A 115,343-nucleotide genomic window follows, 5' to 3' on the forward strand; every position below is an offset into this window, starting at 1 on the left:
GGATATTAAACTTATCATGACTTAATATAGAATTCGGCATCAGGTATTTTTAAAATAATTATTCTTATCCCATTCATGATTAAATGGATTTAATAAAATATTATCAGCAAGATTATTAAATTTTTAATATTAAATGTAAGAATATAAAGATAGTAATTCATGCAGTGTATTATTGCATAGATATTTAATATTAAAAACAATTAGATTACACATTAGATAATATAAACAAAAAAATATCCCGTAAAATTACTCAATATAAGATAATGTAAATAGCCCAAGATATTGACTACTCAAGCTTATAGACACTCTGGATAACAAGGTAAAGGAGACAATTGCACTACAATTCTCTTTCCTGTCACGATTCGTTGTTGACTCTTTGCTTGTACCACTCGTTTCCCATCCCAACGTAGGCGGGTTCTTAAAAATAACTCATCATGGGAAAATTGTGGATTTAAACGCATAGAAAAAGTGAGAGGTAACATATTTAGGCGATAATTCATCTCACCCACTGTCAATACTTTTCCTTCAACAGCAGTAAGCAATGACAGCTCAACGTTTGCTGTTCTGGACAGAGAAATTGGCATAGTCACATCCCCTTCAATCAGTGGTGATGCGTCATTCTTGATTACCTCACTGACACACCCGGTAATCAGCAAACACAGCAATACCAGCCCTATTTTGGTCATAACAGGCTAATTCTACGTTGTGATAACGGGGTGTACTGCCCATCCAGTAAGCGCTGTAATACTGTCTCATGTTCAGGCTCTATTACAAGGCCTCTACACAGCACAGCAGAAAGCGGCTCATGAACATTTTGCGGTACATGCCCAGGTATAACCCGGCGGCCACAACAAAGATTGTCATTCTCATGAGGTACGTTTGTTAAATGAATAGACAATGAATTATCAATTTTCATACTCGCATTCCAAGAGAGTTACTCAGTTGAGAGTCAGTCGGAAGTTGAGCCTGCAATAACTCCTGCCAAAACTCGGCATGATCCAACATACTCGAAAGGCTCTCCTCAAAAGCAGCCAGATTCAGCCGACTGGCTGACATTTGCCGATAAAGCTGTACCATCAGAGTTGATTCATCAAAACCAAAGTGAAGATCAAACTGATACCAATGACGATTAAAACTGGCTAATTGACGGAAAATTCCTTCCCCAACCGCAGTGATATCAGCAACATCTACCTGTAAAACGAATTTGTCACGTTCAGGAATTAAGATCAAAGAGAGGTTAAGATGCTCATCAAAACAGAGAGCAGCCACACCTTCATGATTTAACGCTAAATGTGGCAAGCCAAATTTGGTAGCAAATTCAGCCAAAACTTGGTTGATGATAACTATCACATCCATGGATTACTCCCGCAGAGAAGGAAATCAGGCAAACTTGAAGTTACCGCGCGGTTAAGCAAACGGGTTACTCCCGCAGAAAAGGGAGTTAGTTTACTACCATCATCTTTTATGCCTCTGTCACTCAAAGGCAATTCTTTTAATAAAAAGGTCACTCTGGTGATTGTAAACCGAGTGCAAAATCATAGGTGAAGTGATTTTTCTGTAATGCATTCTGCGCTATAAAATGTCCTGCGAAGATAACTATTTCAAGGGGGTACTATCGTGAGATAAGTTCTCTTGGTCATTTTAGTTTTATACTAGTCTTGGTAAATCAAAGCTCTGACCAAAAAACCAAAGCGTTATTAGCAATTTGAGCGCCCTTTTCTGGGCGCTCATGCTTACAATATCAACGTTTATCGACTACCAGAATTACACCACACCTGCCGCCGCACGCCATGCCTGATTATGGCTCTGGGAGAGTTGTTGCAACAACTGCAAGACATCTTTCATAAAGTTGTTATTCAATGATATCTGCTCTTCACTCTTTTGTTTTTCATGCTGGGCAACAGACGCATCAACTTCATGCTCTTTGGCTTTGGCCTGAGAAAGCCCCTGTCTTACCTGCACCGAATTATCAGACATCTTTCCTAAAGAATTCATTACTGAACTGAAGAGCTGCTGCTTGCTATTACGATTATCAAAATCCCGAGTAAGGGATTTCAAGGTATTCTTATCAGCAAGCTGTTCTTTGGCCCATATTTGACCAAGTTCAGCACGCTCCGCCTTCCCACTCTGACCTTGCTGTTGCAGCTTAATGTCGACCAATTCCTTACGGCCGGCAATATTATTTTCCAACGTCTTCTGCTGCTTAACCGACTTACTGTTTTTAAAAGCGGAGAAACTGCCTACCAGCCCTGAACCAAGAGTCATCACACCTGAAACAACAGCCATAGCAATCATCAGCTTGGCACCATGACGCATCTCATCCACTTGTGACTTCTGAGCATCAATAGCCGCTTTATTTTCGGTATCACGCTGCAGAATACCCAATTCACGCATCTTCTTGGCAATCTCAAAAAGTAGCGACAGCATATCCAGTGTATTACTCAATTCTTGCTTGACATTACCTAACCGGCTAAGATCAAGGCCCTGTTTCGGTGTAATCAAGTTAACTTTATCCATACGCGCAGCTTTTTCCGGCTGTTGGATAGCTGCTTCATGTGTTGTTGTCACCGAACTTTTATCAGTCACAATATCAACACTGTTATTGACATTGATCACCTGATGACTACTGACATTATTAATAGTTTCCATCTTTTTACTCCCTAAATTTCGTGCGGTCGGCTGGCAAGATTATTTATCATGTCATCTTTGGCATTAAGCATCTGGAAAACCATTTCCATTACATGTTGGAAAGATTCCACCATCTGGGACAGCTCCTCTTTAAGCTTATCCATAACAGCCTGGAATGCCGTCAACTCGCTACGTGAAAGTTGCACATCTGCTTGTCGATTAGCCGACTTAGCCTGGAGCGCAGAATTGGCAGTTTGAGCACCACCATTCGCTAGATCAACAGCCATGTCACTCACCTGCATACCCACTTTCACGCTACGAGCCATGGCATTAGTTGCTGTACCAGCGAATTTTGCAGAAAACTCTGCCGCCTTTACTGCTACCTTAGACGCTACCTCAACCGCCGCCTTAGCCGCTACTTCAACAACTTTACTGCCAACCTTAGATGCCACTTCAGCCACTATTTTGCCCATCTTAGCGCCCATCTTGGCTATCATTCCTACTGCTGAGCCACCAAAACTGACCGCTGCTGCTGCCACAGCCATTGTAACCTCAATCGCAGTCATCACTGGTCCCAGCCACTTCATAGTTTCCTTGCTGATTAAACCGTCTTGAGCCGCTTGTTGCAGCCCCTGAGACACCGCGCCCATTACCCCTCCGGCGATCAGCATAGCGCCAGCTACCGCACCGACCCCGGTAGCAACCATGATTGCGCCGATCACAATTGAAGCAATCGCACTGATCCAACCGAAGATTTTGGAGAACAACCCGGATTTCTGCGCCTCTTTGGCAGCGTTTTCAGCTTCTTTGATCTTCTGTTGGTTCTCATCCATTTTCTGCAAGCTTTCCTGGCGTGCCCGCTGGATATCCTGGATCTTGAGATTTGTTTGAGTACGCTCAATATCGCTGGTCAGCTTACCCAGCTCAATTTCGAATTCCTCTGGTGAGGAGAATGCCAGAGAAGCCAACCGCGAAGTTTCTTTCAATTCTGCTGTCAGCTTTGTTGTCAGCCCTGCTGCCAACGTTACTCCTTGCGTAACCGATGCGACCAAACTAGCTATTTTCCCTTGTTGCTGAACATCAAGACGAGTATTACTCACTGCCAATGGTGCCGATAATGCCACTCCCCGTGTCGTGACTACATTAAGTTGTATATTACCCGCCTGACTAGGCGTAACATGATAATCCTCTTTAAAAGGTGTAGTCGCAGGGATATCACCAACTGAAAAACCGCCCCATAGTGGATCATTTACGATCAGATTCATCTTCCTGAGTCCTTTTTATTGTGATGGCTTCTAACATTGCGCTAGAACTGGCAGCTAAAGCAACCTGTTCCGGCACAGCTGCCGCTAACTGTTGAGCCGAATAGAATCCACTCTCGGCCCCATCAAGCTCTCCTAATTGCAGGAGGCATTCGGCAGCATGAAATGGAAAACGAGGCTCATTAATATCAAGCATCGCTCCATAACTATAACTTTGGATCGCCTGTTCCAATTGTCCCATTGCCTGACGGCATGCCCCTAGTCCAAGAAAAAACCGGGAGTCATAATGATCCAACATGCATAAGGCTTGGAATATCTTATGCGCATCCTGCCATTTACCTGATTGGTACTGGTTAAACGCTAATGAATAAAGCTGCTCCAGCGTATCACTGGAGACATCCTTCAACATGGCAAGGGTACCGCCGTCGTGAAGAAAGGACTCCAGTTCTTGTGCATACTGGTCAGAAGTGGTAGATGCTTCTTGGTGCTCCATAATCATTCCTTAAATTGCGCCGAGAATATTGCGCATAACGCTGTCGTATTTCTGGATAAAACGGTTTAACGCTTCAATAGCGGCGTTGTAACGAGAGCTAACATCATTTAAACGCGTGGTTTTTTCCTGGACAGTATTGTTTAGTGGATTTACACGATCATTGACCGAAGTAGAAAAGTTGGCCAGTTTGTTATTATCCTTATTATATTCATACGAGGTCTCCAGACCACTCATAGCTCCACTTTGCTTATTGTGACTTTCTAAAAAATCCTTAATAGAAATTTCTTCTAATCCAGGGAACATCTTACTCAACAACTTATATTCAGCACTATTCTCAAAAGTGGCCTTATCACTAAAACCATACTTCTTATGGTCCAGCAGATTGAAGGATTTACTATCATTAATATAAAGCGTCTGATTCTTATCAGCTGCTAATTTCGCATTAATCTCCGACTGAATAACACTGTAAACCTTTAGCTCCGCAGTCAATGCCGCCAATTCATCACGCAACTCGAGTCTTTTTTTATCATGACCTGACATAACAGAAACAAATATATCGATTACAGCATTATCAAGACGATTCTTCGGTAATTTAAAATGAACGGCAGCCATGAATTCACTCAACTCCCAGTTAGTTTTTAATTTACTCGTCGGATTACCCTGTATGTCTTTTTCATAGGTATTAAGCAGGAGAGATTTAACACTATCGATCCCATTCTCTATTCGGCTAGCAAGATAACCACCTTTAACAGCAGCGTCCGCCTCCGCCGACAGAAAAGAGGCAATCAGTTTTTTCAACAGCTCTCCATCGCCAATAATAACCTTGCTCCCACCCGAATCATATTTCGCTTCAATCTTAATACCCTTATCGATAATAAGCTTAACCAAACTATCAAGCTCAGAAGATCCAGAACCTTGTAGTCTATCCAGCGAAACCTTCTCCAGATCTGCCAAGAAAAGCTGTGGATCATTTTGATATGGTCTAATTTCCATCTTTAAATCCTTATACAATAATGCCACGCATGCGAGGTGGACGGCGAAGACGCTTTCCCTCTTCCAAAGAGTGAGAATGACTGCTTCGTAAGCGATTAACCTCTGTCAGCAGCTCCTGCTCGGCATTCTGAACCAAAGAAGTATCAGTATGACCAAACAGCTCTGTACTTACATTTGGGTTGATGCCAAGAGACTGCCACATCTCCTGTAACAATTGCAGTCTGTGATCACTGTCCTTAATGGCTTCCTCAGCAGCTTGCAGTACTTTGGTATTGGGTTCCTCTTGCATCAGTGACTCCTATAATAAAGACAGATATCAATTCTTCCTGTCAGAGTTGGACTTTTTTTTGTTGTTTTCTCATCTGATGTAACGAGATAACACGACTGGCTTCTAACTCGAACCAGCCAGGTGCCACCTCACTCGCCCCTGTCCAACGGCAATAAAAGCGGGACAAGCGTTCATCATTAAGAGGTGAGTCAGCCAAGGTATTAACTTGACCATAAAGCCGACTACCCACTCCAAGCACGTCTATAGCGGCTGTCGCCAACAGATAAAGGGGAGCAAATGGATTAGCAAGTCCCCGGCGCTGCCGGGTACGGCGTAACATGACAATCCAAACTCGCGGTGCATCATAACGCCAGGCAATTTCACAACCCTCACTCCACACACACCAACCAAGAGGGATTGAACTATTCCCCATACAGTGAGGCTGGACCGAATAACCGAGCGCCTCAAACCAAGGAGTAAGTGGATCATGATTCATAGACAAACCCTACCAAGAGGCTGAATATTGATCTGTTGAGTTAACTCCTGATATGAAAGCACCGGCAAGCCATGGTGATCACCCTCAATTAACTTGCGTACATAGCGGCGAATATCCATTGATACGATCAATACCGGCTTATTCTGCATCTGCGTTAAATCGCCTACCGTTTTTTTCATCTGTTCAAGAAAACTTTGTGTCACCGCCGGGTCCAGCGCCAAATAACTCCCTGCGCTCGTCTGGCGAATGCCTCCACGAATCTGCTCCTCGACTTGCTGATCCAACAGATAAGCGGGCAGGATGTTGTTACCGTTAGCATACTTGTAACAGATGTAACGCTTGAGGCTACTGCGAATATATTCCGTCAACTGCACTACATCTTTCTCCTTTTGTCCCCATACCACCATGGCTTCAAGAATCGCGCGTGTATTGCGAATAGAGATATCTTCTCCCACCAGCCGTTGCAATATCTCAGTCATCCGTTGCAATGGGATGATACGCATAGCCTCCTTGACCAACTCGCCATAGCTGCCCTCCATCTGCTCCAGAAGATAGCGGGTTTCCTGCACACCAATAAAATCTTCGGCATACTCCCGCAACACATGTGACAAATGCCAAGTGATCACCTGAGACATAGATAAAACTGCCATCCCGGATTTAGCCAAACGTTCCTGATGTGCTTCGGCTACCCACAAAGTAGGCTGATTAGGTAACAGTGGTTCTCCTTCCTCATAAGGGATAGCCAGCAATTCCAGCTGACTGACTGGTTCCTGTACCAGCAAATATGCTGAACGCAGCCGACCACGGGCGACGGGTACCTCTTGTAGCTGGATCAAGTACTCTCCCTGCTTCATACCCTCATTAAAGCGTAAATGGATACCTGGAAAGGGGACTCCCAAGTCTAAATAGAGGGCGCGTCGTACCCGTATTAATTCATCGTTAAGCGAAATGGCTTCCAACTCAGCCTGTAATCCGGCATCCACATCAATAAGTAAAGGAACCGTCATCGCAAATTCCTCTTTCTCACCGAGTTTCCCGCCTTTGGCTTTACTGCCAACCTTAGGCTTAGATTTGGCTGCCGGGGCACCTGCCCCTTGAGCTAACAGGCTGGGAAGATCAGCTTGCTGACTAGCATTGGCTTGCCGCTGACGCTGGAACAGGAAATAACCCCCACCAGTCACCACCAGCGCAAGCATAAAAAAGATTAATGTCGGGAATCCGGGAATCAGGCCAAACAACACCAATAAAACACCACCAATTAGTAGCGCCTTTGGTTGAGCAATGATCTGTTCGCCAATCTCATTACCCAGATCCGAGGAATCTTCCGACGAAACCCGGGTAACAATAATACCCGCCGTGATGGCAATCAGCAGAGCTGGCACCTGAGAAACCATACCATCACCCACGGTCAAAATGGCATAGAGCTGCAATGCATCAGATGCTGACATCCCCTTCTGAGTAACGCCTATGGTTATTCCGCCCAGAATATTGACAAAGATGATGAGGAGACTGGCAATCGCATCACCCTTAACAAATTTCATCGCACCATCCATCGAACCAAACATCTGGCTCTCTTTCTCGATAACGCTACGCCTCTCCCTGGCCTCATTGACGTCGATAACTCCTGCACGCATATCTCCATCAATGCTCATCTGCTTACCAGGCATGGCATCAAGGGAAAAACGCGCGCTAACCTCAGCCACACGCTCTGAACCTTTGGTAATGACGATAAATTGTACGATGGTAATGATCAAAAAGATCACTATCCCCACGATCAGGTTTCCACCAACCACAAAATTACCAAAGGTATAAACAATCTTCCCGGCGTCAGCCTGCAAGAGGATCATCCGGGTGGTACTGATTGAAAGAGCCAGACGAAACAGGGTCGTCACCAGCAATACCGCGGGGAAGGCAGAAAACTGCAAGGGGGAGTTTATATAAACCGCCATCATCATTAGTACGACAGAGATGGTTATATTAATGGCGATCAGAATGTCCAGCAGGAAAGGAGGAAGTGGCAGAATCATCATGAAGACAACTGCCAGCAATAAGATTGCCAGCATAATATCTTTGCGCTCGCCGATCCGGCTTAATAACTCAAGCCCGCGATTCATAGTACGGTCCCTTGAGAGAGATAACGCTGATAAGCACTGCGTGCTTCTTCCAGGTTCCCTTCCTGTTGACAAGCGCGGCTGACGCAAAGCCAAAGAGCCTCACTCTGTTCGCCCTGATCCCGTAAGAGAGCACAATGTTCTTTCGCCACGCTCCCTTGTTGCAGTTTAAGTAATGAAACCACCAAAGCACGGCGTCCTTCCTGATGTTCAGGATGCAAAGCCAGCAATGCATCCAATAAAATACGGGCTCGGTCAGGGTGACCGTACTGGAGTTGAAGCCAGCCGAGCAGCAGCAAAGCACTTTGCTGTTTAGAACTAAGAGTCATGGTTATACCTTGTGCAACAGGTGCAGGGCCATCTGCAACAACTGTTCATCTTGATTCATCTTTTCCAGCAGGGAGACAGCATGCTGTACCCTGATGTCATCACCTTGTTGCAAGGTTGCACGCAAGCTACTGACAGCCTGACGGAAGTCATGGGGACGTAACAGAGAGTGAAACCCATCTTGTGGGCAGGCAAAGGCCAACAAAGCCTGATCAGCTTTATTGGCTGGATAAAGACGTGCAGAGTGAGTCTCAACGGATTGACCATCGGGCAATAACGCATAGCGGTCAGGCAAGCCAACCCCTATCTCTTCCCGGCTGATCGCCGTCAGTTGCTCAATTCCTATATGGGCGGAGGCAATTCTACTCACGAAGCGAGCACCTCACGCTGTATTCTTAACAAGGAGCGAAATGCCTGATGCAGCAAAGGCAGCGTTATATGCCGTTCATCTAATGTCACGAACAACAATAGGCGATCTTCCCCCAGCCAGCCACAACGTAAGGGCAGTTCTGGCCCCTGACCGCTAAAGGTGAGTAACATCGCCTTAACCATCGCATCTCTCCCCTGATGCCAGGGAATTTCACGGGCCAGCCAAAGCGTTAATGATCCACCATAGCGCTCAATCTGTAACGTGCCAGAATATTCAAAATCGATTTGGATCAAGGGACTGGAAACATCAGACATCTCCATACCCAAATCCTGACAAAACTGGATCAATTGTGGCTCTATCCAGTTCATGATGCTCCCTCTCCTGACCACAATTCGTCTTCTTCCCTTTCAATTGCTGTATCAAGCGCCAGTTGACAAGAATTAAGCAGGTTTTGCCGCTGCTCTTCATCACTGAACACTTCCACCGGAATCAATCGAATCAACCGCTTCAACTCCCGGTAGAAATGAATTTGAGTTTGGCTATTCTGCAATTCCAAAGCATGACCGAGCATTTCAACATCCCGCACATTGGCCCAGCGTTTCTCAATCAGAGAAACGACATCCCCCATAAGGTCAGAAGGCCCGTATGCCATGATTTTCCCCCTTTACCACGCTTTGCCATAACTGCTCAACCTGAACCGACAAACTGTTAAGCAGACGGAGCTTATGCATGTCACTCATCACACGTTCCAGCTTAATAGGATCAAGTTGTCGCGGTTGGCTGTCCAGATCAGCGCTCAGGGCTTTCATGATGAATCCTGTCACTTCCATCAGGGAGCTGCTCTTGAAATTGGCCTGGATATCTCGCCAGGCCGCTGACAGCCCTTGATAGTCCATAACGGCATCACGATAGATGTTACGCAATGCCTGCAAATTACCAACCCCATCTCTAGCTGCTGCCGTGGCATCAGGCGTAATGCAGGCGCCTAACTCGATAGCGATACCTTGCTCTTGCGCTAAACGTGATAACTCCTGTTCAACCAATGTCAATATGGCACGTGCCTCTGGCCTGCCTGCCAACACATCACGGGCCTGACTCAACGCATAGAATTGTTCACTCACCTCTCCAGAGAAACTTTCCAAATAAGCCTGCAACTGGGCGATATTAGTCAGCTGACTGCTATTTAAATGAGAGATCAACGTCTTAACCTTTTGTTGACGCTCCAGATCCGGCACTTTCTGCAAATACTCACCTACCAACGCCTCAATTTCCCGCACTCTGGCATGTCCATCGCTAACTTTACGTCTGGAGAGCGGCATATCCTTGCGTTCCGAAAATGCAAAAGTCAGCTCTTCGGCCGCATCAGCAAAAGACTGGGATGCAGTAACCAGTACTACTTTCTCTCCCTGAAACTGACCGACCCTGGCCTGCTCCTGTTGTGCTGTAATCCCGGCATCAGGTTCTGACAAAGTTACCGAATGAAGATGATTCTGGATAATATCCATAGCCTATCCTGTCATATCAGAGTTAATAATGGACAAATTATAAAGATACCGTCCCGGTGCCTATGCCAAAATCAGCCGTGAATTTTTAGGCAAACTAAACCATTTTCTAAAAACTCCCGACTCAGGTTGCAATCCCTTCCCCTTTCCCTTCTTTATAGTACTCGCAGCAGAGGTTATATAAACGATCATGAAGCTTTCCCTTGACCATATTCCCGGCCAAATGCGCCATGCTATTAATGAATGTCGATTAATTCAGATTCGCGGCAGGGTTACTCAAGTCACGGGCACACTACTTAAGGCTGTCATTCCTGGTGTGCGGATAGGTGAACTTTGTCATTTACGCAATCCTGACAATACGCTGTCCCTCCTGGCAGAGGTGATTGGGTTCCAACAACATCAAGCCCTGCTGACACCACTTGGCGAGATGTTTGGCATCTCTTCAAATACCGAAGTGAGCCCAACCGGAGCCATGCATCAGGTTGGCGTAGGTGATTACCTGTTAGGGCAAGTCCTTGACGGACTGGGTAATCCATTTTCCGGCGGACAGTTACCAGAACCACAAGCTTTGTACCCGGTTTATCGGGATGCTCCGGCACCCATGAGTCGTAAACGGATTGAACACCCACTCTCACTCGGCGTGCGGGCTATTGACGGTTTACTGACCTGTGGTGAAGGCCAGCGTATGGGCATTTTTGCCGCTGCGGGCGGCGGCAAGAGTACGCTGTTATCTACGTTGATTCGTAGCGCCGAAGTTGATGTTACCGTGCTGGCACTCATCGGTGAACGTGGTCGCGAAGTGCGGGAATTTATCGAATCGGATCTGGGTGAAGAAGGCCTGAAACGTTCAGTGCTGGTAGTCGCTACCTCAGATCGTCCAGCGATGGAGAGAGCTAAGGCAGGGTTTGTGGCGACCTCAATCGCTGAATACTTCCGTGATCAAGGTAAACGTGTACTCTTGCTGATGGATTCCGTGACCCGTTTCGCCCGTGCGCAACGAGAAATAGGTCTGGCCGCCGGCGAACCGCCAACCCGACGAGGTTACCCACCGTCAGTCTTCGCGGCTTTACCACGGTTAATGGAACGTGCCGGTCAATCTGACAAGGGTTCAATTACCGCCCTCTACACTGTATTAGTGGAAGGGGATGATATGACAGAACCTGTGGCAGATGAAACCCGCTCTATCCTTGATGGTCACATTATTTTGTCACGCAAGCTGGCTGCGGCTAACCACTATCCCGCCATTGATGTGTTACGTTCCGCCAGCAGGGTGATGAACCAAATTATCACCGCGGAACACCAGGCTCAGGCTGGCCTGTTGCGCCATTGGCTAGCTAAATATGAGGAAGTTGAGCTGTTGTTACAGATTGGAGAGTACAAAAAGGGGCAAGATCCTGTTGCCGATAATGCCATTGCGCGCATTGAAGCAATACGTAGCTGGTTGCGCCAAGGTACTCACGAGCCAAGTGATTTACCACAAACTTTAGCGCTCTTACAGCAGATAACGAAATAATGATTGGCCGTTTACAACGCATAAAAACATTACGTGTCGAACGCGCTGAACAACATTTGTCCCTGCAACAAATGAAACTTCAAACGGCTCATCAACACCATCAACAGGCTTTGCAAACCTTGCAAGATTACTGTCAATGGCGAATAGCAGAAGAGCAACGCCTTTTTGAACTGTGTCAGGGCCAACCTATTGATCGCAAAGGTCTTGAGCGCTGGCAACAACAAATTGCACTATTGCGTGAAAACGAAGCTCAGTTGGAAAAGAAAGTCGCTGAAATGACCGAAAAAGTGGAACTGGAACTCCGCCAATTACAAGAGTGTCAACGTGTATTGCACCACGCACGTCAGCAGCAGGAAAAATTTAACGAATTGGGTCGCCAGGAACAAGAGGCGATCCGCGCCCAAGGTGAATACCTAGAAGAGCTGGAACAAGAAGAGTTCCATCGCCAAGAAAGAGTGTAAAACAGAAGAGCATGAACCCACTGACAGCTATCGGCAAAGGTGTCCCCGCCCTCCCAACGTCCCCCGCAGCGGCGGACGCAGATTTGCAGCGCCGTTTCGAACTGGCTATCGCCCCTCACGCCACCAATACGCGTCAATCAACAGGACGACGGGTGGAGCAACCATTAACCGACACGGCCACAAACAGCAAAACAACGGATCTACATTTCACGCATGACGCAAATGAGGAGCTTCCTCCATTCGCCTCCACGCATCAAGCAACTGATGACCCGCACAAACACACCTTACCACTGCTATACCATAACCCCTCTTCTTTTTCACATAAGAGAGAAGAGAACCAAGCTAATCTGGAGCAAAAAAAAGCGTCCCAGGAACATGATATAAGGGCAAACTCTCTGACGACGCCTGACCTCCCAGTGCACGCTCCCAATCTTGAGCCAGCCAATATGACACCTGCGGTTGTGCCTCATCCAGACACAGCAAATATCTCTGCGTATAAAGACATACACAACAAACCAATATCCCTTTCAGTAACTCAGGAAACGCCTGACATATTCTCATCCCAGACAGACACACAACAGGTCATCCCTCATCCATTACCAGGCCAATATGTACCCGCACAACCTCAAAATCAGAAGAAAAGCTTATTGGCCTCTGTTGATCGTCTCAATGAGATCGCTATTGAGATAAAAGAGTCTCTGTCAACACCCGCTATCCTGGCACTCCAGCCAGACCTGAACACCCCTGCCCCTAACCTAAAGCCGGTTGATATTATGCCCTCTGCTGCAGCCTACCCTGACACAGCAGCTATTCCTGCACAGAAAGATGCAAACGATGAACCGGTATATTATGCAGTGGCGCAAACAACACCCGGCATATCCAGATCTCAGCAAGATACACAAGAGCAAGACAGACTTCCCCGCCAACAGGCAGGTCTGGCTTTTCCTGTTCCCCATGCTAATGAAATCAGCATCACGGAAAAAAAGATTCTTACTGAAATCGAGACATATCATTTATTAGCATCAAAGCCAAAAGAGTCTGACATTCAGTCCTCCTATCCTGGCGAATCAGACGGGAAAGTGCCCTTCTTTCCACAAACACAGCTCCTGCCAGGCGAGCGTATACTCGCTACAATGCACGCAACCTCAACCAGTTCCCCACTTCTGGAGGTACTGATCGATAAATTGAGTGTGGAGATCAGTATCGAACTAACACGGCAGCAACGTCCGCCAACATTACATCTGACACTCCCCAACCTTGGTGCTCTTGAGATTCAACTAACCAATGAGCATGGCAAACTTCAAATAGAGATTTTGGCGAGCCCGGCAGCCCAGCAACAACTGAAGCAGGCACGCTTTGAGCTGCTTGAACGTCTACAGCTCCTTTATCCAACACAAACTGTCGAACTCTCTCTCCCGTCTCAAACGGATAGCGAGCACGGATCACGCCAGAGTCGCAGCGTATATGAAGAATGGAAAAATGATGCATGAATAGCCTGACCTTACCCAAAGTCTCATTGGAAGAATTGACTCTGCGTCAAACACTGAGCCGTCATCAGCAACAATTTAACTGGGCTAATGGTCATCTCACTCTAGATATCGTTTCGCCTCCCCCAATGCTGGACAAGGTGCTGATCGCCCACTGGAAGGGACATACTTTCTCTTTTTACTGCCATGCAACCGAGCTGGCTCTGTGGCTCGCCCCTGATCTACAACAAGCAAATCTGGCTTCCCTCCCTCAGGATCTGCTGCTGGCACTGATGGAATACCAAAGCAAAGCACTACCCGATCTGTCATGGTCCGCGCTGCAAACCACATCAGAACTCTCTTTATCAGTCTGCTTATTACTACGCCTTGAGCGGCCAGGCGCCACATTATCACTCTGGTTACCAGAACCCTCGCCCTTACTTTCCATATTGCCAAAACGTCAACCAAGCGAGTACTTGCCCATTCCATTACAACTGTCTCTGCAATGGGGGGCAATAAGCCTGACTTTAGACGAGTTTCATACCCTGGAACCAGGGGATGTACTGCTACTGCCCCCACAGCAACAACCAGATGCTCCTCTGTTAGCCCATCTGGAAGGGCGACCTTGGGCCTACTTTAAATACCATGAACATAAACTGGAGTTAATCACTATGCACACACTCTCTCCTGACACGCCTGACAGTACGCCGGTAACGGACTTAAACAGCCTGGAGGTTCATGTCAGTTTTGAGGTTGGTCGTCAGACCTTGGATTTACATACGCTTACCAGCCTGCAACCCGGTTCATTACTCGATCTTGGTGTTCCGCCAGACGGTGAGGTACGTATTCTCGTCAATCAGAAATGCCTCGGTTCAGGGCGATTGGTGGACATTCAGGGACGTTTGGGTGTAAGGGTTGAGCATCTCTTTACGGAGAAACAATCATGATTCAACTACCAAACGAGTTGGATCTTATCATCGGACTAGCCTTATTGGCTCTGCTCCCCTTTATTGCCGTGATGGCCACCTCTTTTCTCAAACTGGCGGTGGTATTTTCTTTGCTGCGTAATGCCCTGGGAGTACAACAAATCCCCCCCAATATGGCTATGTATGGATTGGCAATTATCCTCACTATCTATGTCATGGCCCCAGTGGGTTTCGCTACTCAAGATTATCTGCGCCAGAATGAGGTTTCATTCAGCAACGCAGAGTCGGTAGAAAAATTTATGGAAGAAGGAATAACACCTTACCGGAACTTTCTCAAACAACATATTAAGCCCAGTGAGCGCACCTTCTTTATTGATAGCACCCGACAAATTTGGCCAAGCCAATATGCTGACCGGTTGGAACCAGATAGCCTACTAATCCTGCTGCCAGCCTTTACAGTCAGTGAATTAACCCGCGCATTTGAAATTGGGTTTCTTCTTTATCTGCCATTCATTGCAATCGATCTGATTATTTCTAATATTCTGCTCGCTATGGGGATGATGATGGTTTCCCCCATGACCATCTCTCTTCCTTTCAAGTTGCTGCTATTTGTCCTGCTTGATGGCTGGACACGCCTGACACACGGCCTTGTCACCAGTTATGGAGCCTGAATAATGAGTAATGCTGATATTCTGCACTTCACCAGCCAATCTCTCTGGCTGGTGTTAATTCTTTCTCTGCCACCGGTACTGATGGCTGCCGCAGTGGGAACATTGGTCTCATTAATCCAGGCACTCACCCAAATACAAGAACAAACGCTGGGTTTTGTCATTAAATTAATTGCGGTCATTATTACCTTGTTCGCCACGGCTACCTGGCTTGGCAACGAGCTCTACAGCTTCGCCAACATGGCTTTTCTTAAGGTGCCACTGATCAAATGACCCTACCAGAGCTCCAGCAACAAATCCTTGCTTATACCCTGCTGTTACCCCGCATTATGAGCTGTTTTGTGATATTTCCTGTACTCAGCAAACAGATGCTGGGCGGTGGAATGATTCGCAACGGTGTGGCTTGCTCACTGGCCCTCTATGCTTACCCAACAGTAGCAGATACCCCCCTGCCGGCATTTGGTAGCCTGGAATTGGCGCTGTTGCTCGGTAAGGAAGTCTTGCTTGGTATGCTAATCGGCTTTATCGCTTCCATTCCATTTTGGGCCATGGAAGCCACCGGCTTTATTATAGATAACCAACGGGGAGCAACAATGGCTTCGGTACTTAACCCATCTCTGGGAAGCCAAACTTCACCTACAGGTCTGCTATTGACTCAAACTCTGATTACGCTTTTTTTCTCCGGCGGCGCTTTCCTTAGTCTGCTTGGCGCCCTATTTCAGAGTTACAACAGTTGGCCGATAGCTCAGTTTTTCCCCCATATTACCAGCCAATGGATCAGTTTTTTCTACGGCCAATTCAGCTATCTGTTGCAACTTTGCGCCCTGATGGCAGCCCCTTTATTAATTGCCATGTTTCTGGCCGAGTTCGGGCTGGCACTGATTAGCCGTTTCGCCCCGTCTCTCAATGTTTTCGTATTGGCGATGCCAATCAAGAGTGCAATTGCCAGTCTGTTACTGGTTATCTATATCCGATTACTGATGCATCATGCTTATGACAAGGTGTTATTAACGCTTTCTCCAGTGCGCATGTTAATTCCTATTCTGGAGGCACCATGAGTGGAGAAAAAACCGAAAAGCCTACGCCCAAGAAACTCAGAGATGCCCGTAAGAAGGGCCAGGTAACCAAAAGTAACGAAGTAGTATCAACCTCCTTAATCCTGGGGCTGATCGGCATGATAATGGTCATGTCCGAATACTATTTGGAACATCTGAGTAAACTGATGCTAATCCCGGCTAGTCTGCTGGAGAAACCCTTTCCTCAAGCTTTCAATCATGTCGTTGAAAACCTGATGCAGGAGCTGGTTTACCTCTGCCTGCCAATTCTGAGCGTTTCCGCTTTGCTATCGTTAGCATCACACCTTGCCCAATACGGCTTCCTGTTGAGTGGGAATTCCATCAAGCCCGACATCAAAAAGATCAATCCTGTTGAAGGGGCCAAAAGAATCTTCTCCATCAAGAGCCTGATGGAATTCGTCAAATCAATACTCAAAGTGACACTGCTCTGTATCCTGGTCTGGGTTACCCTGGAAGGTAATCTACAGGCGCTGCTGTACCTGCCGGAGTGTGGGACAAGATGTATTATCCCTGTACTCGGTATGATGTTAACCCAGCTAATGACCGTATGTGGTATCGGGTTTATCGTGATTTCTATTGCCGATTATGCCTTCGAGCACTACCAGCATATCAAGCAGCTCAGAATGAGCAAAGACGAGATCAAACGCGAATATAAAGAGAGTGAAGGCAGCCCGGAGATCAAAAGCAAGCGACGCCAATTTCACCAGGAATTACAATCAAGCAATATGCGCGCCAGCGTCAAGAATTCATCAGTGATCGTTGCCAACCCAACTCATATTGCCATCGGTATCCGCTACAAGAAAGGAGAGACACCTTTACCTCTTATTACGCTCAAGTTCACTGATGCGCAGGCCCTGCAAGTCCGGCGTATTGCCGAAGAGGAAGGTATTCCAGTGTTACAGAGAATTCCTCTCGCACGGGCACTTTATCAGGATGGCCTCATCGATAACTATATTCCTGCCGATCTCATCCAAGCCACCGCAGAAGTTTTACGTTGGTTAGAACAGTGGCAAGATCGCTCTCCTGAGCCGTAACTAAAAACTCGACTCAGGTTCTCTTCTTAATTCATTACAACCAAACCACATAATTGCAAAAAATTTAAGATAAATAAAGATAGCTCCAGATAGCTCAGTGTTCCTTAAACGATATTATAATAAACAATCCAATTCGGTTAGGTTGATTTTTTATTTTTATCAATTGATAAAATCATTCAAACCAGATTTGAATTTCTTATCAAGTGATCTACTATTATGCAAGGGTTATTTGAGCTATTAGATCTTGCTGCACACTGACTTCTGCGCCTTTCAATCAATTAATACTCAGCTAACCATGACAATAATTGATGTATTCTGAATCATCCATACATTACCTGAATAAAAAGGAGAAAACGAATAATTGAGGCAGTATAAAAAGCTCAACTTATGACTCAGAATGAGGAATCTACAGGCAATCTTTACTATGTGAAAAAAATTGATCGCTTTTCATCTGTCGTTTATAAAATGTGAGAATAATACTATTATTCAGATCGAGAACATTAATATGCTACCAGAAGAAAAACCGTTTTAATTAAAAGACCTTATAACTCGCTCTCCCGTTAAACACATAAAACCATTCTTCCTGTCTATTACAGGTAGTAAAACGAAAGAAAACATATATTTAATATCAATAAGAATAACGTAATTTATATTTTTTTAAGACAACACCAATAGATCCAGGACAATAAAATGAACGGCATCACAACATCAGGGAAGGGAATGGATATCACTCTGTTCCAGCATAGTATGCCTGCCTTCAACGTTATAGAGCATCATCAGGAAGGGATATATATCCTGCTCGAAGGTGAGATGACATGGCAGGACAGTACCAATACCTACGATCTCTCCCATAATGAACTGCTTTTTGTTCGTCGTGGCAGTTACGCAGCAAAAACGCGTAGTGATACCTGCAAGCTACTCTGGTTACCCCTGAGTACCACTTTCCTGCACGGTTTTCTGCAACGTTTTGGTACTCTGCTCAGTGAAGTCGAGCGACACAATGTGCCAACACCCGAATTGATTGCATTTACCTCATCCCCTCTGTTATTTCAAAGTGTTAATGGGCTGGTCGATCTATTGGCTCATGATTACCCCGCAGCCTTGGGTCAATTAAGAACAGAAGAATTGCTATTGTTAATGTCTTTTGAGGAACAAGGGATTTTGCTCATGTCAGTATTACGACAACTGAGCAACCGCCAGGTAGAACGTTTACAGAGCTTTATGGAAAATCACTACCTCAAAGAATGGAAACTCAGCGAATTTGCTAAAGAATTCGGCATGGGATTAACCACTTTCAAGGAGCTATTCCGCTCCATATACGGCATATCACCACGAGCCTGGATCAGTGAGCGCCGTATTCTTTATGCACATCAGCTACTACTCAATAGCGAGATGAGTATTGTTGATATCTCAATGGAGGCCGGATTCTCCAGCCAATCCTACTTTACTCAAAGCTATCGGAGACGCTTTGATTGCACACCCAGTCGGGCCAGGTATGGCAAAGAGTAACGATTGGCTAAAATAATCTGACGTTTTTTACAAGTTAACCGTTGGCCTGACAGATAAAATAAGGCCATTCCTAATCTAATCGACAAGAGTGACTAGCAGCAAGATGAGCATAGCATGAGCCAGCAAGACCATAATCAGACTCGAACCAGCATGTTTCTCGGCCGCAAGATCTCTGTCATGCAGTCTGGGATTCCGTGCCGAGAGCAGTTACTCGGAAAATCACCGGCTATTCAGTACCAGAATAGAGACATTATCAATAACCAACAGTTTGTTCTGTTACAACGCCTTTTGCCCAGACACCTTCTGGAAAACTTAATGAAATCTGTTTGGTTTCGCAGACGGCTAAATTGTGGGCAAGCGTTGAAACGTAATGACCTGCAACAGCTGATCAGAACAGCAGCAAAATCAGAATGTGACTGGGACACGGTACTGGGTGACCACATTAACCTGGCCGACAGACATCTTTTACAATATTGGGTACTACAGCCACTATTTGACTGGTGGCTCCGCCTATTAGAACCAGAGATAGAACTCTGGTTTATCGAACTTGATCAGTTACAGATTCAAGAACGGCAATTGCGAGCTAAGGCGCATTTTTGGCAACAGGTTGAAAACGTATCATCTCAATGCCGGGAACAACATCATCAAGAGGTTATATCCTTGCAAACAGTGCTCAACCAACGCAAGCAACTACTAGAAAAACAGCTGTTGGCAGCGGAAACCCAGGCCCACAAAGCATGGCCCAACTGGTTTACCGGGCTGGATGCACTCCAGACCGACGACAATCTGACAGCTTTCACACCAGTTCCAGAAGCGCTATCACTCTGCTGGACATGGTTGACCACCTTAAAATACGACAGTGCGGCTGCTATCCACTTGCAACAATGGCTCTGCACTCGTGCCCTGTGCTTGCCACAGGATAGTTTTTATTGGCAATCGACGACAACCTAATCATTAGAGGAAACATGCAAACTCTACTCAATCATTTGGCCAGTCGCCTAGGCCAGAAGCCTTTTGTTTCCGACAGACAAGGGCATTACCATTTGCACATTGATAACTACAACCTGTTCCTTCGCCAACAAGGAACTGAACTTGTGTTATCCAGCACTCTAAACTGGCGCCATAACCCAAAAGATCCATCAGGCACTGAACTATTGAAGACACTGCTGCAACAGGTCACTCGTTGGGGACGCCATGCTCCCCACGCACTGACCCTAGATGAATCAGAGAATCTCATTCTGGAGGCTCGTCTTGATCCTGACAGTCTGGATGTGCAAATCCTGGAACAGATGCTAGCTATGCATGTCGATCTACTGGAACAAATCATGGATTTATTATCGGAAACGCAATCTTCCCCTCAATGGAAACAAGTCATATGGCAGCCATGAAACAGTTCCAACGGCTGTGCCGTTCCTTACTGTTGTCGTTGAGTATCAGTAGCGTGATGCTCCCCTCGGCTTTCAGCCAAGATCTGGATTGGTTGCCCACGCCTTATGACTATTTGGCAAAAGGAGAAAGCCTGCGGGATGTGCTGGTTAATTTCGGCGCTAACTATGACGCATCAGTGGTTGTCAGTGATAAGGTGACCGATCAAGTTAACGGTCATTTTGAACAGAATGGCCCTCAGGAATTCCTGCAACATTTATCCTCTCTCTATAACCTGGTCTGGTATTACGATGGGAGTGTGCTTTATGTATTCAAAAACAGCGAAATACAATCGCGTCTCCTTAAGCTTGGACAAACCAACGCAACAGAGCTACAGCAAGCCCTAAAACGTTCCGGTATTTGGGAACCCCGCTTTGGCTGGCGTCCAGATGCAGGTAACCAACTGGTGTACGTATCAGGCCCTCCCCGTTATCTTGAACTGGTCGATCAGACTGCGTCCGCACTGGAACAGCAATCACTGCTGCGTAGCGAAAAAACCGGAGCGTTAACAGTAGAAATTTTCCCTCTAAAATACGCCTCAGTCACAGACCGTCAGATCCAGTATCGTGATAGCAATATTGAGGCACCTGGCATTGCCACTATTCTCTCCCGCCTGCTCAGCGATGCCAATGTGACGACTGTCACTGGTGAAACAGCATCATCTATGGGAGGTAACCATTCAAGCCGTGCTGTTGTACAGGCAGAACCGTCCCTAAACGCAATCATTGTACGGGATACCCCGGAAAGGATGCCCATGTACGCACATTTAATTAACGCACTGGACAAACCCTCTGCCCGTATTGAAGTTGCACTTTCCATCGTCGACATCAACGCCGACAACCTTTCTGAACTGGGTGTCGACTGGCAGGTAGGCATCAATACCGGACCTCGCCATCTTATTGATATCACCACTACCAGGGAGAAAAAGGAAAAAGGGGAGAGCATCGGTTCAGCGGCATTGGGTAGCTTAGTTGATCGCCGTGGCCTGGATTATCTACTCGCCAAAATAACCCTGTTAGAGAGTAAAGGCAGCGCTCAGGTAGTCTCCCGCCCGACGCTTCTAACTCAGGAGAATACTCAAGCGGTCATTGACCACAATGAAACCTACTACGTAAAAGTTAATGGTGAACGGGTTGCCGAGCTTAAAAGCCTCACCTATGGCACGATGCTGCGCATGACTCCCAGAGTCATCCAAATCGGAGATTCTCCTGAAATCAGTTTGAGTCTGCACATTGAAGATGGTAACCAGAAGCCCAACAGTTCAGGCCTGGATGGCATTCCTACTATCAGCCGAACCATTGTTGATACCGTTGCCCGGGTTGGGCATGGGCAAAGCTTACTGATCGGCGGCATCTACCGTGACGAGATGAGCGAAACCCAGCGCAAAGTGCCATTTTTAGGCGATATCCCCTACCTGGGTGTTTTGTTCCGCAGTACCACTGAACAAGTTCGACGATCAGTACGACTATTTATTATTGAGCCACGGCTGATTGATGGTGGGATAGCGCATTATCTGGCTCTTGGTAATGGACAAGATCTGCGCCATCGGTTACTGGCAACACAAGATCTCTCTAATCAGAGCGTTTCTCTGAGTAAAGTACTGGCTGGCGCGCAATGCCAACCTTTATCCCCAGCCCGTCAAGTGCAAGAAACGCTACGGCAAGCAGGTAAAAGCTCATTTTTGGCCTCATGCCGAATGGGTAATACTTATGGATGGCGAGTCATTGAACAACAATGTTCACTTAAGGATACCTGGTGTGTTCGTGCGCAAGATAAGGCGATCAGATGAGTTGGAAAATTCGCTTCTACCGCGGACTGAATAAAAGTATTGAGGTCAATCTAGCCGAAGGGCGCTTAGCCATCGGCTCGGACCCCTTACAGGCAGATATCGTTCTGGTAGATGAAGATGTCGCCCCTGTGCACCTCGTCTTAGAAGTAGAAGCAGACTCAATCCGCCTGTTGGAATGGGCCGGTGAAACAGTACCAAGTCAGAATGGTGAACCCCTGTCACCGGGGGTTTCACTGCAAGCACTGGCTCGCCAAGAGGTGGGGCCGTTACTATGGGCTTTCTGTGACCAACAACAGACATTCCCAAATCAACTCGCTGAACCGACGGTAACACCACACCAGCGCCCTGCCCGGCAAAATCGTAGCCGGGCTGCCGGCGGGATGCTGATACTCTGTTTGGTGCTGGCACTCGGCTTTCTGGCGCTGCTTGGACATGAAGGATGGCAAAGGCATAACCCATCCCATGGTATGGCCGAACAGGAACTGCGTCGTTTCCTTAATGACGATTCAACCTATCGTCAGGTTAATGTACAAATGATGCCCAATAATGAGCCGTTGCTGCTCAAAGGTTATGTGAACTTCAACCACCAACGATTGGCACTGCAACAGTATCTTGATACTCACTCCCTCAATTATCGGTTGGAGTTACGTACCATGGAAGAATTACGTCAGGGGGTGGATTTCATTTTACAAAAATTAGGCTATACCCAAGTCCAGAGCGGCAATGGCAAACTACCCGGTTGGATCCGCCTTACGGGAGAATTAACTGATCCTGATCAGCAATGGAATGACATTGAGTCACTGCTCAAACGTGATGTTCCGGGCTTACTCGGTATAGAGAACCAAACGCGGCTAACCGGCGGCCATCTCAAGCGACTGGATATGTTATTAGCTAAACATGATTTACCCAACTCGCTGACTTACCAGGATAAAAGTGATCGTATCGAATTCACAGGTCAATTGGATGAACTCCAGACTCATAATTTCTACCGCTTACAGCAGGTATTTAAGCAAGAATTCGGCAACAGACCAACACTGGTATTGCTAAATAACCACCGGCTCTCCCGCAATGATGAACTCAATTTCGATGTCCGGGCGGTTTCTCTGGGACGTGTACCTTACGTGGTACTAAAAAATAACCTGCGTTATCCCGTCGGAGCAACAACAGAAAATGGTCTGAGGATCGAAGCTATCCGTCGAGATGCCATTGTTATTATCAAAGGTGAGCAGCAATTTATCGTCAAACTTAACAGGAGCCCAGCTTTATGATGACATCCCTAGAGGCACGATTGTTCGGTGCTGATCCTGCTTATGTCAACGAAATTCAACACCGCCTCTCTCAGGCGCTGAACGATATCAAACAACGCCTGAGACGTGGAGGTTCTGTACAAGAATACCAACAATGGCAGCAGGAGGCTGACGCCCTCCAAGCTGCAATCACAATACTTAACACAACAGAAGGAGGCCATCATGGCCAACATTTTTAGTCACGATAAAACAGTCAATACACTCGATCAGGTTGCTGCTCAACTTAACGAGCAAGCCAACGCGGCCAACACTGACGTTAGTACAGCAATCACCGCACTCAAGGGCGGCGCTGATAACCCAGCTTTGCTGGCTGAGTTACAACACAAGATTAACAAGTGGTCAGTCATCTACAATATTAACTCCACTGTCACCCGGTCCATGAAGGACCTGATGCAGGGCATATTACAGAAGATATAATCATGACACGTTCACTCAAAGGGCTACTGGCAGATATTGCTCTGGTTGGGAGCGGCCACCACTGCCATGACGAAGCCAATGCTATTGCCGATTGGCTAATGTTAAACGAAGAGGGGCAAGAAGCCGCAAATCTGATTCGGCTTTCTTCTCTGACGAACCAAGGCAAATATCAACAAGCTCTGGATCTTGGTCAGGATCTTCCCTGGCCCAGTCTGGAACCCTGGCTGGCTTTATGTGAATGGCGTCTGGGGCTAGCATCAGCCTTAGAGCAAAGGCTGATGCTAATGGCTGATAGTGACGACCCGCAATTGTTGTCCTTTGTTGACGGCATGCGAGAGCAACTGACTCATGAATAGGATTGAAGGACTATCCTACAATATACCATCGCAACCAACAGCACTGCCTTCGGTCAGCGTTGTGAACAAGCACGACTTTGAACAGGAACTCGAACTCATGCCTGATCAACAGACGCTGAAAGAGAGACAACAACGCTGGATACAGGGGGAACCTCTGAAAAAAGTCTTAAACGACTTTGATCCGGCGAAACAGAGAAAAATCGCTTGGCAGTGGTATCAGACTCTGCCACCTGATAGCCAACCCTCCCAACGTGCTCAGTTAGAGGGCAAACTTATTGCCCCAGTACAAGAACATCTTTGGTCGCAGTTTGGTGGCCTGACCTTGCCCGTCAAACCACAACTGGATTTGCCAGAATTCAGAGCGATTGTTCGTGAATTCGCGCCCACAGGTCGACAACAAGAAACTGTCCTTCTCAAGGTACTCGGCGAGATTAAATCTCTAGACGGTAATGAGTACCTGAGTGACCTAATCCGAAGTGAGTTGAAAACGCTGATCCCCCGTAACGGTATGGTGGATAACCTGATACGAAACTCACACAAACTCGATTTGGAGGAATAATGGACCTGCCACAAATAAGCGAGACACTGATAACTAGCTTGGATGAACTCAACACACCTCAGGCCAGTGCCGAAAATGTTGCACATTTTGAAATGGCTATGTCCAATCAAGATCAGGGACTTGGAAACAACCTGATCAGCGAACTGGGCCAGTATAGACAACAACTTACTCAGGCTAAACAAGATCTGGAAGCACAGCTGGCAGTCCCCGGCAGTGATCCCAATAGCCTGATGCAAATGCAATGGTCTCTAATGCGGATCACCCTGCAAGAAGAGCTGATTGCCAAAACAGTAGGACGATTGAATCAAAACGTTGAAACCCTAATGAAAGCCCAGTGAGGAGCCGTGAAGAAACACCCTATAATCTGCATCCTGTTAGCCGTCTTCATGCTAACAGGATGTAAAATCGAACTCTATACTGGAGTTAGCCAAAAAGAAGGCAACGAAATGCTGGCCTTGCTCAGGGAAGCAGGCATTTCCTCGGATAAGCAACCAGACAAAGATGACAATATCAAGCTATTAGTCGAAGAATCTGATGTCGCACAAGCTGTTGAGGTACTAAAACGTAAAGGGTATCCACGGGAGAACTTCTCCTCTTTACAGGATGTCTTCCCCAAAGACGGCCTTATCTCCTCACCGGTAGAAGAGCGGGCGCGGCTCAACTTCGCCAAAGCACAGGAGATTGCCCGAACGCTTTCTGAGATCGATGGCGTACTCGTGGCACGGGTACATGTGGTCTTGCCGGAGGAACAAGACAGACTGGGTAAAAAGTTATCGCCGGCCTCTTCTTCTGTGTTTATCAAACACGCGGCTGACGTTCAACTCGATACTTATATTCCTCAGATAAAACAACTGGTCAATAACAGCATCGAAGGACTGAGTTATGACCGCATCAGTGTTGTATTAGTCCCCGCGGCGGGTGTGCGTCAGGTACCGTTAGCCCCGCGCTATTCCACACTATTTTCTATCCAGGTTACTGAAGAATCACAAGGCCGCTTGATCGGAATTCTGGTTTTATTGTTAGCCTTGTTATTCATCAGCAATCTGGCTCAGTTCCTGTGGCACCGAAGCAGGATGCAATAATGGTAACAGCATTAACGCCCTATCAATTTCGGTTTTGCCCTGCCAGTTATATTCATGCGGGCCATCTATCACCAGATTGGCTTTCAGTCTTGTCTTCCCTTCCTGAATGGCGTAGCTCTCCCAGAGTCAATGGACTACTGTTGACTCAATTTGACCTAAACGTAGATTATGAGTTACCAGCCGGATTGGGAAATATTGCCTTGCTGGAGCAATCATACTTAGAACAACTTCTTACCTGGCTGGGAGCCATACTTCACGGGCAAGCTATTCGCCATTGCCTGTTGGCGGCAGAACTTCGCCATTTACATGACGCGCTTGGGAGAGAGGGACATCACTTTTGCTTAAAGTACCTTGACATCATTATCGGCAACTGGCCGGCTGGTTGGCAACGTTCACTGCCACCAGCAATCAGTACGAACTATTTTTGTACCAGTGCCTTACAGTTTTGGCTAATGGCTATGGAACCCCTTCCTGCCGATTTTGCCAAACGCCTGAGCTTGCGGCTTCCCCCTCATGACAATCTCCCGGCCTGGCCTGTCAGCCAGGCAGAACGACCACTGGCACAGGCATTGTGTCTCAAATTGGCTAAACAAGTGAATACAGAATGTTACCTTTTATTAAAATAACAAAAGAACATCTTCAATTTTCTCCTGAACTTCTGATATTGCGTAAAGCAGACTATCAAACCTGCCTCAGTGCCCAGTCTCTGCTTGATGCTGCTCAGATCCAGGCTCAGGAAATTGAACATGAAGCCCAGACCGTTTATGAACAACAAAAAGAGTTAGGCTGGCAGGCCGGTATTGATGCCGCCCGCGCAGAACAAGCCAACTTGATTCACCAAACCCAGCTCCAATGTCAGCAATATTACCGACAAGTCGAGCAACAAATGAGCAATGTAGTATTGCAAGCTGTTCGTAAAATCCTGAAGAATTACGACCAGGTTTCCCTTACCTTACAGGTGGTTCGTGAAGCCCTTTCATTAGTCAGCAACCAAAAACAGGTCATCCTGCGGGTTAATCCTGAACAAGCCACAACAGTACGCGAACAGATATCCCGGGTACATAAAGACTTTCCTGAGATCGGCTACTTAGAGGTCACGGCGGATGATCGCCTCGATCAGGGCGGCTGCATTCTGGAAACAGAAGTCGGAATCATTGATGCCAGCTTAGATAGCCAACTCGACGCACTCATGTCCGCCATTAATAATCAATGGCAGAGTTAACTATTTCGTCATTCTAATAGAGTGAAATTTTGACAAAACATTTTAATTCATTCCATCTGACATCCAGACTTATATTCCCTTATCCGTAAGATAATCCGGTATACATTTCTTGTGCCGGATTTTTTCTATAATAGGCTGGGAATAGCATGTAACATTTTGGCGGGTACACATGCGAAAAACCCGCAATTAAGCGGGTTTTTACTCATTAACAACTTTAACTGCTCAGGATATTACCTTCATCGCTATCGTAAAGTCGTTAATAGATTTAAGCAGTTAAGTTAAATCAAGATAATACGATAACATTTACCGCTGATGGACCTTTAGCACCATTCTCAATAGAGAATGAAACTTCCTGTCCTTCTTCCAGCGTTTTGAAATTATTGCTCTGAATTGCAGAATAATGAACAAAAACGTCTTTGCTACCATCTTTCGGAGAAATAAAGCCAAAACCTTTATCGTTATTAAACCATTTTACTGAACCAGTCATTGCACTAGACATAGAATTTTCCTTTAATTTTATTTAAGTTGCCATAAGGCATATTAGGTCTGTTTTTCAGTTTTACTTATGGGTACTAATTAGAAGGAATTCGCAATGAAGTGGTATCGGGGATAACGCTAAATGGTGAACTGCTTTAACTTGCTTTTCATAAAGTAGGTCTGTACTTCCAAACCAGTGAGGCTATTAAATCACATATACTGACATTTAGCAAATTTTAATTTCATTTATTTTTTTCTATTTGATGTTTCCCTTTTCCCAAATTGCTGATTTGCCCATATTGCATAGCATCACCAACGCTATAACTGACTAAATTATAAAAAGTTCTTATCCTAAAACCCTATTTGAAATGCCGGAGATTGGGTGAATCACTTAACAAGCTACTGAAACTGAAACGTACACTGTCCACACACTTTTACAACCATTTAACAACATATAGCAGTATTAGCGCATCCATTACGCTCAATAACACCGACTGAATTCACTATAATGCCAATGTATTCTGCTATTTTGCATTTGAGCTCACCTCAGAAATTCGATTGAATATCCACAGAAACGTAGCCTTGTCTTGCAAATCCCGTAAAAATTTGGCTATGGTATTTAGCTAAAACGAAGAAAAATCATTAGAATATTTTCACATTTACCCATTTTGCCCATTGCTCGCACCCTGCGACAATTTATACTCAAAATAACGGTATTTCTGTCACATAGAACCTGTTATCTCTGATTTTCTGGTTTCTATGTCCTCAGACCTATCAGTTTTCTCACAAAACATTAACAAGTTATCACTATATACTCTGCCAGGAAAAGTGATCATGTAGGTTATGCTAATAATCTCTTTAGCTATACTTATCATTTACTATCTGATTGAGTAGAAGGAAGGGATACCCTATAGGAAAATATAAAAATGAAAAAATTAATCGTTCTAACCCAAAAAGCGCCTTCTCCCCTCCCTGAAAAACAGGATTTCCCAGAGGCTAACTGATGAAAAATAAACTCATTAGCATACAGCAAACCGCCGAGCATTTTTATGATGGAATGACCATTATGGTAGGTGGTTTTATGGGAGTAGGTACTCCTCCTAATTTAATCACTGCATTACTAAAGGCAGGTGTAAAAGATCTGACCCTGATTGCCAACGATACCAGCCGTGTCGACTTTGGCATCGGCCCTCTTATCGACCTACAGGATTCAATAAAAACAATTAGTTAATTGTTTTTAAATGATTTTATTTTGTTCAATTATCTGCTATACCCCCATATTACTTTGTTATCTTTTAAATTCATCTTTCCGTGAATTGATATCTCCACCAATAAAAATTTTCTATTTCTCCTTATTATCTAACTTTGCCGTAGTGGTATCATTGTAGTATTACTTTATCAGAGTCAATAAAGCATACTATAAAATTAACCAATGATTACTATGCCTAACATAACCATAACAAATAAAATATAATCAATAAAAAATAATAACGATATAAATAATAACAAAGGTTATTTTTTGAACATCTACATATCTCACAAATTAAGTAAGATACGATCAAAGTATTAGAAAAAGTGATCTGGTATGCTTTACTATATGCAGTATCCCAGTGGTCGGCTAATTTTTATGAAAAGGGCTTCAAATGTCTGACTCTATTTTTAACTTCAAAAATTACCCAATAGTATTTATTGGGTCTGGAATGTCTAAAAGATACTTGGAAAATTCTCCAACATGGTCTGATTTGCTGGAAGAATACTGGAATAAAATTGATAATAATGGTCAGGATTTTTATAATTACTTATCGGAAATAAAGGATAAATATAAAGAAGAACAAAATGACTCTGATTTAAATCACAAAGTATATGCTGACGCGGCAACTTACATTGAAAAAAAATTTAATGGATTATTTAACTCAGGAAAAATATCATTGGATGGATTAACATCAAAAAGAGTTTTTGATGAAGATATATCACCGTTCAAATATTCTTTATGTCAAAGATTTAAGCAAAATAATTTAAAACAAAACATTAAAAAAGATGAAATTGAATCATTTAAGAAATTTTTAAAAAATGCAAAAATGATTATTACAACAAATTACGATTCATTTATTGAAACACTTTTATCAGAACAACGTGTTGAACCTAAAATGTATATTGGTAATGAAGGTTTTTTTGATGATACTGTTGGATGGAGTGAACTATAAATAACTTTTCAAAATAATAGATCACTTGGAGGGAACTCAGTCCGATTTTTGCGATCTGATCAATTGCGAAAAATCCCAAACCCCAACACGGACTGAGTGATGCCTATCGTAGCACCTATACCTCAAGATGAATGCCAGAAAATGAGAAAACTTATCCATAAAACCCGTGATAAGAACTATTCCCGTCGATTAACGGCGTTATTGATGCTCAATGAAGGATTGACAGTGACTTATGTCGCCAAGACCCTTCATGCCGCACGCTCTTCCGTCAATCGTTGGGTTCAGTGGTTTACATTATATGGGCTGGAAGGACTCGAAAGTTTACCCGTTGGCCGACCTGTTGTCTGGGATCTCTCCCCACTCTATAACCTCTTACTTTTCTTATTACAGCAATCCCCCCAAAAGTTAGGCTATCTCCGCTCTCGCTGGAGCCTTGAACTCATGACTCATACCCTCAATGAATTACTCAACCTCTCTCTGACGCAAAATGTCCTTTATCGTTACTTTGCTCAGGTGGGGATTGTCTGGCGTAGAGCGGCACCCACAGTGAAACAACCTGATCCCGAATACGATGAGAAAATGGCAAAGATCGCGGAAGCCAAAGCGAACATTTCAGAAAAACATCCCGTTTTTTATGAAGATGAGGTGGATATTGATTTAAACCCGAAAATCGGCGCGGACTGGTGCTTCAAAGGACAACAAAAACGGGTTATCACCCCGGGAAAAAACGAAAAACATTACCTTGCGGGCTGCCTTAATGCCCAAACAGAGCAAATCACCTATGTTAAAGGAATAAAAAAGAATTCTGATTTATTTATCAAAATGTTAGATGAACTGAATCATCAATATCCCCATGCGGAAACCCTCACATTAATCTTAGATAACTACTGTATTCATAAAAGTCAGAAGGTAAAGGACTGGCTGGCACGACATCCAAAATTTACCCTGTTGTTTTTACCGGTCTATTCACCGTGGCTAAATAAAATAGAACGGTTATGGCAATCGCTCCATGAGACAATAACGCGAAATCATTGTTGTCAATTTATGTGGCAGTTACTGAATTATGTTGATGCCTTTTTGGCATCGTTTTCATCACAGCAAAAGCCAGGAAGACAAAAAATGGGTGTAGCACAATTATGAAATCTTATTTACATTAACCATTAACAGATAATTTAAAGGAAATCAGCAAAAAAACTATCCGAAAAAACTGATATTTATTGTGTTTTCTCAATGTTATTTTACGAAGAAACCATAAAAAAATAATGCAATAGAAAAGGGGTAAAACGGTTAATTTGTCAATATTTAAACTTTGAAAAAAGAGAGGATTATCCGAAAAAGCATAGGAGGATATTTTTATATCATCAAAGATAAATCAGATATGATTAACATTGGTTAAACGTAAAATACGGCATCCCATGATGATTAAACTTAATAAAATCAGACAATAACAGTGGTGAAAACAACGATTAAAACTTTATACCGATTAAACCCAGGAGCTAAAATAGTAACTTTTAATAACAATCTAAAGCCTGCCAATAACAAAACTATCAGTGGAAAATCAGAAATAAAAATTGGCTTCGTTAATGCTTATATACAGCGGATTCACATAGTAAGTGCAACATTGATTACTCTGCGAGTAAATAGGTTCGTATTCGTTGACTTACTACGGTCTTTTTCGATGTCATAAATTAAATCATCCGCATTGTTAAAACGCGCATTCATTGCTCTTCTCGCCTCATTCATAGCCTCAATAGTAACTCTATTAGGGATTTTCTTGATCTCGAAAGGTAACGCCTTTTATTTAGCAATCATCGTTACAGCAATGCGTAGAAAGTCAGACATTTTGATCCCAGTATCGGCTAGGACATCAGTTGCCTCTTGCTTAATTGCGGGATCTATACGTGTGCGAACGTAAGTTTCAGTGCTCATTTAGCACCTCGTACATGCTGATTTTTGTAGTGCTATTATGGTCCTAATTTTGATGTCAGACAATCTTAGCCCAGAGAGGAAAATTTCCCACCGCAGGCGGGCAACGTTCCTATCGTTGCCGCCTACCCAATGAGCGTCTGTCGAATGCATTATCAAGATGCCTGCCAAGGAGAGACTGGCTGAATGACCGTTAACGTGCTTCATCCTATGCAATCAGCCTGTCCTTAATACGACAAAACCACCGCCCTCCCAATAACGCCATCACAAGTTCAAGAGAAGCTATTGCGGCCAGAACGAGGATAAACAAGGCCTTGCCCGCGCCAACTAATATCCATCCACCTATCGCCGGAAATCCAAATATACCCACAAAATAGGCGACAACGAACCAGGTGAGGACCGCATGGCGATTCTCAAGAGCAGAGTCGTTTATTGCCCATGTTTGAATGACGGGATACACCAATCCATACCCTATCCCCGTTAACATGGCCGCCGCAATCTGGAACACAGGGTGAACCGGTATGCCCAACAGGGCCAAAATGCCCACGATTAAGAATAACATCAGCGCAGTGACTAACGGGATACGGGGCATCGTCGATAAACGTCGGGCCAACAAAAGCCGCGACACAACCACAGTCGCTGCATGTACAGCGAAGAATGTACTTGCATTTGCACGCGTCCCTTCGACGAGTGAACTCTGGAACGACATCATTCCGGAGAATACACAGCCTCCCAGACCCACCATCACAATGGGGCGGATCGCACTACTTGTAGCGATCTTCGTTATTTTTTTCACCCAAGGTCTCAGTGATAATTCCCGTTGACCATGCGGCTCCTTGATACCAAAGGTCGCCAGAAGCAGTGAAGCGAAAGTGCCAGCGACGCCAACAAAGAGAAACGTTGTTTGGATGGACACTCCCGCCTGTTCAACCGCTGCGGTAAGGAGGATGGGACTGCCGCAAATCCCAGCCATTTGAAACGCACTGAATCGGGTAAACCAGTGGCCCCTGTCAGCATCGGTGACACGCTCCGACAACGCCATGGGCCCACTGATATAGAACATTCCCCAACCGAGTCCAATCAAGAATGCCGCGATACGCGGAATATAACTCAGTTCACCGCTAAAGCCGCCTAAAAGAAGATAACCACATGACATTGCCAACGCCGCAAGGGCTGCAAGGCGGGATGCTTCCAGCTGCATTAAATCTGCCCAATCCGAAGCGCACGCTGGCTTGAGCTTGTGCATCACTAACCCCTATTGCCGTAAATAACGTAACCTCATCGACTCAGCAGCTAAGTTTTTAACAGATAGTTCGACGGCACGCCCGAAGCCTACGATCCCTGGGACGTTAAGAGTTCCAGAGCGTAAACCTCGTTCATGCCCCCCTCCAACGATGATAGGAGCGAGTGTCATCTGTTTATTACGTGAATTAATATAAAGTGCACCGATCCCCTTTGGTCCATATATTTTGTGCGCGGAAAATGAGGCAAGGCTAATGTTCATGCGCTGTACATCAAATTCTATTTTGCCGAGCGCTTGCGTAGCGTCTGTATGAAGAGGAATGTCACGCTCCTTACAGATCGCGCCTATCTCTTCAATTTTCTGTATTGAGCCAATCTCGTTGTTAGCGGCCATAATCGAGACGAGATAGGTATCATCTCTCATTGCACGAGATATTGAATCTGGGGATATTTATTTAATAATCAAACGCACCGCACATCAGAAAGTCAAAATCTGATAAAACGCCAATAACCAAACAATAACGAACGAGAATAGAGCCGCGATAATATCATCCAACATGATACCTAATCCGCCGTGAATATAACGATCAAACCAGCGAATAGGCCACGGTTTCCACATATCCAAAATACGGAACACAATAAAACCCGTTAAAACCCACTGCCAGTTAACCACAGGAATTGCCATCAATGTGATCCACATACCGATAAATTCATCCCAGACAATACTGCCGTGGTCATGAACTTTCATATCATCAGAAGTACGCTGGCAAATCATTATCCCGAACAACATTCCGGCAATAATCACCAACCAGCAGATCCATTCTGGAAACTGCATCAGTAATAACCAGAATGGAACAGCAGCGGCAGATCCCATTGTTCCTGGCATTACCGGCGATAACCCACTACCAAAACCTGTCGCTAATAAATGCCAGGGATTACTCATCCGTAAACGGCGTTTTGCCTCATCCATGTGCTTCCTCGGTAATAAAGTGATCGAACCCTTTCAGATCCAATTTAATCTCTTTACTCTTGCTGTAATAACGAATCTCTTCTGATTCCGGCATAATCTGTCCGACACAGCTAAAACCAGCGCCGGTATGAGCTAAAGCGATTTCCAGCGCGCCGCGATTCCTTTCCGGGACAGTAAAACATAATTCATAGTCTTCACCGCCGCTCAAAGCCCACATAAGCGCCTGTTGCGGTTCAACGTATTGTTTCATTGCACCAGAGTAAGGGATCGCATCCAGATTTATTCTGGCTCCACATCGACTGGCTTTCAGTATATGGCCCAGATCGGAAATCAAGCCATCAGACAAATCAATTGCTGATGTTGCCAGATCACGCAATGCCTGCCCTAGCAAAATACGGGGTTGTGGCCGGAGATGACGTTGAATCAGCCAATCACGGGACACTGGATCAGAAATTTGCAAATGGTTTTGTAACAGAGCCAAACCTGCGGCACTGTCACCCAACGAGCCACTAACATAAATCCAATCACCATTTTTTGCGCCGGCACGCCGCAATGCTCTGCCGGCGGGAACCAGACCATGAATCGTTAACGTCAGACTCATCGGACCACGAGTGGTGTCACCACCAATAAGTTGCATACCGTAATAGTGCAGTTGTTCAAACAAACTATCACTGAAACCACTTAGCCAATGCTCGTCTATTTCCGGTAATGTCAACGCAAGTGAAAGCCAGGCAGGATCAGCACCGATAGCGGCTAGATCACTCATATTCACCGCCAGAGATTTATAAGCCAAATCCTCAGGAGAAATATCAGGTAAGAAATGAACGCCTGAAACCAAGGTATCCGTGCTGACAGCCAATTGCTGTTTATCGGCCAGCGTCATCAGCGCACAGTCATCACCAATACCCAGATTTACATCACGCCGGTTAGTCGTCTGGCGATCAAAATAACGCGCAATGAGGTCAAATTCGCCACATGCCATAATAGAATCCCAAAAAGTTACTGATGATTATGAACATAAGGCCGGTACCCCGGCCTTACAAATCATCGTCTACGGTGGGAAAAACCCGTCAAGCAGTGAGAATTATCTTTTCTTGCGTACTGCTGGGCCAGATTTATCCAGTACCCCGTTCACGAATTTGTGACTATCCTCAGCACCGAAGACTTTTGCCAATTCGATAGCTTCGTTAATAGCCACTTTATAAGGGACATCATCACGATAACTTAGTTCAAACATAGCAACACGCAAAATGGCTTTTTCTACCTGACCTAACTCTTCAAGCTGACGGGAAAGATAAGGAGCCATCAAAGCATCCAGCTTAACTGCGTTCACAGCTACTCCTGACAGCAATTCACGAAAATAGGTTACGTCAACACCAGTGACGTCCTGCTCCGACAGAAACTGTAATTCAACGTCAGCAATGTCATTGCCAGATAATTGCCATGAGTATATAGCCTGAACAGCGCACTCACGAGCACGACGACGAGCAGCAGGTTTCACAAGATTCCCCTTAATTAAAACTAAAATCAGCCTTTAATGGCGTTAATTACATTGATCATTTCCAGTGCGGTTAACGCAGCTTCTGCGCCTTTATTGCCCGCTTTGGTTCCAGCGCGTTCAATCGCCTGTTCAATGCTTTCTGTAGTCAGAACACCAAATGCCACTGGGATTTTACTGGTCATTGCCACATTAGACAGACCGGAACTGCATTCACCAGCAACGTATTCAAAGTGAGCGGTACCACCACGGATAACGGTCCCCAGCGCGACAACTGCGTCATAGTTTTGGGTTTCGACCAATGTTTTTACCGTCAATGGTAATTCATATGCACCAGGAACCCAGACAACAGTGATATTTTCTGAAGCAACCTGGCCGATACGCTCAAGCGCATCTACCGCGCCTTCTAACAGATTGTCATTAATGAAGTTGTTAAAACGTGCAATGGCAATCGCCACACGAGCTTGTGGAGCCGCAACAATACCTTTGATTACGTTCATAGCCTTCCTTATATCTGTTCATATCCGCGGGGGGGCGGATTCTATCATATTCTTTCGTTAGCCGCGCCTGCCGATTTAGCAACAGAGCATAAAAACAGGCGGGCTAACCCACACTACATATTCAGTCAGTATACAGGCCGCAAGCACAGACGAAGATCCGGCCCGACTTGCTGTACATCAAAAATGTCAAACTCCGGCGCATCCGCCAGATTTTTAAGTTCAGGAATAGTCAACAAACCACAGGCAGCGTCGCCCAGCACTTTTGGCGCAACGTAAAGTATCAACTCATCCACCAACCCCAAAGTCAGTAATGCCCCCGCCAACAGCGGACCACATTCGGCCCAGACAGAATTAATCTGACGTTTACCCAATTGCATCATCAGTAACACTAAATCTACACCCGCACCATGAGCAGGCAACAGTATCTGCTCTACATTTTCAGGCCAGTGATATTCATCCGCTCTGGTACGGACCAGCCAGCAATGGCCCGGCTGTTGTATGACCTGATGCTGTGAGGTAACACGGTTCTGACTGTCAACAATAACACGCACTGGTTGACGAAGGGTTTCTTCAGGATAAACCGCCTGAGTTTCTGCATCCAGTTCATTCCAGCGAACAGTCAGGCTAGGATCATCAGCCAGAACAGTACTGCTGGAACTCAGAATCGCACTGCACTGAGCACGGAATTTTTGCACATCATAACGAGCCTGAGATGATGTAATCCATTTGCTTTCTCCAGAAGCCAACGCAGTTCGTCCGTCAAGAGAAGCCGCCATCTTCAACTGAACATACGGGAACCCTGTACGCATCCGTTTCAGAAACCCCTTATTGAGGGATTCCGCCGCCGCCATCATCAATCCGTGTTCGACTTCAATCCCCACCTGTTGCAACTTATAAAACCCTCTTCCCGCTACTTGAGGGTTAGGGTCCTGCATAGCCATAACCACACGACTAACGCCAGCAGCAATCAGGGCATCAGCACAAGGGGACGTTTTACCATGATGGCTGCATGGCTCAAGAGTGACATAAACGGTTGCACCTTTAGCTTTATCACCGGCCATCTGTAAAGCATGGACTTCGGCATGTAGCTCACCAGAACGTAAATGAAAACCTTCACCGACAATCTGCCCATCACGCACAATCACACAACCGACATTAGGATTAGGTGACGTAGTAAAGCATCCCTGACGCGCCAACTCGAAAGCACGCGTCATATATTTTTCATCGTTATTCACTACTTATTAATCCTGTAATTTAGCAATCTCTTCGCCAAATTCACGAATATCTTCAAAACTGCGGTAGACGGAAGCAAAACGGATATAGGCGACTTTATCCAATTTCTTCAATTCATCCATCACCAGATTACCAATCATTTTAGATGTAATTTCCCGTTCACCGGTGGCACGTAACTGAGATTTAATATAGCTAATCGCCATTTCTACATCATCAGAACTGACCGGACGTTTCTCCAATGCTTTTTGCATACCCCGGCGCAGTTTTTCTTCATCGAATGGCTCCCGGATATCATCACTTTTTATCACTCTCGGCATAACTAACTCAGCCATTTCAAAAGTGGTAAATCGTTCATGACACTCAAGACACTGGCGGCGCCGGCGTACCTGCGAGCCATCCCCCACTAAACGGGAGTCAATCACTTTAGTATCAACAGCGGCACAAAATGGGCAATGCATATCATTTCCTGATAGTTAGTCCGAACTAAGTTTACAGTTTACCTTAATCTAAACAAAAAACACCCTGCTAGCCGGATACTCACAGGGTGTTTGAACCGCATTAAGGCAGAATAATCAAGGCAATAAAGATGGCTGATCAGCCCCTTCTTTCTCAACCTTTTGCTGGATCATGTGTTCACGCTTCATACCCAGTTTCAACGCTAATGCGGAAGCAACATAGATAGAAGATATCGTACCGATAGAAACACCGATTAACATCGCCAGGGAGAAACCTTTCAGCATTGCACCACCGAAAATATACAACATCAACACCACCAGTAAGGTAGTCGCAGAAGTCATGATGGTACGGCTCAGTGTTTGAGTCAAAGAGACGTTCATAATTTCATACGACGTACCCCGGCGGATCTTACGGAAGTTTTCACGGATACGATCAGAAACCACGATACTGTCATTCAATGAGTAACCGATAACGGACATTAGCGACGCCACAATTGTCAGGTCAATCTCGATATGAAACAACGACAGAACCCCGAGCGTGATGATGACGTCATGTGCAAGCGCGAGAACCGCTCCCAATGCCAGACGCCATTCAAAACGGAACCCAACATAAATCAAGATGCAGATAAGGGCCGCTAATAGCGCCATCGCCCCATTTTGGGCAAGCTCAGCACCGACACTTGGCCCAACAATTTCAACACGGTTCACACTCGCGTCTTTATCAACGGAGTCATTGATGACCTTAATAACCTTTTTACTCAGTTCCTCATTCGCCGCACCCATCAACGGTGGCATACGCACCATCACATCACGGCTGCTACCGAAGTTTTGCAACAGAGGATCTGCAAAACCCGCTTTCGCCAGGCTATCACGCATCTTATCCAGATCAGCCGGTTTACTGAGTTTAATTTCAATTACCGTTCCACCGGTAAAATCCAATCCCCAGTTAAACCCGCGGGTTGCCATCACAAAAACAGAAGCCACCAACAGCAGCAACGAAATTCCGAAAGCAACGTTGTCCCAGCGCATAAAGTCATGGACTTTGCGACCGTAGTTCAATTGTTCAACAGTATAATCCTGTGCCACAACGTGCTCCTTAAATTGACAGCTTCTTAATACGCTTACCACCATATAGCAGGTTCACGATAGCCCGGGTACCTACAATAGCGGTGAACATAGAAGTGGCGACACCAATTGACGTTGTTATCGCAAAGCCTTTAATTGACCCTGTACCAACAGCGTAAAGAATGATCGCAGTAATCAGCGTTGTCAGGTTGGCATCGATAATACTGGAAAACGCGCCTTTATAACCTTCATGTATCGCTTGCTGTACAGTACGGCCATTACGTAATTCTTCTTTGATACGTTCGTTGATCAGTACGTTGGCATCAACTGCCACCGCCAGCGTCAGCACAATACCCGCGATCCCAGGCATAGTGAGCGTCGCACCCGGTAACAGAGACATAACACCGACAATCAGCACCAAATTAGCCAGCAGCGCGCTACTCGCAATCAAACCAAATTTGCGGTAGTAAATCACCATAAACAGGATTGATGCGATCAGACCCCACAGACAGGCTTCCAGCCCTTGCTCAATATTTTGCAGACCAAGGGTTGGCCCGATGGTACGTTCTTCCACAATCTGAATCGGTGCAATCAGAGCGCCGGCACGCAGCAGCAAAGATAACTGACGGGCTTCAGCCGCGTTGGAAATACCGGTGATACGGAAATTACTCCCCAGACGAACCTGAATATTGGCAATGTTAATCACTTCTTCATTTTTGACTAATACAGCCCGACCATTAGCATCTTTCTTACCACTGTCTTTATATTCCACAAACAGCGTTGCCATTGGCTTACCAACATTGTCCTTGGTGAAATTAGACATCGCGGAGCCACCAGCACTGTCCAGTGAAATACTCACCTCTGGACTACCGTATTCATCGGTACCAGGGGTTGAATCTGTAATATGATCCCCGGTCAGAATAACGCGCTTATATAACACAACCGGGCTACCATCACGGGTATTTTTCACCTCAGAATCACCCGGTACCCGACCTGATGTAGCCGCAGTAGAGTCAATACTTGTATTGACCAAACGGAACTCCAAGGTTGCTGTCGCGCCAAGAATTTCTTTAGCGCGGGCAGTATCCTGAATACCCGGTAATTCAACCACGATACGGTCAGCTCCCTGACGCTGAACTAACGGTTCGGCCACCCCCAGTTGGTTAACGCGATTACGCAGAATGGTAATGTTTTGCTGCACTGCATAAGAACGAGCTTCACGCTGGCTCTCATCACTCATCACCGCTTTCAGGGTATTATTGGCTCCAACACTGAAAACTAAATCACGGTGACGATTGGTAAGATAGCTCTCCGCATCAGAACGGGCTTTTTCATCACGGAAACGGATCTCTACACCGTAATTATCAATTTTGCGGACAGTGGAATAAGGAATACCTTTTTCACGTAAATCAGTACGCAGGCCATCAATATTCTGCTCTTGCAGTTTTCCTAATGCGGTTTCCATATCCACTTCCATCAGGAAGTGCACACCACCACGCAGATCAAGGCCCAGTTTCATTGGCTCTGCGCCAATCTTACCCAGCCAAGTTGGTGTTGCCGGCGCCAGATTCAATGCCACCACATACTGATCGCCCAATGCGGACATTAGGGCTTCACGGGCACGAAGCTGAATATCAGAATTATTGAAACGAGCAAGAATCGCGCCATTTTCCAGCGCAATAGATTTACTCGTGATTTGATCTTTCTCTAAAATATTACGGACTTGGTCCAGCGTTTGCTCACTGGCGGCAATGCCTCGCGCGCCAGTGATTTGTACAGCCGGATCCTCACCATAAAGGTTGGGAAGTGCATAAAGCAAACCGATGAGGATCGCAGTGATCAGCATCAGATACTTCCACAAAGGATAACGGTTTAGCACGGCAGTTCCCTTCGGGAAAATCAGAAATTACAGAGCCTTCATTGTACCTTTCGGTAAAACGGCAGCGACGAAATCACGTTTAATAGTCACTTCAGTGGTGTCATTCAGTGCTAAAACGACATAACCCGTATCAGCAACTTTAGTTACACGACCAATCAAACCACCATTGGTCAGAACCTCATCACCTTTGGAAATAGAATCCATCAGTTTTTTATGTTCTTTCGTACGTTTCTGTTGTGGACGCAAGATCATGAAGTAGAAGATCAGACCGAAAACAACCAACATGATGATCAGAGAATATGGACTTCCCTGAGCCGCCGGTGCACCAGCAGATGCCGTTGCTTCAGAAATAATACTCATTAAACTTTTCCCTCATTGTTATCAAAATCGATAGTAATCAAAAAACCAACCGCAATATGCTATACACACTGAGGTCAGTCAATCACCACTTAAGTCAAATATTTAATAGCGGAACGGGTTTGCCAATCCGCTGATAAAAATCTTCAACAAACTGTTCAAGATTACCCTCTTCGATGGCTTTACGGATCCCAGCCATTAAACGCTGATAATACCGCAAATTATGGATAGTATTCAGCCTTGCACCGAGAATTTCGTTACAACGATCAAGATGATGCAAATACGCCCGGCTATAATTTCGACAAGTATAGCAATCACATTGCTCATCCAGCGGCGAAGTATCTTCTTTATGTTTGGCATTACGGATCTTAATGACACCATCGGTGACAAAAAGATGACCATTACGGGCATTACGGGTTGGCATTACACAATCGAACATATCAATGCCGCGGCGAACCCCCTCCACCAAATCTTCTGGTTTTCCTACCCCCATCAGATAACGCGGTTTGTCCTGCGGGATTTGCGGGCAGACATGTTCAAGAACACGGTGCATATCTTCTTTAGGTTCCCCAACCGCCAGACCACCTACAGCGTACCCATCAAAGCCAATCTCTACCAGACCTTTTACTGAGATATCACGTAAATCTTCGTAAACGCTTCCTTGAATAATACCAAACAAAGCATTTTTATTCTGTAACTCATCAAAACGCTTACGACTGCGAGTCGCCCAGCGCAAGGACATTTCCATCGAACGTTTCGCATAATCCCAGTCAGCAGGATATGGCGTACATTCATCAAAAATCATTACAATATCAGAACCCAGGTCATACTGGATTTCCATTGATTTTTCCGGGCTGAGGAAAACAGGCGTACCATTAATTGGGTTGCGGAAATGTACACCTTCCTCTTTGATTTTACGCATCGCGCCAAGGCTGAATACCTGAAAACCGCCTGAATCCGTTAAAATCGGGCCATGCCATTGCATAAATCCATGCAAGTCGCCATGCAGCTTCATGATTTCCTGCCCCGGACGCAGCCACAGATGGAAAGTGTTGCCAAGCAGGATTTGCGCACCGGTCTCTTTTACTTCTTCCGGTGTCATTCCTTTCACTGTGCCATAAGTACCCACAGGCATAAACGCCGGCGTTTCTACAACGCCACGTTCAAAAACCAGGCGACCACGACGGGCTTGACCATCGGTAGTTTGTAATTCAAATTTCACTTAACCTCCAGGCACCAGATAAACAGTCTGATGCTGTGACTTAAAAAATGTTTAAAACACAATAAATCAAGAAATTTTTTCCTTGCAAGCCAAAGGATTACGGAGAATAAACATGGCATCACCATAACTAAAGAAACGGTATTTTTCTGCAATCGCCTCTTTATAAGCACTCATGGTATTTTTATAACCAGCAAATGCAGAAACCAGCATGATAAGTGTCGATTCCGGCAAATGGAAATTCGTAATCAGCGCATCAACAACCTGATATTCAAAACCCGGATAGATAAAAATCTGCGTATCATTAAAAAATGGCGCAATTAATCCATTTTGGCAAGCTCTTGCTGCACTTTCCAGCGAGCGGACGGATGTTGTTCCGACAGCGACAACCTTATTACCCCGGGCCTTACATGCCAGGACCGCATCAGCCACATCCTGCGGCACTTCAGCATATTCAGCATGCATAATATGGTCTTCAATGGTTTCTACACGCACTGGCTGGAAAGTACCGGCCCCTACATGCAAGGTAACAAAAACCATTTCCACCCCTTTTTCACGCAGGGCTTCCAATAATGGCTCATCAAAATGAAGACCTGCCGTTGGTGCGGCTACTGCGCCTGGACGTTCACTGTATACCGTTTGATACAGCTCGCGATCCGCCTCTTCATCAGGGCGATCAATATAAGGCGGCAAAGGCATATGGCCGACATCATCCAGAATGGACAGCACATCACGCTGATCATCAAAACGTATTTCAAACAGCGTGTCATGACGGGCCAGCATCGTCGCTTTAACGTTCTCACTGTCACCCAGCAACAGCTCTGCCCCCTCTTTCGGTGCTTTGGAAGCGCGCACATGTGCAAGTACCCGCTTATCATCCAATACCCGCTCAACCAGAACTTCCAGTTTACCGCCGGTGGCTTTCCGGCCAAAAATACGCGCGGGTATGACTCGGGTATTATTGAAAACCAACAAATCTCCGGCATTCAGCTTATCGAGAACATCCGTAAAAACACCATGCGTTAACGCCCCCGTTTCACCATCAAGGGAAAGTAGACGGCAGCCACTGCGTTGTGGTTGAGGGTAGTGAGCAATCATTTCGTCAGGAAGTTCAAAAGTAAAATCGGAAACTCGCATTGTATTTAATCATTCAGAAAAACAGGCGGACTAGTCTAGTGCCGCAGCTCTAAGGGTGCAACAAATAAGCACATAACTTCGCTGATTTATATTATAATCACCAGATGAATTTTCTCGCTCACCTTCATTTAGCTACTCTGGCTGAAAGCTCCCTGTTAGGGAACTTGATGGCGGATTTTGTTCGCGGCAATCCAGAGGGGCAATACAGCGCTGACGTGGTTGCAGGCATTCGCATGCATCGACGGGTTGATGTATTAACAGATACCCACCCGTTAGTTACTCAAGCCCGTCACCTGTTCAGTAGCCAATATCGACGGGTTGCGCCAATTACATTGGATATTATTTGGGATCACTTCCTTTCCTTATATTGGGATAAACTGGTTCCCGATGACTCATTACCGGCATTTATTCACCGTGCCCGCAATCAGATAGAACCTCATCTTTATAAAACTCCCGAAAAATTTCAGGAAATGAATGAGTTTTTATGGTCGCAAAACTGGTTGATCCGCTATGCAGATCTTGCATTTATCGCAAATGTACTAAATGGAATGGCCCGAAGACATCCCAGATTATCTGCCTTATCGGGATCATTTCAGGATATAGAACAACATTACTCTGACCTCGAAGCGTTATTCTGGCAATTTTATCCCTATATGATGGAAAAAGCGGGAAATAAAGATTTTTATAACCTCACCTAATTAACAATGTGGGTAAAGCGTTACAGTAAAGAAAATAAAAATAAAGTATTAATAGGTAAAATCTATTGCAAAAATTAGTATTTTACCCTTTATTGATGTACGCTAATTCCTTATTCTACATCCAATTTTTACATAAACCCCGGTTAAAACTACAGGAGTAACTCATGGTTCTGGTAACTCGTCAAGCCCCTGACTTTACAGCAGCAGCTGTCCTTGGCAACGGCGAAATAGTTGGGAATTTCAACCTGAAAAAACACCTGAACGGTAAACCTGCCGTTATCTTCTTCTGGCCGATGGACTTTACTTTCGTATGTCCTTCTGAGCTGATCGCATTCGACCACCGCTACGAAGAGTTCAAAAAACGCGGTGTTGAAGTTGTTGGTGTTTCTTTCGACTCTGAATTTGTCCACAACGCATGGCGTAAAACTCCTATCGATAACGGTGGTATCGGCGAAGTTAAATATGCAATGGTTGCTGATACTAAACGTGAAATTCAAAAAACATACGGTATTGAGCACCCAGAAGCTGGCGTAGCTCTGCGTGGCTCTTTCCTGATCGACAAAAACGGCGTTGTCCGTCACCAGGTTGTTAACGATCTGCCACTAGGCCGTAACATTGACGAAATGCTGCGTATGGTTGACGCACTGCAATTCCACGAAGAGCACGGCGATGTATGCCCTGCACAGTGGGAAAAAGGTAAAGAAGGTATGGGCGCTTCTCCAGACGGCGTAGCTAAGTACCTGTCTCAGAACGCATCTAAACTGTAACCTCAAACGTTACCAATAATTCAGACCAGTTGGTTGCTGCCAACTGGTTTTTTTATCGCTGAAATTCCTCGTTTTGCCACCTTGCGCACAAAAAATAAATCTTTCTAATAGTTATCATCACTTATAATTAAATTTACAATTGATTAACATTAAAATTCGTGTAAATAAAACAAGCACTTCCACTTTATAAAAATCATCCCGCAAAACGACAGGAGTTCACAACATGTTGAAAACATGGAAAACACCACTGGTAATAATATCCTTACTCATCTCTTCTCATCTTTATGCCGCTTCAGAACCCGCCGTTGAAGCTAAAAATGGCATGGTTGTCTCAGCCCAACACCTTGCTTCACAAGTTGGTGTGGATATCCTCAAGATAGGTGGAAATGCTATTGATGCGGCTGTTGCTGTTGGCTATGCCCAAGCCGTTGTAAACCCATGCTGTGGAAATATCGGCGGTGGTGGTTTTATGACAATTCATCTGGCTGATGGCACAAATACTTTTATTAATTTCCGCGAAACCGCACCAAATGCGGCAAGCGCCAATATGTATCTGGACAAAGAAGGTAACGTTGTTAAAGGAGCCAGTTTATATGGCTACCTGGCTGCCGGAGTGCCCGGGACCGTGATGGGACTGGACAGCACCCTAAAAAAATATGGCAAACTCAGTCGTGAACAGGTCATGGCGCCTGCAATTAAACTGGCCCGGGAAGGTTATATACTAACCCGAGCAGACACAGATATTTTGGACACTTCAATCAAACGTTTCCGCAAAGATCCAGAAGCAGCCCGCATCTTCCTGCGTAAAGATGGCTCCCCTTATCAACCGGGCGATAAGTTGATACAAACCGATCTGGCAAATACACTGGAATTAATCGCCAAAAAAGGGCAAGAAGCGTTCTATCATGGAGATATTCCTAAACGGGTTGTAGAAGCAGCTAAAAAATCAGGCGGCATTATTACCGAAGCCGATTTCGCCAATTATAAGATCTCAGAAACAGCCCCCGTCACCTGTAGCTATCGCGGTTATAAATTTATCTCTTCACCGCCACCCAGTTCAGGAGGGGTAACAATGTGTGAAATCCTGAATATTCTGGAAGGCTACAACCTCAAAGAAATGGGATTCAACTCTGCTGATTATATTCACACACTGACGGAAGCAATGCGTCATGCCTATATGGACAGAAATACTCACCTTGGCGATCCGGAATTTGTTAAAAACCCAATCGATCGTTTACTGAGTAAAAGCTATGCCGAATCTCTGCGTAAAAAAATAAAACCAGGGGAAGCAACATTATCAGAAAATGTTCAGCCGGGTATTGAACCACATGAGAAACCAGAAACCACGCACTACTCCATTGTAGATAAAGAAGGTAATGCGGTTTCAACCACCTATACAATCAATGGGCTTTTCGGTGCTGTCGTCATCGCACCGGGAACAGGTTTCTTCCTCAATGATGAAATGGATGATTTCACGACAAAAATTGGTGAGAAGAATCTGTATGGACTGGTTCAAGGTGCGACTAACTCTATCGCCCCTGGTAAGCGCCCACTATCATCAATGAGCCCGACACTCGTCACTAAAGACAATAATATATTCCTTGTTCTGGGCTCACCCGGAGGCTCCCGTATTATCTCTATCACGCTACAAACTGCCTTAAACATCATTGATCACGGTATGCCTCCTCAGGAAGCGGTCAATAGCCCTCGTATTCATCACCAATGGTTACCAGATGAAGTTTATTATGAACAACGAGGTGTTTCTAAAGACTCACTGAATTTGCTGGAAAAAATGGGATATAAAATGGTGGAACAAACACCGTGGGGCGCAGCTGAGTTGATTATGGTAGGTTTACCAAAAGCCGCTAACGTTTCAAATACAGGTTCTTCAGGTAATGATGCTGCCGTATCTGGTCAAGTTCGTGAAAACTATTTCTATGGCGCCAATGATGTTCGGCGCCCAGCAGGTGCTGCTATTGGTTACTAACAACAGGTAATTCAGCAAACCATGTAGAAGAATATAAAGATAGCGGGATGGAACACCTTTCTCAGGCATGCCATCCCGCGCTTTCTCTAACTATCTGACGATGACAAACGGTCAAATAAACGGACCATCGTCACTGATGACTTTGACTTTCTTGTGAACCAGAACGTCCCCAAATACGGTCATAAATACCAAACACAACCAGAACCAACAGGGATGGCGCTAACCAAGCTAACCCTTGATCAGCCAATGGTAAACGAGTTGCCCAATTTGGTAATAAATACACCAGGGTTTCTGATGACTTGATAGCATCTAAAATACCAAACAGCAGACTGATTAGCATCACCGAAGCCAAAACACAGCTAAAATTATTCCACCAGCGCAGAGTAAAACTCAGAACAATCAAAACGATACAAGGTGGATAAATCGCAGTCAGTACCGGAATAGAAATATTGATCAAATGACTCAAACCAAGGTTAGAAGTCAGCATGGAGAACAAACCAAGGATCAGAACCAATGAACGATAAGACAAAGGCAGATAACGGCTGAAAAACTCAGCACACGCACAAGTCAATCCCACCGCAGTCACCATACAGGCGACAAAAATCAACACGGCGAGGAAAAGAGCGCCAACACCACCAAAAGTATGCTGAACATAGGCATGCAAAATTACAGCGCCATTTTCCGCATGAGGAATTAATGATCCACTGCCAGAACCCAGTTTGAACAGAGACAGATAAACCAACACCAGACCGAATCCGGCAATCACCCCTGCCCACGTCGCATAACGGGTCAACAATGAAGATGAAGCAACACCTCTTGAACGTGCCGCGTTAACGATAACAATACCAAATACCATAGCGCCTAAGGTATCCATCGTCAGATAACCGTTAACGAAACCACTGGAGAATGGGATTTGCTGATAAGCATCAATTGCAGGAATTGAGCCCCCCGCAGGCCAAAGTAGAGCGGCAACACCAAGTATACCTAACGCCAGCATTTTAATGGGCGCCAGCACATGCCCGACAGTATCAAGCAAACGACCAGGGTAAAGCGAAACAGCAATCACCAGGGCAAAATAAATCAGACTGTAAATAAAGAGTGATAATTCACCCGAACCGGCAAGGGGAGCAATGCCCACTTCAAAAGAAACCGTCGCAGTACGTGGAATTGCGAATAGAGGGCCAACAGCCAGATAACAAACCGTTGCCAGCAGCAACCCCGCAACCTTACCAATGGGTGAACTCAGCTCTTCAATACCACCGCCTACTTTTGCCAACGCGATGATTGTAATTACCGGTAAACCAACCGCGGTGACCAGAAAGCCTAATGCAGCTACCCAAACATATTCACCCGATTGTAATCCCACCATAGGAGGAAAAATAATATTTCCCGCTCCTACAAACAGGGCAAAGGTCATAAACCCTAACGCCCAAATATCCTTAGATGATAAACGATTTGTCATAATAATTGTTAATTTTTTGTTACCATTTTAATGGCTTGAATAATATAAACACCGCCAATAATTAAGCCCACATTGGCAATATTGAACCCTAATTTAACGATTTATTATCAAAATAATATTCACCTGTACCTGTTTAATACAGAACCATAGTGGTTATTATAGATAGAATCGCCAGCAACTGCCCACAAGTAAAACTTTTATAGTGCCAGAAGGCAATAGATAAACCAGAATGCAGAGTTATATACTACACTCTTTTTCAAAACCAGTGATTGCTGTTAGCTATCATTGAATACACACTATATGATTTGTGTTTTTTTTAACCTTCAAAGCTAATAATTAATTTCACAAGTTAATTATTGCTTTTAATTAAACCATTATTATCTCTTTTACTGGTTAATTTAGCCGGTACAATCAATCCTGACAGTAAAGTAAAACTGAAAGTTGTTCCTTGACCTATTTCACTGGAGATTTCAAGGTGGGAATGGTGGTGATGTAAAGCATGCTTAACAATAGCAAGACCGAGGCCGCTTCCACCCGTTTGCCTGGAACGGGCTTTATCTACCCGATAGAAACGTTCGGTCAAACGGGGTAAATGTTCTGCACTGATACCTGGTCCATTATCTTTCACGGTAAACTCGGCACCGTGGGAATTCGTTTTCCAACTGACATCAATCTGAGTGCCTTTCGGGGTATGATTAACCGCGTTATAAACCAGATTAGACATTGCACTGCGAAGCTGCTCTTCATTGCCGAAAACTTTTAGTTTTTCACTAATATCAAAATTAATTTTATAGCATTCATTACCAAGCGCGGCGGCTTCCTGGCGCAATACCTTAAGCATCAGAGGCACATCAACTATTTCATTCATATCAATCTGAGGAGCGGCTTCGATTTTAGAAAGCTGCAATAATTGCTTCACCAGACTATCCATCCTCCGGGTTTGCTCCTGCATTGTATTCAGCGCTTTATTACTCAGCGAGCCAGACACCTCCTGATCCTGCATGACTTCCAGATAACCCTGCAATACAGTTAAAGGGGTACGCATTTCATGGCTGACATTCGCAAAAAAGTCACGGCGGGCATTTTCCAGGGCCCGTTTCTGCGTCACATCCCTGGCAACCATTAATAGTTGCTCTCCAGAGTAAGGCATAACCCGAAACTCAACAGTGAAACCATTATTTAATTCTATTGATAACGGACGTGCAAAATCCCTGGAAAGCATATACCGATTAAAATCAGGATAACGAAGTAAATTAAAAATAGGCTGCCCATTGTCCTCAGGCCAACGAAAACCCAGTAAATGCTGGGCCAAACGGTTACACCAGAAAATATTACCCTCGGTTGTCATCATAACAATGGCATCCGGCAATAACTCAGCGCCACTACGAAACCGTTTGATCAACAGCGCCAGTTCACGGCGCCGTTTCCGGTTCCGTTGCTGCATTTGGTGAATACCGTAAAAAATCGGCTCCCATCCCCCCCTTCCCGACGGCGGCAACATCCTACGATCTAACCATAACCAATCCGAAAGTTTCAGCAAATTATAGCCATGCCATATCAGCGCCAAAAATACCGAAGCAAACAAACACCAGGACAAGTGACCAATAAATATCGACAAAACTAATGCAGGCAAACAAAAAAGAAACAGTTCTGAAACCAGTTTTTTCCAGGATAAACGTTCTAACACATCAGGTTCTCCGGTGCGCAAACTCAGTAACGGGTAGAAAAACGATAACCAGTACCGCGAACGGTCTGCACCATTTTATCATGACCACCAATCTCTAATACTTTACGTAAACGGCGAATATGTACATCGACAGTTCTGTCTTCAACATAAACATTTGCTCCCCAAACATAATTGAGCAACTGTTCACGGCTGTAGACCCGCTCAGGATGAGTCATAAAGAAATGAAGTAATTTAAACTCGGTCGGCCCCATATCCAGAGCCAGATCCTGGCTGGTCACACGATGGGAAGTGGCATCCAAAACCAAACCATCCATTTCAATGATATCTTCTACCACCATAGGTGAAATACGCCGCAATACCGCTTTGACTCTGGCAACCAGCTCTTTAGGAGAGAAAGGCTTGGTTATATAGTCATCTGCCCCAACTTCGAGGCCACGAACCCGATCTTCCTCTTCACCACGTGCCGTCAGCATCATCACCGGAATATCACGGGCATTATTATCCCGTTTCATTTGTTTGATTATCTGCAAACCAGAACCACCAGGGATCATCCAATCCAATAACACCAAATCAGGATAGGGCTCAGATAAACATGCCAGCGCGGAATCATAATCTTCCGCCTCTACCGGCTGATAGCCATTTTTTTCCAGCACAAAACAGACCATCTCACGAATCGGAGCTTCATCTTCAACGACCAGAATACGTCTTGTCATGGTTAGTCCTGTTAAATATTGAGATAAACGCGACTGAGTTTTAAAAGGCATTATGCGTCAGTTTTATGACAGATTTATGAAATCCTGCCTCGGCTATCCTCCACCTGCAATCTGTTTCGCAATAATTAATTCAAACAACTATCATATTTCATCATGAATGCGAAGCAACTCGGAGATATATTCACAAAGCCAGATTTAAAGGCGACATTCAGAATATAGCCATTATAATCATCATTCACTTTAATCCATTGCGGCGGAATTATGCGTATTATTCACACTTCGGACTGGCATCTTGGCCAATATTTTTTTACAAAAAGCCGGGCTGCTGAACATCAACATTTTCTGCGTTGGCTGATTAAACAGGTTGAAAATTACCAGGTCGATGCATTAATTGTTGCCGGAGATGTGTTTGATACCGGATCGCCGCCCAGTTACGCCCGTGAGCTATATAATCACTTTGTTGTTGAACTGCAACCTACTGGCTGTCAGTTAATTATCCTTGGTGGTAATCATGATTCCGTGGCAACGTTGAATGAATCAAAGGAACTGCTTTCCTGCCTGAATACCACCGTCATTGCCCATGCGGAAGAAGACCCGCAGAAGCAAATAAAAGTGCTCAACACCAAAGAAGGCAATACCGGCGCCATCCTCTGTGCAATCCCTTTTCTGCGTCCAAGAGATATTATGACCAGCCTGGCAGGTCAGTCAGGAGAACAAAAACAACTGGCATTACAGGAAGCGATTGCAGAACACTATGATCAACTCTATCAGCAAGCACGTAAATTACGTGATGAACTGGATTTACCCTTACCTATTATTGCCACCGGGCATCTAACCACCGTTGGCGCCTCAACCACAGATTCAGTCCGGGATATTTATATTGGTACACTTGATGCCTTCCCGGCGCAAGCTTTCCCACCGGCAGACTATATTGCACTTGGGCATATTCACCGGCCACAAATCGTGGCTAAATCTGAACATATTCGCTACAGCGGTTCCCCCATACCGCTCAGTTTTGATGAAGTCGGACAGGAGAAAAGTGTCTGTTTGGTGGAATTTACCCAAGACAAACTGGCATCCATTACACTTTTACCTATTCCTCAATATCAACCCATGCAGCTTATCAGGGGTGACCTGCAACAAATTGAACAGCAATTACAGACTTTTAATGACTATAAAGGCGAGCAACCCGTCTGGTTAGATATTGAAGTTGCCACACAAGACTATCTCCATGATATCCAGAAAAGAGTTCAATCAATGGTTGCGAAACTTCCTGTTGAAGTCATTCTGCTGCGGCGTAGTAAAACACAGCGACAAAATATGCTGGCACAAGAAAACAGAGAAACCTTGACAGAACTCAGTGTTAACCAGGTTTTTACCCGTCGGCTTGAGCAATCAGAACTTGAAGATGAAGAACACAAAAAACGTCTGACCACCCTTTTCGAACAAACACTGAATAATATCTATCAGGATAAAAACAAGGAGGAACAGGCATGAAAATTCTGAGTCTGCGACTGAAAAACATTAATTCATTACAAGGTGAATGGAAGATTGATTTCACAACAGAGCCGTTTGCCAGCAGTGGCCTATTCGCAATAACCGGCCCTACCGGTGCGGGTAAAACCACATTATTGGATGCCATCTGCCTTGCCCTTTATCACGAAACACCGCGCCTGACAGTTTCAGCATCACAAAATGAGCTGATGACCCGCCACACAGCAGAATCCCTAGCTGAAGTTGAGTTTGAAGTGAAAGGTGTTGCTTACCGCGCTTTCTGGAGCCAACGGCGAGCGCGCAACCAGCCGGACGGCAATCTGCAAGCCCCAAAAGTGGAACTCGCATTCAGCAGCAACGGCAAAATTCTGGCAGATAAGATCCAAGATAAGAAAGAGAAAATTATCGAAATTACCGGATTGGATTACGGTCGTTTCACCAAATCCATGCTGTTATCCCAAGGAGACTTCGCTGCTTTTCTCAATGCTCAACCCAATGAACGGGCTGATTTATTAGAAGAATTAACCGGTACTGAAATTTACGGTATTTTATCCCAACAAATTTACCAGCAACATAAAGAAGCCCAGTCAGAACTGGGTATTCTGCAAGCCAAAGCCTCTGCCATTGATTTGTTAACGGAAGGACAGCATCAACAATATCTCGAGCAACAGCAACAACTCGCGGATTCTGAATCACGACTGAATCAACAAATAAAAACCCTGCAACATTCGGAGCAATGGCTGATCCGTGAGGAAGAACTTCAACAATTTGCTACTGAAAATCAGGTTGTTTTACAACAGGCAGAAAACGCACTTACCCACGCAGAACCGCAACTGCAAAAACTGGCCGACAGTGAACCAGCCGAAACGCTTCGCCCATTGCTGGATGACAAAAATCGAACTCAATATGAGCATCAGAGAATCAGTAAGCAGTTGGAAGATATGCGCCAACAACTTCAACAGCAGCAGCAAACACTCACGCCGATACAACAAAAAGTGACTGATACCGACTCTGCCAGAGCAACACATCAACAACACCGGCAGCAACAAGAAAAACTGATATCAGAACAGGTGATCCCATTGGATCATCAGATTGATGGTCAGATTAAAGATCTTAATCTTACTCAGCAACAAATCAGCGAACAGAAAACAGCGCTTGAAAACAGTTGCCAGCAATATGACACGGCAAACCAACGCTCCCAGTCATTAACCAACCAAAGAAAACAACTGGAAAACTATTTCGAACAGCAGACTTACCATCAATATTTCGGTGAAAAAATTGCTTTCTGGCAACACCAATTCTCCTGGCGGCAAGATCAGCAGCAACAAATTAATCACCAAAATCAAAAAATTGACAAGCTCAATGCCGAAATCACACAACTTAGCGATAACCTGAATAAACAAGAAGCAGACCTAAAACAACAGATTGAAAATAACCAACCATTAAAACTGGCATTTGAACAGGCAGAGCAGCAATTTTTTCATCTGCAAAAGCAATATTCACCAGAGAAATTACAAAAACAATTAGCTGAATATCAGGAACAACTGCCGCGGCAACATAAACTGGAAATACTGTCCCCGCAAATCCTGCAATTACAAACCACAATTGCCAGTAATCGTGTTCGTTTACAACAACCGGAAAAATTATTAAAGGAACTTCCTGTTCAAATTGGCGCTATTGATAAACAACTCTCAGACAAACAGCAACATTTAGCAGATCTTTCTCAACGCATTCAGTTAGAACAAAAAATTGTTAGTCTGGAAAAAGAGCGCGCGCAACTCAAAGAAGGTGTTCCTTGTCCACTTTGCGGTTCTGAACATCACCCGGCTATTCAAGCTTATCAAAAGATTGAATTGTCAAAATCAGAGCAACGGCTAAAAGATTTACGTCAGGAATTTGAAGAACTGCAAACTACCAGAATATCGTTAGTGAATAAAAACGAGTTTCAACAGCAACAATACAACCATATTTTGCAAGAAATTACTGACGCTGAACCAAAATTGAATTCATTAATTCAACAATGGCAGCAAACTTGCGAAACATTACAAACTGAAATTTCTCCTTCAGATAAACCGGCACTTGAAATATTTGTACAGCAGAACCAATCGGCTTATCAGCTTTGTCTGGCCCAATTAGCTAAATTTGAACTGACAGAAAAAGAACATCAAAAAACAGAAAAAGTACTAACAGTTCATAAAGAACAGATTAAAAAAATTGAGCAAAGCATTGAGCTGGATAAACAACAATACAATGCCCTAACAAAATACCTCGCTGAACTGCAACCAGAGATACAGCAACAACAGAATAAGCTGGCTGATGTTATTGAAAAAATGACTTCTGAATTACAGGAATATGATTTATCACTGCCAATTCTGAATGATGCTGAAAACTGGCTGCAACAACGTAGAAATGAGTGGCAGGTATATCAAAACTGCCGTGAAAACTGGCAACAAATCCAAAAAGAACAAGCTGTTATTCAAAATCAGCTTGAATCATTGAGTAAACAAAAAGAAGAATACACATCCCGTTTAAACATATTTAATCAAAAAGAGCAACAACAGAAACAGCAACTCGCAGAGACGCAACAACAGCGCCAAAAACTATTTGGTGAACAGTCGGTCGCGAAAATGACTCAGGCATTACAGCAACAATCTCAGCTGTTGGAAGAAAAATACAAACAGGCACTGTCACATCTGCAACAAGCACAATCCAGTATCAGCCAGCTTACCGGCGCAATTCATGAGATTGAAAAAAACAGCAAACAAGCTGAACAACAAAAACAGCAGTCAGAACAAAATTTCAACTCTGCATTAGCTGAAAGTATATTTACCGATCAAAGTACCTTTGAAGCAGCCCTATTATCACCAGAGCAACGTAAGGAGCTGCAACAACTCAAAGAACGGCTCGAACAACAACAGATACAAGTCAAAGCCTTGTGTCAAAAAGCAGCAGAAGCCCTGCAACAACATCTGAAAAATCGCCCTGAATTACTTTCTCAACAGACAAAATCACAACTGACTGAACAGTTGAAAAGCACCACTGATGAGCTGAAAAGAAACACCTTACAACAAGGAGAATTAAGAAACCTGCTTGGTAATGACGCAGTACGCCGCCAACAACAAAAATCCTTGCTGGAAGAGATCAACCATTGCCAACAAAATTATGATGACTGGAGTTACCTGAATAACCTGATTGGTTCAGCAGATGGCGCTAAATTCCGCCGTTTTGCCCAAGGACTAACACTGGATCATCTGGTTCATCTTGCCAATCAACGGCTGAGAAAACTTCACGGACGCTATTATTTACAACGCAAAAACAGTGATGGTCTTGAACTGCAAGTCGTTGATACCTGGCAAGCCGATGCCATTCGTGATACCAAAACGCTTTCCGGTGGTGAAAGTTTTCTGGTCAGCCTCGCTCTGGCTTTAGCTTTATCTGATTTAGTCAGCAATAAAACCTGTATTGATTCACTATTCCTGGATGAAGGCTTTGGCACACTTGACCCAGAAACTCTTGATATTGCACTCGACGCTCTGGACCATCTGAATGCTTCCGGGAAAACTATTGGTGTTATAAGCCACGTCGAAGCCATGAAAGAACGGATCCCAGTACAGATTAAAGTTAAAAAAGTTAATGGACTTGGAATAAGTAAACTCTCACCTGAGTTTCGTTATAATAAACAATAGCGGAAAATAATGAAAAGCCATCATTAAAATGAAAGCACCATGGCAGGATTCCACTTTTTTATCCTGCCATGTTTAATTCATTTATCAGCTATTCTATATTCCGCTTATTTTATATTTACCTAACAGACTATAATCATTTAAAATCGAGAATACAGAAGTATTAAAGACTTTATATCAAGGCGGATTTAACTCAATAAATACAACTTTTCAGAAGGAAAGTTAATCTCATTTAATCGAAAACCATTAATCGCGAGTTGAAAAGAAATCCACACGTAAAATAATATTATCTGAACAGATAAGTATTAAAGTGCTTTCTCCCCGGTTATTTTACGGAGAAAACCCTAAAAATAACGAAATTAAAAAAAGGATAAAATGATTAATTTGGCAGGATTTAAACGCTGAAAAAGGAGGAATGATTATCCGAAAAAACAACAAGGGGTATTTTTATCTCATCAAGCCATTTACTTGCTGATTTATGAAGAAAAAATAAATGGTGGTGACCGATGAAAATCGCCTTGGATTGCCAGTAAAGATAAAACAGGTATGATTAGCTTTCGTTAAAAGTAAAACACGATATTCGATGATGATTAAATTTAATAAAAAACAGGTGTTAGAATCGGTAAAAACAACAGTAAAAACTTTATACCGGTTAAAACCATAAGTTGAAACAATGACTTTTAATAACAGTTTAAAGCCTGCCCATCATAAAACTCAGAACAGGCCCGGCGGGATCCCACTTTGTTTACCCTGCTATATTGAATTCATTTATCAGCGATTCTATACTCCACTTATTTTACATTTACCTAACTTACCATAATCATTTAAAATCGAGAATACAGAAGTATTAAAGACTTTATATCAAGGCGGATTTAACTCAATAAATACAACTTTTCAGAAGGAAAGTTAATCTCATTTAATCGAAAATCATCAACCATTAATCGCGAGTTAAAAAGAAATCCGCACGTAAAATAATATTATCCGAACAGATAAGTATTAAAGTGTTTTCTCGCCGGTTATTTTACGAAAAAAACCCTAAAAATAACGCAATTAAAAAAGGATAAAACGGCTAATTTGGCAGGATTTAAGCCCTGAAAAAAGGAGTGATTACCAGAAAGAAAACAAGGGGTATTTTTCAGGGCGGAATTCCACTTTGTTTACCCTGCTATATTTAATTCATTTATCAACTATTCTATATTCCACTTATTTTACATTTACCTAACTTACCATAATCATTTAAAATCGAGAATACAGAAGTATTAAAGACTTTATAGCAATGCAGATTTAACTCAATAAATACAGCTTTTCAAAAGGCGAGTTAATCGCATTTAATCGAAAACCATTAATCGCGAGTTAAAAAGAAATCCACACATAAAATAATATTATCCGAACAGATAAGTATTAAAGTGTTTTCTCGCCGGTTATTTTACGAGAAAAACCCTAAAAATAACGCAATTAAAAAAAGGATAAAACGGCTAATTTGGCAGGATTTAAGCCCTGAAAAAAGGAGTGATTACCCGAAAAAAACCAAGGCGTATTTTTCAGGGCAGGATGCCACTTTGTTTACTCTGCCATGTTTAATCCATTTATCAGCGATTCTATATTTCACTTATTTTACATTTACCTAATTTTCCATAATTACTTAAAAAGCGCGAATAAAGAGGCATTAGAGGGCGAGATTCCGGTATATGAGTATATTCAAGCCATTGAAAAACGGCGAAGAAAAGCTGGCAGGCCTGTATACTTCCGGCTAGAAGTTTTTTAAGGGAAACCCAGATATGCGGAAAGGCTTTAGCGAACCTATACAAGCTATTGATGAATTTATTAAAACTAAAACAGAATATTAAAATATTATTTTGCATAATTTAAAAAACATTTATTCCAATCATTATTTTATTCTATTTAGGATATTTTCAGATTTTAACCTTATTGTCATATGAATTTATTTTCCAGTGAGTTACTGTAACATCATGAAATATAAAAAATCCCAGAGGAAATAGGTGGATAATAGTTCACAGCCATTAATATTTCCTTTCCCTTATACAAAAATAATTAACCCTGTAAGTTATAAAAACACTCCACTATTATTTTTCTGAACTAAACTATAATTTGCGCCAATTGAGACAAATCACCTGCACGATAATTTAATATGTTAATTACAAAGAAATATTATTTAATTTAAGAGGAGTATATGAGCCAGAAAAATGATTTCAAAGCTTTTTCCATTAGTGATAATGCTAATGTAGCGAGTCAAGAAAAATATGAAGATAGCCAAAATTTGCAGATGGGATTTCCATTAGAGAATATCACCACTCATGTATTAAATAAGGCATTACGTCAATCGTCAACAATAGCCTCTGTTGTAGCTAATTTTATTGCAACACAATCTGTCGATGATGTTTTGGATGATGGTGATATAGCTAAACTCATTGCCCAATTAAATCGAGCGTTAGAGCAAAAAATCACAGCAGAAATTCCCAGTGCCTCATTATCACAAAAAGGTACTGTTCAGCTTACCGATATTTTTGGTGATAGTGACACACTGGCAGTGACACAAAAGCTTGCTCAGGAAATCATAAATTCATTGCGTGAAAATATTGATGATAAAGTACCCAACAGCCGGAAAATAAATGGTAAGGCGTTGACTGAGGATATTAATCTGAATGCGAGTGATGTGGGAGCATATACACGAGCAGAGGTAGATAAGCTAATTAAAACAACCAGTGAAACTCCCGTTGGGGCCCCTATTCCTTGGCCGTTGCCCCATCCACCCATCGGTTATTTCACTTGTAATGGTTCAGCTTTTAATAAATTACAGTACCCAAAATTAGCGGAAGCTTATCCTAATGGTAGGTTGCCCGATTTAAGAGGTGAGTTTATTCGTGGCTGGGATGATAGTAGAGGAGTAGATCCATCTCGTTCATTATTGTCATGGCAAGAAGGAGCTTATTTGTTACAGGAAGTTGGTTATGGTGATAATATTGTTACCTTCTCACTAAATGAGCGTGAAAAATTGAAGTGGGATGTTCCTGGAAATAGCGATATTTCGGCAAGAGTTAAATATACTGGAGGTAAGCATACCGCAATTGGAATAGCGACTAAGGACTATATAGGAGTATCAAGACCTCGCAATATCGCATTTAACTACATCGTAAAGGCAGAATAATAATGACACAAAATTATATTTCAGATTCAGAAACCGCCATATTAGGTGAAGATGGTTTAGCGACTCAAGCCGGCTGGATAAAGGTTTATCATGCTAATACTTATTCGAAGGAATTCACTGGGACTGATTTCGAATATGTTGCAGAAGGTGTAGGTTTGTCGGCACATTCTTACCTTGATGCACCAGATCTTCCCAATGGGGATAATATGGCTGTACGCCGCAGTGAGGACGAAAGTCATTGGGAAATCGTACCTGACCACCGGGGGAAAATAGCTTACGACACGCAGACAGGCGCACAACAAGAAGTAATTGAATTGGATGAATTACCAGAAACATTGACATTCAAGCAACCAGCTACCGAGTTTGACAAGTGGGATGGTGAAAAATGGGTAACAGACGTTGAAGCACAAAAGGCCAGTCAAATTAACCAAGCAGAACAACAACGTGCCGCTCTTCGCCGACAAGCCGATGAAGTTATGACTGTGCTACAGTATGCCGTTGAAACTGAAATGGCATCGGAAGCTGAAAAAGCGTTATTGTTGGGTTGGAAAAAGTATCTGGTATTATTAAGTCGGGTTGATATTTCATCAGCGCCCAATATTAACTGGCCTGAAAAGCCGCAAGAATAATAGCGTTAAAATTTTACCCTCTTTAGATATTGATAAAGAGCTGTTTTTTAATCCTCTCTTTGACTTAATAAAAGCTCGTATAAAAGCGAGCTCATCGATATTTTATGAGTAATTGGTGTGAATTATAGGGAGTCGTTTCTAATAATTGAATCTACCAATTAAAAATTACTTTTTATGATGAAAATCTCCATAAAAAGTAAGATCCGGTCCTGATGAGCTGCTCCCGAAAAATTAAGTCTGTATTGAAGATTTCAACTGCTGGAAATGAAAAAGGTATTTTCATTTCCAACAATCTCTAATACAGCGCTTTATTCATCATAACAGGCGATTAAGCGCCAAGCGTTGCACCACCATCAATGACAATATCTTGTAAAGTAATATGGCTGGCGAGATTAGAAGCCATAAACAAGACCGCATCAGCAATTTCTGTTGGCGTCGCTATCTTCCCAAGTGGGATGCCAAGTTTAAACAATTCAGAAGATCCCTGAATGACTTGCTGTTTAAACGCTTCTGTTTGCCACATACCACGCTGCATTGGTGTATCTGTCGATCCTGGTGAAATAAGATTACAACGAACGCCATAAGGTGCTAATTCCAGCCCAACACTCAGGCAGAGACTACGCAGTGCAGCCTTAGAAGCACAATAGGCCGACATGCCAACACGAGGAACATGAGCCGCATTTGATGCAATAGTGACAATTGCCCCCGCCTTCTGGCGTTGGAACTGGGGAATAGTCGCCTGAAATAGATTGAATGCCCCTCCCGCATTGACAGACAAGCACTGTTGCCAATCTTCAAATGTTATCTCTTCAGCCGCACCAAGGCGTAAGATTCCAGCACCATTGACCAGTACATCAAGTTGTGGCTGTTGTGCAAGGAGCTGTTCACAACAGCGCGAAACAGCAATAGGATCACTGATATCAAGCAAATACGGTATAAAAGGCAAATCCCCCTCAGGGAACGTGATGTCAAACCCAATCACCTTCGCGCCGGCTTGCTGAAAACGATAAGCCGTCTGGTAACCAATACCACTACCGGCACCAGTTACCCAGACAATTTTATCGCTAAAATCAAGCGCAATACTCATTTCAGGCTCCCTGACGCTCAGTGAATAATGCCATCCAACCATTTATTGTTGGATTTTTCATTAACGAAATAAAATCCATTTCATATCCTTGCTGCCGCCAATGGGAAATGAGAGACATAATGCGTACAGAATCCAGCCCATAATCAAGCAAGTTCTCATCATCACCAATATCGTCGCTATCCTCATCTAATAAAGGCAGTAATAACGCTTTGAGGCGGGTTTTATTCCATTGCTCTTGTTTTACATCTAAGGCAACAAGAAGCTGTTCGGTAGTCTCTACACGCCCACAGCGCCCAGCGGTATATTTAAGCGCCATCATATGTTCTTCATAACTGAAATCGGCTAAAGCATCCGCAACCATAAAGGGCTGTATATCACGCATAAACGCATCAGTCGCTGTCATTAGACAGCCAATATGTGCGTAAACACCGCAGATAATAAGTTGATCACGCCCAGCTATTTTGAGCTGTTGCTCAAAATCAGTGCGCTGAAATGCGCTATATCGCCATTTATCCATGACAATATCACCAGCCTGCGGTGCAAGTGCATCTGTAATTTTTTGCAGTTCAGGGTGGCAGTTCAGCCCTGGTCCCCACATATCATTTAACAGCGCCCTCTCCTCATCACTCTGCTGGTTAGGTTGAGCGGAATAAAATACCGGTATTCCATTTTCCCGGCAGATTTCTATCAGCCTGGCAATATTAGTCACGACTTGATTAATTAATGGACTATTTTCTTCCCAGAAGTTAAGAAAATAATTTTGCATATCATGAATTAATAACGCAGCCCGATTTTTATCCAATGACCAATTGACCTTGTTTGTCGGAAGTCCTTCTGCCACAGGTAAGTCATAACTATTAAGTTTAGGAATACTCATTTCTTTCTCCAACGAGTGGTGGCTGAACAAATTGTTTAGCAAGTTGACGTAATTGTTGCTTGTCTATTTTTCCGACAGATGTTATCGGCAGTGAGGGAACAGGTTCAAACCGGTCAGGTAATTTATAATCTGCTATTCCCTGCTCACGCAGATAACGCCGTAAGACTACGGCTTTTATCGGTTTTCGTAATACGACAAAAGCACAGCTTTTTTCACCCATTAGCGAATCAGGAATAGCGACAAGCGCGGCATAAATGACATCAGGGTGCCGAAGCAGCAGGTTCTCAATTTCCTCAGCCGCAATTTTTTCCCCACCGCGATTGATTTGATCTTTTTCACGCCCCACGACTTGTAAATAACCATCAGGCGCCATGATGACGAGATCACCAGAACAGTAGAATCCATTGCTATCAAAACATTGCTGATTATGCTGTGGACTGCGGTAATATCCGCGGAAAGTATAAGGCCCCTGAGTCATCAATCGGCCAGCGACACCGGGAGGAACAGGATTGCCATCGTTATCAGCAACCCAAACTTCATCATCCTGACTGGTCGGACGGCCTTGCGTTGTAAAAATATGCTGTTCGTCATCATCTAGCCGGGTATAGTTCACTAATCCTTCAGCCATACCGAAAACTTGTTGTAACTGGCATCCCATCTCTTTTGGAATACGTCTTGCCAGGCTCTCGCTTAACCTTGCCCCACCGACCTGTAGCAGTCGCAAGCTTTTTAGTGCGTCACGGCTACCACTAAGTGCTATCGCTTCAAGCCATACACTGACTGCTGGCGGTATCAATGCAGTAACATTCACCTGATGTTGTTGGATAAGCGGAAAACAGCAATCAGCACTGGGGTTATTCGCTAAAATGACCAGCCCTCCGCTGTAAAACGCTCCTAATGCCCCCGGTGAGCTCATAGGAAAGTTATGCGCAGCAGGAAGTGCACATAAATAGCGAGTTTCAGCATCAAACTGGCAAATTTCCACACTGGCGCGAATACTGTAGTAATAATCATTATGCGTTCGGGGAATAAGTTTAGGTGTCCCTGTACTCCCCCCCGACAATTGGAAAAATGCTACTTCATCAACCGGTGTTGGATTAGCGATAAAATCACCCGCGCCTTCTGCCAATAGCGTCTCAAAATCCAGAATACTGCCATTATCACCACGTAAGACAACGTGACACAAAGACGGCGTACAGGCTCTGAGCTCATCAATAAAATTGTCGTCGCTAAACAAGGAATGGTTGCGATCGGCAATCAACAATGCGGGGTTAATCTGATCAGCATAAGCACAAAGTTCACTGCGCTGATGGCTAAATATAGCGTTAACCGGAACTACCCCAAGCCGTAATAAGGCAAAGAAAACAATATAAAACTCGGCCTCATTCCCCAATTGAACTAAGGCAGTTTGTCCTCGTTTAACGCCTTGTCGTTGTAATGCTGCGGCCAAACTATCCACCAGCAGGTTAAGTTCAGCATAGCTGAACTGGCGATCTCCACAGATAAGCGCAATTTGCCCGTTGTTTGACTGACGGGTCAAAATGTCACTAAGCGGGAGATCTATCCAATAACCACACTGACGATAGCGCTGTTCCAGCGCTTTCGGCCAACGATTAAATTCAACTATCATGCTGGGCATGCCTCCTGTGAAAACTCGAATGCACGCATCATCGTTGAAAACTTAACCTCTGTTTCCTGCCACTCTGACTCTGGTTTCGAATCAGGCACAATGCCAGCTCCCGCAAACAGTCTTACCCGTGAACCATTCACTTCACCACAGCGGATAGTCACCACCCACTCACCATTCCCTTTCTCGTCACACCACCCCACAATGCCGCCAAAGAGGTTTCGTTTAAACGGCTCTAATTCCTCAATTAAGTTCTTCGCGGCCTGATACGGTGTGCCACAGAGGGCCGGAGTCGGATGAAGCAGGCAAGCAACAGAAAGTGCATTTTCCTGTGGTGCCTTTAACTCTCCCTCAATATCGGTGGCAAGGTGCCAAAGTACTGGCGTGCTGATAGTGGAAGGCATTTCAGAGATATGTAGTTTTTCACAACGGCTTTCGAGTACGTTTCTCATCATGTCGGTTACCAACCGATGCTCATAATTATCTTTGACGGACTGAATAAGCGCCTGGCGTAATTTATAATCATCTTGCTGGTTTTCACTGCGCTTTGCAGAGCCTGCCAGTGGCTGAGAAAAGATAGTATTGCCCTGTTTACGCACTAATAATTCTGGGCTCGCACCAATCAATGCCCCATTTTCCAACGGAACATGGAAGTTATAACACCAACTATTTTGCTGATTAAGATGCCGTAATAGTTGAATTGAATCTAATGGCTGATGGGTTTCGATATCGAGTAACCGCGAAAGAACAACTTTGTCTAATGTATGATTGCGCATTGCATCAATCGCAGTGTTCACCATCTGGCTAAAGTGTGCTTTATCGGGCCACTGGCTGCGTCTTTTTTCTGTATAGATTGAATTGGAAATAAGCGAGGGAAACTGCTTTCTTTGGAACCAATTGCATTGTTCAGGGACAAAAAGTGCCGTATTTTGCTGTTTATCGAATGGAATTGCACCCACCAGAACAGGATTTTCAATCCCATCGCTCTTCGCTTGCTGGAATAATTGACGTATTTCTTGCTGAATCAGGCTATCAGGGTTTGCTGCATCATCAAGTGGCTTTGACACAATCGCATATTGCCCCTGCGCCAACAGACTTTTACTGGATGAAAGAAACAGAAAATCCTTATTATTAAGATCATTAAAACCAGTCAGCAAAGTATCTCTATATAGATCTGGCACAAGTTTTACCTCTATCTGTTAATCGTGTGATCACGAAAATGGAATTCTTGCCTCGACATAACTTTGCATCAATTGCTATAAATAAAATGATGACTAAAATTGCCAATAATAGAATTTCGATATGATTCAATTTTATAAAAATGTATATGTTTAAAACATTTCTCTCTTATTCCATTTGGAGATCTCATTTCGCACCATCCTGTTATTCTGCCTGATATTAAAAGTTATTGATTGAATCGATCAGGCATAGCTCAACGATATTAATATTATTATTAAAAAATACATTTAAAAATCATATCTATCCCTTCGTAAAACGCCGTCCCTGTGGAATAATTAAGGGAGTATGGCTGACAGGATCATCAATAATGACACAATCGAGTCCAAAAACCTCAGAGACTAATGTTGTCGTAATGATCTCACCAGGCGCCCCTTCCACCACAATCCGTCCCCCCGCCATCACAATCAAATGATCTGCATACCGGCAAGCCTGATTCAAATCATGAAGCACAGCGATCAGCGTATATCCGGATCCTTGATTAAGGTGACAAAACAACTCAAGCAACTCAATTTGATGAGCAATATCAAGATAAGTTGTCGGTTCATCAAGCAGTAACAATGGCGTTTGTTGAGCCAGCACCATAGCAACCCAAACCCGTTGACGCTGCCCACCTGAAAGTTCATCAACAACGCATTCAGCAAGCTGGGTCACACCGGTCGCATCCATTGCCTGGCGCACAGCTTCATAATCCTCATGACTCCATTGACGTAATAACCGCTGGTGGGGAAAACGCCCGCGCGCGACTAAATCAACCACTTTGATCCCCTGAGGAGCCTGCACACTTTGCGGTAATAATCCCAGCTGACGGGCCAAAGCGCGTGTTGGTATAGTGTGAATATCATGACCATCAAGGCAAACCCTGCCATATTCCGGGCGCAGCAGACGACATAAACTTCTCAACAGCGTGGATTTGCCACAGCCATTAGGACCGATAATCACGGTAAAACGACCATCAGGGATACGCAGATTCAGTTCATCACAGACGATATGTTCACCGTAACCCAAGCGCAATTCTTCTACACTCAAGCGACAAGGTGATAAAACACTTTGGTTATCATGTTCTAGCGTTAGCGTTGCCATCAATTCTCTCACAAAAACGTTAGCCATCAGTCTGCATCAATATTCATATCAATGCAGACTGCAAGAGATTATTCAGTGTTGAATAGAACCCCTGGGATTCAAAGGGTATCTATGCACTCGGATAATCTTGGCAAAATCGCCCCAAGCGGTATATTGCTATCCTGTGTTTTTGCAAACAGCGTCAAGATGCCATTGATAGTCTCTGATATTTGAGCGATTTGAGCCGCACTATAACGATCTGAACGATAATTAAACAAAACACGTACCGTTTCTTCACCTATCATCTCTTCCATAATTTCAAAGTGAAGCCCCAGTAGCGATTCCTGCTTTTCCAAAACGATCTGTTGAAATGCAATATGGCTTCCATCCAACATATGGAACTCACCGCTCAAACTATTTTTTGCATGTAACTGAATATATACCTCGAATAAATGATCTTTTCCTTGATCTGCACCTGATAAAGCTTCCTCAATCAGATCAATGGGGATATCGGTATAAGGCAACGAGTCGTTGATGTTGTTCTTAACCTGAGTGATCAGATCAGTAAATGTCATCTGTTCAGTAAAGCGAACCCTGTGTATCACAACCGTGGTAAAATAACCGACAGTGTCAAAGAAGCTCGCATCATCTCGTCCTGAAGCCGATGTTCCCACAATAAGATCATCGGTTGCCCCCAGTAAATTGAGCGATGCAACAATACTGGCGTAAAGAATATTAAAGAATGAAGCGCCATTTTTTCTGGCAAGTGACTGCAAGCCTTGAGCCACCACTTTTTCAATCTCAAACTCAATGCCTTCACAGGAATTCGCCTGCCCGGATAACTCGCTGGCCGGATTTTTAAAAATGGGCTCTCCGCTTGGCGCGCCCCGTAAATTATTAACCCAATAATCAAGATGAGACTGATTCATTCCCTCATTATTTTGCCTGATTGCATATTGAAGGAATGGTAAAGGTTGCTCTTGCCATGTTGGCATCTCATTTATCAACCTGTATTTATAGGCATGTTTCAGCTCTTCCATGAGCAAAGTAACAGACCACTCATCAAGTGCCACATGATGAAATAACATGGATAAAAACTGCTGCCCTGAGGCGTTATCGGTGACAAATTTAATGCGCAAAGGCAGTTCTTCAGATAGATCAAACTGATATTTCCCCTCTTTTTTTAATATTTCTTCTGAGGAAAGGAGACCATATTCATGAGAACCCCAAAACCACTGATAGCCCGATAAATCCTTCATTGGAACGACACGTTGATAGACTCCGCCCTCTTCCTCATAAAATAGGCTACGCAATACAGAATGTCTTTGCAGTACATCAAAAAAAGCTTGCTTAAATACCTGCTCATTAATAATTGCAGAAAATTTTAAAATAAAAGGTAAGTTGAAGATATCGTTGAAATCAAATGCCGCATACGCTTTCCATAGAGATTTTTGCGCAAGGGATAAAGGTGCGACAGCCGAAATATCTTCTTCAGATTGTTCTTCGCTCAATTCATCTTTGTTTTCATCAATAGGATCATGACATTGCGCATATTCAGCAAGTTTCAACGCGGTCGGATAACTAAAGAGATGGTTAATATGGATCTCTATATTATGTAAGCTCAGTAATCTGCCTATCACGCGGGTGGCAATGAGTGAATGCCCGCCAAGATCGAAAAAGTCATCACTGGCTGTCATTTCTGGTGAGGAGAGCGCTTGCCTAAATTCATTCAGGATAATATTGGCTATTTTACGATGGCTATCGCTTTTGTCAGTTGCCTCATGCTCTTTTTGCTGTTTGGCGATAATAAGTGCTGTATCACTAATATCCTCATGTTTTTTCTTCGCTGGAAGCGAAAAAACAGACGTAAGTTCTGGCGCAATAGTGACATCTTGTTCATGAATAAATGTACAAAAACCTTCTAACAAAAATGCGCCAATATGTGCGGATACTGACGGGCCCGTTATTAATTCAAGAAACCATTGCCCATCATTTACATTTCCAGCTGCCAGCGAGATATCAAAATGCGCGTTTAATGGTGGAATGGGTAATAACTCAACCATTGCATCATTCAACCTGAGTGATGGCTGGGATTGATTAAGCCAAGTCACAAGGATATGTGGGCTGTTATGTCCGAACTCCACCTCATTGCCAATTTGTAGATTGCCGCTTTCTATCTGCCTTTCAAGATCGGCAATTATTTTATCCAAGCTTTTGTCATCCCGGCACACACGCAACGACATTAATTCTGAGTAGAAAAATGGGCTGTTGAGTTCATCATGTGTATATTCCGGGCCGCACGACACACTGACATTCACGTCCAAATGAGAGCCTATCATAGCAATATAGTAACCAAATAATGCTGTTACTGTTGCCAATGATGAATATGCTGTGTTCTCCGCAGGCAACAATGGAGCAAGTGCATCAACATTAATTGTAGTACGATACCTGCCCACAAGACGATGATGAAGAGAATCATCAAGGTAACTGATTTTACCCGTTTCTTTAATTAACGCCCCCCTAGCGGTATCGGATTTATAGAGCCAGGGAATGCCAATCTTTCCAGACTCACATGATAACCATTTAGCCGGGATTGCCTTGCGAAATATATCTTCCTTGCCAAATCCGATAGTCTTCAGACCATTATTATAGACATCAGAAAGCATGGTAAGCATCTGCGGCCATGACATGCTATCTCTCAGAATATGATGCACAATCACACCTAAAATAACCCCATGCTTGCCATTCATAAACAACATGAATTTGACCGGTGGATGTTCATCAAGCCCGATAGGTTTGCACTGATCCTTAAGTAGCCTATTTATCGCTTCTTCATCAGACTGAATCTGATAAATTTCGATAGGAGAATCCGCTGTTGGATCGCAATATTTACGCAAATCGCCTTCATCATCAAAACGATACCTAACATTAATTCCAACTATCTCTTTAGTAAGAAGCTCTAATGCCCTGATGAGCCGGCCTATGTTGATATTTTCTGTCAATGACCAGGCGCAGGCAAACTGACCTGAAACATCAGGATCCTGTTGATGATGAAGCCACATCATCTCTTCAAATTCAGTTAAATCCTTTTCAGTTTCTTGGGCTTCCGAAGATGAATGACCATCAGCATGGGCATAGAATACTTCATCCAAAAGCAATGCTTCATCATCTGTCAGTATCCGCTTAAACTCTCTTGCCATATTCCCGCTTCTCCAGTCAACGCAGGGCTACTCTACATATTAATCTTTTGCTATTTTCCGGACAGAAGATGTGATCCCACTCATATAATCGCCCTTCATTTTTTGGCGGATAGAATAAGTTTCACGCCACTGTCCGGTTACTTATTGAATTAATGTCCTAACCAATTGACTAATCGCCTTAGAACTTCAGTTCAAACGTCGCACCAATCATTCTCGGACGCTGATAAATTATCGAATTAACGTTATTATCCGGAACTAATAAACGTCTATCAGAGTCAAACAGATTCTGAGCAAATAATGTGGCGCGTCCCCACTTGAAGTTATAACCAAGTTGAAGGTTAGCTATCCAATAGGCTGGGATTTTTCCACGGGCAGAATTGTCATACTGAGAGTAATAAGTATCTGAGAACATAACATTGCCGCTAACATCAATATCCTCTGTCAGTAAATACTTAGCCAAGAGGTTTGCGGTATATCCCGGTGCCCGAGGTAATTCATTACCCTGAACACCACTCTCCGCGAAACTTTTAATCTTCGTTTTCAGCAAGCCAACATTAGCGTTTAGCTCAAGTTTTTCGACCGGCAACCAACGGGCACCGACTTCTGCACCATACGTTTCAACCTTATTAGCATTACGGATCATGGTTGAATCGAGTGACAGATAGTAAGGTAACTGCATGTCCTTATAATCGTTATAGAAAAGATTAGAGGTGAGTTCCAATTTACCATCCAGCAGGCTGTTACGTGTATAAAGGCTGTAGTTCCAGACATATTCAGGGTCATAGGTATAACTAATGACAGGCTTGCCAAAGGTCACTCCCGCCCCCCCTGCGTTATAACCTCTACCAACAGCTACCCCGACGGTTTGATCTTTCTGCGGTTTCCAGGCTACATCAATTTTAGGCAGAAAAGCGTTATAGGTTTTATCAAAATCGATTGCTACACTTTCGCTTCCCCCTTTACGTGTTCTGTGTTCACGCTCAAAGCGGCTCGATAAAGTCACATCAATTTCAGGAACAACCGTGTAGGTCAAAACAGTATAGGCAGAGGCTGTTTCCGTTTTATCATCAAACTTGCTACCCCCGAAAAGATTGATAGATTCATCCTGTTTACCATGGAAATAACGCACACCCACCAAACCATTCAGCTTATTATCAAACCCTTGAAAACGGATAATAGGTTCAACTTCTAACTCTTTGCCATCAGTATCAGCTTTTGGAATTTTAGACGAGGTTAATCTGTGATAAGCCAGATCGGTATAAATTAATTTATTTTCCAGACTAATAGTATCTGACAAAGCCCATGAAATATCCCAGATCCCACTGGTCGTTTTTCGTTCTATGACTGGTCTGAACAGCTCATGCCTTAAATTAAGCGTATCCCTTGGATTGTACGCTTCGTTCTGAGGAGCACGACTATCAAGATGGTTAACCGTTAATTTCGTGGATAACTCAGGAATGGACAGTGGTTCAAACAGCAGCTTCGCACGAACTGTTGTTGATTCAATTTTGTGCGGATCGCCAACAGGATCATAAGAAACCAGGTTAGCAAAGCTATCACGATTTTGACGATCGACACTAAGACGGAAGGCCAATTGCTCGTCAATCAAAGGACCGGAAGCCATCGCAGCGACTTGCTGATAGCCCTGATTAGCGAACCCACTTTTGATTGCGCTCTCCCAATAAAAGGTAGGATCGAGTGATTTAATGATCACAGCGCCTGCAATTGCGTTCCTTCCCTGAATATAACTTTGTGGATCACGAAATACCTCGACACTCTCGATATCCCACAAAGATTGCGTGCCGAAAGCCAGCTCATTATAGGTAAACGAGCGCCCATCAATAGAGACGTTGATTCTGGGACGTGTCCCACTAATGAAAGCCATGCCCCCTTGTGAAGGGCCTGAACCATCAACACCGCGAACGGCGGGAAGTGCATTACTAATACCATTATCAACAACGTTCGGCGTCATTTGCAGCAGCGTGTTAACATCAGGATTAGGAATAGATTTCATTTTGCGAAGATTATAAACCTCGACGCTTGAACCACTATCATAAATAGAGCGATTGACTTTCTCTCCTGTCACCACTAATACATCTTCTTCTGATGATAATGCTTTAGTATTTCCTTTTTGGGCGTTTTGTGTGTTCTTTTCCTCTGCCGCAACAGCATCAGTTCCTGTGAGCACAATAGCACCAAAAAATAAAGCCCCAAAAATACCTACAAAATTCGATTTTTCAGTATGTTCTTTTTCTGATACATCATGTTGCAGAGTTGAGTGCAACCTATTCATTCATTTTTCTCCTTTAGCCAGCTTACACGAAATCGTTTTAATAAAATTAAATAAGTTAAATCGTGACATTGCTGACCGGTGGATCCCAGTCTGTAAAAACATGGTGCGATTCAACCCATGCTAATTTCATACAGAGTAATTTCGCAATGTTATTATTACTCTTCGGTGTTGCTTTGTTATAATATTTCTTAAATAGTAATAATTATCATAACAAGGTGTATTATTGTATGTAAATAAAAATCATTATCATTAACTGTGATCAATGCAACAGAAAAATAAATTTCCTATATAAAACAACTTTTTATTTTAAGGAAATAAAAAAAACAAAAGATAACTCGGTAAAATATGTGGTTTTAGGAAGGTATTTAGCCAGAAAGAAACTGACTAAGAATATATCCCTATATTTTATGGAATTAATTTTAGGCTTAAAAAACAAACCAGGAAAATAAAGAAATAATTCACAGTCTAAGTTAAGAATATAAATAACGAAAATATTCCATCAATTGAGACAGATAAAGACCCCACCAAATATATTATTATATTTGTTACTTGAATGACTTACCCCAGATATCTCCGACCACATTAGGAGAAGATTTACGACGATTCGTACTAAATTTGCCGGGAACGGGTCAACAACCAAATCAGATAAATTCCGCCAATGAGCCCCGTCATAAGCCCAATAGGGACTGCCGCTCGTAAAGGTAAAAGTTGCGTAAACAGATCAGCTGACAGCAAAAGGCAAGCACCCATTAGCGCGGCACTGATAACCGGCATATTTCTCGAACGGGTCAGGCGAACCACAAGCTGAGGGGCGGCCAAAGCAACAAAAGCAATCGGTCCTGCGGCACCAGTGGCAAGAGCCGCTAAAACCACAGCGCAAAAAATCATAATAAAACGAACACGTTCCACCCTGACACCAAGCTGACTGGCAATATCATCCCCCATCTCGATAATGCCCAGTTTCCTTGCCATAAAAAGAACCAAAGGCACCAGCAATACAACTCCCATTAAAACAGGGAAAACATGTATCCATGTTCGGGCATTAAGTGATCCAGCAAGCCACAAATTTGCCATCACGGCATTATCGAGATTTCCTTTTACCAGTAATAAGCCATTCAGGGCACTTAGCACTGAACCCACACCAATCCCCGTCAGGATGAGGCGATACCCACCTATTGCACCGGATTTTAAAGATAACAGATACACTACCACTGCGGTCAGCGTCCCTCCGGCAACAGCAGCAATCGCTACTTGCACTGCACTATTATCAAATAAAACTATCTGTAGAATCGCCCCCGTCGCCGCACCGGTTGTAAAACCAATCACATCTGGAGAACCTAACGCATTTCTGGAAATGGACTGAAAAACCGCACCAGATACCCCCAGCGCAGCACCAACAAAAATTGCGGTTAACACGCGAGGTAAACGAATATCCATGATAATCTTTTCGCTGATTGTACCGGAGCCCCGCCCCCAGAAAATAGTGATAATTTGTTCGATTGTGATATTGTATTTGCCGATAGTCATGGAAAAAAGCGCTAATACCATAATCAACAGCAATATGGCACAAATCACCATAAGATTTCTGGGAATAAAAACAAGAGACACTTTTCCTTGTCGCCAGACCTTACCAGAAATATTAACCTCAGTCTCACCATCATTCCGTCTGCTCATAATTGAACAATTTTCCATTTTCTGATAAGGAAAACAAAGAATGGTCCCCCAATTAGCGCCACCATAATGCCAACACTAATTTCCCCAGGATATCCTACGACTCGTCCCAAGCTATCAGCAGCTACCACCATAACGCCAGATATCAGCATAGAATAAGGAAGTACCCAACGATAATCAGGCCCTGCAATTAAACGGGCAAAATGAGGGGCGGTCAGGCCGATGAAACTAATGGGCCCCGCCGCCGCCGTGGCGCCGCCAGATAACATAATGATGACCAGTGCAGATAGAATCCAGACTTTGGTTTGGTTAACACCCAATGATTTTCCCAGATCATGACCAAGTGCTACCGTATCAAGAGACTTTGTCAGCATTAAAGCAATCATCACTCCTGAGGCCGCCAGTATGGAGATAGGGAAAAGCACCTCATAACCTCGCCCTTGAAGTGAACCCACCACCCAGTGCCGGAATTGATTAAATACCTCATCTTCACTGTTTATGGTGATAATCTGGGTAACAGCAAGTAATACAAAGGACAGTGCAGCACCCGCTAATACCATTCTTACCGGGTTCAACCCATGCCGGATCCCCCCGAGTAAATACACGCCACAACCTGCAATTGTCGCCCCTGCCAGACCAAACCACATATAGCCAATAACGTCGGAAATACCCCAAAAAGCAATTGCCGAGACAATGGAAACCGCAGCTCCGGCATTGATTCCCAGAATACCCGGATCAGCCAGTGGATTACGGGTAAGCGCCTGCATAATGGCACCCGCGACACCCAATGAGCAACCAACGATAATCGCCAGCAAAGTACGGGGCACTCTCAGATAACGAACCAATAAATGTTCACTATTGGCTGGATTAAAAGCGGTGAATGCCTCCCAGGTGACTTTAATCGTGACAGGGCGGGTCCCGACAAAAAGACTAAAAACTGAAAATGCCACAAGTAATAACCCGCAAATCAGCAACCCTTTTCGCTGAAATTTGAATTGCCGGTTATCAGATTGCGCAACAGAATTAGCAACTGAAAAAATCAATTTTTTCATATTCAACTCAAACAATTGCTAAGTTATTTCGCTTTCTGCTTAATGCCAAACCGTTTAACAATGCTATCGGCAATTTCTTTTGCACTGTAATAGTCAATTCGAAACGAATTCACACCAAGACCATAGACTTGTCCTGTTCTGACTGAAGCCAAATTAGCAAGTACAGGATCCTTTAAGAATTCAGCAGCTCTGTGCTCTCCCGCACTTAAAAGAAATGTCGTGGGCGCGGTTAACTGCGTAATATTTTCATATTGCGCCCAAACAAAGTCGCCGGTTTTATTCGCATTATTATGCCAGGCCGGATCTGCCGACTCGATAGTAAACCCAAGTTGTGAAAGCAACAAAGCATGTGGGCTTATACTCGTTGATATGGGGTTAATGGTGCCCGGCCCCGCATAGCTGATAATATTAACCTTACCTTCGGGGATAGCAATTTTTGCCCGGCACTCAGCAAGATAATTATCAAAACCAGTAATTCTGGCCGCAACTTTATCTTCAAGCCCTGTCGCCTTTCCTAATTCAGTCGCCAAATCCTGCCATGTCTGTTTACCATAATCTAAGATAATCGTAGGCGCGATTTGTTTAAGTTGTTCTACCTGAGCATATGCGGAATCAGCGCCGCTCACAGAAACCACGATCAGATCGGGCGCGACAACATAAGCCATTTCCAGATCAATATTGCCGGCTGACCAGAGCTTTTCAATTTTCCGCTCTTGAGCAACTTTGTCCCATTGCGCAAAAAATTTCCCATTCGTGGCCGTTGCACTCGCGACTACAGGCGCGTCAATCGATAACAGTATTCCGGTTATCGAAACTGTGGTCGATAAAATACGCTGAGGTTTTGTCGGAATCGTGGTGATAGTGCCATCAGCATTTTTAAAATCTCTTGGCCAGGAAAGGCTTTCCGTCTGAGCTGCATTTTTCGCGTTTGCAGCATAAACAGTCCCCCCAAATAGAGTGACCAGAGTAATTACCAAGCCATATACAAGGGTTAATATCGATTTCATTCTGGCATTCTCAGACAGTGATTGTGGATCTGCGATGCAGAAACCTCGCATACCCATTCAGATAATCCAAAGTGGACGTAATGTATCATTTTGTCTAATATCCGACAATGAGATTAATAATGATTATCATATACAATAACGCTGATCACGAAATACGTCACATTCTTGTTGTATAGCACAACAAATGTTTCATTTTCTCAGATATAAAACCAATTCAGATTTCAGCCAGAAACAATCAACGAAAAATGGTGATCAAACAGGAGAATGAATGTCATGGGAATAAATAGGCGATTACGCGTTGGCTTGTTCAGACGGGAATATCGTGGCTTAACATTGTATGAACACCGATCACAAACATAGAAGAAAGTTTTATCTGTTTTTTTATTTTTTATTCTATTTTCTATGATGAATTCATAAGGTTTACAATGTTAAACATCGATCAAACTTCTAGCTGGATGCCATTGACGCAGGCACAACAATATTACTGGCACGAGTTCAGCCTGCATTCCGAAAAAGTTGTTTCGACTGTCGCTCACTATCTTGATATTCAGGGCAATGTCGATCAAGAGGCACTTTGCAAAGCAATAACGACAGTGGCCAGTGAAACAGATGTGCTCTCTGTCCGTTTTAAACGCCTTGAAGAAGAACCGCTTCCTTTACAACAACCGAATCAAGCCGCCATACCACAGTTAAAATTCATTGACTTACAGACGCAGCCCGATCCTTTCCACACAGCGTTGCAACTTATGCGGGCCGATGTGGAATCTCCGCTGAATTTATTAACTCAACTGCTATCCGCTCAGTGGCTATTTAAATTAAGCGAGTCTCATTATCTCTGGTACAACCGGGCTCATCATATTCTGCTTGATGGATTTGGTATGGCGCTCGTTGAACATCGTTGTGCGCATTTCTATTCGTACTATCTTGGTAAAGCTAGTGCCGATGCTTCTTTTCACTCACTCAGCGGCTACCTTACTGAAGAACACGAGTACTGTAACAGCGAGCAATATGAAAAGGATCGCTTATACTGGCAAAATTATCTTTCATCCGCGCACCTTCCAACCGTGGATATCGCCCGTGCCGACTATAGCACCAAACACCATTACACCAGTTGTGCGCTCTCCGGGAATATTGTCACAGGCCTAATACGTTTATCGGCTGATACAGATATCGCCTGGCCTGATCTGTTAGTGGCGCTTTCAAGCATCTACTTGCTTCACTATTTCGCTGCACAGACACAAAATGGTGAATACTCAATGCCGTTATGGCTACCCTATATGAATCGCCGAACCCGTTTCAGAACCAATACACCGGCATTAATGACTAATATTCTTCCCTTATTGATAAACACCAATCCGGATGAAACATTAGAAACCTTTTTGAAAAAGACAATCAACGCGCTTCATACTCAACGAACTCATGCCAGATATCGTATAGAACAGATCTTTTTAGATCATAAACTACCTCAAGATACCCGTTATTTATTTTCGCCACTCATCAATGTGTTACCTTTTGACTCTCCCAATTTTGTCGATTGCCAGGTTAAACGCCATATACTCACCAGCGGGCTCTATGATTGCTTTAGCTTTAACATTATCTATCGCGGGAAAGTAGATGCCGGAGAATTAATTGTTGATCTTGATGCTGATTCAGCAATGTTTGGCAAAGAGGAGATTGAAAACCATCAGAAAAACCTGACTGATTTTCTACAAAAAGTGCTTATAGGCAACTCTCTTTCCCTGCCTGTAAAAGCGCTTTATTCATAAAATAAAAAAATAACTTAATATATAAAAAGCCGGAGTCAGACTCCGGTTCAGAGCACATGAGTCAGGTATTTCATTGATATAGTTAAAATTAGTCAATGTTTTATCGTAATTATACTGTTATATTATTTAAATTCGATTTCTTAAATAGCATATTTAATACTTTACGACATTGATTATTAATCCAATTTTAATGACCGAATATTATATTTATCAATTAGTTATATGATTATCTTGCAATGTTTGTCGATTCATTTGATTTCGGAAAGAGTAAGCTAAAGTTTATTCCACTAAATATGGAGAAATGGCCCTAAGGGAGGGCCATCTATTATCTTCCTTCAAAAATAAAATATCTACTGGAAAAGATTTTAAACTTCATCAGGAAATTCATCGACATAGAGTGTTAATTCAATTCCTGGTTTGATATCTGTTGTTTTTATGCCATCGTTCCAGTTCATTAAATCCTTAATATTGATACCGTGACGTTTGGCAATACTGGCAATTGAATCACCTTGACGGACACGGTAAATAATGGCGTTGTTATTATTTACCCTTAATATTTGTCCAATTTTCAATAACCTGGCTGTTTTTAGGTTATTCATGCGTTGTAATTCACCGGGGGAAGAATTAAACCGTTTTGCAATAGCGGATAATGTATCTCCTGAACGAACTTTGTATTGGCTTCGTTTATTCAGTCGTCGGTTGTTTTTCGCAACTTCCTGACGCATATTGCTCAGAACGGTTTCATTTGCCAGCGAGTTTTTAAACTGATCAACTTTTGCCTTTGGCAGCATGATGTAATGTGGACCGTTAGGCGATGTGACTCCCCGTTTATATCCAGGGTTATATGCCTTAATGGATGTCAGGGACATGCCAGCCATTTCTGCGGCTTGAGACAGTGTGATTTGCTGACCAACATCAATCTGATCAAGTGCCCGTTGATCATTGGATTTTGGCAGCGTGATGCCATATTTATCACTGTGACGAATGACATCACTGAGCGCCAGAACTTTAGGGACATAAAGCGCAGTTTCTCTTGGCAGTGATAAGGACCAAAAATTGGTTGGCCTACCTTTTGCCGCATTTTCTTTCATTGCACGCATAACACGGCCTTCACCGCTGTTGTAAGCAGCAATAGTCAATAACCAGTCACCATTGAACATTTTATTAAGGCGTTGTAACAGATTCAGGGCGGCAGTTGTTGAAGCAGCAACGTCCCGGCGTGCGTCGTACCATTTATCTTGAGTAAGACCATAATTGCGACCCGTATCCGGGACAATCTGCCACAAACCTGCCGCTTTAGCGCGTGAGGTAGCATGCGGGTTAAAAGCACTCTCCACTATGGGTACCAGCACCAGTTCCATCGGCATATCGCGCTGCTTGATTTGCCTGGCTATCCAGTACATATACGGTTCAGCCCGTAAAGTTACATCGTGGAGATAGCTCTTGTTTTTCAGGTAATAATTTCGTTGTTCACGAACCCTGTAATTATCAGGGATCTGCATCCTCAACTCGTCACGGATGTATCTCCACAGCTCCTGTTGAGTGCTGGGATCACCATCCTTCCAGGCAGCAAACTGATTGGTGCCATCAGTTGCTGCTATCTTGCCTGTTTTTAGACTCGTTGAAGACGAATTCTGTGCCCGTTGCCCGGCTGTCGTCGACCAATCAGGTCCGGATTGACAGCCAACCAGCAAGACAGATGCGAACAGAATCGCTTTTGTCTTCATAATTAATTTTTATAGTTGCTTAAAAGACGAGCAATAATACTTATCTTGGCTTGATATAGCAACTATCTAAATCAGAATTGGTCTTTTTGTATTCTTAGCTGACGGAAAACGCTGGAAAGCGGTTGAGAGTGTGGTGTGATTCCAATATTTCTTTGTAAATCAATATCATCACATTTTAAGAAAATATTGATTTTTTTCTCAGTTTGTAACGTGGTTGGTACTGTTGGTTCATTATTTTCCCTCATTCTAGTTACTTTTTGCTGGTATTCGCTAATAGTCTGATTGGGCAAAACAGCATGAGCAAATTTCATATTTGAAACGGTATATTCATGGGCGCAACAGATAAGTGTGTCATCAGGCAATTCAGCTATTTTTCCTATAGATGCGTACATCTGTTCAGCGGTGCCTTCAAAGAGACGTCCGCAGCCACCAGAGAACAATGTATCTCCACAAAAAAGGTAAGGATCTTGATAAAAAGCAATGTGTCCCAGAGTATGACCTGGAACATCAATAATCTGGAAAGAAAAACAACCAAAATTGATGCTATTACCTCCACGTACTATTATTGTGGCGCCTTTGTTCTGGGTTTCCTCTGGGCCGTATACTGGCAGATCAGGGAATTGATCAATAATCCCAGGAACACCACCAACATGATCGTGATGATGATGGGTAAGTAAAATTGCATCGGGTATCCAGCCACGGGATTTCAAGGTATCAAGAACAGGTTGTGATTCTGCTGGATCAATGATTACAGAGTGTCTATTTTCATCACAAAGTAACCAAATGTAATTATCCGAAAGGGCAGGAATACTGATAAGCTCCATTGTATGCCTCTTATTTAACAGCGGTTATAAGGAAAAGAAGCCATGAAATCTGCACATACAACACAAAACATGAATCCCCCGGCTTCTTGGTCTGATTTACCTTGGGGGGAGTATTACCGTGCCGCTTTGGAACGTCAATTACAACCCTGGTGGCCGAAAATATTTGGTTTCCATCTGTTGAAAGTCGGTAATTTGAGTGCTGAAATTAACAGCAAGGAGTGTCCAATCTTCAATCAGATTAATGTGGGTAAGGAAGGAAAGAATATGCAGGTGATTTCCGATCCTTACCACCTGCCATTTGAAGGGAAATCCGTTGATGCTTGTTTGCTGAGTCATGTGCTGGCTTACAGTGCTGACCCTCATCGTCTTTTACGGGAAGTTGACCGGGTGATGATTGATGATGGCTGGCTTATCATCAGTGGTTTCAATTCATTGAGTCTGCTGGGCTTAGGGAAATTAGTACCAGGATTATGGCGGCATCAGCCCTATTGCAGCCGTATGTTTTCCCTGACGCGTCAACTTGATTGGTTGAGTCTGCTTAATTATGAAGTGATGTATCGTGGTAATTTTCAAGTATTACCCTGGCGAAATGAAGCCGGCTTTTTTAACCGGCATTTGCCTGTATTTGGTTGTGTAAGCCTGATTATTGCCCGTAAGCGGACACTGCCGTTAACGCTAAACCAGATAAAAATGACACTATTAAGGCCTAAACTGGGTAATGCCGTTGGTGTAACAAAATGTTACCGAAAGCGCGATTAATCTGTATTTTCGACATACCCGGCATCGGTTTTGGTTGGTGAGTTTGCGGCGGCTCGAGCCAATTCATCACAACGTTCATTTTCATCATGCCCGGCATGGCCTTTAACCCACTGCCAGTCAATATCATGGCGGGTAATTGCTTGGTCGAGACGTTGCCATAAATCGACATTGCTGACAGGCGATTTATCCGCTTTACGCCAGCCGCGCTTTTTCCAATTATGGATCCATTGTGTAATGCCTTGGCGCACATACTGGCTATCGGTGGTTAATACAATTTTGCAAGGGCGGGTCAGGGTTTCCAGGCCAATAATTGCGGCCATCAGCTCCATTCTGTTGTTAGTTGTGCGATAAAAACCTTCACTGAGGGTTCTTTCGTGTTGTTGATAACGTAATAAAACACCATATCCACCTGGCCCTGGGTTTCCAAGACAAGATCCATCGGTGAAAATTTCTACCTGCTTGCTCATATCTGGTAGACTCTTCTTATTCAATCCCAAAACCTTAAGTCTGACATAAAAAAGCGTTATGAGCACTGCGATTACACGACAAGTTGTCCTTGATACCGAAACCACCGGTATGAATAAGTTAGGTGTTCACTATGAAGGACACAAAATTATTGAAATTGGCGCCGTAGAGGTTATTAACCGCCGTCTGACTGGTCGCCATTTTCATATCTATATTAAACCGGACAGATTGGTCGATCCTGAGGCATTTGAAGTTCATGGAATCAGTGATGAATTTTTGCAGGATAAGCCGCTATTTGCTGATATCGCAGATGAATTCATTGAATTCATTCGTGGCGCTGAGTTAATTATCCATAACGCTCCCTTCGATATCGGCTTTATGGATTATGAATTTGGGAAACTGGGCCGTGATATCCCACCAACAGCTGATTTCTGCAAGATTACTGATAGCTTGCAATTAGCAAGAGCGTTGTTTCCGGGAAAAAGAAACAACCTTGATGCGTTGTGTGATCGTTATGATATAGACAATTCTAAGCGAACCTTACACGGGGCGTTGCTTGATGCCGAGATATTGTCTGATGTCTATTTGATAATGACAGGCGGACAGACTTCTCTTGCATTCTCAATGGAAGGGGACATTTCTGGCAATGCGGGTGTTTCTGAAGTACAGCGTATTACCCGGCCTCAAACTGCATTAAAAGTTATTTATGCAGCGGATGAAGAACTTGTCGCTCATGAATCCAGATTGGATTTAGTTGAGAAGAAAGGCGGGAGCTGTTTATGGCGTACAAGTTCTGAACAGAGTTAAAATAAAATTGCAGATAAATCACCTTTAAGGGTGAAAAGTTGATCAAGCGCGCCACTTTGTAATAAAAAATATTGACGGGATGATCCTGGGTTCGTAATATCTACCTCGTTCTTAACCAGAACGCTGCGCGGTGCGGTAGTTCAGTCGGTTAGAATACCGGCCTGTCACGCCGGGGGTCGCGGGTTCGAGTCCCGTCCGCACCGCCAATGATTTCGAAGCCCTGGGTAATCGCCCGGGGCTTTCTCGTTTATGTCATGCAGTAGTCTCTTTATTGGCAATGATGAAATTGCATTGAAATAAGACATAAAAAAGCTACCAGCTTTCTATACTTCTTGTTTCTTCAACCTTTATCAGGAACTTATTCTCTTTACCAGGTCTATAGCGTGATGGCCAAATAGCCGATGGATGTAAACCCAATTCGGTGGCGATTAACGCTTCTCCCTTTGGCCATGGACGATGTAATGCATTATTCAGTGTCGATGATGCCAAACCTGCTTTGCGGGAAACCGCTGAAAGGTTTGTCCCTTGTTTTCTTAAGGCTGCAATAATATCCGCTGGATGCCAATCTTGAATATTCATCGTAATCTCCTGATTTTAATTATTAAAAAACATCGATATTATAGATAAATTATCAATGTTTTTACCACTTGGTGGTCATTGGGGACAGATTATCAATGAGGGTTAATTAAAGAGGCTATCGAAACGATTACGTAATAATGATAACGGTTATTTTTCAACAAAGTAAGAATTATATATTGAAGGTGTTTCTGATGGATGTAAAGGTCATAATTATTTATAAATTAAATAGCTAATGGATCATTGGTACGTAATATATGTTCAATATAAATAATTAATTTAGTGACTGGAAATTACCACGAATTAAAGATATTTCTCCGTTTAATTGGGTATTTTATCTATTGATTTTCGAATAATAGTTATGTTTAATTAAATTACTTCGCTATATTGCGTAATGAGTTTGTTTCTTATTCTGATGACGATGAAATTCATGTAAATCAGCAATCTAAATCAAAGAATTGTCGTTTAAGTGAAATTAAGATAGTTTTCTTATATCTGGCTTTAAAGATTGCGGTTTGTACGCTGTGCTGAGAAAATTATCCCCCTAAACGTTTTTATCCCACTTGGAGTAGAAAATGACCACTCGTAAAACCCTTGCTAATGCTATTCGCTTCCTTAGCATGGATGCTGTGCAGAAAGCAAAATCAGGGCACCCTGGTGCGCCTATGGGAATGGCTGATATCGCTGAAGTTTTATGGCGTGATTATTTAAATCATAACCCCACTGATCCACATTGGGTTGATCGTGATCGTTTTGTATTGTCTAACGGCCATGGCTCTATGCTGATTTATAGCCTGTTGCATCTCACCGGCTATGACGTTTCTATTGATGATCTGAAAAACTTCCGTCAGTTACATTCCAAAACGCCAGGCCATCCTGAGTATGGTTATGCGCCAGGCGTAGAGACAACGACCGGTCCTTTGGGGCAGGGGATTGCCAATGCAGTAGGTTTTGCTATTGCTGAACGTACTCTGGCTATGCAATTTAACCGTCTTGGTCATGATATTGTTGACCATAACACTTATGTGTTTATGGGAGACGGTTGCATGATGGAAGGCATTTCTCATGAAGTTTGCTCTCTGGCGGGAACGTTAAAACTGGGCAAACTGATTGCTTTCTATGATGACAATGGTATTTCTATTGATGGTCATGTTGAAGGCTGGTTTACCGATGATACCGCAGGTCGTTTTGAGGCCTATGGCTGGCATGTCGTTCGCGGCGTTGATGGTCATAATGCAGATGCAGTCAAAGCAGCGATTGAAGAAGCACGTAAAGTTTCTGATAAACCTTCACTGCTGATGTGTAAAACAGTTATCGGTTTTGGCGCGCCAACCAAAGCGGGTACTCATGATTCTCACGGTGCCCCACTGGGTGACGCAGAAATTGCCGCAACGCGTGAAGTGCTGGGTTGGCATCATCCAGCATTTGAAATTCCAGCGGAAATCTATTCTGAGTGGGATGCAAAAGAGATGGGTAACGCGAAGCAAGCAACCTGGAATAAGAAATTCGCTGCTTATGAAAAAGCGCATCCTGAATTAGCCGCTGAATTCAAACGCCGTACCCATGGCGAATTACCGGCAAACTGGGAAACCGAATCAAAAGCATTTATCGAACAATTGCAACAAAATCCTGCCAATATTGCCAGCCGTAAAGCCTCTCAGAATGCTTTGGAGGCTTTCGGTAAAGTGCTGCCTGAATTTATGGGGGGGTCTGCTGACTTGGCGCCAAGTAATCTGACGATGTGGTCAGGTTCTAAGCCATTGAACGAAGATCAGGCAGGTAACTACATCCATTATGGCGTTCGTGAATTTGGTATGTCCGCCATTATGAACGGTATTGCTCTGCATGGCGGTTTTGTACCTTATGGTGCAACTTTCCTGATGTTCGTTGAATATGCCCGTAACGCAGTGCGTATGGCGGCACTGATGAAAATTCGCAGCATCTTTGTTTATACCCATGACTCAATCGGTTTGGGTGAAGATGGCCCGACCCACCAGCCGGTAGAACAGATCGCCAGTTTGCGTGTGACGCCAAATCTAAGCACATGGCGTCCATGTGACCAGGTTGAATCTGCGGTTGCATGGAAATACGCTATTGAACGTAAAACAGGCCCATCAGCACTTATTTTCTCTCGTCAGAATCTGGCACAGCAAGAACGTACTGCTGAACAGTTGGTTAATATTGAGAAAGGTGCTTACATCCTGAAAGATTGTGAAGGTCAGCCAGAGTTGATTCTGATCGCAACAGGTTCAGAAGTGGAATTGGCAGTAGGGGCTTATAATCAATTGACTCAGGAAGGCCGTAAAGTACGTGTAGTTTCTATGCCGTCTACTGATGCTTTTGATAAGCAGGATGCTGCGTACCGTGAAGCGGTATTGCCAACTGCGGTTTCTGCGCGTGTTGCAGTTGAAGCGGGTATTGCTGATTACTGGTTTAAATATGTCGGTATGTATGGCGCTATCGTGGGTATGGCGACATTTGGTGAATCGGCTCCTGCTGATCAGCTGTTTAAAGAGTTCGGTTTCACTGTAGAGAATGTTGTCGCTAAGGCTAAAGCTCTGCTGAAATAATGAGTTAGTTTATGAGTGAGCGCATCCGGGGTAAACGTTGATCGGGTGCGCTCTTTTATTTATGCCTCGCAGATTCCGGGAACTGCTAGTTTTTGAAATATGTGCGGCGACCCGGTTATCCCATCGGGATACTTAGCGAGCTTCGCCTGAAATTCTGGATTAGTGAATGCAGCGCGAAAACACTCTAAATTTTCCCAAACGGCATAGTTCATGAACGTACCACTGCCAGCGATCCCGCGATGTAATTGTGCGGAAATCAGGCCGGTTTGCGCCAGCATATACTCCGCATCTTCCTTCCAGGCCGCCTCCAGGATGTCTGCCTGTGCGGGATCAACATGAAATATGTTCATCAGTACTATGGAACCATCGGTGTTCGAAAATAATTGTTCCCGCATGGTCACGTGGGTGTCCATTTCTTCTAGCTTGAGCATCTTTGTCTCCTGAAAGTTACTTGTTTGTATTTATGTTTGTTTTACTATTCTGCCGGGTGAGCCGCGCGATTCATGCGGTTCACGACGGCGACATGCCAACGTAGATATGATGGTTGCGCAGCGTCCGTTGGTGCGTCGTACTTTTAGTCGAATTCTTTGTCGTGATTGATAAACCAATCTTCAGAACTATCCGGTACCGATGGATCTTCCAGTCTGGCCTCCAGGCTGAGTAATGTGTCCAACGTCACTTTCAGCTCGTTGAGTTCAGCGTCTTTCACGAGCGATTCCATCCATTCGGCTTCAAGCGACGTCGCCGTATCAAAGGTACGCTGACCAAGCTCAGTGAGTCGATAGAACGGTGAGCGTTCGTGCCGGGGATTAATGATGGCTTTCACCATGCCTGCCTTCAATCCAAGATTCAGTTGTTTCTGCGCACCTTGGCGTGTGATGCGCATTGCGGCGGCAATCTGGGGAGCTGAGAGTGGATGTGGTGCGAGTGCAATCGCACTGAGCACCTGCCATATCGCGCTCGTAATTCCCAACGGGGCAACGAGCTTATCCCCTTTAGAGAGCAGTCGGGCATTGAGCCGGGACACCGCCAATGTGATTTCGTTGAATACCTTAGACGCCGGAGTTTTCCTGAGCGACACGATTTACTTCCTTTCTTGTACTACAATAAACGACAACTAGTTTCCACATATTGAAACTGGTTGTCAATGTTTGAGCGAATGGTATTGATAGATCAATGTATTGGATTTGATTTATATCAAATGCCGGCACAAAAAAGTGACAGTTGATTGTCATATTCATCATTTGTGAAAAGGTGGTTGTTTAATCCAGGCGTGTTCTGACGGCACGTTTTTCCATTTCGTAAGTTGATCACTTTTTACTATTGCCATCAATATGCTTTTCCCTTAATCTCATTGCCAGTAGCTGAATCGTTTCATTTTGTTGTCTGGAGGCCACAGTTTTAGCAATTTTGTGATAAACAATCCGTACATTAGTGATTGAGTCAGTTATCCTAAGCGGTTGCGTGGTAATAACTATATTCAGGGAGTAACATGACAATCAAGGTAGCAATAAACGGTTTTGGCAGGATAGGGCGCAGTATTTTACGTGCTCTTTATGAGTCTGGGCGTCGGGCTGAAATTGCTATTATTGCTGTTAATGAGTTGGCGGGTGCCGAAGGGATTGCCCACTTGTTAAAGTATGACTCCAGTCACGGTCGTTTTGCCTGGGATGTGCGTCTGAATAATGATTTGTTGCAGGTTGGTGACGATAATATTCGTCTGTTTCATCAACCCGATATATCGGCATTGCCCTGGCAGGAACTGGGGATTGATATTGTTCTTGATTGCAGTGGGATATATGGCAGCAGAGCTGATGGAGAGGCGCATCTTGCCAGTGGCGCAAAAAAGGTGCTGTTTTCTCATCCGGGTGGCAATGATTTAGACGCGACGGTGGTCTATGGTGTGAATCAGGAGCTGTTGACAGCAGAAGATCGCATTGTATCCAACGCCTCTTGCACCACCAACTGCATTATTCCCATCATTAAATTATTGGATGATGCATTTGAGATTGAATCTGGCACAGTGACAACAATTCATGCCTCAATGAATGACCAGCCTGTGATTGATGCCTATCATCAAGATTTACGGCGTACCCGGGCCGCCAGCCAGTCTATTATTCCGGTGGATACCAAACTGGCCGCAGGGATAACCCGGATTTTTCCAAAATTCTGTGACCGTTTTGAAGCCATCTCAGTACGCGTACCAACGATTAATGTTACTGCTATTGATTTGAGTGTTACAGTAAAATCTCCAGTGAATGTCAAAAAAATCAATGAATTAATGCAAAAATCAGCAGCAACTTCATTTCGTGGTATAGTTGACTATACCGAATTGCCGTTAGTCTCAACAGATTTTAACCACGATCCCCACAGCGCGATTGTTGATGGCACACAAACGCGGGTTAGTGGGCAACATCTGATTAAGACATTAGTCTGGTGTGATAATGAGTGGGGTTTTGCTAATCGAATGTTGGATACAACGTTAGCAATGGCTGCTACGGGTTTCAAATGATCTGTTGCTGACAGACGGTGCATAATAATAGATCTGCACACGGCACAAGATTAAACAATTTAGAGAATCAACGAGAGGATTCACCATGTCTGTAATTAAGATGACCGATTTAGATCTGGCGGGTAAGCGAGTTTTGATCCGCGCTGACCTGAACGTTCCGGTAAAAGATGGCAAAGTCACCTCTGATGCGCGTATCCGGGCTTCTTTGCCGACCATCGAAGCAGCATTAAAACAGGGCGCTAAGGTTATGATCACTTCTCACCTCGGCCGCCCGACTGAAGGCGAATACAATGAAGAATTCTCGCTGAAACCAGTAGTAGATTACCTGAAAGAGAAATTATCTTCCCCGGTTCGTCTGGAAAAAGCGTATCTGGACGGTGTGGACATAGCGGAAGGCGAGCTGGTTGTTCTGGAAAATGTTCGCTTTAATAAAGGTGAGAAGAAAGACGACGAAACTCTGGCGAAAAAATACGCTTCTCTGTGTGATATTTATATCATGGATGCATTCGGTACGGCGCATCGTGCTCAGGCTTCTACCCACGGTGTGGCTAAGTTTGCTCCTGTTGCCTGTGCAGGCCCGCTGCTGTCCGCAGAACTGGAAGCATTGGGTAAAGCGCTGGATAAGCCAGCCCGTCCAATGGTTGCTATCGTTGGTGGTTCTAAAGTTTCAACCAAGCTGACCGTATTGGATACACTGTCCAAAATCGCGGATCAACTGATTGTGGGCGGAGGTATCGCGAATACTTTTGTTGCCGCGGAAGGCCACAATGTGGGCCGTTCACTGTATGAAGATGACCTGATCCCAGAAGCGAAAAAACTGCTGATAAGCTGTGATATTCCAGTGCCAACTGATGTTCGTGTGGCAACAGAATTCTCTGAAACTGCGGAAGCCACCTTGAAATCTACCGGCGATATTAAAGATGATGAGCAAATCCTCGATCTGGGAGAGGAATCCGCTCAACGTCTGGCAGATATCCTGAAAAACGCTAAAACTATTCTGTGGAATGGCCCGGTTGGTGTATTCGAATTTCCTAATTTCCGTCAAGGAACTGAAATTGTCGCCCGTGCAATTGCTGATAGTGACGCATTCTCTATCGCAGGTGGTGGCGATACGCTGGCAGCGATCGACCTGTTCGGTATTGCTGACAAAATATCTTACATCTCTACTGGTGGTGGCGCTTTCCTTGAGTTTGTCGAAGGAAAGAAACTGCCTGCGGTTGTGATGCTGGAAGAACGTGCAAAACAGTAATTAAGTCATGACGGGCAGTTTTATCTGCCCGCTCTAAACAGGACCCACGTAACATGTCTAAAATTTTTGATTTCGTAAAACCGGGTGTCATCACTGGTGATGATGTTCAAAAAGTGTTCGCAATAGCCAAAGAAAACCACTTTGCGTTGCCGGCGGTAAACTGTGTAGGTACTGATTCAATCAACGCAGTGTTGGAAACGGCCGCCAAAGTTCGTTCTCCCGTTATCATTCAGTTCTCTAACGGCGGTGCTGCTTTTATTGCCGGTAAGGGTGTGAAAGCTGAAGGTCAGCAAGCGGCTATTCTGGGTTCAATTTCTGGTGCTCACCATGTTCATCAGATGGCTGAACATTATGGTGTTCCTGTGATCCTGCATACTGACCACTGTGCGCGTAAACTGCTGCCGTGGATTGACGGTTTGTTAGATGCAGGTGAAAAGCATTACGCGGCGACGGGTAAACCGTTGTTCTCTTCCCATATGATCGATCTATCAGAAGAATCGCTGGAAGAAAATATTGAAATTTGCAGCAATTATCTGGCTCGTATGGCAAAAATCGATATGACATTGGAAATCGAGTTAGGTTGTACTGGTGGTGAGGAGGATGGTGTTGATAACAGCCATATGGATAGCTCCGCCCTATACACTCAACCGGAAGACGTTGCTTATGCTTATGAGAAACTGAACGCTATCAGCCCACGTTTTACTATTGCTGCTTCTTTCGGTAACGTTCATGGTGTTTATAAGCCAGGCAACGTTAAACTGACACCAAAAATTCTGCGTAACTCGCAGGACTATGTTGCTGAGAAATTCAATCTGCCACACAACAGCCTGGACTTTGTTTTCCACGGTGGCTCCGGTTCTACGGCGGAAGAGATCAAGGAAGCGGTCAGCTACGGCGTCGTTAAAATGAATATTGATACCGACACCCAATGGGCGACTTGGGAAGGTATTCTGAACTATTACAAAAAAAACGAAGGCTATCTGCAAGGTCAGTTGGGTAATCCGGAAGGCGCAGATAAACCGAATAAGAAATTCTACGATCCACGCGTATGGCTGCGTGCCGGTCAGGTTTCTATGACTGCCCGTCTGGAACAGGCTTTCAGGGAACTGAATGCGGTTGATGTGCTGTAATCGGTATTGATGTTATAAGTAACCCCCTGAATGGAAATTCAGAGGTTTTTTTCGCAGGTGTTTCTATATTCAATTAGTGATGTTATAGAAACACCTTTATTTTAAGTAGTGCTCCAAATTAATATTTTTACCATTGAACGCTACTCCTCCCGCAATGCTTTGCCGTATTTGAATAGTCTGAAAGCCCTTTGGGCTTTCAGATTATTGACAAAGTGCTGGTTTTTTATCCGGCACTTTGTTTTAATTAAGTTCCGTTCACTCAACGGAGCTTGCCGCCATGTTAAGAACACCCCCTCTCCAGACTTTCCCGCCAGAAACGCTCTCGCTTGACGAGCTGGTGCCTAAAAATCATTTGGTCCGTCAAGTCGATGCCGCCATTGATTTCGAATTTATCCGCGAATTAGTCGCCCCGTTGTATTGCCACAATAATGGCCGTCCTGCTATCGACCCGGTCATGCTGATTAAAATGATGTTACTCGGCTACTTGTTTGGCGTCCCCAGTGAACGCCGTCTGGTTCAGGAAATTCAGGTTAATGTGGCTTACCGCTGGTTTCTGCGCCTCGGACTGACAGAGAAGGTCCCTGATGCCTCAACCCTGAGTCAGAACCGCCGCCGCCGTTTCAATCATACCGCGGTCTTCCAGCAGATTTTTGACCACATTGTTGAACAGGCGATGGCCAAAGGATTCGTGGGTGGACGCGTACTCTATACCGACAGCACCCACCTGAAAGCCAGTGCCAATCCGCATAAATCGGAGAATGTCATGCGGTCGGTTCCCCCCGGCGCCTATGTTGACGCACTGGATAAAGCCGTCACTCAAGACCGGGCGGCAGCTGGAAAAAAAGCCTGAAGCCAGCCCTAAAGGAACGGCAGAGAAAGACGAAGGTCAGTACCGTCGATCCGGAAAGCGGGTTTATGCACCGGACCAACAAACCCAGAGGGTTCTTTTACCTTGACCACCGTACCGTGGATGGGCAAGTCGGTATTATCACCGATACCTACGCCACACCGGGTAATGTCCACGACAGCCAGCCTTTTATCAAGCGTTTGACGCGTCAGTTAGAGCGTTTTGCCCTCAACCCCCTCGCGGTTGGGTTGGATGCGGGCTATTTTACGGCCCCGGTTTGTTACTTAACGGAACAGTTAGGTGTCATGCCGATAATCGGTTACCGCCGTCCGAATAAGGGGTCGAACGTCTTCCAGAAAAAACATTTTACCTATGACAAGCAGGAGGACTGCTATGTGTGCCCTCAGGGCGAAAAGTTGATTTATAAAACAACCAGCCGAGAGGGATACCGGCATTATCAGGCCGCGGCGAATATCTGCCAGTATTGCCCGAAACGCGCGTCCTGTACGCAGGCCAAAGGGGGCAAAAAGATAACCCGTCATGTCTGGGAGGACAGTAAAGAGCAGGCCAGGGAAAACCGGCTAACGGAGTGGGGTAAAAAAACCTACAAGCGGCGAAAGGAGACGATAGAGCGTAGTTTTGCAGATGCGAAGCAACATCACGGGCACCGCTATGCCCGTTTCCGTGGGTTGCAAAAAGTGCAAATACAGTGTCTTTTGGCAGCCACAGCCCAAAATATCAAGAAGATAGCCTTGCTGGTCGCAATGCTTTGTTGTTTTTATCTCTGGAGAGCGAGCATTTCATTGCAGGAGAAGCGAAAATAACGCCTTGTCGGGCGATTAAATTGGCTTAATGAGGAAAATGGATGGCATTATGATTCACAATGAAAGGAACAAATCCCGTTATTTTCAACGAGGTTTGTCAGCGGTCTGAAAGCCCTTTGGGCTTTTCGCCTTATATCCCCGCCCGCACTGGACGGCGGTTTTTGCTAAGCCAAAAATTAGCCATCAAGTAAAATTGCTGATGGGTGAGCTGCGCAGTAATGGTTTCTGGTCAAATGATCCATGTCTTTATTATTTAGTTAATACTGTTATTTTGTCACTTTGTTAATCAATTTAAAATCCGTTTTTCCTGATGTTTTCTCTTTCAAGAAAAACTCAACAGTGATAATTGAAACGCTAAAAGTCAGTAATCTGAAAGATAATAGGATAATAGGATAATAGGATAAATATCCTATTATCCCTATACACTCAGGAAAATAGCCTTTTATTGATACTATTTTGAATACCTGCGGCATCAAGCCCTAAATCAGCTCTGATTTCTTCCTGGCTTCCTTGTGGTACAAATTGGTCAGGCAGGCCGATATTTAGAATTTGCACAAGCTGACCTTCCTGCATGAGCAGTTCATTGACACCACTGCCGGCACCGCCCATAACTGCGTTTTCTTCTAAAGTGACCAGTAAATCATGGCTTCCAGCCATTTGCAGAACCAGCTCTTTATCCAGTGGCTTAACAAAACGCATATCAACGACAGTCGCGTCCAGTGATTCTGCTGCTGTTATTGCATCGGGTAATAGAGTGCCAAAGTTCAGAATTGCTATCTTCTTACCCTGACGGCGAATAACACCTTTACCGATGGGCAACTGTTCAAATGGTTGATGTTCTGCGCCAGTTCCTGCTCCTCGCGGATAGCGTACAGCTACCGGACCTTGCTGGTGATGATAGCCTGTATGCAGCATTTGGCGGCATTCGTTCTCATCACTCGGCGCCATAATCACCATGTTGGGAATGCAACGAAGGAATGAGAGATCAAAGGCTCCTTGATGTGTTTGACCATCTGCGCCAACGATGCCACCGCGATCTATTGCAAACAGCACCGGCAGATTCTGGATTGCGACATCATGAATAACTTGGTCATAAGCACGTTGCAGGAATGTTGAGTAGATAGCGACAATCGGCTTATAGCCACCAATTGCCAGACCAGCGGCAAAAGTCACGGCGTGTTGCTCTGCGATAGCGACATCAAAGTATTGATCCGGATATTCGCGGGAGAATCGAACCATACCGGAGCCTTCACGCATAGCCGGAGTGATTGCCATCAGTTTCTTATCGTTAGCGGCTTCTTCGCATAGCCAGTCTCCAAAGATTTTGGAGAACGTCGGGCGGTTGTCTGAACTCTTGGGTAATGTACCGCTAGCCGGATCAAATTTAGGCACCGCATGCCAACTGATAGGATCTTTTTCGGCTGGTGCATAGCCACGGCCTTTTTTGGTCATGATATGCAGAAGTTGTGGCCCTTTCAGCTCGCGCATGTTTTTCAGCGTCTGAGTTAATGTCAGTACATCATGTCCGTCAATCGGCCCTATGTAGTTAAAGCCCAATTCTTCAAACATTGTGCCGGGAATGACCATCCCTTTGATGTGTTCTTCGGTTTTTTTCAGTAATTCTTTAATGGGTGGCAGGTTAGAAAAGACCTTTTTTCCGCCTTCACGCAGTGTGGTATAAAGCTTACCGGAAAGAAGTTGAGCCAGATGGTTATTTAACGCTCCGACGTTTTCTGAGATAGACATTTCGTTGTCATTAAGAATGACCAGCATATCCGGGTCGATATCCCCCGCGTGGTTCATCGCTTCAAAGGCCATGCCCGCCGTTATCGCACCGTCACCAATAACACAGACTGTACGGCGGCCTTTGCCTTCGCGTTGAGCGGCAATTGCCATACCTAATCCTGCGCTAATAGAGGTAGATGAGTGCCCGACACACAAGGTGTCGTATTCACTTTCATCCCGCCAAGGGAAGGCATGAAGTCCATTTTTCTGACGAATAGTATCAATACGATCCCGGCGACCTGTGAGGATCTTGTGCGGATAAGCCTGATGACCAACATCCCATACTAGTTTATCGAAAGGCGTTTTATAGACATAATGCAATGCTACAGTCAGCTCAACGGTACCAAGACCGGAAGCAAAGTGACCACTGGAGCGACTGACACTGTTTAGCAAGAATTGCCGAAGTTCATCACATAACTTCGGCAGGCTCTCTTTTGGCAACATACGAAGTTCTTCAGGATTTTCCGCTAATGCCAATGTTGGGTATTTGGCTATATCAATGCTCATTTGATGCTCGTTAAGAAGTGTTTATTAATAGAGCTGCTGGAGGTCAAATTTACCAACAGACCTTAGAGCCTATCCATTAGGCTATTTTATGTAACGATAACGCCTATTGGGATAGGCAATTAGTTGTTACGCTCAATGATAAAGCTGGCAAGTGCATGCAGCATTGTTGTGTTATAGGATTTTTCTTCCAGTTTATTCAATGATTCTAGCGCTTCTTGATATAGCTCGTGCGCTTTTTTCTGTGCTTGTTCTAACCCCAGCAATGCCGGGTAGGTACTTTTTCTTAATTGTTGGTCACTGCCTTGACGCTTCCCAATCATTTCGGTATCGCCAATGACATCAAGAATATCGTCATGAACCTGGAAAGCGAGGCCAATAGCTTGGGCATATTGATCCAATTCAGGTAAGGCGTCATGTCCATTCTTGCCCGCGCCATAGGCTCCCATTCTGACAGCGCAACGGATTAGAGCACCCGTTTTGTGGCGATGAATTTGTTCCAGCGCATGAAGACCAATCTGTTTGCCTTCAGCTTCTAAGTCCAGAGCCTGACCGCCACACATACCGGCGATACCACTGGCTGTTGCCAGCTCAGAAAGCATTTTAAGGCGATCAGCTGTTGCCACATCTGGCATTTCTCTTTTAGATAAGATTTCAAATGCCAGAGACTGTAATGCATCTCCCGCCAAAATAGCGTGAGCTTCACCAAATTTGATATGGCAAGTGGGTTGCCCACGGCGTAAATCATCGTTATCCATTGCGGGTAAGTCGTCATGAATTAATGAAAAAGCATGAATGCATTCGACTGCTGCGGCTGGCGCATCCAGATTATTGGCAGATAATCCAAACATGTCACCTGTGGCATAAACTAAAAATGGACGCAGACGTTTGCCACCAAGTAAAGCGCCATATTGCATTGCCGGAACCAGTGGGTTGGCAAATACCAATGAAGACAATGTGGTTGTCAGAACGTTATTGACGCGTTGTTGACAGGTCTTAAATTGTTCTTTGAATTGAATTGGGTTTTGTTCAGACATAGATTCACTCAGTATCCCGGGAGAAGTTATTCAGCGGAGATTGGGTATCATCGTTAAGAAGAATTTGCACCCGCTGTTCTGCTTGTTGCAGAGTCTGTTGCCCTTGACGGGCTAACTGAATACCACGTTCAAACTCATTCAAGGCTTCTTCCAGTGCCAGTTCACCGGATTCAAGACGGACGACAATGCGCTCCAACTCTTTTAATGAGCTTTCAAATGTCATTGCTGGTGTGGTTTCTGGTGTACTGTCTGAGCTTTCTGATATTGCGTTTTTCTTTGGCATAATCTTTTTTACTATTTAGAGTTCGCCTGAGGGTTGCAGACTATCCTATTATGCTGGTGCAAACAAATCCTTAACTGGTTTTGTATTTTTTGCGCGCTATGTCGTGAGATAGTGCTATACTCCGCAGCCTGATTTGACTACCAGAACATGATGTCAGTTTCATTTATCAAAACTCCTAACGACTACTATAACTCACTATGAAGTTTATTATTAAATTATTCCCAGAAATCACGATTAAGAGCCAGACTGTCCGTTTGCGCTTTATTAAAATTCTCGCCAGTAATATTCGCAATGTGCTCAAAGCATTGGGAGATAATATTGCGGTAGTTCGCCATTGGGATAATATCGAAGTTCGTACTAAAGATGAAAACCTTGGCGCTCAAATTTGTGATGCGTTGACACGTATTCCCGGTATTCACCATATTCTGCAAGTAGAAGAGCGTGAATTTCGTGATATGCATCATATCTTTGAACAAGCTTATGAGGCTTATGGTGAATCGCTCCATAACAAAACATTTTGTGTACGGGTTAAACGTCGTGGTAAACATGCGTTTACTTCTAATGAAGTAGAACGCTATGTCGGTGGTGGTTTAAACCAGCACATTGAATCTGCGAAAGTAAAACTGACTCATCCTGATGTTACCGTTAATCTGGAAATTGATCAGGATATGTTGATTCTGGTGAAAGCCCGTTATGAAGGAATTGGCGGTTTTCCTATCGGAACGCAGGAAGATGTGCTGTCTCTGATTTCTGGCGGTTTTGATTCTGGTGTTTCCAGCTATATGTTGATGCGCCGTGGCTGCCGTGTTCATTATTGTTTCTTTAATCTTGGTGGCTCTGCTCATGAAATTGGTGTGAAGCAGGTCGCTCATTATCTTTGGAACCGCTTTGGCAGTTCCCATAAAGTCCGTTTCGTTGCTGTGGATTTTGAACCTGTAGTCGCTGAAATTCTGGAAAAAGTTGATGACGGCCAAATGGGTGTGGTGCTTAAACGGATGATGGTAAGAGCGGCATCTAAAGTTGCAGAACGCTATGGCGTGCAGGCCATTGTTACCGGTGAGGCGTTGGGACAGGTTTCCAGCCAGACGCTGACTAATCTGCGTTTGATTGATAATGCATCGGATACTTTGATTCTACGGCCGCTGATTTCTCATGATAAAGAGCACATTATCAAACTGGCACGTGAAATTGGCACTGAGGATTTTGCCCGTACGATGCCTGAGTTTTGTGGGGTTATTTCTAAAAGTCCGACTGTAAAAGCGGTTAAAGCCAAAATTGAAGCAGAAGAGGTTAATTTCGATTTTGATATTCTGGAAAAGGTTATCAGTGAAGCTCAGAATATTGATATCCGTCAGATCGCAGAACAAAGCAGTGAGCGAGTCGTTGAAGTTGAAACAGTCACTGAATTTGCTTCAACAGATGTATTACTGGATATTCGCTCACCTGATGAACAAGATGATCGCCCATTGCAGATGAATGGCGTAGAAATCAAATCATTGCCGTTCTATAAATTAAGCAGTCAGTTTGGTGATTTACCTAAAGAGAAAACTTATCTGCTCTATTGTGAGCGCGGAGTGATGAGCCGTTTACAGGCACTTTATCTGTGTGAACAGGGATTTGATAATGTGAAAGTTTATCGGCCTTAATTATGATATTTAGAGGCTTCCCATCAGGGGAGCCTCAATGATTTAATCTGAAACAGGGTGCTTTTGTCTGCTTTTCCACTACCATGAACCAGGCAGATGAGTGCTGAATGGTTCATAATCATCTTCCTTACATTTTATCAGGTTATATATACGGGTATTCTCAGGAGCAGACAGGCCATGAGCACGGGCCCGGCGCAATAAATATCCAGTGATATAGTCAATTTCAGTGTGACGTTTGGCGCGGATATCTTGCAACATCGAAGAGTAGTTTTTTGCTGTGCGCTCAATAACATCATAGATATAGGCAGTTAAGCTGTCGATGGAAGTATGTATGTTTTCTCGTTCCATAACCTGAATGATTTCTTCACACAAAACATTTAATTGTTCCGGGTAGCGAAGCAAATCTCCATTCCTGCATTCATAAATTGCAGTAAGTGGGTTTATGACACAGTTAGCCGCGAGTTTTAGCCAACCAATAGAGAGAATTTCATTATGCCATGCAACGTCCGGTAAAGCCTGATGCAGAATATCGGCCAGAGAGCTGAGTTCAGTGGCATTTGATGTTGTAGAGCCAATATGTGTTAGTCCAGAAGCCGTATGATAAACCTGTTGGTCATTCTGATATGCGCCGTGAGTCGTGACGCCAAGGAGTATTGGATTAGGCGCAGATAGCAATTCTTCTTGGGAACCCATGCCATTGTGTAGTAATAAGATTGGGCAATTAGATGAAAGTTTGGGGAGCAGATTATTAACCGCATCAGATACTTGCCAGGCCTTCAGGCAGACAATCAGTAATTCGCTGTTGGCAAGATGGTCATTGTCATTAGTTGGGATCCGCTGGTTAAATGCTTCTCCATTAATTTCGTCAATATGAACAGGTAAATCAGGTTGGGGGATTCTTAGCCAACCTTGTACCAGGTGTTTTTGTTGTGATAATGCTGCCAGCCACAGTTTTCCTATAGCGCCACAGCCAAGAACGGTTACCTTCATAATATACCCTCGTTGCAAGACGCTGTAATGTTGAATGGAAATAGCAAGATCCCGCTAATCGGAGTATAGAGCTTTTGCTAACAATGGAAAGCGGTTATCATGCCAACTTATTGATTATCAGGAGGTCACGGATAATGCCATCTTTCGATATTGTCTCAGAAATTGATATACATGAAGTTCGCAATGCGGTAGAAAACGCGCAGCGTGAGCTTGCTACACGCTGGGATTTCCGTAATGTCAGCGCCAGTTTTGAATTAAATGAAAAAAGTGAATCTATCAAGATTGCCAGTGAGTCAGATTTTCAGGTAAATCAGTTGGTTGATATTATACGTGAAAAACTGGCTAAACGTGGTATTGATGGAGCTGCACTAAATATCCCTGATGATATGCTGCACAGTGGTAAAACTTATAGCGTTGAGGCGACTCTGAAACAGGGGATTGATACCCCTACAGCGAAAAAGATCGTGAAGCTGATTAAGGATAGTAAATTGAAAGTGCAGGCTCAGATTCAGGGTGAGCAGGTGCGGGTAACCGGTAAAGCGCGTGATGATTTGCAGAGTGTTATGGCATTAGTCCGTGGAGCAGAATTAGGGCAGCCATTCCAGTTTACTAATTTCCGGGATTGATTTTTCCCGTATTGGCTAACCAGCTCCGCTTAATGGATTAACATATTTGGCCTAATGTGGGGTGGGAGATTCCTGAGCGGGAATCCCATCCCCAATTTCCCTTCAATATCGAACCGGAATGAGAGGGTTTTATTAGCGAAAGTCGCTGTAAGTTATGCTATCAATTGCTCAAGTTGTGCTCTGCTCGTCTGCTTAGTATCTACTTTTATGTAAGCGCTGCGCTCTTCCGGCACAATAACAACTTCGCGAACACCGGGTTGAACAAGGATTTTTTGTTCTAGCAATGTCTTATTTACTATATTTTCTGGCAGCGAAATTCTGATACTGCTGACATAAGGGGGCTGTTTCATTGTCGTGCTGATAATAAACCAAATAATTATCAGAGCGATACCTGCCATAAATACCAGCGATGCTCCCTTTAATTCATATAACCAGCCACCAAGGCTACCACCTAGAGCTACACCTAAAAACTGGCTGGTGGAGTAAATTCCCATTGCTGTACCTTTATAACCCGCCGGCGCTTCTTTGCTGATAAGTGATGGCAGAATAGCTTCCATTATATTGAAAGCAATAAAGAAAATTTGTATGCCAACAAAGATTGTCCACAAATGGTGCCCCGCTGACCACAATACAATTTCGGCGATAAATAGCAGTGTGATACATAACAGAAACACTTGTTTCATGCGGCGCTTTTTTTCTGCGTAGATAATGAAAGGCAAAACAGATAAGAATGAAATCAGCATGGTGATCAGATAAACCTTCCAATGCTGTTGGGCTGGGAATCCAGCTTGTTGCATAACCAGAGGCAAGGCGACAAAGCTTGCCATTAGCAAAGCGTGTAAACTTAGAATGCCAAAGTTAAGTTTTAGCAGTTGGCTATCAGCTAAAACTTTATGGAAACTGTGACGAACAATGTCTGATTCACGGTTAAGAACGTGTTTATCTGTGGAAGGAACAGCAAATAATGTTATCAGAATGCCACAACCGGCTAAAATGGTAATGCCCCAAAACAGGCCATTTAAGCCAATGGCATGAGTAAGAATTGGGCCAAGTACAATTGCTATGGCGAAAGTGACTCCAAAGCTAATGCCAATAAATGCCATTGCCTTAGTTCGGTTTTGTTCGCGGGTCAAATCAGAAAGCAGAGCCATAATTGCGGCGGATATAGCACCAGCCCCCTGGAGTGCGCGCCCAACGATTATGCCCCAGATAGAATCACTGAGAGCTGCCGTGATACTGCCAAGAACGAAGAGTAGTAGTCCACCAACAATTAAGGGCTTACGGCCAATTTTGTCAGAAAGCAGGCCAAAAGGGATCTGGAAGATTGCCTGAGTTAGACCATAAATGCCAATAGCGATGCCAATAAGAGCTTCGGTAGAACCTTTTAGATCAAGGCCATAGGTTGTTAAAACAGGAAGGACCATGAACATGCCCAGCATACGCAAAGAAAAAACTGAGCCTAAGCCCCATGTCGCCCGAAGCTCAAGTGGCGTCATTTTATTATCGTTCATGGTTACCTCGAAATATTTAGATGTGCCATTGTAGATAGGTTTCTGATAAGTGGTAAATAGTTAATTGAATTAATAATATTGAAGTATAAGGAGAGGGGGAAGGATACGAAAAGGAAACTGATGGCAGAGGCGTATGCCACTGCCATCAGGGAGAATTACCGGACGTAAGTTAGAAAGGTTTCTGAGGACACATTTGGGTCAACAGACATCATGACACTCAGGGAAGTGATTGCCACAATGGAAAAGACAAATAACTTACGGGCCCAAACGCGGTCATTAGCCGTTTTATAACCGGATAATGCCATTCCCAGCCACCAGATGCTGACTGCTACTGCAACAATCAGATATTTGTAACCAGCGTAACCGCTGATTGCCAACATGAGAGTTGCAATCATAAATGCCAGGATATAAAGGATAATATGGTTTTTCGCCACAGAGATGCCTTTAATCACGGGTAGTACAGGGATGTTCGCTGCCTGATAATCCTTGAAACGGAAGATAGCAATGGCATAGGAGTGCGGCATTTGCCACAAACTGAAAATCAGTAACAGGATCAACGCGCCCGTGTCAAACTGACCAGTCACTGCACAATAACCGATAACCGGAGGTGCAGCGCCGGACAAACTGCCGATCAACGTGCCATAGACAGATTTCCTTTTCATATAAAGGCTGTAAACCCCTACATATACGACAAAACCGATAATCGCTAATTGCATTGCTAAGGCATTGGCTGCTACATAGAGCAGCACCATGCCAGCAATACCCAGTATTAATGCATAAATCAGGCTGATTTTCGGATCAATAAGCCCTTTTACAAGGACGCGGTTTTTTGTTCTTTCCATGATCCGATCGATGTCACGGTCAATGTAGTTGTTAAATACACAACCAGAAGCCACGACTAATGAGACGCCGAGCAGAGTCGAGATGAACAAAGGGTAATCAATCACCCCTTTCGAGGCGAGTAGAAAACCACCGATCACAGAAATTAAATTGCCGAAAATAATTCCTGGTTTAGTTACTTGCAGGTATTGCTTAATCATAATATGCAGCTCTTTAATCAACCATCATATTAATGTTGAGGTTGTACATGATCCATAGCGAGCCAACAACAACAATACCGATAATCAAAATAGTGAACAGCAATGCGACTAAGTTCCAGCGCTCTTCTGACGAAGTGTTCATGTGCAGGAAGTAGATAAAATGAACAAGAATCTGCACAACAGCCAGACCGACTACCGTTGTCAGAATAGTGGCATGGGAGGCGGAACCATCCATTACCATCCAGAACGGAATCACTGTCAGGATGACTGAAAGAACAAAGCCGATAATATAAGACTTCAGGCTACCGTGGCTAGCTCCAGTATGAGCTGTATTTGAATGACTCATTACATAGCTCCTAACAGATAAACAACGGTAAACACACAGATCCACACGACATCAAGGAAGTGCCAGAATAAGCTCAGGCAGTTCAGACGGGTTTTATTAACATCGGTTAAGCCGCGGCGTGTTACCTGAATTATCATGATGATAATCCAGACCAGACCACAGGTAACGTGGATACCGTGAGTGGCGACCAGTGCGAAGAATCCAGACAGGAACGCACTGCGGTCAGGGCCGTAGCCGTCTGCAATCAGATGATGGAATTCATACAGTTCCATTGCCACGAAGCCAAGGCCGAACAGGAAAGTCATACCGAGCCAAGCGTTAACCTGGCCGATTTTGCCTTTGTTCATGCCTAGCATGGCAAAGCCATAAGTGATACTACTGAATAACAGCAGGAAAGTTTCAACCAGTACAAAAGAGAGGCCGAAAATTTCTTTACCAGATGGGCCGCCTGCGGTTCCGTTAACCAGCACTGCATAAGTCGCAAACAGACATGCGAACAAAATACAGTCACTCATCAAGTAGATCCAGAAACCGAATACCTTAGTGGCTCCCGCATCGTGGTGCCCATGATCCTCATGGGCATGATTGTGGTTAGTCATAGTTTCAGTTGACATGGTTCAGACCTGCCTTGCTAATTTGTTCATGGTGTTGATTCTCAATTTGCTCAACTTCAGCAACGGGTACGTAGTAATCAACATCGTCATCAAAGCTTTTCGCAATCCAAGTGATAATCATGCCGGCGAAGCCTGCGATAGCCAGCCACCAGATATGCCAAATCATAGCGAAACCAAAAAGCAAGCTGAAGCCAGCAATAATCACACCTGCACCGGCATTTTTAGGCATATGAATTTCTTCATATTTAGCAGGACGCTTATAAGCTGTGCCTTTTTCTTTCATATCCCACCATGCATCACGGGTTTGAACATGTGGAACGTCAGCAAAGTTATAGAATGGCGGTGGAGAAGATGTTGCCCACTCCAGAGTACGTCCACCCCAAGGGTCACCAGTCAGGTCACGGTTTTGGTCACGGTCACGGATACTGACGTAGAATTGAATGACCTGACACAGGATACCAACGGCAATCAGTGCAACACCGATTGCGGAGACAACCAGCAGAGTATGGAATTCAGGGTTGATATCTTGGCTGATACGACGGGTCATACCCATGAAGCCAAGTGCGTAAACTGGCATAAAGGCGATGAAGAAGCCAATGAGCCAGAACCAGAATGCGCGGACACCCCATTTTTCATTTAGTGTGAAACCAAATGCTTTTGGGAACCAGTAAGCAGTACCAGCGAAACACCCGAAGACAACACCACCAATGATAACGTTATGGAAGTGTGCGATCAGGAACAGACTGTTATGCAGAACGAAATTTGCACCCGGAACCGCCAGCAGAACCCCAGTCATACCACCGATAGAGAAGGTGACGATAAAACCGACAGTCCACAACATCGGTGTTTTATACTCAATACGGCCCTGATACATCGTGAACAGCCAGTTGAAGATCTTAACCCCTGTCGGAATCGAGATAATCATGGTGGCTATACCGAAGAAGGCGTTAACGTTCGCGCCGGAGCCCATTGTAAAGAAGTGGTGTAGCCATACGATGAACGACAATACGGTAATGGCAATGGTTGCCCATACCAGAGAAGTATAGCCGAACAGTCGTTTTTTTGAGAACGTCGCAGTAACTTCAGAGAAGACACCAAAGACCGGCAGTACCAGAATATAAACCTCAGGGTGACCCCAGGCCCATATCAGGTTGATATACATCATCATGTTGCCGCCCATATCATTGGTAAAGAAATGGGTGCCCATGTAGCGGTCGAAAGTCAGCAGGGCAATGGTAACAGTCAGAATCGGGAATGCTGCGATGATCAGTACGTTAGTACACAGTGCTGCCCAAGAGAATACCGGCATTTTCATCATAGACATGCCGGGGGCACGCATCCGCAGGATCGTGGCAAAGAAGTTAACACCTGTCAGCAGCGTACCGATACCGGATATCTGGAGACTCCATATCCAGTAATCAACCCCAACGCCAGGGCTATACTCTATACCTGAGAGTGGAGGGTAGGCTAACCAGCCAGTTTGAGCGAATTCACCTATACCCAGCGAGATGTTAATCAGTGCAACACCAACGACAAAGAACCAGAAACTCAGTGAGTTCAGGAATGGAAACGCAACGTCACGGGCACCGATCTGTAGTGGAACCACGATGTTCATCAGGCCGACAACGAAAGGTGTTGCCATGAAGAAAATCATGATGACGCCGTGGGCGGTAAAGATCTGGTCATAGTGATGCGGCGGCAGGAAACCTGCTTCGCCAGCGGAGGCGACAGCCTGCTGACCACGCATCATGATGGCATCAGCAAAGCCACGGAGCATCATAACCAGTGCCACGATGATGTACATAATACCGATTTTTTTGTGGTCAACGCTGGTTAACCACTCGCTCCACAGCCATTTCCATTTACGGAAATAGGTCAGGGCTCCGACAACTGCGAGCCCTCCGAAGAGAATCCCTGCAAGAGTGACCATGATAATGGGCTCATGCAATGGGATTGCATCAAGTGTTAATTTTCCCAACATTACTTTATTCCTCAACTCCGGCATGAGCAATTTCGCTCATATTCATGTTATGACCTGTCGTTGCACCGTGGCCGCCATGCATGTTCATGTCGCCCATAAATTTGGCAATAATGTCTTGATACAGGTTAGGCTTAACGCTTGAGAAGTATTCAACCGGATGGTTCTGGCTTTGTTTGGCTAACTCATCAAATGCCTGCATGGTATCCAGGGTTTTGGGAGAGGCTTTTACTTTTTGGACCCATTGTTCAAAACCTTCACGATCCGCGGTAGCTGTGGCAGTAAATTTCATGCCGGAAAAGCCGTGCCCGCTGTAGCTGCTGGACAAACCTTTATAAGTGCCTGGTTCATTGGCAATTAAGTGAAGTTTCGTCTGCATACCCGCCATTGCGTAGATTTGACCACCTAACTGTGGGATGAAGAATGAGTTCATCACAGAATCAGAGGTGATTTTGAAGTTAACAGGAACACCAGTAGGGAAGGCAATTTCGTTAACGGTAGCGATACCTTGCTCCGGGTAAACGAACAGCCATTTCCAGTCAAGAGAGATTACTTCAATAGTCACTGGTTTTTCGTCGCTGACCAGTGGCTTATATGGATCAAGCTCGTGGGTTGTTTTCCAGGTAATAGTTGCCAAAATGATAATGATAATGATAGGAACCGTCCACACTACCAGCTCAATTTTATTTGAGTGTGCCCAGTTAGGGCGATAGGTAGCGTTTTTGTTGGCTTCGCGGTAACGCACGGCAAAGGTAAATGCCATGATGATTACCGGAATAACAATGATAAGCATCAGGCCAATAGCCGTGAGTATTAGCGTTTTTTGTTCAGCGCCGATGGCGCCTTTAGGATTCATCAATACCATATCACAACCATTCAACATAAGAGTGGCTGCCAGTAATGACAATATCCCAATACTTTTATTGTATTTCATAAGTCTAACGACTCCAAATAACAAAAGCTCTATTGTCGTTTCATCAGTGTGGGCATTCTACGGTAAGGCCACAGGAGTGTAAACATTTGTAATAGTTAGTTGATAGGTTGTTGACCCTTTATGTTAGTGGGATCACATGTAAATGGAAGATGCGGCAAGAGCTAGCTTGAAAAGGTTATTTCAGCTTAACGAGGTGTGACTGAAATGTGATGGAAATATTAATTTATATTGAAATATTTTTATATTTTTCAGTGGAAAGAAAAATATAAAAATTTACTTTAAAGGTTTTCATGACGGAAATTCTATTTAAGAATTAGATTAACTGAGAGCTACCTCAGAAGCAGCTCACAGTTAACATCAGTAATTAGAAATTATATTTGATGGTGTAGACAATTCCATCCTGCCAGAACCCTTCACCTAATTTATGATCGGCATATCGATATTGAACGCCGGTTGTGAAAGATGGGTGAGGTGTCCACCACAATGCCACTGCGCCGTTAACACCGTCCCGTCCGCCATTGCCATAGCGCTCATTCCGGTTAAGTTCTATTTCATTCCAGTTAGTTATACTGAATTTTTCCTGCCAGAGCTGAAAATCATAACCTGCCACCCAGCCGACAACATAGCCGTTATTACCAGAGTAGAAAGTTTGATCAACATAATGTAATGCAACGAATGGTTTGAACCAGACACCGGCGATGTCAGTGTTGTAGCCAATACCATACAGGGTATTTACCTCATGGAAATTTCCACCGTGTGCTTTACCTGGGAGGGAATAAGTCCCGTAAACATGGCCGTAGAGATTGAAACCAGTATCAGCCAGATAGAAGCGCCCGGTTGTTTTAAAGGTGTATCTTTGGTTATCCCCTGGTTGAGCATGTTTGCTGTTGAAAGCATTTTCCAGATCAAAGAACCCGTATAATTCACCCCAGTCAAATCCGGTTCCGCCTTCCAGTTCCACATAGGCAAAGTCGTCTTTATGAGAGGTTTGCCCTGATTTATGTGTGGTGTGGCTGGTCCAGTCGAGGTAGTTCATGCTGATATTAGCAAAGCCCCATTGATATTCAGCATAAGCTGGAACTGAGACAGTAGTCAATAAGGCAGTAGCCAGAATGGTTTTTCTCATAAATTTCTCTAACGCATCCATGAAAAGAGGTTTTTAATTTTAAAGCTATATAAATAAGCCTTAAAAATGGTAGCCTGATTTTACGCGGATATGAATATTGAACAATCCAATAATTACTCAAAAATAGCACTTTTAGATAAATGACTATCCAAAATGTGATCATTATCACTTAGTTTTTAGCCGAATGTAAAAAGGCTGACCGTAGTCAACCTTTAATAAATTAATTTAATGTTTTTACTTTGTTAAGCCAATTTGTTCCTTCTTAATGCAAGATAATCCAGAATGCTGCCTAAAATGATGCCGGCGATACCGAACTGTGCTCCTAACAATAGTAATTGTTCGGCCAGATTAGGGGTATTAGTCCAGTTGAGAGCATTGGTGATTATGGTAAATAACCAAAATGTAAGAAAGATACTTGCTAATGATAGTAAGCCAAAAGCTAGGCGATAAAAATTTCTGAACTGAGTACGCGGCATAAAATCATTGGTTTGTTGGGTGTAAGCCAGAGTTTGGCGGCAGATAAATAGCAGTAATAAACTTGGAACAGAGGCTGCTATAGAAAACAGATAGAAGTTTGGCCAGCCATGTAATTCAACGAACCAACCAGCAATCGGGCCGACGTATACTCGCCCAACAGCCGATAAGGCAGATAATAAAGCAAACTGTGTTGCGGAGAATGATTTGTGACATAAAGCCATAAGCAAGGCAACAAATGCAGCGGTTCCCATTCCACCACAGATATTTTCCAGAAAAATGGCGCTGCCCATAGTGTAGATATTTTTGTCAGTGATGGATAACAGCCAGTATCCAGTATTAGAGATGGCTTGAAGAATGCCAAATATCATTAGTGAGCGAAATAAACTCCATCGTTGCATCAAATAACCACCATATAATGCACCGACGATAGTTGCGGCTAATCCCAGTGTTTTGTTGATCATACCGACTTCACCAGCATCAAAACCAATACCACGGATGAGAAATGGGGTGCTGAGACTGGCAGCAAAGGCATCGCCTATTTTATACATGACAATTAATAGCAGTATCAGCCACGCATTATTACGACTGAAAAAATCAGCTAATGGTTCTATTGCGGCCTGCTGAAGTGTTTTGGGTGGAGGTGCGTTAATTTTGGGCTCTTTGGCTCTTAACGTTGCATAGACGCCAATCAGCATCAATCCAGCCATCAACCAATATGTGTGTTGCCAGCCTATATAGCGGTCTGCGATCCATAATGCTAACCCGCCTGAAACTAACATTGCCAACCGGTAACCAAGTACCGAAACAGCCGCGCCTACGCCCCGTTCTTCGCTATTGAGTAAATCTGTTTTATAAGCATCAAAGACGATATCTTGTGACGCAGAACAGAAAGCGACGGCGACTGCCAGTGCTGCCAGCCACCATAAATGTTGAGATGGCTGGAGAAAACCCATTGCAGCAATACTGGCTATCAGTAATAACTGTGTAACAAGCAGCCAACCACGGCGGCGCCCAAGGAAAGAAGGGGTAAAGCGGTCCATAAAAGGGGACCAAAGAAATTTGAAAACATATGCCTGGCCGACAAGGGAAAAGAAGCCAATAGTTTTAAGATCGACGTTTTCAACGGTCATCCACGCTTGCAGGGTGCCGGCAGTCAGTGCGAGAGGTAAACCAGAAGCAAAGCCAAGTAAAAGCAGGATACGTGAGTTATGTTGAGTAAAAACAGTGAGATAACGATAATACATGAGCCTCCCAAAACTCTGTCCTTGGCGGACAGAGTAAGTAATTAATCCTTAATTAGCGGGCATTTTGTTTGATGAAATTACTCACGGAAGGATCCTGAGCCATATCTGCGATGACTTCAGATAGTACAGTATTTACCGCATCAGCAATTTTCTCATTGGTTGCTCCGAGAGGGCCTTGCACATTGTAGCTAGTGCGATAGTTTTTAACTTGTTTACTTCCGTTTTGCGCTGCACTGATGATGGAAATATCGGCTTTTGTTGAAATATTATGACGTAAGCTGCCTTCTTTAACATCTGCATACAGGTTGTTCACAATAATTTGCAAATTAGCATTGGCTGGAGAGCCAATCATATAACCACGGGCAGCCATCTGTTTTTCCAGGATTTCCTGGAGTAGAAAACGCAGATCACGGGACGGTTTCAGTATTTCCAGTTTTGCATTGCGGTTAACTTGAGCGAGTGTCTGAGATTGGCGATTGTCGGCACCACTGATGCTGATGGTAATAGCCCCCATAGTTGGGTCTGCTGTTGGCAGCGTAATTTTAGGTTCGATAGTCAGGGTATTGCTGGGAGCAGCACAACCAGCAAGAAGAAAAAGGGCTATAAGCGGGAATAATATTCTTTTCAACATGTTGATTTTCTCATCAGTGATAAGGATGTCCAGTAATACTTATCAATTTAATAAGCATAAACTACGCCAATAATAGCACTGCCTTTGATCATGGCATATCCCTGATGAGGTAAACGTGTATAAAAACCTTTTGATGTGGGGTTTGATTAAAAGATATTTTAATACGCTGGTGCTATAACTCATGAAGAATAGACTAAAATCATTGATATGGTTGGCAGTACGATTGCTATGTAGTGTAAGGAGAATGATTATGGTGTACCAGGATATAGAAGAGAAATTACAGGCTGCATTTAACCCCTCATATCTTGAGGTTATTGATGAAAGTTATCGTCATAATGTACCTGTAGGTTCTGAAAGCCATTTTAAGGTTGTAATCATCAGTAATAAATTTGTTGGTGAACGTATGCTGAATCGCCATCGTTCTGTTTACGGTACATTATCGGCAGAACTGGCCGCAGGTGTTCATGCTTTGGCGTTGCATACCTATACCGAAAAAGAGTGGAATGAATTGCAGGATACTGTTTTAGCTTCACCGGCTTGTCGGGGTGGTAATGTGGCCTGAGTACTTAATTGGGGCATTCTCCTGAAATTGCGATATTAAAATAGAATGAACCCGATTAACGGCCTTTGGGCCGTTTTTGCGTTTTGTATGTGACACATTTTGAACGCAATCCTGATAGCTAAGAAATTGTTGTTGCATGGAATTGATGAATACCTCGGGCTTTTGTTAGCAATTCTCGACTCACACCGTCTGCATCGCTATAATGTCGCGTCTAATTTTTAGAATGGTTTCGGGATGCTTCTGACATCAGGGATTCTCGGTTTTTAAATGCGACCGCCCCGGTTCTTAGAGAGTGTTGCGATTGGCACATAGAACATCTGCCGGTTGTACGGTCTCTGGAGTTGACCGAGCACTATGATTTTTTTGAGGTAAAAAGATGCAAGTTTCTGTTGAAACCACTCAAGGCCTTGGGCGTCGTGTGACAATCACCGTTCCTGCTGCCGATGTTGAAAAGGCAGTTAGCAGTGAGTTGGTCAATGTAGCAAAAAAAGTTCGTATTGATGGTTTCCGTAAAGGCAAAGTGCCTATGAACATCGTTAAACAACGTTATGGTGCTTCTGTTATTCAGGATGTTCTGGGTGATCTGATGCAACGTAACTTTATTAATGCAATCATCGAACAAAAAATCAATCCAGCGGGTGCGCCAAGCTATGCGCCAGAGCAGTTCAAAGACGATGAAGATTTCACTTATTCTGTAGAATTTGAAGTGTATCCGGAAGTTGAGCTGAAAGACCTGGAAGCTATTGAAGTTGAAAAACCCGTTGTTGAAGTAAAAGACGAAGATGTTGATGCAATGTTGGAAACATTGCGTAAGCAGCAGGCTGACTGGAAAGAAACCGAAGAAGCTGTTAGTGCGGAAGATCGTGTGACTGTTGACTTCAACGGTTCTGTTGATGGTGAAGAGTTTGAAGGCGGCAAAGCTTCTGATTTTGTTCTGGCTATGGGGCAGGGTCGTATGATCCCAGGTTTCGAAGAGGGCATTGTTGGTCATAAAACGGGTGAAGAGTTCATTATTGATGTGAACTTCCCAGAAGATTATCATGCTGAAAATCTGAAAGGTAAAGCAGCTAAGTTTGCGATCACTTTGAAAAAAGTGGAACAGCGTGAATTACCGGAGTTAACTGAAGAATTCATCAAACGTTTCGGTATTGCTGATGGCACTGTTGACGGCCTGCGTGCAGAAGTACGTAAGAATATGGAACGTGAACTGAAAAATGCAGTTCGTAACCGTATTAAATCCCAGGTTATCGATGGTTTAGTTAAAGCTAACGAAATCGAAGTTCCGGCTGCTGTTGTTGATGGCGAAATTGATGTTCTGCGCCGTCAATCTGTCCAGCGTTTTGGTGGCAATGAAAAACAAGCGTTGGAATTGCCTCGTGAACTGTTTGAAGAACAAGCTAAACGTCGCGTTGTTGTTGGCTTGTTATTAGGTGAAGTTATCAGTAGCAATGAACTGAAAGCTGACGAAGAGCGTGTTAAAGGACTGATTGAGGAAATGGCTTCTGCCTATGAAGATCCTCAGGAAGTGATCGAATTCTATGGTAAAAACCAGGAATTGATGAGCAATGTTCGTAATATTGCTCTGGAAGAACAAGCTGTTGAAGTTCTTCTGGGTAAAGCAAAAGTTTCTGAAAAAGAAACAACTTTCAATGAGTTAATGAATCAGAATCAAATGGCGTAAGCTTTAGCTTCGCTTGAGATAACGAATTTATCATCTCTGTGAAACTGAACCCGCAGATTTATCTGCGGGTTTTTTTATGAATAAAGGCAAAATTTTTCTTGAAAAAAGTGGGTTTAACCCCAGATCCTTTTTTACATTATGTATATGATTGCAAAATTTTTCAGGGGTAATCCTCCTTTGATTGATTAACTTTTGAATCATGGTCATCATCGCTTATCTCAAGTAGAATCGGTTATGAATGGCACCAACATGAATTCTATTAGGAGACGGAAATGTCATATAGCGACAAGCGGGATCAATATGTGCCTCATATGGCTTTGGTGCCGATGGTAATTGAACAGACTGCACGTGGAGAGCGTTCGTTCGATATCTATTCACGCCTGTTAAAAGAACGTATTATTTTTCTGACCGGTCAGGTTGAAGATCATATGGCAAACCTGATTGTGGCCCAAATGTTGTTCCTTGAGGCAGAGAATCCGGAAAAAGATATTTTCTTATATATTAATTCACCAGGTGGTGTGATTACTGCGGGCATGTCCATTTATGACACGATGCAGTTTATTAAACCGGATGTTAGCACCATTTGTATGGGGCAGGCATGTTCAATGGGGGCATTCTTGCTGACTGCCGGCGCAGAAGGAAAACGTATCTGTCTACCAAATTCCCGGGTCATGATCCATCAACCATTAGGTGGTTTCCAAGGGCAGGCTACGGATATTGAGATCCATGCTCAGGAAATACTTAAAGTTAAAGCGCGTATGAATGATTTGATGGCAAAACATACGGGAAGAACCCTTGAAGAAATTGAGAAAGATACAGAACGTGATCGTTTCTTGTCAGCAAGTGAAGCTGTAGAGTATGGGTTGGTTGATAAGATTTTCACCCATCGCGATTAATTTATTATTCCCGGAAGCTATAATATAAATATTCGCCTTACCATTTGGTAAGGCTATGCCGTTCGGGGTAATAGCAGAGTTTCCTGCTTTGCCAGATGAATCTGGGGTGGCAGTTGATTAAAGTGAGGTTGTGACTGATGACAGATAAGCGCAAAGACGGTTCAGGAAAGCTGCTGTATTGCTCTTTCTGCGGGAAAAGCCAACATGAAGTGCGGAAATTGATTGCTGGCCCGTCAGTGTATATCTGCGATGAATGTGTGGATTTATGTAACGACATCATTCGCGAAGAAATTAAAGAGCTTGTACCACATCGTGAGCGTAGTGCATTACCAACTCCTCATGAAATTCGTCAGCATCTGGATGATTATGTTATCGGCCAGGAAACGGCGAAAAAAGTGTTAGCAGTTGCTGTTTATAATCACTATAAGCGGTTACGTAATGGCGATACCAGTAACAGTGTTGAATTAGGTAAAAGTAATATTCTGCTTATTGGGCCAACAGGGAGTGGTAAGACACTGCTGGCTGAAACACTGGCCCGTTATCTTGACGTTCCCTTTACTATGGCAGATGCGACTACGCTGACCGAAGCGGGATATGTGGGCGAAGATGTAGAAAACATTATTCAGAAGTTATTGCAAAAATGTGACTACGATGTGCAGAAAGCTCAACGCGGTATTGTTTACATTGATGAAATTGACAAAATTTCACGTAAATCTGATAACCCGTCAATTACCCGGGATGTTTCAGGGGAAGGTGTACAGCAAGCGCTGCTGAAATTGATTGAAGGTACAATTGCGGCGGTTCCTCCTCAGGGCGGACGTAAACATCCACAGCAGGAGTTTTTACAGGTAGATACCTCTAAAATCTTATTTATTTGTGGTGGGGCGTTTGCCGGTCTGGATAAAGTGATTAGCCAGCGTCTGAATACCAGTACTGGTATTGGCTTTGGTGCGAAAGTCAAAGGTGAGTCAGAAAAAGCGACTGAAGGCGAATTGTTTGCACAGGCTGAACCAGAAGATCTAATCAAATTTGGTCTTATCCCTGAGTTTATTGGGCGGTTACCTGTTGTTGCCACGCTTACTGAACTGAGTGAAGAAGCGTTGATTCAGATTCTAAAAGAGCCTAAAAATGCGCTGACTAAGCAGTATCAGGCTCTATTTAACCTTGAGGGTGTCGATCTGGAGTTCAGAAATGAAGCTCTGATCGCTATTGCTAAGAAAGCGGTGCTTCGTAAGACAGGGGCCCGTGGCCTGCGCTCTATTGTTGAAGGTGCATTGCTGAACACGATGTACGATTTGCCATCAATGGAAAATGTTGGGAAAGTTGTTGTAGATGAATCCGTTATCAATGGTCAATCTGCACCATTACTGATTTACAGCAAGCCGGATGCCCAGGTTTCTGGTGAATAATTGAGGCCAGGACAGGGAATTCACTAAACGAGATATTATTGAATAAAATGAGGGGGTTGCCCTCATTTTATTTTTAATTAAAGTGCCATACCATTGAATGTCAAATTCCTGTCCCCATATATTTTATATTCTATGAAGTGAAACTCGTGAGAACCGTGTTTCACGAGATTCCTTAAAAACTGGCGAAAGCTAAACGAAGAGAGAGCTCTATGAATCCTGAGCGTTCCGAACGCATAGAAATCCCTGTATTGCCTCTGCGCGATGTGGTGGTTTACCCGCATATGGTGATCCCACTGTTTGTAGGGCGTGAAAAGTCTATTCACTGCCTGGAAGCAGCAATGGATCATGACAAACAGATCATGTTGGTTGCGCAAAAAGAAGCTTCAACTGATGAGCCAGGGGTTAATGATCTTTTCTCCGTTGGTACATTAGCTTCTATTTTACAGATGTTAAAACTGCCGGATGGCACCGTAAAAGTACTTGTTGAAGGGTTGAGACGTGCCCGTATTACGACTCTGACTGACAATGGTGAGCATTTTTCTGCTCAGGCTGAGTATCTTGATTCACCAATCGTTGATGAGCGTGAGCAGGAAGTTCTGATCAGAACGGCTATTAATCAGTTTGAAGGTTACATTAAGCTCAATAAAAAAATCCCGCCGGAGGTTTTGACCTCACTGCACAATATTGAAGATGTTGCTAAATTAGCTGATACAATTGCTGCTCATATGCCATTGAAACTCAGTGACAAACAGACTGTTCTGGAAATGTCTGATGTTGTTGAGCGCCTTGAATATCTAATGGCAATGATGGAATCAGAAATTGATCTGTTACAGGTAGAAAAACGCATCCGTAATCGCGTGAAGAAACAAATGGAAAAAAGCCAGCGCGAGTATTACCTGAATGAACAGATGAAAGCGATTCAGAAAGAGCTGGGTGAAATGGATGATGCGCCTGATGAGTATGAGACTCTCAAGCGCAAAATTGAAGCGGCAAAAATGCCAAAAGAAGCCCATGAAAAAGCGGAAGCTGAATTACAAAAGCTGAAAATGATGTCTCCTATGTCGGCGGAAGCGACGGTTGTCCGTAGCTACATTGATTGGATGGTACAGGTTCCGTGGGTTGTCCGCAGTAAAGTTAAAAAAGATTTGGTTAAAGCCCAGGAGACTCTGGATACTGACCATTATGGTTTGGAGCGCGTGAAAGAGCGTATCCTTGAGTATCTGGCAGTACAAAGCCGAATCAGTAAAATTAAAGGGCCGATTTTATGTCTGGTTGGGCCTCCAGGGGTGGGTAAAACTTCTTTAGGCCAGTCTATCGCACGAGCAACCGGGCGGAAATATGTGCGTATGGCATTGGGCGGAGTTCGTGATGAAGCGGAAATCCGTGGTCATCGCCGTACCTATATTGGTTCTATGCCGGGTAAATTGATTCAGAAAATGTCCAAAGTTGGGGTGAAAAATCCATTGTTCCTGTTGGATGAAATCGACAAGATGTCATCTGATATGCGTGGTGATCCAGCTTCTGCCTTATTGGAAGTTTTGGACCCGGAACAGAACGTGGCATTTAACGACCATTATCTGGAAGTCGATTATGATTTGTCAGATGTCATGTTTGTTGCAACATCCAACTCTATGAATATTCCGGCACCATTGCTGGATCGTATGGAAATTATTCGTCTTTCCGGTTACACCGAAGATGAAAAACTAAATATTGCCAAACGTCATTTGCTGCCTAAGCAGATTGAGCGTAATGCCCTGAAAAAAGATGAATTAACTATTGATGACAGTGCCATTATTGGCATTATCCGTTATTACACCCGTGAAGCCGGAGTGCGTAGTTTAGAACGAGAAATTTCTAAATTGTGCCGTAAGACGGTGAAAACATTGCTCATGGATAAGAGCTTAAAACACATTGAGATCAATGCAAATAATCTGAAGGACTATCTGGGTGTTCAACGTGTGGATTATGGTCGTGCAGATACAGAGAACCGTATTGGTCAAGTCACAGGACTTGCATGGACCGAGGTTGGTGGTGATTTATTAACCATTGAAACTGCATGTGTTCCAGGGAAAGGTAAGCTGACCTATACCGGTTCATTAGGTGAGGTTATGCAGGAATCCATTCAGGCTGCATTGACCGTTGTTCGTGCCCGGGCTGATAAACTGGGTATCAACTCTGATTTCTATGAAAAGCGGGATATTCATGTCCACGTTCCAGAAGGCGCAACACCAAAAGATGGCCCAAGTGCAGGTATCGCTATGTGCACAGCATTGGTTTCTTGTCTAACAGGTAATCCAGTTCGGGCCGATGTTGCTATGACGGGTGAAATTACTCTGCGTGGTTTAGTTCTGCCAATCGGTGGTTTGAAAGAGAAACTATTGGCTGCGCATCGAGGTGGTATTAAAACAGTCTTGATTCCCGAAGAGAATAAACGTGATCTGGAAGAAATTCCTCAGAACATTATTGCGGATCTACAGATCCATCCGGTTAAGCGTATTGAAGATGTTTTAGCTATTACATTGCAGGATCCTGCGTTTGGCGCGGAATTAGTGTCAGTTAAATAGTATAAAAATAGTGAACGATCTCAAGAGCTATGGATGAAATATAGGCTGGTAAGTGAATTCAGGCTTACCAGCTTTTTTTGTATCGTTAACTTGGATGAATTGTCTAATAAATATTTTGCTGTTTTATGATTTCTTGCCAATACCGGAAAGGATTGATATAACGGCACTGCTATCGGGTTATCCGTTAGGATTCTGATGCGATAGTAAAATACTATATGGGGATGAATAAGAGTGAATAAATCACAACTGATCGACAAAATTGCTGCTGACTCTAATATTTCTAAAGCAGCTGCAGGGCGTGTAGTAGATGCATTCATTTCTTCTGTAACTGCTGCATTGAAAGATGGCGATGATGTTGCTCTGGTGGGATTCGGTACTTTTGCTGTTCGTGAACGTTCTGCACGTACTGGTCGTAACCCTCAAACAGGGAAAGAGCTCAAAATTGCTGCGGCTAAAGTACCTGCTTTCCGTCCAGGTAAGGGTTTGAAAGACGCGGTTAACGAGTAACACAAACCAAATATTCTTTGTCGACGTCTGCTATATTGGTAAACATAGACTGACGAGACAGATTTGGTAAGCTAAA

The 115,343-nt window shown here is 43.9% G+C and carries 106 protein-coding genes, 1 tRNA gene and 3 pseudogenes; 48 read left to right on the forward strand and 62 right to left on the reverse strand.

The window, feature by feature from the left end; all coding sequences use genetic code 11:
• Nucleotides 1-296: 296 nt before the first annotated feature.
• The 15 genes from VY86_RS02230 to sctW all read right to left on the reverse strand — a co-directional run bounded on the left by VY86_RS02230 (nucleotide 297) and on the right by sctW (nucleotide 10,453).
• Complete coding sequence (locus tag VY86_RS02230; protein WP_046973762.1) at nucleotides 297-686, reverse strand: YscW family type III secretion system pilotin; 390 nt, start codon at nucleotides 684-686, stop codon at nucleotides 297-299.
• Nucleotides 683-916 (reverse strand): T3SS regulon translocated regulator ExsE family protein, encoded by a 234-nt coding sequence (locus tag VY86_RS02235; RefSeq protein WP_046973763.1) that lies wholly within the window; start codon nucleotides 914-916, stop codon nucleotides 683-685. Before VY86_RS02235 ends, VY86_RS02230 begins: the two co-directional genes overlap by 4 nt.
• Nucleotides 913-1,356: a type III secretion system chaperone gene (locus tag VY86_RS02240; protein WP_046973764.1), complete on the reverse strand. Its 444-nt coding sequence runs from the start codon at nucleotides 1,354-1,356 to the stop codon at nucleotides 913-915. The genes VY86_RS02235 and VY86_RS02240 overlap by 4 nt, the downstream gene beginning before the upstream one ends.
• A 408-nt stretch (nucleotides 1,357-1,764) precedes the next feature.
• Nucleotides 1,765-2,649, reverse strand: a complete 885-nt coding sequence (locus VY86_RS02245) for a YopD family type III secretion system translocon subunit (protein WP_046973765.1) — start codon at nucleotides 2,647-2,649, stop codon at nucleotides 1,765-1,767.
• Nucleotides 2,650-2,660: 11 nt separating this feature from the next.
• On the reverse strand, nucleotides 2,661-3,893 hold the full coding sequence (sctE, locus tag VY86_RS02250; RefSeq protein ID WP_046973766.1) for a type III secretion system translocon subunit SseC family protein: 1,233 nt from the start codon (nucleotides 3,891-3,893) through the stop codon (nucleotides 2,661-2,663).
• Nucleotides 3,874-4,383 carry a SycD/LcrH family type III secretion system chaperone gene (locus tag VY86_RS02255; RefSeq protein ID WP_046973767.1) on the reverse strand — a complete coding sequence of 170 codons (510 nt, stop codon included), beginning with the start codon at nucleotides 4,381-4,383 and terminating at the stop codon, nucleotides 3,874-3,876. Before VY86_RS02255 ends, sctE begins: the two co-directional genes overlap by 20 nt.
• A 9-nt stretch (nucleotides 4,384-4,392) precedes the next feature.
• The gene (locus VY86_RS02260; RefSeq protein WP_046973768.1) at nucleotides 4,393-5,376 is read right to left on the reverse strand and encodes a virulence-associated V antigen; all 984 of its coding nucleotides are present in this window, start codon (nucleotides 5,374-5,376) and stop codon (nucleotides 4,393-4,395) included.
• Nucleotides 5,377-5,386: 10 nt separating this feature from the next.
• Nucleotides 5,387-5,665, reverse strand: coding sequence for an LcrG family type III secretion system chaperone (locus tag VY86_RS02265; protein WP_046973769.1), 279 nt, complete (start codon nucleotides 5,663-5,665; stop codon nucleotides 5,387-5,389).
• Between the two features lie 40 nt (nucleotides 5,666-5,705).
• Nucleotides 5,706-6,140 (reverse strand): LcrR family type III secretion system chaperone, encoded by a 435-nt coding sequence (locus VY86_RS02270; protein ID WP_046973770.1) that lies wholly within the window; start codon nucleotides 6,138-6,140, stop codon nucleotides 5,706-5,708.
• Nucleotides 6,137-8,254: a type III secretion system export apparatus subunit SctV gene (sctV, locus tag VY86_RS02275; protein WP_046973771.1), complete on the reverse strand. Its 2,118-nt coding sequence runs from the start codon at nucleotides 8,252-8,254 to the stop codon at nucleotides 6,137-6,139. Before sctV ends, VY86_RS02270 begins: the two co-directional genes overlap by 4 nt.
• Entirely contained in the window at nucleotides 8,251-8,580 is a 330-nt protein-coding gene (gene sctY, locus VY86_RS02280; protein WP_021323772.1) for a type III secretion system chaperone SctY, read from the reverse strand. The genes sctV and sctY overlap by 4 nt, the downstream gene beginning before the upstream one ends.
• A gap of 2 nt (nucleotides 8,581-8,582) precedes the next feature.
• Nucleotides 8,583-8,948: a YscX family type III secretion system protein SctX gene (sctX, locus tag VY86_RS02285; protein ID WP_021323773.1), complete on the reverse strand. Its 366-nt coding sequence runs from the start codon at nucleotides 8,946-8,948 to the stop codon at nucleotides 8,583-8,585.
• Nucleotides 8,945-9,316: a type III secretion chaperone SycN gene (sycN, locus tag VY86_RS02290; RefSeq protein WP_046973772.1), complete on the reverse strand. Its 372-nt coding sequence runs from the start codon at nucleotides 9,314-9,316 to the stop codon at nucleotides 8,945-8,947. Before sycN ends, sctX begins: the two co-directional genes overlap by 4 nt.
• Nucleotides 9,313-9,600 carry a TyeA family type III secretion system gatekeeper subunit gene (locus tag VY86_RS02295; protein ID WP_046973773.1) on the reverse strand — a complete coding sequence of 96 codons (288 nt, stop codon included), beginning with the start codon at nucleotides 9,598-9,600 and terminating at the stop codon, nucleotides 9,313-9,315. Before VY86_RS02295 ends, sycN begins: the two co-directional genes overlap by 4 nt.
• On the reverse strand, nucleotides 9,581-10,453 hold the full coding sequence (gene sctW, locus VY86_RS02300) for a type III secretion system gatekeeper subunit SctW (protein WP_046973774.1): 873 nt from the start codon (nucleotides 10,451-10,453) through the stop codon (nucleotides 9,581-9,583). Before sctW ends, VY86_RS02295 begins: the two co-directional genes overlap by 20 nt.
• Nucleotides 10,454-10,640: 187 nt before the next feature.
• Here sctW and sctN point away from each other — a divergent pair, with 187 nt between their 5' ends.
• The 21 genes from sctN (at nucleotide 10,641) to VY86_RS02405 (ending at nucleotide 27,260) form a co-directional block, all read left to right on the forward strand.
• On the forward strand, nucleotides 10,641-11,963 hold the full coding sequence (sctN, locus tag VY86_RS02305) for a type III secretion system ATPase SctN (RefSeq protein WP_046973775.1): 1,323 nt from the start codon (nucleotides 10,641-10,643) through the stop codon (nucleotides 11,961-11,963).
• The gene (locus tag VY86_RS02310) at nucleotides 11,963-12,424 is read left to right on the forward strand and encodes a type III secretion protein (RefSeq protein ID WP_046973776.1); all 462 of its coding nucleotides are present in this window, start codon (nucleotides 11,963-11,965) and stop codon (nucleotides 12,422-12,424) included. The genes sctN and VY86_RS02310 overlap by 1 nt, the downstream gene beginning before the upstream one ends.
• Before the next feature lie 11 nt (nucleotides 12,425-12,435).
• Nucleotides 12,436-13,914 (forward strand): type III secretion system needle length determinant, encoded by a 1,479-nt coding sequence (locus VY86_RS22470; protein WP_052760763.1) that lies wholly within the window; start codon nucleotides 12,436-12,438, stop codon nucleotides 13,912-13,914.
• Nucleotides 13,911-14,837, forward strand: coding sequence for a type III secretion system cytoplasmic ring protein SctQ (sctQ, locus tag VY86_RS02320; RefSeq protein WP_046973777.1), 927 nt, complete (start codon nucleotides 13,911-13,913; stop codon nucleotides 14,835-14,837). Before VY86_RS22470 ends, sctQ begins: the two co-directional genes overlap by 4 nt.
• Complete coding sequence (gene sctR, locus VY86_RS02325; protein WP_046973778.1) at nucleotides 14,834-15,487, forward strand: type III secretion system export apparatus subunit SctR; 654 nt, start codon at nucleotides 14,834-14,836, stop codon at nucleotides 15,485-15,487. Before sctQ ends, sctR begins: the two co-directional genes overlap by 4 nt.
• 3 nt (nucleotides 15,488-15,490) lie before the next feature.
• Nucleotides 15,491-15,757, forward strand: a complete 267-nt coding sequence (gene sctS / locus VY86_RS02330; RefSeq protein ID WP_021323784.1) for a type III secretion system export apparatus subunit SctS — start codon at nucleotides 15,491-15,493, stop codon at nucleotides 15,755-15,757.
• Entirely contained in the window at nucleotides 15,754-16,542 is a 789-nt protein-coding gene (gene sctT, locus VY86_RS02335; protein WP_046973779.1) for a type III secretion system export apparatus subunit SctT, read from the forward strand. Before sctS ends, sctT begins: the two co-directional genes overlap by 4 nt.
• Entirely contained in the window at nucleotides 16,539-17,594 is a 1,056-nt protein-coding gene (gene sctU / locus VY86_RS02340) for a type III secretion system export apparatus subunit SctU (protein ID WP_046973780.1), read from the forward strand. The genes sctT and sctU overlap by 4 nt, the downstream gene beginning before the upstream one ends.
• Nucleotides 17,595-18,284: 690 nt before the next feature.
• The gene (locus VY86_RS02345; RefSeq protein WP_046973781.1) at nucleotides 18,285-19,103 is read left to right on the forward strand and encodes a helix-turn-helix transcriptional regulator; all 819 of its coding nucleotides are present in this window, start codon (nucleotides 18,285-18,287) and stop codon (nucleotides 19,101-19,103) included.
• Between the two features lie 114 nt (nucleotides 19,104-19,217).
• Nucleotides 19,218-20,054: a T3SS regulon anti-activator ExsD domain-containing protein gene (locus VY86_RS02350; protein WP_046973782.1), complete on the forward strand. Its 837-nt coding sequence runs from the start codon at nucleotides 19,218-19,220 to the stop codon at nucleotides 20,052-20,054.
• Between the two features lie 14 nt (nucleotides 20,055-20,068).
• Nucleotides 20,069-20,491 (forward strand): YscB family type III secretion system chaperone, encoded by a 423-nt coding sequence (locus VY86_RS02355; RefSeq protein ID WP_046973783.1) that lies wholly within the window; start codon nucleotides 20,069-20,071, stop codon nucleotides 20,489-20,491.
• Nucleotides 20,479-22,317 carry a type III secretion system outer membrane ring subunit SctC gene (gene sctC, locus VY86_RS02360; RefSeq protein WP_046973784.1) on the forward strand — a complete coding sequence of 613 codons (1,839 nt, stop codon included), beginning with the start codon at nucleotides 20,479-20,481 and terminating at the stop codon, nucleotides 22,315-22,317. Before VY86_RS02355 ends, sctC begins: the two co-directional genes overlap by 13 nt.
• Nucleotides 22,314-23,585, forward strand: a complete 1,272-nt coding sequence (sctD, locus tag VY86_RS02365) for a type III secretion system inner membrane ring subunit SctD (RefSeq protein ID WP_046973785.1) — start codon at nucleotides 22,314-22,316, stop codon at nucleotides 23,583-23,585. Before sctC ends, sctD begins: the two co-directional genes overlap by 4 nt.
• Entirely contained in the window at nucleotides 23,582-23,803 is a 222-nt protein-coding gene (locus VY86_RS02370; protein WP_046973786.1) for an EscE/YscE/SsaE family type III secretion system needle protein co-chaperone, read from the forward strand. Before sctD ends, VY86_RS02370 begins: the two co-directional genes overlap by 4 nt.
• Nucleotides 23,787-24,041: a type III secretion system needle filament subunit SctF gene (gene sctF, locus VY86_RS02375; RefSeq protein ID WP_046973787.1), complete on the forward strand. Its 255-nt coding sequence runs from the start codon at nucleotides 23,787-23,789 to the stop codon at nucleotides 24,039-24,041. Before VY86_RS02370 ends, sctF begins: the two co-directional genes overlap by 17 nt.
• 2 nt (nucleotides 24,042-24,043) lie before the next feature.
• Nucleotides 24,044-24,397: a YscG family type III secretion system chaperone gene (locus VY86_RS02380; protein ID WP_082111161.1), complete on the forward strand. Its 354-nt coding sequence runs from the start codon at nucleotides 24,044-24,046 to the stop codon at nucleotides 24,395-24,397.
• Nucleotides 24,390-24,956 carry a YopR family T3SS polymerization control protein gene (locus VY86_RS02385; protein WP_052760764.1) on the forward strand — a complete coding sequence of 189 codons (567 nt, stop codon included), beginning with the start codon at nucleotides 24,390-24,392 and terminating at the stop codon, nucleotides 24,954-24,956. The genes VY86_RS02380 and VY86_RS02385 overlap by 8 nt, the downstream gene beginning before the upstream one ends.
• On the forward strand, nucleotides 24,956-25,294 hold the full coding sequence (sctI, locus tag VY86_RS02390; RefSeq protein WP_021323795.1) for a type III secretion system inner rod subunit SctI: 339 nt from the start codon (nucleotides 24,956-24,958) through the stop codon (nucleotides 25,292-25,294). The genes VY86_RS02385 and sctI overlap by 1 nt, the downstream gene beginning before the upstream one ends.
• Nucleotides 25,295-25,300: 6 nt before the next feature.
• On the forward strand, nucleotides 25,301-26,038 hold the full coding sequence (gene sctJ, locus VY86_RS02395) for a type III secretion system inner membrane ring lipoprotein SctJ (RefSeq protein WP_071880956.1): 738 nt from the start codon (nucleotides 25,301-25,303) through the stop codon (nucleotides 26,036-26,038).
• Nucleotides 26,038-26,664: a Yop proteins translocation protein K gene (locus VY86_RS02400; protein ID WP_046973789.1), complete on the forward strand. Its 627-nt coding sequence runs from the start codon at nucleotides 26,038-26,040 to the stop codon at nucleotides 26,662-26,664. Before sctJ ends, VY86_RS02400 begins: the two co-directional genes overlap by 1 nt.
• Nucleotides 26,643-27,260, forward strand: a complete 618-nt coding sequence (locus VY86_RS02405) for an HrpE/YscL family type III secretion apparatus protein (RefSeq protein ID WP_046973790.1) — start codon at nucleotides 26,643-26,645, stop codon at nucleotides 27,258-27,260. Before VY86_RS02400 ends, VY86_RS02405 begins: the two co-directional genes overlap by 22 nt.
• A 283-nt stretch (nucleotides 27,261-27,543) precedes the next feature.
• Here VY86_RS02405 and cspE read toward each other — a convergent pair whose 3' ends face one another.
• Complete coding sequence (cspE, locus tag VY86_RS02410) at nucleotides 27,544-27,759, reverse strand: transcription antiterminator/RNA stability regulator CspE (protein ID WP_046973791.1); 216 nt, start codon at nucleotides 27,757-27,759, stop codon at nucleotides 27,544-27,546.
• 981 nt (nucleotides 27,760-28,740) lie between these two features.
• Here cspE and VY86_RS02415 point away from each other — a divergent pair.
• From VY86_RS02415 to VY86_RS02425, 3 genes and pseudogenes are all read left to right on the forward strand, one after another.
• Nucleotides 28,741-28,935, forward strand: a pseudogene (locus VY86_RS02415) (CoA-transferase); the annotation flags it as partial.
• A gap of 445 nt (nucleotides 28,936-29,380) precedes the next feature.
• A pseudogene (locus VY86_RS02420) lies at nucleotides 29,381-29,938 on the forward strand (SIR2 family protein); the annotation flags it as partial.
• A gap of 102 nt (nucleotides 29,939-30,040) precedes the next feature.
• Nucleotides 30,041-31,081, forward strand: a complete 1,041-nt coding sequence (locus VY86_RS02425; RefSeq protein ID WP_046973794.1) for an IS630-like element ISPlu16 family transposase — start codon at nucleotides 30,041-30,043, stop codon at nucleotides 31,079-31,081.
• A 657-nt stretch (nucleotides 31,082-31,738) separates the two neighbouring features.
• Here VY86_RS02425 and VY86_RS24435 read toward each other — a convergent pair.
• The 14 genes and pseudogenes from VY86_RS24435 to queA all read right to left on the reverse strand — a co-directional run bounded on the left by VY86_RS24435 (nucleotide 31,739) and on the right by queA (nucleotide 43,422).
• A complete protein-coding gene (locus VY86_RS24435) occupies nucleotides 31,739-31,870 on the reverse strand; it encodes a type II toxin-antitoxin system RelB/DinJ family antitoxin (protein WP_158019894.1) in 132 nt (43 codons plus the stop codon).
• A 205-nt stretch (nucleotides 31,871-32,075) separates the two neighbouring features.
• A pseudogene (locus VY86_RS02435) lies at nucleotides 32,076-33,065 on the reverse strand (MFS transporter); the annotation flags it as partial.
• 57 nt (nucleotides 33,066-33,122) lie between these two features.
• The gene (locus VY86_RS02440; RefSeq protein WP_052760765.1) at nucleotides 33,123-33,503 is read right to left on the reverse strand and encodes a cysteine desulfurase family protein; all 381 of its coding nucleotides are present in this window, start codon (nucleotides 33,501-33,503) and stop codon (nucleotides 33,123-33,125) included.
• Between the two features lie 84 nt (nucleotides 33,504-33,587).
• On the reverse strand, nucleotides 33,588-34,079 hold the full coding sequence (pgpA, locus tag VY86_RS02445) for a phosphatidylglycerophosphatase A (protein ID WP_046973795.1): 492 nt from the start codon (nucleotides 34,077-34,079) through the stop codon (nucleotides 33,588-33,590).
• Nucleotides 34,072-35,061 carry a thiamine-phosphate kinase gene (thiL, locus tag VY86_RS02450; protein WP_046973796.1) on the reverse strand — a complete coding sequence of 330 codons (990 nt, stop codon included), beginning with the start codon at nucleotides 35,059-35,061 and terminating at the stop codon, nucleotides 34,072-34,074. The genes pgpA and thiL overlap by 8 nt, the downstream gene beginning before the upstream one ends.
• Before the next feature lie 102 nt (nucleotides 35,062-35,163).
• Complete coding sequence (gene nusB / locus VY86_RS02455; protein WP_021323465.1) at nucleotides 35,164-35,580, reverse strand: transcription antitermination factor NusB; 417 nt, start codon at nucleotides 35,578-35,580, stop codon at nucleotides 35,164-35,166.
• Between the two features lie 26 nt (nucleotides 35,581-35,606).
• Nucleotides 35,607-36,077 carry a 6,7-dimethyl-8-ribityllumazine synthase gene (gene ribH / locus VY86_RS02460; RefSeq protein WP_046973797.1) on the reverse strand — a complete coding sequence of 157 codons (471 nt, stop codon included), beginning with the start codon at nucleotides 36,075-36,077 and terminating at the stop codon, nucleotides 35,607-35,609.
• A gap of 125 nt (nucleotides 36,078-36,202) precedes the next feature.
• Complete coding sequence (gene ribD, locus VY86_RS02465) at nucleotides 36,203-37,312, reverse strand: bifunctional diaminohydroxyphosphoribosylaminopyrimidine deaminase/5-amino-6-(5-phosphoribosylamino)uracil reductase RibD (RefSeq protein ID WP_071880958.1); 1,110 nt, start codon at nucleotides 37,310-37,312, stop codon at nucleotides 36,203-36,205.
• A gap of 6 nt (nucleotides 37,313-37,318) precedes the next feature.
• Complete coding sequence (gene nrdR, locus VY86_RS02470) at nucleotides 37,319-37,768, reverse strand: transcriptional regulator NrdR (protein WP_046973798.1); 450 nt, start codon at nucleotides 37,766-37,768, stop codon at nucleotides 37,319-37,321.
• 114 nt (nucleotides 37,769-37,882) lie between these two features.
• Nucleotides 37,883-38,851: a protein translocase subunit SecF gene (gene secF / locus VY86_RS02475; RefSeq protein ID WP_046973799.1), complete on the reverse strand. Its 969-nt coding sequence runs from the start codon at nucleotides 38,849-38,851 to the stop codon at nucleotides 37,883-37,885.
• 10 nt (nucleotides 38,852-38,861) lie between these two features.
• Nucleotides 38,862-40,709 carry a protein translocase subunit SecD gene (secD, locus tag VY86_RS02480; RefSeq protein ID WP_071880959.1) on the reverse strand — a complete coding sequence of 616 codons (1,848 nt, stop codon included), beginning with the start codon at nucleotides 40,707-40,709 and terminating at the stop codon, nucleotides 38,862-38,864.
• Between the two features lie 27 nt (nucleotides 40,710-40,736).
• Nucleotides 40,737-41,069 carry a preprotein translocase subunit YajC gene (yajC, locus tag VY86_RS02485; RefSeq protein ID WP_046973801.1) on the reverse strand — a complete coding sequence of 111 codons (333 nt, stop codon included), beginning with the start codon at nucleotides 41,067-41,069 and terminating at the stop codon, nucleotides 40,737-40,739.
• Nucleotides 41,070-41,163: 94 nt separating this feature from the next.
• Complete coding sequence (gene tgt, locus VY86_RS02490; protein ID WP_046973802.1) at nucleotides 41,164-42,288, reverse strand: tRNA guanosine(34) transglycosylase Tgt; 1,125 nt, start codon at nucleotides 42,286-42,288, stop codon at nucleotides 41,164-41,166.
• A 66-nt stretch (nucleotides 42,289-42,354) separates the two neighbouring features.
• Nucleotides 42,355-43,422, reverse strand: coding sequence for a tRNA preQ1(34) S-adenosylmethionine ribosyltransferase-isomerase QueA (queA, locus tag VY86_RS02495; protein WP_046973803.1), 1,068 nt, complete (start codon nucleotides 43,420-43,422; stop codon nucleotides 42,355-42,357).
• 104 nt (nucleotides 43,423-43,526) lie between these two features.
• On the opposite strand from queA, the gene VY86_RS02500 reads away from it, so the two are divergent.
• The 3 genes from VY86_RS02500 to ggt all read left to right on the forward strand — a co-directional run bounded on the left by VY86_RS02500 (nucleotide 43,527) and on the right by ggt (nucleotide 46,874).
• On the forward strand, nucleotides 43,527-44,120 hold the full coding sequence (locus VY86_RS02500; RefSeq protein WP_046973804.1) for an acyl carrier protein phosphodiesterase: 594 nt from the start codon (nucleotides 43,527-43,529) through the stop codon (nucleotides 44,118-44,120).
• A gap of 164 nt (nucleotides 44,121-44,284) precedes the next feature.
• Nucleotides 44,285-44,887 (forward strand): peroxiredoxin C, encoded by a 603-nt coding sequence (locus tag VY86_RS02505; RefSeq protein WP_023043739.1) that lies wholly within the window; start codon nucleotides 44,285-44,287, stop codon nucleotides 44,885-44,887.
• Nucleotides 44,888-45,110: 223 nt separating this feature from the next.
• A complete protein-coding gene (ggt, locus tag VY86_RS02510; RefSeq protein WP_023043738.1) occupies nucleotides 45,111-46,874 on the forward strand; it encodes a gamma-glutamyltransferase in 1,764 nt (587 codons plus the stop codon).
• Between the two features lie 130 nt (nucleotides 46,875-47,004).
• Here ggt and brnQ read toward each other — a convergent pair whose 3' ends face one another.
• The 3 genes from brnQ to phoB form a co-directional block, all read right to left on the reverse strand.
• The gene (gene brnQ, locus VY86_RS02515; RefSeq protein ID WP_046973805.1) at nucleotides 47,005-48,336 is read right to left on the reverse strand and encodes a branched-chain amino acid transport system II carrier protein; all 1,332 of its coding nucleotides are present in this window, start codon (nucleotides 48,334-48,336) and stop codon (nucleotides 47,005-47,007) included.
• Between the two features lie 349 nt (nucleotides 48,337-48,685).
• A complete protein-coding gene (gene phoR, locus VY86_RS02520) occupies nucleotides 48,686-50,023 on the reverse strand; it encodes a phosphate regulon sensor histidine kinase PhoR (RefSeq protein ID WP_036836976.1) in 1,338 nt (445 codons plus the stop codon).
• Between the two features lie 23 nt (nucleotides 50,024-50,046).
• Nucleotides 50,047-50,736: a phosphate regulon transcriptional regulator PhoB gene (gene phoB / locus VY86_RS02525; RefSeq protein WP_021323618.1), complete on the reverse strand. Its 690-nt coding sequence runs from the start codon at nucleotides 50,734-50,736 to the stop codon at nucleotides 50,047-50,049.
• Between the two features lie 261 nt (nucleotides 50,737-50,997).
• On the opposite strand from phoB, the gene sbcD reads away from it, so the two are divergent.
• The 4 genes from sbcD (at nucleotide 50,998) to VY86_RS02550 (ending at nucleotide 59,708) form a co-directional block, all read left to right on the forward strand.
• Nucleotides 50,998-52,233 (forward strand): exonuclease subunit SbcD, encoded by a 1,236-nt coding sequence (gene sbcD, locus VY86_RS02530; RefSeq protein ID WP_046973806.1) that lies wholly within the window; start codon nucleotides 50,998-51,000, stop codon nucleotides 52,231-52,233.
• A complete protein-coding gene (locus VY86_RS02535) occupies nucleotides 52,230-55,916 on the forward strand; it encodes an AAA family ATPase (protein ID WP_046973807.1) in 3,687 nt (1,228 codons plus the stop codon). Before sbcD ends, VY86_RS02535 begins: the two co-directional genes overlap by 4 nt.
• A 2,188-nt stretch (nucleotides 55,917-58,104) precedes the next feature.
• The gene (locus VY86_RS02545; RefSeq protein ID WP_046973808.1) at nucleotides 58,105-59,079 is read left to right on the forward strand and encodes a phage tail protein; all 975 of its coding nucleotides are present in this window, start codon (nucleotides 58,105-58,107) and stop codon (nucleotides 59,077-59,079) included.
• Between the two features lie 2 nt (nucleotides 59,080-59,081).
• A complete protein-coding gene (locus tag VY86_RS02550) occupies nucleotides 59,082-59,708 on the forward strand; it encodes a tail fiber assembly protein (RefSeq protein WP_046973809.1) in 627 nt (208 codons plus the stop codon).
• A gap of 328 nt (nucleotides 59,709-60,036) precedes the next feature.
• Here VY86_RS02550 and dhbA read toward each other — a convergent pair whose 3' ends face one another.
• From dhbA to fepB, 10 genes are all read right to left on the reverse strand, one after another.
• Entirely contained in the window at nucleotides 60,037-60,795 is a 759-nt protein-coding gene (gene dhbA, locus VY86_RS02555) for a 2,3-dihydro-2,3-dihydroxybenzoate dehydrogenase (protein WP_046973810.1), read from the reverse strand.
• Between the two features lies 1 nt (nucleotide 60,796).
• Nucleotides 60,797-61,672 (reverse strand): isochorismatase, encoded by an 876-nt coding sequence (locus VY86_RS02560; RefSeq protein WP_021323613.1) that lies wholly within the window; start codon nucleotides 61,670-61,672, stop codon nucleotides 60,797-60,799.
• Entirely contained in the window at nucleotides 61,659-63,302 is a 1,644-nt protein-coding gene (locus VY86_RS02565; protein ID WP_046973811.1) for a (2,3-dihydroxybenzoyl)adenylate synthase, read from the reverse strand. Before VY86_RS02565 ends, VY86_RS02560 begins: the two co-directional genes overlap by 14 nt.
• Nucleotides 63,299-64,480, reverse strand: a complete 1,182-nt coding sequence (locus tag VY86_RS02570; RefSeq protein ID WP_046973812.1) for an isochorismate synthase — start codon at nucleotides 64,478-64,480, stop codon at nucleotides 63,299-63,301. The genes VY86_RS02565 and VY86_RS02570 overlap by 4 nt, the downstream gene beginning before the upstream one ends.
• Nucleotides 64,481-64,778: 298 nt before the next feature.
• The gene (locus VY86_RS02575) at nucleotides 64,779-65,618 is read right to left on the reverse strand and encodes an ABC transporter ATP-binding protein (RefSeq protein WP_046976679.1); all 840 of its coding nucleotides are present in this window, start codon (nucleotides 65,616-65,618) and stop codon (nucleotides 64,779-64,781) included.
• A 98-nt stretch (nucleotides 65,619-65,716) separates the two neighbouring features.
• The gene (locus VY86_RS02580) at nucleotides 65,717-68,797 is read right to left on the reverse strand and encodes a condensation domain-containing protein (protein ID WP_046973813.1); all 3,081 of its coding nucleotides are present in this window, start codon (nucleotides 68,795-68,797) and stop codon (nucleotides 65,717-65,719) included.
• A gap of 178 nt (nucleotides 68,798-68,975) precedes the next feature.
• On the reverse strand, nucleotides 68,976-71,090 hold the full coding sequence (locus VY86_RS02585; RefSeq protein WP_046973814.1) for a TonB-dependent receptor: 2,115 nt from the start codon (nucleotides 71,088-71,090) through the stop codon (nucleotides 68,976-68,978).
• A gap of 609 nt (nucleotides 71,091-71,699) precedes the next feature.
• Entirely contained in the window at nucleotides 71,700-72,764 is a 1,065-nt protein-coding gene (locus VY86_RS02590; protein WP_046973815.1) for a FecCD family ABC transporter permease, read from the reverse strand.
• Nucleotides 72,761-73,813: a FecCD family ABC transporter permease gene (locus VY86_RS02595; RefSeq protein ID WP_082111163.1), complete on the reverse strand. Its 1,053-nt coding sequence runs from the start codon at nucleotides 73,811-73,813 to the stop codon at nucleotides 72,761-72,763. The genes VY86_RS02590 and VY86_RS02595 overlap by 4 nt, the downstream gene beginning before the upstream one ends.
• A gap of 23 nt (nucleotides 73,814-73,836) precedes the next feature.
• Complete coding sequence (gene fepB, locus VY86_RS02600) at nucleotides 73,837-74,820, reverse strand: Fe2+-enterobactin ABC transporter substrate-binding protein (protein WP_052760898.1); 984 nt, start codon at nucleotides 74,818-74,820, stop codon at nucleotides 73,837-73,839.
• 425 nt (nucleotides 74,821-75,245) lie between these two features.
• On the opposite strand from fepB, the gene VY86_RS02605 reads away from it, so the two are divergent.
• Entirely contained in the window at nucleotides 75,246-76,586 is a 1,341-nt protein-coding gene (locus VY86_RS02605) for a condensation domain-containing protein (RefSeq protein WP_046973816.1), read from the forward strand.
• 365 nt (nucleotides 76,587-76,951) lie between these two features.
• On the opposite strand, the gene mltD is transcribed toward VY86_RS02605, so the two are convergent.
• A complete protein-coding gene (gene mltD / locus VY86_RS02610; RefSeq protein WP_046973817.1) occupies nucleotides 76,952-78,313 on the reverse strand; it encodes a murein transglycosylase D in 1,362 nt (453 codons plus the stop codon).
• 71 nt (nucleotides 78,314-78,384) lie between these two features.
• Nucleotides 78,385-79,137: a hydroxyacylglutathione hydrolase gene (gene gloB / locus VY86_RS02615; RefSeq protein WP_046973818.1), complete on the reverse strand. Its 753-nt coding sequence runs from the start codon at nucleotides 79,135-79,137 to the stop codon at nucleotides 78,385-78,387.
• 42 nt (nucleotides 79,138-79,179) lie between these two features.
• On the opposite strand from gloB, the gene VY86_RS02620 reads away from it, so the two are divergent.
• The gene (locus VY86_RS02620) at nucleotides 79,180-79,896 is read left to right on the forward strand and encodes a class I SAM-dependent methyltransferase (protein ID WP_046973819.1); all 717 of its coding nucleotides are present in this window, start codon (nucleotides 79,180-79,182) and stop codon (nucleotides 79,894-79,896) included.
• On the opposite strand, the gene rnhA is transcribed toward VY86_RS02620, so the two are convergent.
• Nucleotides 79,893-80,363, reverse strand: a complete 471-nt coding sequence (gene rnhA, locus VY86_RS02625) for a ribonuclease HI (protein ID WP_046973820.1) — start codon at nucleotides 80,361-80,363, stop codon at nucleotides 79,893-79,895. The two genes, VY86_RS02620 and rnhA, sit on opposite strands and share 4 nt — an antisense overlap.
• 58 nt (nucleotides 80,364-80,421) lie before the next feature.
• Between rnhA and dnaQ the strand changes: the two genes are divergently transcribed.
• Together dnaQ and VY86_RS02635 are read left to right on the forward strand one after the other, a co-directional pair.
• The gene (dnaQ, locus tag VY86_RS02630) at nucleotides 80,422-81,168 is read left to right on the forward strand and encodes a DNA polymerase III subunit epsilon (protein WP_021324574.1); all 747 of its coding nucleotides are present in this window, start codon (nucleotides 80,422-80,424) and stop codon (nucleotides 81,166-81,168) included.
• A gap of 129 nt (nucleotides 81,169-81,297) precedes the next feature.
• Nucleotides 81,298-81,374, forward strand: a tRNA-Asp gene (locus tag VY86_RS02635).
• Nucleotides 81,375-81,480: 106 nt separating this feature from the next.
• Here the strand turns inward: VY86_RS02635 and VY86_RS02640 are convergent.
• On the reverse strand, nucleotides 81,481-81,747 hold the full coding sequence (locus VY86_RS02640; protein ID WP_046973821.1) for a helix-turn-helix domain-containing protein: 267 nt from the start codon (nucleotides 81,745-81,747) through the stop codon (nucleotides 81,481-81,483).
• Between the two features lie 572 nt (nucleotides 81,748-82,319).
• Between VY86_RS02640 and tkt the strand changes: the two genes are divergently transcribed.
• Nucleotides 82,320-84,314 (forward strand): transketolase, encoded by a 1,995-nt coding sequence (tkt, locus tag VY86_RS02645; RefSeq protein ID WP_046973822.1) that lies wholly within the window; start codon nucleotides 82,320-82,322, stop codon nucleotides 84,312-84,314.
• Nucleotides 84,315-84,373: 59 nt separating this feature from the next.
• Here the strand turns inward: tkt and VY86_RS02650 are convergent, their stop codons facing one another.
• Nucleotides 84,374-84,745, reverse strand: coding sequence for an antibiotic biosynthesis monooxygenase family protein (locus VY86_RS02650; RefSeq protein WP_023044239.1), 372 nt, complete (start codon nucleotides 84,743-84,745; stop codon nucleotides 84,374-84,376).
• A gap of 143 nt (nucleotides 84,746-84,888) precedes the next feature.
• The gene (locus VY86_RS02655) at nucleotides 84,889-85,395 is read right to left on the reverse strand and encodes a MarR family winged helix-turn-helix transcriptional regulator (protein WP_046973823.1); all 507 of its coding nucleotides are present in this window, start codon (nucleotides 85,393-85,395) and stop codon (nucleotides 84,889-84,891) included.
• A gap of 411 nt (nucleotides 85,396-85,806) precedes the next feature.
• Here VY86_RS02655 and epd point away from each other — a divergent pair, with 411 nt between their 5' ends.
• The 4 genes from epd (at nucleotide 85,807) to VY86_RS02675 (ending at nucleotide 90,876) form a co-directional block, all read left to right on the forward strand.
• Entirely contained in the window at nucleotides 85,807-86,826 is a 1,020-nt protein-coding gene (gene epd, locus VY86_RS02660) for an erythrose-4-phosphate dehydrogenase (protein WP_046973824.1), read from the forward strand.
• Between the two features lie 85 nt (nucleotides 86,827-86,911).
• Complete coding sequence (pgk, locus tag VY86_RS02665) at nucleotides 86,912-88,075, forward strand: phosphoglycerate kinase (protein WP_046973825.1); 1,164 nt, start codon at nucleotides 86,912-86,914, stop codon at nucleotides 88,073-88,075.
• Nucleotides 88,076-88,128: 53 nt separating this feature from the next.
• Nucleotides 88,129-89,205, forward strand: coding sequence for a class II fructose-bisphosphate aldolase (fbaA, locus tag VY86_RS02670; protein ID WP_046973826.1), 1,077 nt, complete (start codon nucleotides 88,129-88,131; stop codon nucleotides 89,203-89,205).
• A 277-nt stretch (nucleotides 89,206-89,482) separates the two neighbouring features.
• Nucleotides 89,483-90,876 (forward strand): IS1182 family transposase gene (locus VY86_RS02675; RefSeq protein WP_158019895.1). Its coding sequence is split into 2 segments (ribosomal slippage): nucleotides 89,483-90,050 and nucleotides 90,050-90,876, totalling 1,395 coding nucleotides; the frame shifts between segments, so codons are not numbered across the junction.
• Nucleotides 90,877-91,302: 426 nt separating this feature from the next.
• Here the strand turns inward: VY86_RS02675 and dxs are convergent.
• From dxs to xseB, 3 genes are all read right to left on the reverse strand, one after another.
• Nucleotides 91,303-93,168: a 1-deoxy-D-xylulose-5-phosphate synthase gene (gene dxs, locus VY86_RS02680; RefSeq protein ID WP_046973827.1), complete on the reverse strand. Its 1,866-nt coding sequence runs from the start codon at nucleotides 93,166-93,168 to the stop codon at nucleotides 91,303-91,305.
• Between the two features lie 119 nt (nucleotides 93,169-93,287).
• Complete coding sequence (ispA, locus tag VY86_RS02685) at nucleotides 93,288-94,202, reverse strand: (2E,6E)-farnesyl diphosphate synthase (protein WP_046973828.1); 915 nt, start codon at nucleotides 94,200-94,202, stop codon at nucleotides 93,288-93,290.
• A 4-nt stretch (nucleotides 94,203-94,206) separates the two neighbouring features.
• Nucleotides 94,207-94,485, reverse strand: coding sequence for an exodeoxyribonuclease VII small subunit (gene xseB, locus VY86_RS02690; protein ID WP_046973829.1), 279 nt, complete (start codon nucleotides 94,483-94,485; stop codon nucleotides 94,207-94,209).
• Nucleotides 94,486-94,682: 197 nt separating this feature from the next.
• Here xseB and thiI point away from each other — a divergent pair, with 197 nt between their 5' ends.
• The gene (gene thiI / locus VY86_RS02695; protein WP_046973830.1) at nucleotides 94,683-96,131 is read left to right on the forward strand and encodes a tRNA uracil 4-sulfurtransferase ThiI; all 1,449 of its coding nucleotides are present in this window, start codon (nucleotides 94,683-94,685) and stop codon (nucleotides 96,129-96,131) included.
• Between the two features lie 78 nt (nucleotides 96,132-96,209).
• Here the strand turns inward: thiI and panE are convergent, their stop codons facing one another.
• The gene (gene panE / locus VY86_RS02700) at nucleotides 96,210-97,121 is read right to left on the reverse strand and encodes a 2-dehydropantoate 2-reductase (RefSeq protein WP_046973831.1); all 912 of its coding nucleotides are present in this window, start codon (nucleotides 97,119-97,121) and stop codon (nucleotides 96,210-96,212) included.
• Between the two features lie 134 nt (nucleotides 97,122-97,255).
• On the opposite strand from panE, the gene VY86_RS02705 reads away from it, so the two are divergent.
• A complete protein-coding gene (locus VY86_RS02705; RefSeq protein WP_021323478.1) occupies nucleotides 97,256-97,747 on the forward strand; it encodes a YajQ family cyclic di-GMP-binding protein in 492 nt (163 codons plus the stop codon).
• Between the two features lie 152 nt (nucleotides 97,748-97,899).
• Here the strand turns inward: VY86_RS02705 and VY86_RS02710 are convergent, their stop codons facing one another.
• The 9 genes from VY86_RS02710 to VY86_RS02750 form a co-directional block, all read right to left on the reverse strand.
• The gene (locus VY86_RS02710; RefSeq protein ID WP_046973832.1) at nucleotides 97,900-99,258 is read right to left on the reverse strand and encodes an MFS transporter; all 1,359 of its coding nucleotides are present in this window, start codon (nucleotides 99,256-99,258) and stop codon (nucleotides 97,900-97,902) included.
• Between the two features lie 155 nt (nucleotides 99,259-99,413).
• Entirely contained in the window at nucleotides 99,414-100,298 is an 885-nt protein-coding gene (gene cyoE, locus VY86_RS02715) for a heme o synthase (protein ID WP_046976682.1), read from the reverse strand.
• A gap of 13 nt (nucleotides 100,299-100,311) precedes the next feature.
• Nucleotides 100,312-100,644, reverse strand: coding sequence for a cytochrome o ubiquinol oxidase subunit IV (locus VY86_RS02720; RefSeq protein WP_036842421.1), 333 nt, complete (start codon nucleotides 100,642-100,644; stop codon nucleotides 100,312-100,314).
• Nucleotides 100,644-101,258 (reverse strand): cytochrome o ubiquinol oxidase subunit III, encoded by a 615-nt coding sequence (locus tag VY86_RS02725; protein WP_046973833.1) that lies wholly within the window; start codon nucleotides 101,256-101,258, stop codon nucleotides 100,644-100,646. Before VY86_RS02725 ends, VY86_RS02720 begins: the two co-directional genes overlap by 1 nt.
• Nucleotides 101,248-103,239, reverse strand: a complete 1,992-nt coding sequence (gene cyoB, locus VY86_RS02730; protein WP_046973834.1) for a cytochrome o ubiquinol oxidase subunit I — start codon at nucleotides 103,237-103,239, stop codon at nucleotides 101,248-101,250. Before cyoB ends, VY86_RS02725 begins: the two co-directional genes overlap by 11 nt.
• 4 nt (nucleotides 103,240-103,243) lie before the next feature.
• Nucleotides 103,244-104,170 carry a cytochrome o ubiquinol oxidase subunit II gene (gene cyoA, locus VY86_RS02735; protein ID WP_023043756.1) on the reverse strand — a complete coding sequence of 309 codons (927 nt, stop codon included), beginning with the start codon at nucleotides 104,168-104,170 and terminating at the stop codon, nucleotides 103,244-103,246.
• Nucleotides 104,171-104,534: 364 nt separating this feature from the next.
• Nucleotides 104,535-105,296, reverse strand: coding sequence for a nucleoside-specific channel-forming Tsx family protein (locus VY86_RS02740; protein ID WP_046973835.1), 762 nt, complete (start codon nucleotides 105,294-105,296; stop codon nucleotides 104,535-104,537).
• A 242-nt stretch (nucleotides 105,297-105,538) separates the two neighbouring features.
• On the reverse strand, nucleotides 105,539-107,017 hold the full coding sequence (gene ampG, locus VY86_RS02745) for a muropeptide MFS transporter AmpG (RefSeq protein ID WP_046973836.1): 1,479 nt from the start codon (nucleotides 107,015-107,017) through the stop codon (nucleotides 105,539-105,541).
• 52 nt (nucleotides 107,018-107,069) lie between these two features.
• Nucleotides 107,070-107,648, reverse strand: a complete 579-nt coding sequence (locus tag VY86_RS02750; protein WP_021323487.1) for a lipoprotein — start codon at nucleotides 107,646-107,648, stop codon at nucleotides 107,070-107,072.
• Between the two features lie 250 nt (nucleotides 107,649-107,898).
• Here VY86_RS02750 and bolA point away from each other — a divergent pair, with 250 nt between their 5' ends.
• The 6 genes from bolA (at nucleotide 107,899) to hupB (ending at nucleotide 115,267) form a co-directional block, all read left to right on the forward strand.
• The gene (bolA, locus tag VY86_RS02755) at nucleotides 107,899-108,210 is read left to right on the forward strand and encodes a transcriptional regulator BolA (RefSeq protein WP_046973837.1); all 312 of its coding nucleotides are present in this window, start codon (nucleotides 107,899-107,901) and stop codon (nucleotides 108,208-108,210) included.
• 376 nt (nucleotides 108,211-108,586) lie between these two features.
• Entirely contained in the window at nucleotides 108,587-109,891 is a 1,305-nt protein-coding gene (gene tig, locus VY86_RS02760) for a trigger factor (protein ID WP_046973838.1), read from the forward strand.
• 272 nt (nucleotides 109,892-110,163) lie between these two features.
• Entirely contained in the window at nucleotides 110,164-110,787 is a 624-nt protein-coding gene (gene clpP / locus VY86_RS02770; protein WP_046973840.1) for an ATP-dependent Clp endopeptidase proteolytic subunit ClpP, read from the forward strand.
• Nucleotides 110,788-110,924: 137 nt separating this feature from the next.
• Nucleotides 110,925-112,196, forward strand: coding sequence for an ATP-dependent protease ATP-binding subunit ClpX (clpX, locus tag VY86_RS02775; RefSeq protein WP_023043762.1), 1,272 nt, complete (start codon nucleotides 110,925-110,927; stop codon nucleotides 112,194-112,196).
• Between the two features lie 209 nt (nucleotides 112,197-112,405).
• Nucleotides 112,406-114,760, forward strand: a complete 2,355-nt coding sequence (lon, locus tag VY86_RS02780; protein WP_046973841.1) for an endopeptidase La — start codon at nucleotides 112,406-112,408, stop codon at nucleotides 114,758-114,760.
• A 231-nt stretch (nucleotides 114,761-114,991) separates the two neighbouring features.
• On the forward strand, nucleotides 114,992-115,267 hold the full coding sequence (gene hupB / locus VY86_RS02785; protein ID WP_021323863.1) for a nucleoid-associated protein HU-beta: 276 nt from the start codon (nucleotides 114,992-114,994) through the stop codon (nucleotides 115,265-115,267).
• The last annotated feature ends 76 nt before the right edge of the window (nucleotides 115,268-115,343 follow it).

Origin of the sequence: Photorhabdus thracensis, from assembly GCF_001010285.1 — a bacterium.
Taxonomy (GTDB): Bacteria; Pseudomonadota; Gammaproteobacteria; order Enterobacterales; family Enterobacteriaceae; genus Photorhabdus; species Photorhabdus temperata.

What these genes read in the sequence shown, in the direction of transcription:
- nrdR (WP_046973798.1), bottom strand. Translation starts at nt 37,768, where the DNA reads ATGCATTGCCCATTTTGTGCCGCTGTTGATACTAAAGTGATTGACTCC.
- sctR (WP_046973778.1), top strand. Translation starts at nt 14,834, where the DNA reads ATGATTCAACTACCAAACGAGTTGGATCTTATCATCGGACTAGCCTTA.
- sycN (WP_046973772.1), bottom strand. Translation starts at nt 9,316, where the DNA reads ATGAACTGGATAGAGCCACAATTGATCCAGTTTTGTCAGGATTTGGGT.
- VY86_RS02255 (WP_046973767.1), bottom strand. Translation starts at nt 4,383, where the DNA reads ATGGAGCACCAAGAAGCATCTACCACTTCTGACCAGTATGCACAAGAA.
- ampG (WP_046973836.1), bottom strand. Translation starts at nt 107,017, where the DNA reads ATGTATTATCGTTATCTCACTGTTTTTACTCAACATAACTCACGTATC.
- VY86_RS02265 (WP_046973769.1), bottom strand. Translation starts at nt 5,665, where the DNA reads ATGCAAGAGGAACCCAATACCAAAGTACTGCAAGCTGCTGAGGAAGCC.
- queA (WP_046973803.1), bottom strand. Translation starts at nt 43,422, where the DNA reads ATGCGAGTTTCCGATTTTACTTTTGAACTTCCTGACGAAATGATTGCT.
- VY86_RS02640 (WP_046973821.1), bottom strand. Translation starts at nt 81,747, where the DNA reads ATGAATATTCAAGATTGGCATCCAGCGGATATTATTGCAGCCTTAAGA.
- sctY (WP_021323772.1), bottom strand. Translation starts at nt 8,580, where the DNA reads ATGACTCTTAGTTCTAAACAGCAAAGTGCTTTGCTGCTGCTCGGCTGG.
- sctW (WP_046973774.1), bottom strand. Translation starts at nt 10,453, where the DNA reads ATGGATATTATCCAGAATCATCTTCATTCGGTAACTTTGTCAGAACCT.
- VY86_RS02595 (WP_082111163.1), bottom strand. Translation starts at nt 73,813, where the DNA reads ATGAAAAAATTGATTTTTTCAGTTGCTAATTCTGTTGCGCAATCTGAT.
- VY86_RS02585 (WP_046973814.1), bottom strand. Translation starts at nt 71,090, where the DNA reads ATGAATAGGTTGCACTCAACTCTGCAACATGATGTATCAGAAAAAGAA.
- lon (WP_046973841.1), top strand. Translation starts at nt 112,406, where the DNA reads ATGAATCCTGAGCGTTCCGAACGCATAGAAATCCCTGTATTGCCTCTG.
- VY86_RS02245 (WP_046973765.1), bottom strand. Translation starts at nt 2,649, where the DNA reads ATGGAAACTATTAATAATGTCAGTAGTCATCAGGTGATCAATGTCAAT.
- clpX (WP_023043762.1), top strand. Translation starts at nt 110,925, where the DNA reads ATGACAGATAAGCGCAAAGACGGTTCAGGAAAGCTGCTGTATTGCTCT.
- VY86_RS02355 (WP_046973783.1), top strand. Translation starts at nt 20,069, where the DNA reads ATGCAAACTCTACTCAATCATTTGGCCAGTCGCCTAGGCCAGAAGCCT.
- VY86_RS02350 (WP_046973782.1), top strand. Translation starts at nt 19,218, where the DNA reads ATGAGCCAGCAAGACCATAATCAGACTCGAACCAGCATGTTTCTCGGC.
- VY86_RS02590 (WP_046973815.1), bottom strand. Translation starts at nt 72,764, where the DNA reads ATGAGCAGACGGAATGATGGTGAGACTGAGGTTAATATTTCTGGTAAG.
- VY86_RS02260 (WP_046973768.1), bottom strand. Translation starts at nt 5,376, where the DNA reads ATGGAAATTAGACCATATCAAAATGATCCACAGCTTTTCTTGGCAGAT.
- sctU (WP_046973780.1), top strand. Translation starts at nt 16,539, where the DNA reads ATGAGTGGAGAAAAAACCGAAAAGCCTACGCCCAAGAAACTCAGAGAT.
- gloB (WP_046973818.1), bottom strand. Translation starts at nt 79,137, where the DNA reads ATGGAGCTTATCAGTATTCCTGCCCTTTCGGATAATTACATTTGGTTA.
- ribH (WP_046973797.1), bottom strand. Translation starts at nt 36,077, where the DNA reads ATGAACGTAATCAAAGGTATTGTTGCGGCTCCACAAGCTCGTGTGGCG.
- sctC (WP_046973784.1), top strand. Translation starts at nt 20,479, where the DNA reads ATGGCAGCCATGAAACAGTTCCAACGGCTGTGCCGTTCCTTACTGTTG.
- VY86_RS02240 (WP_046973764.1), bottom strand. Translation starts at nt 1,356, where the DNA reads ATGGATGTGATAGTTATCATCAACCAAGTTTTGGCTGAATTTGCTACC.
- VY86_RS24435 (WP_158019894.1), bottom strand. Translation starts at nt 31,870, where the DNA reads ATGAGCACTGAAACTTACGTTCGCACACGTATAGATCCCGCAATTAAG.
- VY86_RS02400 (WP_046973789.1), top strand. Translation starts at nt 26,038, where the DNA reads ATGGTAACAGCATTAACGCCCTATCAATTTCGGTTTTGCCCTGCCAGT.
- cyoB (WP_046973834.1), bottom strand. Translation starts at nt 103,239, where the DNA reads ATGTTGGGAAAATTAACACTTGATGCAATCCCATTGCATGAGCCCATT.
- sctS (WP_021323784.1), top strand. Translation starts at nt 15,491, where the DNA reads ATGAGTAATGCTGATATTCTGCACTTCACCAGCCAATCTCTCTGGCTG.
- sctT (WP_046973779.1), top strand. Translation starts at nt 15,754, where the DNA reads ATGACCCTACCAGAGCTCCAGCAACAAATCCTTGCTTATACCCTGCTG.
- VY86_RS02575 (WP_046976679.1), bottom strand. Translation starts at nt 65,618, where the DNA reads ATGGCAACGCTAACGCTAGAACATGATAACCAAAGTGTTTTATCACCT.
- yajC (WP_046973801.1), bottom strand. Translation starts at nt 41,069, where the DNA reads ATGAGTATTATTTCTGAAGCAACGGCATCTGCTGGTGCACCGGCGGCT.
- pgk (WP_046973825.1), top strand. Translation starts at nt 86,912, where the DNA reads ATGTCTGTAATTAAGATGACCGATTTAGATCTGGCGGGTAAGCGAGTT.
- cyoA (WP_023043756.1), bottom strand. Translation starts at nt 104,170, where the DNA reads ATGAAATACAATAAAAGTATTGGGATATTGTCATTACTGGCAGCCACT.
- VY86_RS02720 (WP_036842421.1), bottom strand. Translation starts at nt 100,644, where the DNA reads ATGAGTCATTCAAATACAGCTCATACTGGAGCTAGCCACGGTAGCCTG.
- VY86_RS02605 (WP_046973816.1), top strand. Translation starts at nt 75,246, where the DNA reads ATGTTAAACATCGATCAAACTTCTAGCTGGATGCCATTGACGCAGGCA.
- sctI (WP_021323795.1), top strand. Translation starts at nt 24,956, where the DNA reads ATGGACCTGCCACAAATAAGCGAGACACTGATAACTAGCTTGGATGAA.
- VY86_RS02425 (WP_046973794.1), top strand. Translation starts at nt 30,041, where the DNA reads ATGCCTATCGTAGCACCTATACCTCAAGATGAATGCCAGAAAATGAGA.
- VY86_RS02310 (WP_046973776.1), top strand. Translation starts at nt 11,963, where the DNA reads ATGATTGGCCGTTTACAACGCATAAAAACATTACGTGTCGAACGCGCT.
- sctF (WP_046973787.1), top strand. Translation starts at nt 23,787, where the DNA reads ATGGCCAACATTTTTAGTCACGATAAAACAGTCAATACACTCGATCAG.
- dhbA (WP_046973810.1), bottom strand. Translation starts at nt 60,795, where the DNA reads ATGAGTATTGCGCTTGATTTTAGCGATAAAATTGTCTGGGTAACTGGT.
- ispA (WP_046973828.1), bottom strand. Translation starts at nt 94,202, where the DNA reads ATGTCTGAACAAAACCCAATTCAATTCAAAGAACAATTTAAGACCTGT.
- VY86_RS02725 (WP_046973833.1), bottom strand. Translation starts at nt 101,258, where the DNA reads ATGTCAACTGAAACTATGACTAACCACAATCATGCCCATGAGGATCAT.
- mltD (WP_046973817.1), bottom strand. Translation starts at nt 78,313, where the DNA reads ATGAAGACAAAAGCGATTCTGTTCGCATCTGTCTTGCTGGTTGGCTGT.
- VY86_RS02405 (WP_046973790.1), top strand. Translation starts at nt 26,643, where the DNA reads ATGTTACCTTTTATTAAAATAACAAAAGAACATCTTCAATTTTCTCCT.
- VY86_RS02345 (WP_046973781.1), top strand. Translation starts at nt 18,285, where the DNA reads ATGAACGGCATCACAACATCAGGGAAGGGAATGGATATCACTCTGTTC.
- sctN (WP_046973775.1), top strand. Translation starts at nt 10,641, where the DNA reads ATGAAGCTTTCCCTTGACCATATTCCCGGCCAAATGCGCCATGCTATT.
- VY86_RS02235 (WP_046973763.1), bottom strand. Translation starts at nt 916, where the DNA reads ATGAAAATTGATAATTCATTGTCTATTCATTTAACAAACGTACCTCAT.
- ggt (WP_023043738.1), top strand. Translation starts at nt 45,111, where the DNA reads ATGTTGAAAACATGGAAAACACCACTGGTAATAATATCCTTACTCATC.
- VY86_RS02370 (WP_046973786.1), top strand. Translation starts at nt 23,582, where the DNA reads ATGATGACATCCCTAGAGGCACGATTGTTCGGTGCTGATCCTGCTTAT.
- sctE (WP_046973766.1), bottom strand. Translation starts at nt 3,893, where the DNA reads ATGAATCTGATCGTAAATGATCCACTATGGGGCGGTTTTTCAGTTGGT.
- VY86_RS02620 (WP_046973819.1), top strand. Translation starts at nt 79,180, where the DNA reads ATGAAATCTGCACATACAACACAAAACATGAATCCCCCGGCTTCTTGG.
- VY86_RS02500 (WP_046973804.1), top strand. Translation starts at nt 43,527, where the DNA reads ATGAATTTTCTCGCTCACCTTCATTTAGCTACTCTGGCTGAAAGCTCC.
- VY86_RS02740 (WP_046973835.1), bottom strand. Translation starts at nt 105,296, where the DNA reads ATGAGAAAAACCATTCTGGCTACTGCCTTATTGACTACTGTCTCAGTT.
- dnaQ (WP_021324574.1), top strand. Translation starts at nt 80,422, where the DNA reads ATGAGCACTGCGATTACACGACAAGTTGTCCTTGATACCGAAACCACC.
- sbcD (WP_046973806.1), top strand. Translation starts at nt 50,998, where the DNA reads ATGCGTATTATTCACACTTCGGACTGGCATCTTGGCCAATATTTTTTT.
- thiI (WP_046973830.1), top strand. Translation starts at nt 94,683, where the DNA reads ATGAAGTTTATTATTAAATTATTCCCAGAAATCACGATTAAGAGCCAG.
- VY86_RS02295 (WP_046973773.1), bottom strand. Translation starts at nt 9,600, where the DNA reads ATGGCATACGGGCCTTCTGACCTTATGGGGGATGTCGTTTCTCTGATT.
- VY86_RS22470 (WP_052760763.1), top strand. Translation starts at nt 12,436, where the DNA reads ATGAACCCACTGACAGCTATCGGCAAAGGTGTCCCCGCCCTCCCAACG.
- xseB (WP_046973829.1), bottom strand. Translation starts at nt 94,485, where the DNA reads ATGCCAAAGAAAAACGCAATATCAGAAAGCTCAGACAGTACACCAGAA.
- clpP (WP_046973840.1), top strand. Translation starts at nt 110,164, where the DNA reads ATGTCATATAGCGACAAGCGGGATCAATATGTGCCTCATATGGCTTTG.
- cyoE (WP_046976682.1), bottom strand. Translation starts at nt 100,298, where the DNA reads ATGATTAAGCAATACCTGCAAGTAACTAAACCAGGAATTATTTTCGGC.
- phoB (WP_021323618.1), bottom strand. Translation starts at nt 50,736, where the DNA reads ATGACAAGACGTATTCTGGTCGTTGAAGATGAAGCTCCGATTCGTGAG.
- VY86_RS02560 (WP_021323613.1), bottom strand. Translation starts at nt 61,672, where the DNA reads ATGAGTATTCCTAAACTTAATAGTTATGACTTACCTGTGGCAGAAGGA.
- VY86_RS02535 (WP_046973807.1), top strand. Translation starts at nt 52,230, where the DNA reads ATGAAAATTCTGAGTCTGCGACTGAAAAACATTAATTCATTACAAGGT.
- VY86_RS02230 (WP_046973762.1), bottom strand. Translation starts at nt 686, where the DNA reads ATGACCAAAATAGGGCTGGTATTGCTGTGTTTGCTGATTACCGGGTGT.
- VY86_RS02565 (WP_046973811.1), bottom strand. Translation starts at nt 63,302, where the DNA reads ATGATAGTTGAATTTAATCGTTGGCCGAAAGCGCTGGAACAGCGCTAT.
- sctD (WP_046973785.1), top strand. Translation starts at nt 22,314, where the DNA reads ATGAGTTGGAAAATTCGCTTCTACCGCGGACTGAATAAAAGTATTGAG.
- sctV (WP_046973771.1), bottom strand. Translation starts at nt 8,254, where the DNA reads ATGAATCGCGGGCTTGAGTTATTAAGCCGGATCGGCGAGCGCAAAGAT.
- VY86_RS02380 (WP_082111161.1), top strand. Translation starts at nt 24,044, where the DNA reads ATGACACGTTCACTCAAAGGGCTACTGGCAGATATTGCTCTGGTTGGG.
- VY86_RS02580 (WP_046973813.1), bottom strand. Translation starts at nt 68,797, where the DNA reads ATGGCAAGAGAGTTTAAGCGGATACTGACAGATGATGAAGCATTGCTT.
- VY86_RS02710 (WP_046973832.1), bottom strand. Translation starts at nt 99,258, where the DNA reads ATGAACGATAATAAAATGACGCCACTTGAGCTTCGGGCGACATGGGGC.
- VY86_RS02705 (WP_021323478.1), top strand. Translation starts at nt 97,256, where the DNA reads ATGCCATCTTTCGATATTGTCTCAGAAATTGATATACATGAAGTTCGC.
- VY86_RS02505 (WP_023043739.1), top strand. Translation starts at nt 44,285, where the DNA reads ATGGTTCTGGTAACTCGTCAAGCCCCTGACTTTACAGCAGCAGCTGTC.
- fbaA (WP_046973826.1), top strand. Translation starts at nt 88,129, where the DNA reads ATGTCTAAAATTTTTGATTTCGTAAAACCGGGTGTCATCACTGGTGAT.
- sctQ (WP_046973777.1), top strand. Translation starts at nt 13,911, where the DNA reads ATGAATAGCCTGACCTTACCCAAAGTCTCATTGGAAGAATTGACTCTG.
- VY86_RS02545 (WP_046973808.1), top strand. Translation starts at nt 58,105, where the DNA reads ATGAGCCAGAAAAATGATTTCAAAGCTTTTTCCATTAGTGATAATGCT.
- tig (WP_046973838.1), top strand. Translation starts at nt 108,587, where the DNA reads ATGCAAGTTTCTGTTGAAACCACTCAAGGCCTTGGGCGTCGTGTGACA.
- fepB (WP_052760898.1), bottom strand. Translation starts at nt 74,820, where the DNA reads ATGAAATCGATATTAACCCTTGTATATGGCTTGGTAATTACTCTGGTC.
- bolA (WP_046973837.1), top strand. Translation starts at nt 107,899, where the DNA reads ATGGTGTACCAGGATATAGAAGAGAAATTACAGGCTGCATTTAACCCC.
- VY86_RS02550 (WP_046973809.1), top strand. Translation starts at nt 59,082, where the DNA reads ATGACACAAAATTATATTTCAGATTCAGAAACCGCCATATTAGGTGAA.
- rnhA (WP_046973820.1), bottom strand. Translation starts at nt 80,363, where the DNA reads ATGAGCAAGCAGGTAGAAATTTTCACCGATGGATCTTGTCTTGGAAAC.
- thiL (WP_046973796.1), bottom strand. Translation starts at nt 35,061, where the DNA reads ATGGCATGTGGCGAATTTGACCTCATTGCGCGTTATTTTGATCGCCAG.
- pgpA (WP_046973795.1), bottom strand. Translation starts at nt 34,079, where the DNA reads ATGGATGAGGCAAAACGCCGTTTACGGATGAGTAATCCCTGGCATTTA.
- VY86_RS02385 (WP_052760764.1), top strand. Translation starts at nt 24,390, where the DNA reads ATGAATAGGATTGAAGGACTATCCTACAATATACCATCGCAACCAACA.
- dxs (WP_046973827.1), bottom strand. Translation starts at nt 93,168, where the DNA reads ATGAGCATTGATATAGCCAAATACCCAACATTGGCATTAGCGGAAAAT.
- VY86_RS02440 (WP_052760765.1), bottom strand. Translation starts at nt 33,503, where the DNA reads ATGGCCGCTAACAACGAGATTGGCTCAATACAGAAAATTGAAGAGATA.
- VY86_RS02750 (WP_021323487.1), bottom strand. Translation starts at nt 107,648, where the DNA reads ATGTTGAAAAGAATATTATTCCCGCTTATAGCCCTTTTTCTTCTTGCT.
- VY86_RS02270 (WP_046973770.1), bottom strand. Translation starts at nt 6,140, where the DNA reads ATGAATCATGATCCACTTACTCCTTGGTTTGAGGCGCTCGGTTATTCG.
- cspE (WP_046973791.1), bottom strand. Translation starts at nt 27,759, where the DNA reads ATGTCTAGTGCAATGACTGGTTCAGTAAAATGGTTTAATAACGATAAA.
- epd (WP_046973824.1), top strand. Translation starts at nt 85,807, where the DNA reads ATGACAATCAAGGTAGCAATAAACGGTTTTGGCAGGATAGGGCGCAGT.
- panE (WP_046973831.1), bottom strand. Translation starts at nt 97,121, where the DNA reads ATGAAGGTAACCGTTCTTGGCTGTGGCGCTATAGGAAAACTGTGGCTG.
- tkt (WP_046973822.1), top strand. Translation starts at nt 82,320, where the DNA reads ATGACCACTCGTAAAACCCTTGCTAATGCTATTCGCTTCCTTAGCATG.
- VY86_RS02650 (WP_023044239.1), bottom strand. Translation starts at nt 84,745, where the DNA reads ATGCTCAAGCTAGAAGAAATGGACACCCACGTGACCATGCGGGAACAA.
- brnQ (WP_046973805.1), bottom strand. Translation starts at nt 48,336, where the DNA reads ATGACAAATCGTTTATCATCTAAGGATATTTGGGCGTTAGGGTTTATG.